General features: G+C 70.0%; 100 protein-coding genes and 1 other annotated feature (2 of these 101 running past the window's edge). Of the genes, 59 read left to right on the top strand and 41 right to left on the bottom strand.

Going from position 1 to position 115,343, the window contains the following annotated elements:
• Both ACXVUM_RS06685 and ACXVUM_RS06680 read left to right on the top strand, forming a co-directional pair.
• Positions 1-2,470 carry the 3' portion of an ATP-binding protein gene (locus ACXVUM_RS06685; protein WP_458521050.1) on the top strand. 941 nt of this gene lie to the left of the window's left edge, so the window shows 2,470 of its 3,411 coding nt (coding positions 942-3,411); its start codon lies beyond the left edge, outside the window; it ends in the stop codon at positions 2,468-2,470.
• A 4-nt stretch (positions 2,471-2,474) separates the two neighbouring features.
• Positions 2,475-3,566, top strand: a complete 1,092-nt coding sequence (locus tag ACXVUM_RS06680) for a winged helix DNA-binding domain-containing protein (protein WP_458521049.1) — start codon at positions 2,475-2,477, stop codon at positions 3,564-3,566.
• Here the strand turns inward: ACXVUM_RS06680 and ACXVUM_RS06675 are convergent.
• The gene (locus ACXVUM_RS06675) at positions 3,542-5,065 is read right to left on the bottom strand and encodes a DUF222 domain-containing protein (RefSeq protein WP_458521048.1); all 1,524 of its coding nucleotides are present in this window, start codon (positions 5,063-5,065) and stop codon (positions 3,542-3,544) included. The genes ACXVUM_RS06680 and ACXVUM_RS06675 overlap by 25 nt on opposite strands.
• A 114-nt stretch (positions 5,066-5,179) precedes the next feature.
• Positions 5,180-5,596, bottom strand: a complete 417-nt coding sequence (locus ACXVUM_RS06670; RefSeq protein ID WP_458521047.1) for a MarR family winged helix-turn-helix transcriptional regulator — start codon at positions 5,594-5,596, stop codon at positions 5,180-5,182.
• Between the two features lie 93 nt (positions 5,597-5,689).
• Here ACXVUM_RS06670 and ACXVUM_RS06665 point away from each other — a divergent pair, with 93 nt between their 5' ends.
• Positions 5,690-6,463: an alpha/beta fold hydrolase gene (locus tag ACXVUM_RS06665; protein ID WP_458521046.1), complete on the top strand. Its 774-nt coding sequence runs from the start codon at positions 5,690-5,692 to the stop codon at positions 6,461-6,463.
• A gap of 15 nt (positions 6,464-6,478) precedes the next feature.
• Here ACXVUM_RS06665 and ACXVUM_RS06660 read toward each other — a convergent pair whose 3' ends face one another.
• Genes ACXVUM_RS06660 through ACXVUM_RS06650 form a run of 3 tightly spaced genes read right to left on the bottom strand, consistent with a single transcriptional unit; the run spans position 6,479 to position 9,005 of the window.
• Positions 6,479-7,228: a VOC family protein gene (locus ACXVUM_RS06660; protein WP_458522805.1), complete on the bottom strand. Its 750-nt coding sequence runs from the start codon at positions 7,226-7,228 to the stop codon at positions 6,479-6,481.
• A gap of 14 nt (positions 7,229-7,242) precedes the next feature.
• Entirely contained in the window at positions 7,243-8,058 is an 816-nt protein-coding gene (locus ACXVUM_RS06655; RefSeq protein ID WP_458521045.1) for a maleylpyruvate isomerase N-terminal domain-containing protein, read from the bottom strand.
• A gap of 5 nt (positions 8,059-8,063) precedes the next feature.
• Positions 8,064-9,005, bottom strand: coding sequence for an LLM class F420-dependent oxidoreductase (locus ACXVUM_RS06650; protein ID WP_458521044.1), 942 nt, complete (start codon positions 9,003-9,005; stop codon positions 8,064-8,066).
• A gap of 56 nt (positions 9,006-9,061) precedes the next feature.
• Between ACXVUM_RS06650 and ACXVUM_RS06645 the strand changes: the two genes are divergently transcribed.
• The 4 genes from ACXVUM_RS06645 (at position 9,062) to ACXVUM_RS06630 (ending at position 12,923) form a co-directional block, all read left to right on the top strand.
• On the top strand, positions 9,062-9,901 hold the full coding sequence (locus tag ACXVUM_RS06645) for a S49 family peptidase (RefSeq protein ID WP_458522804.1): 840 nt from the start codon (positions 9,062-9,064) through the stop codon (positions 9,899-9,901).
• Positions 9,902-10,380: 479 nt separating this feature from the next.
• Positions 10,381-11,151, top strand: coding sequence for a DUF4328 domain-containing protein (locus ACXVUM_RS06640; protein WP_458521043.1), 771 nt, complete (start codon positions 10,381-10,383; stop codon positions 11,149-11,151).
• Positions 11,151-11,957, top strand: coding sequence for a glycerophosphodiester phosphodiesterase family protein (locus tag ACXVUM_RS06635; protein ID WP_458521042.1), 807 nt, complete (start codon positions 11,151-11,153; stop codon positions 11,955-11,957). Before ACXVUM_RS06640 ends, ACXVUM_RS06635 begins: the two co-directional genes overlap by 1 nt.
• A gap of 42 nt (positions 11,958-11,999) precedes the next feature.
• Positions 12,000-12,923, top strand: coding sequence for a DUF5926 family protein (locus ACXVUM_RS06630; protein WP_458521041.1), 924 nt, complete (start codon positions 12,000-12,002; stop codon positions 12,921-12,923).
• Between the two features lie 233 nt (positions 12,924-13,156).
• On the opposite strand, the gene ACXVUM_RS06625 is transcribed toward ACXVUM_RS06630, so the two are convergent.
• From ACXVUM_RS06625 to ACXVUM_RS06610, 4 genes are all read right to left on the bottom strand, one after another.
• Positions 13,157-14,074 carry an LCP family protein gene (locus tag ACXVUM_RS06625; protein ID WP_458521040.1) on the bottom strand — a complete coding sequence of 306 codons (918 nt, stop codon included), beginning with the start codon at positions 14,072-14,074 and terminating at the stop codon, positions 13,157-13,159.
• A gap of 480 nt (positions 14,075-14,554) precedes the next feature.
• Positions 14,555-14,839: a hypothetical protein gene (locus tag ACXVUM_RS06620; protein ID WP_458521039.1), complete on the bottom strand. Its 285-nt coding sequence runs from the start codon at positions 14,837-14,839 to the stop codon at positions 14,555-14,557.
• Positions 14,840-14,873: 34 nt separating this feature from the next.
• Positions 14,874-15,689 carry a CPBP family intramembrane glutamic endopeptidase gene (locus ACXVUM_RS06615; protein WP_458521038.1) on the bottom strand — a complete coding sequence of 272 codons (816 nt, stop codon included), beginning with the start codon at positions 15,687-15,689 and terminating at the stop codon, positions 14,874-14,876.
• A gap of 10 nt (positions 15,690-15,699) precedes the next feature.
• The gene (locus ACXVUM_RS06610) at positions 15,700-16,446 is read right to left on the bottom strand and encodes a DUF2470 domain-containing protein (RefSeq protein ID WP_458521037.1); all 747 of its coding nucleotides are present in this window, start codon (positions 16,444-16,446) and stop codon (positions 15,700-15,702) included.
• Between the two features lie 91 nt (positions 16,447-16,537).
• Between ACXVUM_RS06610 and pheA the strand changes: the two genes are divergently transcribed.
• On the top strand, positions 16,538-17,464 hold the full coding sequence (pheA, locus tag ACXVUM_RS06605; protein ID WP_458521036.1) for a prephenate dehydratase: 927 nt from the start codon (positions 16,538-16,540) through the stop codon (positions 17,462-17,464).
• Entirely contained in the window at positions 17,464-18,120 is a 657-nt protein-coding gene (locus tag ACXVUM_RS06600) for a histidine phosphatase family protein (protein ID WP_458521035.1), read from the top strand. The genes pheA and ACXVUM_RS06600 overlap by 1 nt, the downstream gene beginning before the upstream one ends.
• Before the next feature lie 25 nt (positions 18,121-18,145).
• On the opposite strand, the gene ACXVUM_RS06595 is transcribed toward ACXVUM_RS06600, so the two are convergent.
• Both ACXVUM_RS06595 and ACXVUM_RS06590 read right to left on the bottom strand, forming a co-directional pair.
• Complete coding sequence (locus ACXVUM_RS06595; protein ID WP_458521034.1) at positions 18,146-18,496, bottom strand: metallopeptidase family protein; 351 nt, start codon at positions 18,494-18,496, stop codon at positions 18,146-18,148.
• Between the two features lie 19 nt (positions 18,497-18,515).
• Positions 18,516-19,916, bottom strand: a complete 1,401-nt coding sequence (locus ACXVUM_RS06590) for a septum formation family protein (RefSeq protein ID WP_458521033.1) — start codon at positions 19,914-19,916, stop codon at positions 18,516-18,518.
• A gap of 324 nt (positions 19,917-20,240) precedes the next feature.
• Between ACXVUM_RS06590 and ACXVUM_RS06585 the strand changes: the two genes are divergently transcribed.
• From ACXVUM_RS06585 to ACXVUM_RS06565, 5 genes are all read left to right on the top strand, one after another.
• The gene (locus ACXVUM_RS06585) at positions 20,241-20,444 is read left to right on the top strand and encodes a CsbD family protein (protein WP_458521032.1); all 204 of its coding nucleotides are present in this window, start codon (positions 20,241-20,243) and stop codon (positions 20,442-20,444) included.
• A 91-nt stretch (positions 20,445-20,535) separates the two neighbouring features.
• A complete protein-coding gene (locus ACXVUM_RS06580; protein WP_458521031.1) occupies positions 20,536-20,817 on the top strand; it encodes a DUF1049 domain-containing protein in 282 nt (93 codons plus the stop codon).
• Positions 20,818-20,834: 17 nt separating this feature from the next.
• Entirely contained in the window at positions 20,835-21,650 is an 816-nt protein-coding gene (locus ACXVUM_RS06575; protein ID WP_458521030.1) for a hypothetical protein, read from the top strand.
• A 75-nt stretch (positions 21,651-21,725) separates the two neighbouring features.
• Entirely contained in the window at positions 21,726-22,982 is a 1,257-nt protein-coding gene (gene serS, locus ACXVUM_RS06570; protein ID WP_458521029.1) for a serine--tRNA ligase, read from the top strand.
• Positions 22,983-23,028: 46 nt separating this feature from the next.
• Positions 23,029-23,940: a hypothetical protein gene (locus ACXVUM_RS06565; RefSeq protein WP_458521028.1), complete on the top strand. Its 912-nt coding sequence runs from the start codon at positions 23,029-23,031 to the stop codon at positions 23,938-23,940.
• Between the two features lie 6 nt (positions 23,941-23,946).
• Here the strand turns inward: ACXVUM_RS06565 and ACXVUM_RS06560 are convergent, their stop codons facing one another.
• On the bottom strand, positions 23,947-24,768 hold the full coding sequence (locus ACXVUM_RS06560; protein ID WP_458521027.1) for a helix-turn-helix domain-containing protein: 822 nt from the start codon (positions 24,766-24,768) through the stop codon (positions 23,947-23,949).
• Between the two features lie 62 nt (positions 24,769-24,830).
• On the opposite strand from ACXVUM_RS06560, the gene ACXVUM_RS06555 reads away from it, so the two are divergent.
• From ACXVUM_RS06555 to ACXVUM_RS06545, 3 genes are all read left to right on the top strand, one after another.
• On the top strand, positions 24,831-25,334 hold the full coding sequence (locus ACXVUM_RS06555) for a VOC family protein (RefSeq protein ID WP_458521026.1): 504 nt from the start codon (positions 24,831-24,833) through the stop codon (positions 25,332-25,334).
• Between the two features lie 146 nt (positions 25,335-25,480).
• Entirely contained in the window at positions 25,481-26,500 is a 1,020-nt protein-coding gene (locus ACXVUM_RS06550) for an esterase/lipase family protein (protein WP_458521025.1), read from the top strand.
• A gap of 105 nt (positions 26,501-26,605) precedes the next feature.
• A complete protein-coding gene (locus tag ACXVUM_RS06545) occupies positions 26,606-27,070 on the top strand; it encodes a PaaI family thioesterase (RefSeq protein WP_458521024.1) in 465 nt (154 codons plus the stop codon).
• Between the two features lie 6 nt (positions 27,071-27,076).
• Here ACXVUM_RS06545 and ACXVUM_RS06540 read toward each other — a convergent pair whose 3' ends face one another.
• Together ACXVUM_RS06540 and ACXVUM_RS06535 are read right to left on the bottom strand one after the other, a co-directional pair.
• Positions 27,077-27,748, bottom strand: a complete 672-nt coding sequence (locus tag ACXVUM_RS06540; RefSeq protein ID WP_458521023.1) for a hypothetical protein — start codon at positions 27,746-27,748, stop codon at positions 27,077-27,079.
• A gap of 279 nt (positions 27,749-28,027) precedes the next feature.
• On the bottom strand, positions 28,028-28,378 hold the full coding sequence (locus tag ACXVUM_RS06535) for a histone-like nucleoid-structuring protein Lsr2 (protein WP_458521022.1): 351 nt from the start codon (positions 28,376-28,378) through the stop codon (positions 28,028-28,030).
• A gap of 271 nt (positions 28,379-28,649) precedes the next feature.
• Here ACXVUM_RS06535 and ACXVUM_RS06530 point away from each other — a divergent pair, with 271 nt between their 5' ends.
• The 8 genes from ACXVUM_RS06530 (at position 28,650) to ACXVUM_RS06495 (ending at position 35,359) form a co-directional block, all read left to right on the top strand.
• On the top strand, positions 28,650-29,333 hold the full coding sequence (locus tag ACXVUM_RS06530; RefSeq protein ID WP_458522803.1) for an MspA family porin: 684 nt from the start codon (positions 28,650-28,652) through the stop codon (positions 29,331-29,333).
• Between the two features lie 397 nt (positions 29,334-29,730).
• Entirely contained in the window at positions 29,731-31,410 is a 1,680-nt protein-coding gene (locus ACXVUM_RS06525; RefSeq protein WP_458521021.1) for a hypothetical protein, read from the top strand.
• Positions 31,407-31,955: a hypothetical protein gene (locus ACXVUM_RS06520; RefSeq protein WP_458521020.1), complete on the top strand. Its 549-nt coding sequence runs from the start codon at positions 31,407-31,409 to the stop codon at positions 31,953-31,955. Before ACXVUM_RS06525 ends, ACXVUM_RS06520 begins: the two co-directional genes overlap by 4 nt.
• Positions 31,956-32,136: 181 nt before the next feature.
• Positions 32,137-33,371, top strand: a protein-coding gene (locus ACXVUM_RS06515) for an IS3 family transposase (protein WP_458521019.1) whose coding sequence is annotated in 2 segments (ribosomal slippage) — positions 32,137-32,419 and positions 32,419-33,371 — 1,236 coding nt in all. Because the reading frame shifts where the segments join, the coding sequence is not laid out codon by codon here.
• Positions 32,418-32,540, top strand: a sequence feature (AL1L pseudoknot). Its footprint overlaps the gene before it by 123 nt.
• Before the next feature lie 193 nt (positions 33,372-33,564).
• Positions 33,565-33,969 (top strand): hypothetical protein, encoded by a 405-nt coding sequence (locus tag ACXVUM_RS06510; RefSeq protein ID WP_458521018.1) that lies wholly within the window; start codon positions 33,565-33,567, stop codon positions 33,967-33,969.
• Complete coding sequence (locus ACXVUM_RS06505) at positions 33,966-34,181, top strand: hypothetical protein (protein ID WP_458521017.1); 216 nt, start codon at positions 33,966-33,968, stop codon at positions 34,179-34,181. The genes ACXVUM_RS06510 and ACXVUM_RS06505 overlap by 4 nt, the downstream gene beginning before the upstream one ends.
• 59 nt (positions 34,182-34,240) lie before the next feature.
• Complete coding sequence (locus ACXVUM_RS06500; protein ID WP_458521016.1) at positions 34,241-34,441, top strand: hypothetical protein; 201 nt, start codon at positions 34,241-34,243, stop codon at positions 34,439-34,441.
• A gap of 525 nt (positions 34,442-34,966) precedes the next feature.
• A complete protein-coding gene (locus tag ACXVUM_RS06495) occupies positions 34,967-35,359 on the top strand; it encodes a tautomerase family protein (protein ID WP_458521015.1) in 393 nt (130 codons plus the stop codon).
• 20 nt (positions 35,360-35,379) lie between these two features.
• Here ACXVUM_RS06495 and ACXVUM_RS06490 read toward each other — a convergent pair whose 3' ends face one another.
• Positions 35,380-35,982: a TetR/AcrR family transcriptional regulator gene (locus tag ACXVUM_RS06490; RefSeq protein WP_458521014.1), complete on the bottom strand. Its 603-nt coding sequence runs from the start codon at positions 35,980-35,982 to the stop codon at positions 35,380-35,382.
• Between the two features lie 36 nt (positions 35,983-36,018).
• A complete protein-coding gene (locus tag ACXVUM_RS06485) occupies positions 36,019-37,386 on the bottom strand; it encodes an FAD-binding oxidoreductase (protein ID WP_458521013.1) in 1,368 nt (455 codons plus the stop codon).
• A 100-nt stretch (positions 37,387-37,486) separates the two neighbouring features.
• Between ACXVUM_RS06485 and ACXVUM_RS06480 the strand changes: the two genes are divergently transcribed.
• Positions 37,487-38,611: an alpha/beta hydrolase gene (locus ACXVUM_RS06480; RefSeq protein WP_458521012.1), complete on the top strand. Its 1,125-nt coding sequence runs from the start codon at positions 37,487-37,489 to the stop codon at positions 38,609-38,611.
• Positions 38,612-38,695: 84 nt separating this feature from the next.
• The gene (locus tag ACXVUM_RS06475) at positions 38,696-39,397 is read left to right on the top strand and encodes a YoaK family protein (RefSeq protein ID WP_458521011.1); all 702 of its coding nucleotides are present in this window, start codon (positions 38,696-38,698) and stop codon (positions 39,395-39,397) included.
• On the opposite strand, the gene ACXVUM_RS06470 is transcribed toward ACXVUM_RS06475, so the two are convergent.
• Positions 39,354-39,935, bottom strand: coding sequence for a TetR/AcrR family transcriptional regulator (locus ACXVUM_RS06470; protein WP_458521010.1), 582 nt, complete (start codon positions 39,933-39,935; stop codon positions 39,354-39,356). The two genes, ACXVUM_RS06475 and ACXVUM_RS06470, sit on opposite strands and share 44 nt — an antisense overlap.
• Positions 39,936-40,031: 96 nt before the next feature.
• Between ACXVUM_RS06470 and ACXVUM_RS06465 the strand changes: the two genes are divergently transcribed.
• Positions 40,032-40,868: an alpha/beta fold hydrolase gene (locus tag ACXVUM_RS06465; protein ID WP_458521009.1), complete on the top strand. Its 837-nt coding sequence runs from the start codon at positions 40,032-40,034 to the stop codon at positions 40,866-40,868.
• A gap of 82 nt (positions 40,869-40,950) precedes the next feature.
• Positions 40,951-41,415 (top strand): hypothetical protein, encoded by a 465-nt coding sequence (locus ACXVUM_RS06460; protein ID WP_458521008.1) that lies wholly within the window; start codon positions 40,951-40,953, stop codon positions 41,413-41,415.
• Positions 41,416-41,421: 6 nt separating this feature from the next.
• On the opposite strand, the gene ACXVUM_RS06455 is transcribed toward ACXVUM_RS06460, so the two are convergent.
• From ACXVUM_RS06455 to ACXVUM_RS06445, 3 genes are all read right to left on the bottom strand, one after another.
• Positions 41,422-42,855 carry a lipase family protein gene (locus ACXVUM_RS06455; protein WP_458521007.1) on the bottom strand — a complete coding sequence of 478 codons (1,434 nt, stop codon included), beginning with the start codon at positions 42,853-42,855 and terminating at the stop codon, positions 41,422-41,424.
• A gap of 100 nt (positions 42,856-42,955) precedes the next feature.
• Positions 42,956-43,591: a TetR/AcrR family transcriptional regulator gene (locus ACXVUM_RS06450; protein WP_458521006.1), complete on the bottom strand. Its 636-nt coding sequence runs from the start codon at positions 43,589-43,591 to the stop codon at positions 42,956-42,958.
• A complete protein-coding gene (locus tag ACXVUM_RS06445; RefSeq protein ID WP_458521005.1) occupies positions 43,588-45,168 on the bottom strand; it encodes a Rieske 2Fe-2S domain-containing protein in 1,581 nt (526 codons plus the stop codon). Before ACXVUM_RS06445 ends, ACXVUM_RS06450 begins: the two co-directional genes overlap by 4 nt.
• Positions 45,169-45,272: 104 nt before the next feature.
• Between ACXVUM_RS06445 and ACXVUM_RS06440 the strand changes: the two genes are divergently transcribed.
• Positions 45,273-46,037 carry a lysophospholipid acyltransferase family protein gene (locus ACXVUM_RS06440; protein ID WP_458521004.1) on the top strand — a complete coding sequence of 255 codons (765 nt, stop codon included), beginning with the start codon at positions 45,273-45,275 and terminating at the stop codon, positions 46,035-46,037.
• A gap of 5 nt (positions 46,038-46,042) precedes the next feature.
• On the opposite strand, the gene ACXVUM_RS06435 is transcribed toward ACXVUM_RS06440, so the two are convergent.
• Complete coding sequence (locus ACXVUM_RS06435) at positions 46,043-47,203, bottom strand: diguanylate cyclase domain-containing protein (RefSeq protein WP_458521003.1); 1,161 nt, start codon at positions 47,201-47,203, stop codon at positions 46,043-46,045.
• A gap of 258 nt (positions 47,204-47,461) precedes the next feature.
• Between ACXVUM_RS06435 and ACXVUM_RS06430 the strand changes: the two genes are divergently transcribed.
• The 3 genes from ACXVUM_RS06430 to ACXVUM_RS06420 all read left to right on the top strand — a co-directional run bounded on the left by ACXVUM_RS06430 (position 47,462) and on the right by ACXVUM_RS06420 (position 49,505).
• On the top strand, positions 47,462-48,229 hold the full coding sequence (locus tag ACXVUM_RS06430; RefSeq protein WP_458521002.1) for a lysophospholipid acyltransferase family protein: 768 nt from the start codon (positions 47,462-47,464) through the stop codon (positions 48,227-48,229).
• 32 nt (positions 48,230-48,261) lie between these two features.
• Entirely contained in the window at positions 48,262-49,056 is a 795-nt protein-coding gene (locus ACXVUM_RS06425) for an HAD family hydrolase (RefSeq protein WP_458521001.1), read from the top strand.
• An 83-nt stretch (positions 49,057-49,139) separates the two neighbouring features.
• A complete protein-coding gene (locus ACXVUM_RS06420; protein WP_458521000.1) occupies positions 49,140-49,505 on the top strand; it encodes a hypothetical protein in 366 nt (121 codons plus the stop codon).
• A gap of 95 nt (positions 49,506-49,600) precedes the next feature.
• Here the strand turns inward: ACXVUM_RS06420 and ACXVUM_RS06415 are convergent, their stop codons facing one another.
• Both ACXVUM_RS06415 and ACXVUM_RS06410 read right to left on the bottom strand, forming a co-directional pair.
• Positions 49,601-50,467 (bottom strand): HpcH/HpaI aldolase/citrate lyase family protein, encoded by an 867-nt coding sequence (locus ACXVUM_RS06415; RefSeq protein WP_458520999.1) that lies wholly within the window; start codon positions 50,465-50,467, stop codon positions 49,601-49,603.
• A 128-nt stretch (positions 50,468-50,595) separates the two neighbouring features.
• Complete coding sequence (locus ACXVUM_RS06410) at positions 50,596-52,335, bottom strand: SpoIID/LytB domain-containing protein (RefSeq protein WP_458520998.1); 1,740 nt, start codon at positions 52,333-52,335, stop codon at positions 50,596-50,598.
• A 195-nt stretch (positions 52,336-52,530) separates the two neighbouring features.
• Between ACXVUM_RS06410 and ACXVUM_RS06405 the strand changes: the two genes are divergently transcribed.
• From ACXVUM_RS06405 to ACXVUM_RS06370, 8 genes are all read left to right on the top strand, one after another.
• Positions 52,531-54,750 carry an N-acetylmuramoyl-L-alanine amidase gene (locus ACXVUM_RS06405; protein WP_458520997.1) on the top strand — a complete coding sequence of 740 codons (2,220 nt, stop codon included), beginning with the start codon at positions 52,531-52,533 and terminating at the stop codon, positions 54,748-54,750.
• A 36-nt stretch (positions 54,751-54,786) separates the two neighbouring features.
• Entirely contained in the window at positions 54,787-55,986 is a 1,200-nt protein-coding gene (gene glf, locus ACXVUM_RS06400) for a UDP-galactopyranose mutase (protein WP_458520996.1), read from the top strand.
• The gene (locus ACXVUM_RS06395) at positions 55,983-57,956 is read left to right on the top strand and encodes a glycosyltransferase (protein WP_458520995.1); all 1,974 of its coding nucleotides are present in this window, start codon (positions 55,983-55,985) and stop codon (positions 57,954-57,956) included. The genes glf and ACXVUM_RS06395 overlap by 4 nt, the downstream gene beginning before the upstream one ends.
• Positions 57,937-58,563, top strand: a complete 627-nt coding sequence (locus tag ACXVUM_RS06390; protein WP_458520994.1) for a phosphatase PAP2 family protein — start codon at positions 57,937-57,939, stop codon at positions 58,561-58,563. The genes ACXVUM_RS06395 and ACXVUM_RS06390 overlap by 20 nt, the downstream gene beginning before the upstream one ends.
• A complete protein-coding gene (locus tag ACXVUM_RS06385; protein WP_458520993.1) occupies positions 58,560-59,480 on the top strand; it encodes a decaprenyl-phosphate phosphoribosyltransferase in 921 nt (306 codons plus the stop codon). Before ACXVUM_RS06390 ends, ACXVUM_RS06385 begins: the two co-directional genes overlap by 4 nt.
• The gene (zomB, locus tag ACXVUM_RS06380) at positions 59,455-61,425 is read left to right on the top strand and encodes a flagellar motor control protein ZomB (protein ID WP_458520992.1); all 1,971 of its coding nucleotides are present in this window, start codon (positions 59,455-59,457) and stop codon (positions 61,423-61,425) included. Before ACXVUM_RS06385 ends, zomB begins: the two co-directional genes overlap by 26 nt.
• 225 nt (positions 61,426-61,650) lie before the next feature.
• The gene (locus ACXVUM_RS06375; RefSeq protein WP_458520991.1) at positions 61,651-62,628 is read left to right on the top strand and encodes an alpha/beta hydrolase; all 978 of its coding nucleotides are present in this window, start codon (positions 61,651-61,653) and stop codon (positions 62,626-62,628) included.
• Between the two features lie 159 nt (positions 62,629-62,787).
• Positions 62,788-64,662 carry an alpha/beta hydrolase-fold protein gene (locus ACXVUM_RS06370; protein ID WP_458522802.1) on the top strand — a complete coding sequence of 625 codons (1,875 nt, stop codon included), beginning with the start codon at positions 62,788-62,790 and terminating at the stop codon, positions 64,660-64,662.
• A gap of 81 nt (positions 64,663-64,743) precedes the next feature.
• On the opposite strand, the gene ACXVUM_RS06365 is transcribed toward ACXVUM_RS06370, so the two are convergent.
• A complete protein-coding gene (locus ACXVUM_RS06365) occupies positions 64,744-64,962 on the bottom strand; it encodes a hypothetical protein (RefSeq protein WP_458520990.1) in 219 nt (72 codons plus the stop codon).
• Between the two features lie 16 nt (positions 64,963-64,978).
• Here ACXVUM_RS06365 and ACXVUM_RS06360 point away from each other — a divergent pair, with 16 nt between their 5' ends.
• The 6 genes from ACXVUM_RS06360 to ACXVUM_RS06335 all read left to right on the top strand — a co-directional run bounded on the left by ACXVUM_RS06360 (position 64,979) and on the right by ACXVUM_RS06335 (position 76,415).
• Positions 64,979-65,296 carry a DUF732 domain-containing protein gene (locus tag ACXVUM_RS06360; protein WP_458520989.1) on the top strand — a complete coding sequence of 106 codons (318 nt, stop codon included), beginning with the start codon at positions 64,979-64,981 and terminating at the stop codon, positions 65,294-65,296.
• A gap of 3 nt (positions 65,297-65,299) precedes the next feature.
• Positions 65,300-66,283 carry a cutinase family protein gene (locus ACXVUM_RS06355; RefSeq protein ID WP_458520988.1) on the top strand — a complete coding sequence of 328 codons (984 nt, stop codon included), beginning with the start codon at positions 65,300-65,302 and terminating at the stop codon, positions 66,281-66,283.
• A 114-nt stretch (positions 66,284-66,397) separates the two neighbouring features.
• Positions 66,398-67,396 carry an LLM class F420-dependent oxidoreductase gene (locus ACXVUM_RS06350; RefSeq protein WP_458520987.1) on the top strand — a complete coding sequence of 333 codons (999 nt, stop codon included), beginning with the start codon at positions 66,398-66,400 and terminating at the stop codon, positions 67,394-67,396.
• Between the two features lie 270 nt (positions 67,397-67,666).
• Positions 67,667-69,562 carry a long-chain-fatty-acid--AMP ligase FadD32 gene (gene fadD32 / locus ACXVUM_RS06345; protein WP_458520986.1) on the top strand — a complete coding sequence of 632 codons (1,896 nt, stop codon included), beginning with the start codon at positions 67,667-67,669 and terminating at the stop codon, positions 69,560-69,562.
• Positions 69,563-69,587: 25 nt separating this feature from the next.
• Entirely contained in the window at positions 69,588-74,813 is a 5,226-nt protein-coding gene (gene pks13, locus ACXVUM_RS06340) for a polyketide synthase Pks13 (protein ID WP_458520985.1), read from the top strand.
• A gap of 51 nt (positions 74,814-74,864) precedes the next feature.
• Positions 74,865-76,415: an acyl-CoA carboxylase subunit beta gene (locus ACXVUM_RS06335; protein ID WP_458522801.1), complete on the top strand. Its 1,551-nt coding sequence runs from the start codon at positions 74,865-74,867 to the stop codon at positions 76,413-76,415.
• Positions 76,416-76,452: 37 nt separating this feature from the next.
• On the opposite strand, the gene ACXVUM_RS06330 is transcribed toward ACXVUM_RS06335, so the two are convergent.
• The 3 genes from ACXVUM_RS06330 to ACXVUM_RS06320 all read right to left on the bottom strand — a co-directional run bounded on the left by ACXVUM_RS06330 (position 76,453) and on the right by ACXVUM_RS06320 (position 78,980).
• Complete coding sequence (locus tag ACXVUM_RS06330) at positions 76,453-77,163, bottom strand: hypothetical protein (protein WP_458520984.1); 711 nt, start codon at positions 77,161-77,163, stop codon at positions 76,453-76,455.
• Between the two features lie 271 nt (positions 77,164-77,434).
• On the bottom strand, positions 77,435-78,424 hold the full coding sequence (locus ACXVUM_RS06325) for a polysaccharide pyruvyl transferase family protein (protein WP_458520983.1): 990 nt from the start codon (positions 78,422-78,424) through the stop codon (positions 77,435-77,437).
• Positions 78,402-78,980 carry an LGFP repeat-containing protein gene (locus ACXVUM_RS06320; protein WP_458520982.1) on the bottom strand — a complete coding sequence of 193 codons (579 nt, stop codon included), beginning with the start codon at positions 78,978-78,980 and terminating at the stop codon, positions 78,402-78,404. The genes ACXVUM_RS06325 and ACXVUM_RS06320 overlap by 23 nt, the downstream gene beginning before the upstream one ends.
• 211 nt (positions 78,981-79,191) lie before the next feature.
• Between ACXVUM_RS06320 and ACXVUM_RS06315 the strand changes: the two genes are divergently transcribed.
• Positions 79,192-80,838, top strand: a complete 1,647-nt coding sequence (locus ACXVUM_RS06315; protein WP_458520981.1) for an MFS transporter — start codon at positions 79,192-79,194, stop codon at positions 80,836-80,838.
• Entirely contained in the window at positions 80,835-82,451 is a 1,617-nt protein-coding gene (locus ACXVUM_RS06310; protein ID WP_458520980.1) for an NAD-dependent epimerase/dehydratase family protein, read from the top strand. Before ACXVUM_RS06315 ends, ACXVUM_RS06310 begins: the two co-directional genes overlap by 4 nt.
• Here ACXVUM_RS06310 and ACXVUM_RS06305 read toward each other — a convergent pair.
• Both ACXVUM_RS06305 and ACXVUM_RS06300 read right to left on the bottom strand, forming a co-directional pair.
• The gene (locus ACXVUM_RS06305) at positions 82,414-82,947 is read right to left on the bottom strand and encodes a DUF2505 domain-containing protein (protein ID WP_458520979.1); all 534 of its coding nucleotides are present in this window, start codon (positions 82,945-82,947) and stop codon (positions 82,414-82,416) included. The two genes, ACXVUM_RS06310 and ACXVUM_RS06305, sit on opposite strands and share 38 nt — an antisense overlap.
• A gap of 4 nt (positions 82,948-82,951) precedes the next feature.
• Positions 82,952-84,292, bottom strand: a complete 1,341-nt coding sequence (locus tag ACXVUM_RS06300; protein ID WP_458520978.1) for an aminotransferase class I/II-fold pyridoxal phosphate-dependent enzyme — start codon at positions 84,290-84,292, stop codon at positions 82,952-82,954.
• Positions 84,293-84,532: 240 nt separating this feature from the next.
• Here ACXVUM_RS06300 and ACXVUM_RS06295 point away from each other — a divergent pair, with 240 nt between their 5' ends.
• On the top strand, positions 84,533-85,714 hold the full coding sequence (locus tag ACXVUM_RS06295) for an acyl-CoA dehydrogenase family protein (RefSeq protein ID WP_458520977.1): 1,182 nt from the start codon (positions 84,533-84,535) through the stop codon (positions 85,712-85,714).
• Between the two features lie 20 nt (positions 85,715-85,734).
• Here ACXVUM_RS06295 and ACXVUM_RS06290 read toward each other — a convergent pair whose 3' ends face one another.
• The 5 genes from ACXVUM_RS06290 to ACXVUM_RS06270 form a co-directional block, all read right to left on the bottom strand.
• Positions 85,735-87,546 (bottom strand): ABC transporter ATP-binding protein, encoded by a 1,812-nt coding sequence (locus ACXVUM_RS06290; RefSeq protein ID WP_458520976.1) that lies wholly within the window; start codon positions 87,544-87,546, stop codon positions 85,735-85,737.
• A 59-nt stretch (positions 87,547-87,605) separates the two neighbouring features.
• The gene (locus ACXVUM_RS06285) at positions 87,606-88,565 is read right to left on the bottom strand and encodes a cytochrome c oxidase assembly protein (RefSeq protein WP_458522800.1); all 960 of its coding nucleotides are present in this window, start codon (positions 88,563-88,565) and stop codon (positions 87,606-87,608) included.
• A gap of 100 nt (positions 88,566-88,665) precedes the next feature.
• The gene (locus ACXVUM_RS06280; protein WP_458520975.1) at positions 88,666-92,052 is read right to left on the bottom strand and encodes an arabinosyltransferase domain-containing protein; all 3,387 of its coding nucleotides are present in this window, start codon (positions 92,050-92,052) and stop codon (positions 88,666-88,668) included.
• Positions 92,049-95,447, bottom strand: coding sequence for an arabinosyltransferase domain-containing protein (locus ACXVUM_RS06275; protein WP_458522799.1), 3,399 nt, complete (start codon positions 95,445-95,447; stop codon positions 92,049-92,051). Before ACXVUM_RS06275 ends, ACXVUM_RS06280 begins: the two co-directional genes overlap by 4 nt.
• Before the next feature lie 33 nt (positions 95,448-95,480).
• Positions 95,481-98,879, bottom strand: a complete 3,399-nt coding sequence (locus ACXVUM_RS06270; RefSeq protein ID WP_458520974.1) for an arabinosyltransferase domain-containing protein — start codon at positions 98,877-98,879, stop codon at positions 95,481-95,483.
• Positions 98,880-98,964: 85 nt separating this feature from the next.
• Between ACXVUM_RS06270 and aroQ the strand changes: the two genes are divergently transcribed.
• The 3 genes from aroQ to ACXVUM_RS06255 all read left to right on the top strand — a co-directional run bounded on the left by aroQ (position 98,965) and on the right by ACXVUM_RS06255 (position 102,218).
• On the top strand, positions 98,965-99,411 hold the full coding sequence (aroQ, locus tag ACXVUM_RS06265; RefSeq protein ID WP_458520973.1) for a type II 3-dehydroquinate dehydratase: 447 nt from the start codon (positions 98,965-98,967) through the stop codon (positions 99,409-99,411).
• Positions 99,412-99,630: 219 nt separating this feature from the next.
• Positions 99,631-100,599 carry a phosphatase PAP2 family protein gene (locus ACXVUM_RS06260; RefSeq protein ID WP_458520972.1) on the top strand — a complete coding sequence of 323 codons (969 nt, stop codon included), beginning with the start codon at positions 99,631-99,633 and terminating at the stop codon, positions 100,597-100,599.
• A complete protein-coding gene (locus tag ACXVUM_RS06255) occupies positions 100,509-102,218 on the top strand; it encodes a hypothetical protein (RefSeq protein ID WP_458520971.1) in 1,710 nt (569 codons plus the stop codon). Before ACXVUM_RS06260 ends, ACXVUM_RS06255 begins: the two co-directional genes overlap by 91 nt.
• Before the next feature lie 7 nt (positions 102,219-102,225).
• Here ACXVUM_RS06255 and ACXVUM_RS06250 read toward each other — a convergent pair whose 3' ends face one another.
• The 5 genes from ACXVUM_RS06250 to ACXVUM_RS06230 are packed head-to-tail and all read right to left on the bottom strand — an operon-like array spanning position 102,226 to position 107,522.
• Positions 102,226-102,519: a YciI family protein gene (locus tag ACXVUM_RS06250; RefSeq protein ID WP_458520970.1), complete on the bottom strand. Its 294-nt coding sequence runs from the start codon at positions 102,517-102,519 to the stop codon at positions 102,226-102,228.
• Between the two features lie 51 nt (positions 102,520-102,570).
• Positions 102,571-103,323 carry an MBL fold metallo-hydrolase gene (locus ACXVUM_RS06245; protein ID WP_458520969.1) on the bottom strand — a complete coding sequence of 251 codons (753 nt, stop codon included), beginning with the start codon at positions 103,321-103,323 and terminating at the stop codon, positions 102,571-102,573.
• The gene (locus tag ACXVUM_RS06240; protein ID WP_458520968.1) at positions 103,320-105,260 is read right to left on the bottom strand and encodes a galactan 5-O-arabinofuranosyltransferase; all 1,941 of its coding nucleotides are present in this window, start codon (positions 105,258-105,260) and stop codon (positions 103,320-103,322) included. The genes ACXVUM_RS06245 and ACXVUM_RS06240 overlap by 4 nt, the downstream gene beginning before the upstream one ends.
• Before the next feature lie 8 nt (positions 105,261-105,268).
• The gene (locus ACXVUM_RS06235) at positions 105,269-106,030 is read right to left on the bottom strand and encodes a decaprenylphospho-beta-D-erythro-pentofuranosid-2-ulose 2-reductase (protein WP_458520967.1); all 762 of its coding nucleotides are present in this window, start codon (positions 106,028-106,030) and stop codon (positions 105,269-105,271) included.
• Between the two features lie 46 nt (positions 106,031-106,076).
• On the bottom strand, positions 106,077-107,522 hold the full coding sequence (locus ACXVUM_RS06230) for an FAD-binding protein (RefSeq protein WP_458520966.1): 1,446 nt from the start codon (positions 107,520-107,522) through the stop codon (positions 106,077-106,079).
• 129 nt (positions 107,523-107,651) lie between these two features.
• On the opposite strand from ACXVUM_RS06230, the gene ACXVUM_RS06225 reads away from it, so the two are divergent.
• Positions 107,652-108,452, top strand: a complete 801-nt coding sequence (locus tag ACXVUM_RS06225; protein ID WP_458520965.1) for an SDR family oxidoreductase — start codon at positions 107,652-107,654, stop codon at positions 108,450-108,452.
• Positions 108,442-108,867: an NUDIX hydrolase gene (locus ACXVUM_RS06220; RefSeq protein ID WP_458520964.1), complete on the top strand. Its 426-nt coding sequence runs from the start codon at positions 108,442-108,444 to the stop codon at positions 108,865-108,867. Before ACXVUM_RS06225 ends, ACXVUM_RS06220 begins: the two co-directional genes overlap by 11 nt.
• Positions 108,868-109,302: 435 nt before the next feature.
• Here the strand turns inward: ACXVUM_RS06220 and ACXVUM_RS06215 are convergent, their stop codons facing one another.
• A complete protein-coding gene (locus ACXVUM_RS06215; RefSeq protein ID WP_458520963.1) occupies positions 109,303-110,829 on the bottom strand; it encodes a phytoene desaturase family protein in 1,527 nt (508 codons plus the stop codon).
• Between the two features lie 23 nt (positions 110,830-110,852).
• On the opposite strand from ACXVUM_RS06215, the gene ACXVUM_RS06210 reads away from it, so the two are divergent.
• Entirely contained in the window at positions 110,853-111,854 is a 1,002-nt protein-coding gene (locus ACXVUM_RS06210; protein ID WP_458520962.1) for an acrylyl-CoA reductase family protein, read from the top strand.
• A 3-nt stretch (positions 111,855-111,857) separates the two neighbouring features.
• Here ACXVUM_RS06210 and ACXVUM_RS06205 read toward each other — a convergent pair whose 3' ends face one another.
• Positions 111,858-112,913 carry a 2,3-butanediol dehydrogenase gene (locus tag ACXVUM_RS06205; protein WP_458520961.1) on the bottom strand — a complete coding sequence of 352 codons (1,056 nt, stop codon included), beginning with the start codon at positions 112,911-112,913 and terminating at the stop codon, positions 111,858-111,860.
• 137 nt (positions 112,914-113,050) lie between these two features.
• Between ACXVUM_RS06205 and ACXVUM_RS06200 the strand changes: the two genes are divergently transcribed.
• The 3 genes from ACXVUM_RS06200 to ACXVUM_RS06190 all read left to right on the top strand — a co-directional run.
• The gene (locus tag ACXVUM_RS06200) at positions 113,051-114,583 is read left to right on the top strand and encodes a protein adenylyltransferase SelO (protein ID WP_458520960.1); all 1,533 of its coding nucleotides are present in this window, start codon (positions 113,051-113,053) and stop codon (positions 114,581-114,583) included.
• A gap of 91 nt (positions 114,584-114,674) precedes the next feature.
• The gene (locus tag ACXVUM_RS06195; RefSeq protein WP_458520959.1) at positions 114,675-115,334 is read left to right on the top strand and encodes a TetR/AcrR family transcriptional regulator; all 660 of its coding nucleotides are present in this window, start codon (positions 114,675-114,677) and stop codon (positions 115,332-115,334) included.
• 6 nt (positions 115,335-115,340) lie between these two features.
• Positions 115,341-115,343, top strand: the 5' end (the start) of a protein-coding gene (locus ACXVUM_RS06190; protein ID WP_458520958.1) for an acyl-CoA dehydrogenase family protein. 1,212 nt of this gene lie beyond the right edge of the window; only the first 3 of its 1,215 coding nucleotides appear in the window; the start codon lies at positions 115,341-115,343; the stop codon falls past the right edge of the window.

The raw sequence follows: 115,343 nt of genomic DNA, 5'->3' as shown, positions 1-115,343 counted from the left end.
GTTCATGCGCGAGCACCGCGCGGTGCTGCTGCGCGCCAAGCTCGACGCCATCGAGGATCAGCGGACCGCGCTGGACAACGAGGTCGCGTCGTGGGAGAACATCGCCGACGACCGCGAGGCGCGCCACACGTCGCTGCGCGACCAGCTCACCGTCGACAAGGGCGAGCTGACGACCCTCGAGTCGGAACTCAAGGCGTTCGAGCAGCAGATCACCGCCCGCAACCGTGCCTACGAGCGGTACGCGACGGTCGTCGGTCGTCTCGGCGAGCAGACACCCACCACCGCAGACGAGTTCGCGGCACTGAGAGACCGGGCGCCCGCGCTGGGTCGTGCCGCGACCGAGGCCGCGGAGTCGCTGGCCGCCCGCGCGCACGCGGTGTTCACCGCCGAGTCCGACGCCCGACGTGAGCACGACGCCGTCGTCGACGAGCTCACCACCCTGACCGCCCGACGGTCGTTGCTGCCCGCCGGTGCGTTGGCTCAGCGTGACGCCATCGCCACCGGAACCGGCCTGTCGCCCCAGGATCTGCCGTATGCGGCCGAACTGATGGAGGTCGTCGACGAGCATCGGGCGCGGTGGGCGGGTGCCGCCGAGCGGGTGCTGCGTGGACTGGGGCTGACGTTGTTGGTGCCGCACGAGCACCGCGCACAGGTCACGGCGTTCGTCGACCGGACCGACCTCGGCGGGGTGCTCGAATACCGCACCTACCGCGCGGATGTCGATCCGGTCGCGCCGACGGCGGGCACCCTCGCGGCGCTGATCGTCGTCGACCGGTCGCATCCCGCCGCGGGGTGGCTCACCGGTGTGGTCACGCGGGCCGCGGAACACGTCTGCGTCGACTCCCCGGTGGATCTCGACGACCATGACGTCGCCGTCACACCGGCCGGTCTGGTGAAGGCGGGTCGCGATCGGTTCCGCAAGGACGACCGTCGTCGCGTCGACGACCGCACCCAGTGGATCCTCGGGACCAACACCGACGGGAAGCGGGCCGCGCTGCAGCAGGCGCTCGTGGGTCTCGCCGCCCGCCTGGAGGAGGCCCGCCGGGCGTCGACCGATGTGCGGGAGTTGTTGGACGAGAACCGCGATCGCGCCAAGGCGGCGGAGACCCTGGCCGGGTACTCGTCGTGGGCGGAGTTGAACTGGTGGTCGGTGCAGCGCGATGCCGACGAGCTCAGCCGTCGCATCGACGCGGTCCGCGAGAACCGGGTCGACCTGGCCGAACTCGAGGAACAGGTCGAGGTCGCGCGTGCCGACTGGCGGGAGGCGGTCGCGCGGGTGGGCGCCATCAACGATCAGCTGCGCCACATCGGGACCGACTGGGACCGGTGGCTCGCCGAGTTGGAGAACAGTGACGACGCGGACACGCTGACCGACGACGACCGTGAGTACCTCACGTCGGTGCTCGATCGGACGCTCGGGGAGACGGGCAAGACGTTGACGATCGAGACGTACGGGGAGGTGCGGTCGGATCTGCGCAACGCGCTGGAGTCGGTGCAGGCCGAGGCCGACGCCGACAGGGACAACGCGGAGCATCGGATCGTCCGCGCCACCGAGGCGTTCCTGCGGGAGTGGCCCTCGGCGGCAACCGATGTCACCGCCGACATCGCCGGCGCCCCGGATCTCGTCGCCATGCACGCGGGTCTCGTCGAACACGGTCTCGCCTCCACGCGGGAGCGGTTCCGTCGGCTGATCACCACGGACATCTCGCATTCGGTGTCGAACCTGTACAAGGAGATCAACGACACCGTCAAGCACATCCGGCGAGGTATCGCGGAGGTCAACGCCGGTCTGCAGCGCGTCGACTTCAACACCGGGACGTATCTGCAGATCGCCGTGCACCACACGCCGACCGACGAGGCGGCGGAGTTCGGGCGCATCGTCGACGCGATGGTCGCCGACGCCCCGGCCGCACGCGGCGGCGACTCGGCTGTGCTGGCACGGCAGTTCTATCGCATCAAGAACCTGGTGACCCGGTTGACCGCGACCGACGCCGAGGGACGTCGGTGGTGCGACAACGTGCTCGACGTGCGGGCGAGCTTCTTCTTCTACGGGAAGGAGATGGCCCGCGACGCCCCGCCCGACGCGCCGCCGGTGCACACCTACCGGAACACCGCCACCAACTCCGGTGGCGAGCAGGAGAAGCTCGTGGCGTTCTGTCTGGCCGCGGCCCTGAGCTTCTCGCTCGGTACCCCGGAGGATCACCGTCCGGGGTTCGCGCCGCTCATGTTGGACGAGGCGTTCTCGAAGTCGGACGAGACGTTCAGCTCGCAATCCCTGCGGGCGTTCGAGCAGTTCGGGTTCCAGCTCGTCATCGCCGCCCCGATCCGCATGGCGGGCATCGTCGAACCGTTCATCGGCCAGGTGATCCTGGTGGACAAGCGAACCGGGTCCGACGGTGCTGCGCGGTCGGACGCGCGGTCGGCGACCTTCGGGGAGATCGCCGAGGCGCGCGGCGGCGCAGGCGGCTGACGGGATGCCGGCGACCCTGTCCGACCGCGCGTGGACGACGACGCTCCTGGCGCGCCAGCACCTGCTCACCCGGGTCGACGAGGACGTCATCGAGGTGCTCGACCGGTGTGTCGGTCTGCAGTCGCAGGATCCGCAGGCGCCGTTCGTCGGGATGCACTCGCGCGTGGCGGGATTCGAGCCCGCTGAGTTGGACACGCTCCTGCAGGAGCGGACGGTCGTGCGGATGGCGTTGCTGCGCGGCACGGTGTTCCTGATGGACGGTGAGGACGCCCGGTGGGTGCGTGCTCTCGCCGAGCCCGCGCTGGCGGCGGAGGTGCGCATCCACACCCGCCGGTTGGTGGCGGCCGCGCCGGAGGCGGTGACCGACGCGGCGCGCGAGCTGCTCGAGGGGTCTCAGCTGAGCACGAAAGACCTCGGTGCCGCCCTGGTGCAACGGTTTCCGGGTGAATCCGCGTCGACCGTGACGTCCGTCGCCCGTGCGACGCTCCCGCTGGTGCAGGTACCGCCGCGCGGGCTGTGGCGCCGGCGCGGCGCGACGACCTACGCACTTCTCGACGACTGGATCGGGCCCGGCGAGCCCGCCGTCACCGGCGACGAGGCGCGCAAGGACCTGATCCGTCTGTACCTGCGCGGGTTCGGTCCCGCGAGCCTGGCCGCGATCCAGACCTGGTCGGGACTGACGCGGCTGCGACCCCTCCTGGACGCGATGGACGCCGACTGGGAGGTGGAGCGTGTCACCGGTCCCGACGGGATCGAGTTGTTCGATCTCGACGGCTTGGATCGTGGCGAGGACGAGGATCTGCCGGTCCGACTGCTGGCGCCGTTCGATCATGTCGTCACCGCGAACGCCGACCGCCGACGCGTCATGGACGACGACGTGTTCGCCGCACTGCAGACGCCGAACGGCCAGGTGCCCGGGATGGTCCTGGTCGACGGACGGGTGGTGGGCAGCTGGTCTGTCGGGGGCGACGGCCGAGTGACGACCGAACTGCTGCGATCGGTGCCACGCGCGCGGATGGGTGACCTGACCGACGAATGCGACGCCATGGCGGAGTTCGTGACACGCAAGGCTCAGGGCGACGACGCGGTCCGGTAGTCGATGACTCGGATGATCACCGGCTCCGGTGGTGTCGAGTGGTGTTCGGCCAGGATCAGTTCGAGGCGGTGTTCGATGTCGGACCAGTCCGGATCGGGTGGTGCGTGGTCCTCCAGGATCTGGTCGGGTCGGTGGAGGTGATTGGTGCGGGGTGGGTCGGTGGTGCCGTTGGCGACCCACCCGAACCGGCCGCGATCGGGGCCGGTGGTGATCTTTTCTGTCTGCCAGCCGCCGGGCCGGTCGTGTACGGCCCGGTTGTGCGGTCCGCACGCCGGCGCGAGATCGGTGGAATCGGTGTTCCCGCCTGTGGCCCAGTCCTGTTTCGCGTGGTGCATCTCGGTGTGGGAGAACGGTGCCGGGCATGCCGGCATGGAGCAGCCGCCGTATTGGGCGAACAACAGAAACCGCTGTACCTCTGAAGCCAGGCGGCGGGTGCGCCCGTAGAACAGTGGTTCCCCGGTGTGATCGTCGAACACCGCCAGATGCATCTGCGCCCGCGCAGCCAACGTGAGGATGTCCGACATGGGGAGGTCGGTGCCGGTGGCGGTGTGCCCGACACCAGCCCGCTCCCGCAACTGGGACTCGGTCATGGAGATGATGATGTGCGGCGGCAACCCCCGATGCGACGCCCCGTACACCCCACCATCAGCCGCCGCCCGCAACAACGCCTGCAGGGCGTCGTGATTGCGCTGGGCCTGCGTCCGCGAGTCCCGTTCGGCCGCCGCCGCGAGCGCATCGGTGTCAACACCCTTGTCGTCACAGCCGCCGCGGGGTGAGTGCTCGTCGTCGGGATTGTTCATCCCCGGTTTCGCCCACTTCGACAACATCACCTCGAACAAGGCGCGGGTCGTGGGGTCGAGGGTGCCGGCGAGTTTCGACATCAGCTGCGCATCCTGATTGCCCACCGTCAGGGATCGTTGGCGGGCCCGGTCGCGGTCGGAGGGTTCGGCACCATCGGGATCCAGATGCGACAACAGGCGGGCCCCGGCGCGGTGGATCTCTTTCGGGCTGAAATGTCGGGCGATGTCGGCGAGCTGCTCCTCGGCCTTCTCCCGCACCTCCGGCGACGTCGCGGCCGGGACCTTGTCCATCACCGACAACACCGCATCCACATGCTCATGCGACAGGTCACCCTCAGCCATCGCCGCCGCGGTCTCCGGACACTTCGGTGGGAGTGGCTCGCCGGTCATGGCGTGCATGTGCGACAACGCGAGCACCTGCTTGAGCCTGCGTTTCGGGTTCGGCACCCGCAACCGGTCACCCACGAACTGCGTCAGCGTCGCGCACTGCACCGACCGGAACGCATCCCGATCCGACACATCCATGATCCGACGCAACCCGATCGACCCGAGTTTGCGGACGATCCGCTCATGATCGATCGCGAGCTGCGCCACCTCCGACTCGGAGCAGGCATCCGACGACGTGGCCGCGATCCGATCCAAAAGCTGTTCCAGGGCAGCGTAATCGGCGACCAGTGATGTCTCGACGGTGTCGTCCACGATGCACCTCCCCCGGTTGCAGCGACCACCCCAAGATAGAACACCCGTACGACATTCGCAAGTGTGTTCGAAGTGCGGGCCGTCGGGATCACTGGCCGGCGGGGTGGTGATTCATCACATGCCGCCGTCGACCATGCGCGCGAGGAGGTCGCCGAGTTGGTCGCGCTGGCGCGCCGTCAGGGGTGCGAAGGTCTCGCGCAGGACCGCGTCGACGGCGGCGTGACCCTCGGTCAGCAGCGTCCGGCCCCGGTCGGTCATCACCAGTCGCACGGCGCGGCCGGGTCCGGGCGTGCGCTCGACGAGGCCGCGATCGACCATCCTGCCGGCAAGGGTGTTGAAGGCCTGGTCGCTCTGGAAGGTCAGGACGGCGAGGTCGTGCAGGGACGCGTCGGGGTGGCGATCCAGGTGCCGCAACGCATCCCACTGCACCAGGCTGAGACCGTGGTGGGACAGCGCGCTGTCGAGCATCTTGTGGTGTCGGTTCTGTGCGCGCTTGATCAGCATCGCGACGTCCTGCTTCGACCGGGGCACGGTGTCCAGACTAGCGAACTGGATCAACATGTTGACTCGGACGAGACATATCAATATGTTGAGTCGTGACAGACGACCCGAACAGGAGCGCCCATGACGACACTCGACGTGACGACCCCCGACGGAACGGTCCCGGTCATGGTCGACGACCGCGGCTCCGGCAGAACGCTCCTCCTGCTGCACGGGGGTGCCGGTCCGGCGTCGGTCGCGGTGTTCGCCGAGATGCTCGTCTCCCGCGGCGAACGGGTTGTCACGCCGACACATCCGGGCTTCGGCGGTACCCCACGGCCCGAGGCGGTGGCCGGTGCGGCGGCGCTCGCCGAGGTGTACGACGGGCTCCTGGACGCGCTGGACCTGACCGACGTCGTGGTTGTGGGCAACTCGCTCGGGGGATGGGTGGCAGCGGAACTCGTGCTCCGGGAGAACCCGCGCATCGCCGCCCTCGTCCTCGTCGACGCGGTCGGGCTCGCCCATCCCACCGAGCCGATCGTGGACTTCTTCGCGCTCACCATGGATGAGGTGGTGGAACTCAGCTACCACGAGTCGAACCGCGACCGGGCACGTGCCGATCTCGCTGCGCTGCCCGACGAGGCGCGGGCGGCGATGCCCGGCAACCGCGCCGCGTTGTTCGCCTACGGTGGCTCGTCGATGGCCGACGAGACCCTGTCCGCACGTCTCACGGCGATCGCCGTGCCGACGCTGATCGTCTGGGGCGCCGCCGATCACATCGCCCCGGTGTCGCACGCGCACCTTTACACCGAGGCGATCCCCGGAGCCGAACTGGATCTCATCGACGAAGCCGGCCACCTGCCGCAGATCGAGACCCCGGACCGGCTCGCCGACGACATCCTGCGGTTCGCCGGTTGATTCGGGGCCGTGTGGTCAGTCGTTGTCGGGGAGGCGACCTGTCCGCGGATTGCGAGCGGTGATGCAGTAGGGGCGGCCGGTCGGGTCGGCCATGACCGTCCAGTTGTCGTACTGGGCCACCACCTCGGCACCCCAGTCCTGGTGGCGGGACACCTCATCGGCGGGATGGGTGCTCGCGAGGTCGACGTGGGCGTCGGTGAGTCCGGACGCCTTGCGCTGGAGCAGGATCCGGACGGGCATCGAATCGGGGTGGCACAGCGCCCGGAACTCGGGACGCGAGGCGGTCTCGAGCTCCCATCCGGTCAGCCGGGTGAAGAAGGCGCACTCGTCGTCGAACAACCGGCCGGGCACGTCGATGCAGATCTGGTCGATGATCGAGATGGTGTCGCCGGGCCACCGGATCGGGCGCGACCGCTCGTGCTCGCCGTTCCACGGCACCATGCAGAAGGTGAATCCCGCCGGCGACAGGAGTCGGAGCCCGTCCGGTGACTCCTCGGAGCGGGTCGCACCGATCTCCTCGGCGGCGCTCGCCGCTGCCTCGACGTCGTCGACGTGGATGTCGAGATGGACACCGCCGACGCCGGTCTCGATCCACTGCACACGCAGGTGCGGGTCGCCGGTGAACGGTTCCAGAGACGCGAACTGACGGCGGCTACCCCGTGGTGGCGACACCGTGCTGCCGGCGATGGCCCGCCAGAACGTGACCTCGTCGCCGAAGTCGTCGGCGGGGAAGTCGAAGACCGCACTGAGCCAGCGGATCTCGATCGGTGCGGTGACCATCAGCGCACCCGGTGCCGCGACCGCCACCGGTACAGGGTCTCGGGGTCGCCGTCGACGACGACCTCCTCGCCGCGGTTCCACAGGCCGAGGTGGAGCTGTGCGGCGGTCCCGGTCCAGCGCGCGGCCACGTCGTCGCCGGCGTGGTCACCCGGCGTGACGGTGAGCCCGTCCTCCGCCACGGACAGCGTCCACGCGGCATCGACGTCGTCGGCGGCCACGACGAGGGTGAGTGGGGTCCCGTCCCACAGCTTCGATCGGCCGCGCGGTGCGAAACCCGTGAGCAGCTCGTCGAGGCCGTCGACGGCGAACTCCGGTGTGAGCACGTCTCCGAGGGCTGCGGTGACCTCGCCGGCGGTCGGCACCGAGCCACGCGCGACGGCCATCGCATCGACGGCATGGACCACCGTCTCGTGCGCCTGCCTGCGGTGCCAGAACTCGAGCGGTGTCCGCCCGGTCTCCATGAACACCCAGGCGTCGACGTCGTCGGGCGCGTCCCGCAGCGCGGACACCAGCGCGTCTGCGCCGTCGAGCAGCCACGCCGGGAGGTCCGGCACACGCACCCGCGAGAGCACCGCGGCCTCGTCGGCGAAGGGCGGCTCCTCACCGAGCAGGTGCGCTCGCGCCCACCGGTGGATCTGGCCGAGGTGCGCCTCGAGATGCCGCACCGACCAATCAGGACAGGTCGGAACCGGGGCGCCGGACTCGGCGACCAGGACGGCGGTGAACATCACCCGGGTCGCGACCTCGACGGCCGTCCGGAACTCGGCGGGCGAGATGGCCGGGGCGGCCGAGGGCGCGGGGGACACGTCGGACACGGCGATCAGTCTGGCACGGGGCCGTCGAGTCGGGGGAGCACCTCGGCGGCGACGAGTTCGACGTGGTCGAGATCGGTCAGGTCGAGGGTCTGGAAGTAGACGCGGGAGACGCCGAGTTCGGCGAAACGGCCGACGGTGTCGGCGATCTGTTCGGGTGTCCCCGCGAACCCGGTCGCCCGTACCTCGTCGACGTCCCGGCCGATCGCCTCCGCCCGACGCGCCACCTCGGCGTCGTCGCGACCACAGACGAGGACATGAGCCGCGGACAGGCGTAGGGGTGACGAGCGGTCGGCGGCGTCGGCCACCTCGGACACGCGGCGCAAGACGGGTGCGGCGTCCTCCGGGGTGAGGAACGGGGTGTTGAACTCCGCGGCGTACCGCGCCGCGAGAGCAGGCGTCCGCTTCTTGCCGCTGCCTCCGATGATGATCGGCGGGCCGGGCGTCTGAACCGGCTTGGGGAGGGCGGGTGAGTCGGAGACCTGGAAGTGCGCGCCGTCGAACGAGAACCGCTCTCCCGCGGGCGTCGACCACAGACCCGTCACGACGGCGAGGTACTCCTCGAGCTTGTCGAAGCGCTCGCCCACGGGCGGGAACGGGATGCCGTAGGCGGCGTGCTCCGCGTCGAACCAGCCCGCGCCGACACCGAACTCGACGCGACCCCCGGACATCGCGTCGACCCCGGCGACCGAGATCGCCGTCGGCCCGGGCAGCCGGAACGTCGCCGACGTCACGAGCGTGCCCAGGCGGACACGACGTGTCTCGCGGGCGAGACCCGCCAGGGTGATCCACGCGTCCGACGGCCCGACACCTCCGTCGCCGCTCATGGCGAGGTAGTGATCGGAGCGGAAGAAGCCGGTGAACCCGCCGTCCTCGGCGGCCTGCGCGACGCGCAGCAGGTCGTCGTAGGTGGCACCCTGCTGCGGCTCGGTGAAAATGCACGTCTCCATGCGCCCAGCATCCCCCTACAGTTGACGCGGTGACCACACCACGCCCGCGCGGTCTCCTGCAGCGCGCCCTCGCGAGACTCACCGGCAGCGGACCCGAACGGGTCGCGGTGGTCCGTCTCGACGGACACATCGGGACGGTCGGGCTCGGTCGCGGAGGTCTGACCGCCGACGGCGTCGAGAAGACGCTGGAGCGGGCGTTCACCGGCGAACGGGTCAAGGCGGTCGTCCTGGTGATCAACTCCCCCGGCGGGTCACCCGCCCAGTCGGAGTACATCGCCGAACGGATCCGGCAGCTCGCATCGGAGAACGGTGTCCGTGTGCTCGCCTTCTGCGAGGACGTCGCCGCGTCGGGCGGGTACTGGATCGCGTGCGCCGCGGACGAGATCTTCGCCGCGCGCACCTCTGTCGTCGGATCGATCGGAGTCGTCACCAGCGGATTCGGGGCCGTCGACCTCCTCGAACGTGCCGGCCTCGAACGACGGATCCACACCGCGGGCAGCAACAAAGCCCGACTCGACACCTTCCGTCCCGAGGACGCCGAGGACGTCGCCTGGCTGGAGAGCCTGCAATCCGATCTGCACGACGCGTTCATCGGCTGGGTCCGCCAGCGCCGCGGCGCGAAGCTCCGCGGCGACGACGCCGAGCTGTTCTCCGGTGACGTGTGGGTGGGTCGACGTGCCGTCGACATGGGTCTGGCGGATGCGGTCGGGGTCATGCGGTCGGTGATCGCCGAGCGCTATCCCGACGCCGACATCGACCCCATCTCGCCACCCAAGCCGTTGCTGGCCCGACTCACCGGGGGCGGGGTGGAGATGTCCGGCGCTGTCGACGCCGCGGTCACCGGAACGCTCGACGCGGTCAGCCGACGGGCCCGGTGGATGTCCTTCGGGAGCTGACCCGGCGAGCGTCCCGGGCTGTGAACAACCCCTCGGGGCTGTCCCGTCGGTCCACAGGCACTGTCGGAATTGCTGGCACGAGGCTCGCCAACGCACCCTCAACCTGTGGATGAGGCTGTGGAAACTGTGGACAACACGTCCCTCATGCACCCCTTTCGTGACCCACGACACAGCGCAGGTCACGAAAAGGTCACGGAGCCGTGGTCTCGCGGCCCCGGCCCCACCCCCGCCGGACATGACACGATGGAGGACGTGGGCACGACGGGGATCGGCGCGAGCTGGTGATCGACTTCTGCCCGCGCTGCCGCATCCAGGCGCCGCACGACGACCGACGCACAGGCTGCCCGCGCTGCGGAGGGCCACTCTCCGTGCTGCCGAGCATCGCCCACATCCCGCCGCGCGTCGGCGGACCTGCGCGCCCCGCACCCCCGCCTCGCCCGGCGACGCGACGTCCCCCCGGCCCGCGTCGGTTCCGGTGGGTGGCTCGCCGTCCACCGGAAGCCCTGCCCGGGCCCCCGCCGCGACCACGTCGGCGCCTCGGCCCCACGCCGCGCTACACACGCGCGCCGGGCTGGGGTCTCGTCGACGTCGTCGAACCGCCATCGACCCCGACGCCCACCCGCGCCGAGCGCGCGGCGGACTCGATGCAGCCGGCGCTGCTGACTCTCGGCACCACGTTGATCGTCGCAGCCGCGGCGCAGGCGTGGATCTACGCACTGCTCGTCCTCAACCGCGACCACCCGATCGGGGAGGCGACGGCCACGTGGGCGTACGCGATCTCGCAGGCGGTCGGATGGGTCTCGGTCGCCGGGTTCGTGGTGTGCCTGGTGACGTTCTGGGCCTGGACGGTCGCTGGCCGGAAGCGGGCCTACCGGTCGATCGACCGCGTCGACCCGCGACCGCAGTGGCAGATCGCGGTCGGATGCCTGGTTCCGATCGTGAACGTCGTCGGCATGGGGGTGCTGATGCACGAGCTGGTCCGCTGCGGGCACCACCTGCCCGCCGACAGGGTGCGAACGGTGCTGCGGGCCTGGTGGGCCGCGTGGGCCGGACTGAACCTCCTGGCCGTGGTCACCCTCGTCATCCGCTACAGCGCCGACTCGATCCAGTGGGGTGCGAACGCCGTCCTGCTCACCCTGCTGACCGACCTCCTCGGCGGTGCGTTCGCCGTCGGCACCGCCTGGCTGCTGTACCGCACGTTCGACCCGTCGGCCGAACGTGCACCGACCACCCGCTGGCTGGCCGCCTGATGACCGGACCGCTGCCGATCCGCCGCCCGCACCGACCTGCCGTCGTCGCCCATCGGGGTGCGTCCGCGGAGCGACCGGAACACACGATCGCCGCCTACGAACTCGCCATCGCGCAGGGCGCCGAGGGGCTGGAGTGCGATGTCCGCCTCACCAGTGACCACCAGCTGGTCTGCGTCCACGACCGCACCGTCGACCGGACGTCGTCGGGGACCGGTGTGGTCAGCGAGATGTCGCTGGCGGAGCTGCAGGAGCTCGACTTCGGGAGCTGGCACGCCTGGGGCCGCCCGCAGTCGGTGCTGACCCTCGCGGAACTGTTGACGCTCGCCCTCGACCACGAGCAGCCCGTGCGGCTGTTCATCGAGACCAAACACCCCGTGCGCTACGGCGGACTCGTCGAACAACTGCTGCTGGCCGAACTGCATCGCTTCGGGATCGCGTCGCCCCCGTCGGCCGATCACAGCCGGGCGGCGGTCATCTCGTTCTCCGCCGGTGCGGTGTGGCGCATCCGCCGCAACGCACCGATGCTCCCGACGATCCTGCTCGGCGACACCGCCCGCATCCTCGGCGGCAGCGCCGCGACGGCTGTCGGTGCGACCGGGATCGGGCCGTCGATCATGACGTTGCGCGACCACCCCGAGGCCGTCGACCGGGCCGCGGCGTCCGGTCGCGCGACCTATTGCTGGACCGTCGACGAGTACGCCGACGTCACCCACTGCGCCCGCATCGGCGTCGACTTCCTGGCCACCAACCATCCCGCGCGCATCCGACAGTGGCTGGAGCCGACGCGCCGGGGCCGCGGCGCGTAGGCGGGCGTCGACGGCACGAGCGGGCGTACTAGCGTTCGACGGATGGCGAAGAAGAGCAAGCGGGGGAGCGGACCGCGGCCGGGGAGCAACCGGGCGGAGCGGGTGGCGGCACGCAAGGCGCGTCAGGCAGCCGCGGCCGGTGGACCGGCGCGGCCGTTCGTCGGCCTCGCCGCCGAGTGTGACCTGGTGGCGTTGCGGGCGTTCGTCGCGTCGGCCACTGTCGCGGTGACGCCGCAGGGACCAGGTGTCGGCGCGAACGCCGTGTCGTTGGCGACGATCCTCCCCGGGGCCGTGCAGGCGCTCGCCCGGGAGGCGACGGGCGACGGAGTCGAGGGGCTCGTCGGGCTGCAGACCGAGTTCGAGCCGGCCGACGTGACCGCCGAGATCGCGGGTGCACTGCTCTGGGCGTCGTCGGCCGAGGCCGGTGCGCCGTACGAGCCCCTCGCCGACGAGGACGCGCCGGATCTCGTCGAGATCCTCGGTGCCGACACGACCCTGGACGTGACGCTGCACGAGGACTTCGGCTGGTGGTTCTCCGACGAGCAGGACGTCTCGCCCGACATCGCCGCGATGGTCGAGCAGGCGTCGGAGTCGATCCTGCCGACGGCACGGATCAGTGGGGACCTCGTCGGTGCCCCGTGGTGGGTCGACGCCGGCGAGCGCGCCCACGTGCGCTGGGTGCGACCGGAGTCCGAGGACGACCTGATGACGGCACTGGCCCGGCTGCATGCGGCCGAGAAGCTCACCCTCGGTGAGGGCTCGCGTTTCGCGGGGTCGTTCCGGACGCACGGGCTGTTGGTGCCGGTGTTCGACCTCGACAACGAGATGCATCCCGACGAGTGGATCGAGCCCTGCGCCCGCTTCGAGGCCGACCTGTCGGAGGCGCTGTCACAGACCGGCGATCTGACCGCCGCGCAACGCCGTTCGCGTGACGGCATCCGCGGTCGCCAGGTGACTCTGCGCTGAGCGCGAGCGTGGGCTGACGACCTCGTCGCCCTGTCGGGCTGAACGCTCCGGTTTCAGGAGCCGCTCCGGCTTTCCCGGATGCCGCTCCGGTTCTGGTGTTTGCGCTCCACTTACAGGGTGTTCTGGGGCAGACGCTCCACTTGTTGAAGGATGCTCCGCCTGCAGGCGGAGCATCCTTCAACAACCGGAGCGAGAACCCTGGAGGTGGAGCGACCACCCTGGAGGTGGAGCGCTCAGCCGATGACGCTGCCGGAGTCCTCGAGCAGGTCGGCCGGGATCGGTTTGTCCCCGGCGAGGAGCCCGAAGAACTGAGTGGTGTTGTCGCCCACGGCGAGAGCGTCGCCGTCGCCCGTGTTCTCTGGTCCGCCGGTCGGGACCGTCGTCGTGATGGGGCCCCCGTGCAACGCCCATCCGAGGCGGGCGATGTCCCAGATGTGGGTGCCCCGGTCGACGGTGAGTGTGCTGACGGCGCCGTTCGCGAACGGGAAGAGCCGGAACGGGTTCAGCAGCGTCGACGGTGACGCCGCCTTCGACATGAGCGCGCTGAGGAACTTGCGCTGGTTGACCACCCGCTGCAGATCGGCGTTCGGGAACGCGCGGGTACGTACCAGACCGAGGGCCTGCTGGCCGTTGAGATCCTGACAGCCCGCGCGCAGGTTCAGACCGGCCTTCGGGTCACGCAGTGGCTCGTCGAGGCAGATGTTCACGCCGCCGACGGAGTCGACGAGGGAATCGAAACCGCCGAAACCGATCTCGGCGTAGTGGTCGATGCGGACCCCGCTCAGCGTCTCGACGGTCTGGATCAGCAGCGGCGCCTGGCCGAAGCTGAACGCCGCGTTGATCTTGTGGTCGCCGTAACCGGGCACCGGCACGTACAGGTCGCGGGGGATGCTGATGAGCATCGCCTTCCCGTTCTCCGGGATGTGCACCAGCATGATCGTGTCGGTTCGTGCGCCGTCGCTGTCGCCGGTGGCGAGCTGTTCCTTCTGCTCGGCCGACAGGCCCTCGCGCGAGTCCGACCCGACGAGGATCCAGTTGGTCCCCGGGGTGTCCGCGGGGCGGCCCGCGTAACTCGGCATCGCGTCGACGCGGTTCAGCTTCGAGTCGTAGTAGAACGTCGCGGCCACCGCGCCGACGACCAGCACGAGCACGAGGATCAGCAGACTCCGGAAGATCGGCGGGCGACGCCGACGACGACGTCGCGGCGCCGGGGGAGGCTCACCGCGCGGGTCACGGGTCGGGCGTGCGGGTGGCGGAGGGGGAGGGGCCCCGCCGGGCCGCGATCTGCGCAGCTCGTCGAGGCGGGGATCGCGACGGAATCCGCCGGGTGCGGCTCCCGGGGCGCGACCGGGCTGTCGCGGCGGCGGTGGCCCGGACGATCGCGGCGGGGGGGACCCCGACCGGTAGGGCTGAGGGGTCTGCGGCGGCGCGTAGCCGGGCACGCCGGGCCGATCGGACGCCCGGCGGTCGGGCCCGGCGCGATCAGGACCGGCGCGATCAGGACCGGGGCGATCAGGACCGGGGCGAGCGGGGCCCTCGGGCCTGCGGGGGCGCCGGATGAAGGGCCCGTCCTGCTCGCTCACGGATCAGACTGTACGGAGCGACCCTGATGATCGGGGGGAGGTACCGGGTCACGATCGGCCTCTGTGGGCGGACCACCGTCGCGCGGCCTCGTCCGCGCCTGCGGCGATCAACTCGTCGAGGCGCGGGTCGTCCGGGACCGGGAACGCGGTGTAACCGCCCCGCCCGCCTGCGGCCGGCCGGCCGTACGCCTTCGACGCCAGGCCGCCGTCCGGCAGCAGACGCACGGTGATCGTGGTCAGGGTGAACTGTTCGCCACGCCTCTCGGCGGTCCATCGAAGCGCCTCCGGGACGGCGACGTTCACGGCAAGGGCATTGACTTCGGCTTCCTGCACATCCGTCACGCTAACGTCGTTCGTCGACGTGCGATCAGCCCAGCCAGCCGAGGTGGTCGCGGAGGAGCGCGTAGCCGACGAATGCGACCGTGTCGATCAGGGCGTGCCCGATCACCAACGGCCAGATCCGCGACGTCAGCTGGTGGAAACGGCCGTAGACGAGCCCCATCACCACGTTGCCGACGCCACCGCCGAACCCCTGATAGAGGTGGTAGGAGCCGCGGAGCAGCGCGGACGCCACCACCGATCGGTTCTCGCCCCACCCGAGCTGCCGCAGGCGGGTGACCAGATAGGCGACGACGAGGAACTCCTCGGCCGCGGCGTTGCCGACCGCCGAGATGACGAGGACGGGCAGTCGCCACCAGGTGTCGGTCAGGTCGCTCGGCAGCACGTCGGCGTTGAGGCCCAGTTCCCGAGCGGCGACGTACAGGCCGAGTCCCGGGATGCCGATCACCGCGGCGAGGCACGCACCCCAGGCGGCGTCGCGACCCGACGGCCATCGCGTGATGCCGACCCGCGACAGCGCCACCCCGCTGCGGTAGACGAGGTAGATCGCGAGAGCGGCGATCGCGAACAGCCGAGTCGCCGAGAGCAGCTGACGGAGCAGATCGATCCAGTCGACCGACGAGGCGGAGGCGTTGAGCGCGACGGTCGTGCGGGCGATGCCACCGGAACGGACTTCCGCCTCGATCAACGAGAGGATCGACGACGCCGCCGACAGCCCGAAGGTGAGGACGATGACGATCGTCAGCTCGATCCCGATCGCCCGCCGTCGCGCGGGGTCGGTGACCACGACGATGTCGGCCGGTCGCGCCGGCGCCAGGACAGCGCGGAGACCGGGTGTGTTCACCCGGCCGAGGTTAGCCGTGCGGGAACGGGCACCCGGCGAGCGCGCGCAACGCCCGCGACAACTCCATGACGTCGTCGACGGGTCGGGGGAACGACAGGCGGGTGTCGACGTCGCCCTCGCTCCGCTCGACGCGGAAGCGGATCCCGTAGCGGTCGATACCGAGCGGTCGGACCCGCCCGGTGCGCAGGTCGGCGGGCAGTCGTCGGGTGAGCGCGAGGATGACGTCGGAGTGGTCGGAGTCGAGGTGGGCGATCCAGTCCGGCTCGTGCTGCCAGAACGGGTCGGGGGTCGCCCGGGAGAGCTCGGTGGCGTCGACGGCGGCGGCTCCGGCCGATGTGGCGATCACCGCGCCGGTGATCGCCAGACGCGCGAGGGAGAACCCGTGGCCGAGGTCGAGCAGGTCGTCGGCGGGGTGCTCGGCGGCGATCTCCATCGCCAGTTCGCGCTCGAGATCACCGGGCACGGGGTGCAGGACCCCGTTCAGCCAGACGAGCGCGCGCACCGGTTCGCGGACCTCGATGGGCGCGCAGTCGGTCACCTCGATCATCGCGGTGACGCCGTCGGGGTCGTCGTGCAGCGCGTCGGCCGCGGCGCTGCGCGAGGGGATGAGGACGAACGCCTGCTCGTCGAACAGATGGACCATCGACACGGGTGTCGGTTCGCCGCCCTCGACCGCCACGACGGCGGTCTGCACCCGCATGCAGGCGGTCCGGATCGACTCCGCGTCGGTCGGTTTGACTGTCAGGGCCTGGGTCATCGCTGTCCTCGTCTCCCGGCGTGGTGCTTCAGGTAAGGCTAACCTAAGCGATACACAGGCGTCGTACAACCGGTGAACTACGCTGGCCCACGTGCCCGCAGTCGCGTTCTTCGGTCCCGCCGGGACGTTCACCGAGATGGCGCTCGACCGACTCCTCGCCGACGTGGTCCCCGGCATCGACGGGCTCGACGTCCCCGCCGACGCCGACCGCCTCGCGGAGCAGAGTCCGCGGGCGGTGATCGAGGCGGTGCGCGCCGGCGCCGCGGAGTGGGGCTGCGTGCCGATGGAGAGTTCCGTCGAGGGCGCGGTGCCGGCGACGATGGATGCTCTCGCGCAGGGCGCGCCGGTGCAGATCGTGGCCGAGGTCGTCGTCGACATCGCGTTCACGGTCGCGGCGCGCGAGGTGCTCGACGCCGATGCCGTCACGACGATCGCCGCCTATCCGGTGGCCGCCGGGCAGACGCGCGAGAGCCTCGAGCGGCTCTTCCCGTCCGCCTCGGTGGTCCCCGCGTCGTCGAATGCCGCGGCCGCGGAGGACGTCGCCGCCGGTGGACCCGATGTCGCCCTCACGACGCCGATCGCCGCGCGGGCACACGGTCTCGTCCCCCTCGCAGAGGATGTCGCCGACGCTCCCGACGCCACCACGCGCTTCGTGTTGCTCTCGCGACCGGTGGCCGTGCCGGCACGCACCGGCGACGATCGCACCTCCGTCATCATCGATCTCCCGAACGTGCCGGGCTCGTTGATGCGGGCGATGCGGGAGTTCGCCGACCGCGAGATAGACCTCACCCGGATCGAGTCGCGTCCGCGGCGGACCGCGCGTGGCTACTACTTCTTCCTCGACGCCGTGGGACACGTCGACGACGCGCCGATGGCCCAGGCGCTCGCCGGCCTGCACGCCCACGCCGGGGTCTCCTTCCTCGGTTCCTGGCCGGCCGATCGGGGCAACGGCGAACCGCCCCCGGACACCCGGGCGTCGCTGGCATGGGTCGACGGCCTCCGACGGGGTGAACGCTGATGGGCAGCCTGCACCTCATCCGGCACGGCCAGACGACGTCGAACGTGATGGCACGCCTGGACACCCGGCCACCGGGCGCGGGCCTCACCGATTTCGGTGCGCGCCAGGCGGTCCGCTTCGGCCTGGACAATCCCGACGTCACCGTCGCCGGCCTCTACAGTTCGGTCGCGCGGCGCGCGCGGGAGACCGCGGGTCTGATCGGCAGCGTGTGGGGTGTGGACGCGCAGACCCTCGACGACATCCATGAGGTGCAGGTGGGGTCGATGGAGGACCGCAACGACGACCGCTCGGTGCGGGCGTTCCGTGATCTCATCGCCGACTGGTTCGACGGTGCCACCGACCGCCGCGTCGGTGACAGTGAGTCACTCGACGAGGTGCTCGCGCGGTATCTCCCCGCGATCGAGCTGCTGGCGCGGCGTCACCTCGACGGTCCCGACGACCAGGGCGACGTCTACGTGGTCAGCCACGGCGCGGCCATCCGCCTCGTCGCCGCCCATCTCGGCGACGTCGACCGCGGCTTCGCCCACGACAACGGTCTGCCGAACACCGCGTCGGTGGAACTGGCACGCGTCGACGGCGGCTGGCGCTGTGTGCACTGGGGTGGCGTCGACCCGATCCGGCACACCGCCGCCCCCTCCGTCGACCCGATGGGCTGACCGACGGGTCTCGGGTCGCTGCCGGTCAGCCCCAGCCGTGCTCGTGCAGCCAGGCGTCGCTGATGCCGAAGTGGTGGGCGATCTCGTGCACGACGGTGATCGCGACCTCGTCGACGACCTCGTCGCGGTCGGAGCACATGGTCAGCAAGGGATCCCGGTAGATGGTGATGGTGTCGGGCACGGCGAATCCGTAGGAACTGTCCCGGCGGGTGAGGGCGATGCCCTCGTACAACCCCAGCAGCCCCGGCTCGTCGGGGTGGTGCGGTTCGACCAGGACGACGACGTTGCTCATCGCGTCGGTCAGTTCCGACGGGATCGCGTCGAGCGCGTCGCCGACGAGACCCTCGAACTCCTCGTCCGACATCGACACAGGCATGACCGCAGACCTCGACCCGTCACCCGATGGGTGCGGGGACCTCGGTCGGGTTCGGGGCGATGCCCTGCGGCAGCGGCACCGGCGTCGGGTTCAGACGGCCCGGCGGCTCCGCCGGGGGTGGGGTCGGCACCTTGCCGTTGATCAGGAGGTTGCTCTTGGCGCTGCCGACGAGGGTGGCGAAGCCGCCGTCGTCCGGCAGGGCGACGTAGCAGACCACCGCCCGGCTGCCCGCGTCCCAACTGGCCTTCGACAGCGTCGACCACTGCACGTTCAGGGTGCTGTCGGTGAACTTCTGCCTGCCGCCGAGGTAGGTGTCGGTGAGGCCGGGGCAGGTGCTCTGCAGGAACTGGTTCTGGGTCGCGACGTCCGGCCACGGCCGACCGCTGCCGGCCGCACCGAACCGGGCACCCAGGTCGACCACAGCGGTCACCTCGAAGGAGTGCTGTTCCGCGCAGGGCACCGGGTCGGTGGGCTGCCGGGTCTGCAGATCGATCCCGACGCAGGTCCCCGCCGGCCACTGCAGCGACTGGTCCTGATCGGCGACACGGCCGAGGAACCCGACCAACGCCCCGGTCGAGTCGGTGAGCTGCAGTCCGCAGCGCAGCGTCCGCTCGCCCGCATCCCATTGACGTTTCGACGGGAACAGCATCCCGATCGAGAACCGGCCGTCGGGGTCGTATCGACCCTGCAGGTAGGAGTTCACCTGGGCCGGGCACAACGCGGCACGCAAGGCCCCGAACTGCGCGGTGGTCGGCCACGGCGCGTCGTCGCCGAACGCAGACGCGGTCGGCGCGACGGACGACGACGGCCCAGCGGAGGAGGGGGCACTGGACGAGGTGCTCGACGGCGGGACCGTCGACGACGGTGACGGGGTGCGCGCCGGGGAGGATGGCGCCGCGCTCGACGGTGCCACCGACGACGGGGCAGTGGCCTGCGCGGCCGCGAACTGCGCGACCGTGATGGTGGAGGCGTCCACGACACCCGCCACCTCGAAGTAGTGCTCGCCGCCGCAGCCGATCGCAGTCGGACGCCCCGGGTCGTTCTTCGGCCAGGTCAGACAGGTGCCGGGTGTCGATCGGTTGAAGGCGTTCTGCGACGGTCCGCGCTCCTGGTCGCCGATCTGAGACGAGGCGATGGTGCCGCCGTCGGAGAAACCCCCGACCGCGGCGACGATGGCCGCGGCGGCCAGCGCCCCGAGCACGACGGCACCCAGAACCGTTCGCAACGGGTGCGATCGGAGCCAGCCCAGTCCGCGCGGTGGCGTTCTCTCCGCGGCCATGGTGTCGCCGGGCTGCGGGTCGGTCGCGACCGGCTCGGTCGGCTCGGCGTCGGTCGACGTGTCGGGGCTCTCGGTCGTCGCGTCCGCCGCGTCGTCGTGGGGGATCGGACGAGTCTCGTCGTCATCGTTCTCGGTGGACATCGCGCACCATCATGCCCGCTGCCGACGGCGACCCGGGCAGCATCGCCCGCGTCAGGGGCGGGCCGGCATCGACACGAGCTCGTCGGCCAACCTGCCGTCCGGGCGGGTCTCCGTCGCGAGCAGCCGAGTGTCGAGTTCGATCCTGCCCGTGGACGGCGGGATGACGGTGCCTGACGGTTCGTCCGCCGGGCGGGCAGGGCCACAACACCGGTGACGCAGATCACGGGTGTCGCGCGTGCAATCAGCGCATGCATGCCCGACTACACCTGCGCAACGGATCCGGCCCATGAGGGGCCGGACGAACGACACAGAAGGAGTCACACGATGAGCTTCGTGGACAAGGCCAAGGACGCTGCCGGCGACGCGATCGACAAGGCGAAGAACGCCGCGGAGGACGCCGCGGGCAAGGCCAAGGAGGCCATCGGCGACGCCACCGACAACAAGGACCTCAAGGCCGAGGGCCAGAAGGACCAGGGCACCGCCGGCGTGAAGAAGGCCGGACAGAACATCAAGGACGCCCTGAGCTGACGCTCACGGCAGTGCGGCCGGGCGCGACCCGCGCGGTACCGCCGCCCGGCCGCACCGCCACCCCCAGAACATCTTTCGAGGAGACACAGTCATGACCGACATCATCACCCCCACCACCTCGCACTCCACCGACCGACCGGCCGCCCGTCGCAAGGGCAGCGTGCCCGCCACGCTGGCGGCCGTCGTCCTCGTGGTGATCGTCGCCGCCGTCGTGACCTTCGTCCTGCAGAACACCGAGCGGCTGCGCCTGTCGTTCATCGCATGGGACTTCGACATCAACGTCGGCTACGCGATGCTCGGCGCCGTGGCAGTCGGCATCGTCGTCACCCTCGTGCTGACCGCAGCCCTCAAGCTGCGCTCCGCGGTCAAGTGATCGGCTGAGACGACACCGTGACGACGCTCTCCGACACCCGACTCCTCGGCATCCTGTACCGGGCGACGGGCATCATCTCGCCCGTCCTCGACGCCCTCGCCGACAGTGACCCCTTCGCCGGCGCGACCGAGGAGCAGGACCGGGGGGCGTCGTCGTCGGCCGCCGTCGCCATCCAGGACGTCGACGACCACGTCGACCGAGGGGTCGTGGACACGGCGATCGATGCCGCCGCGTCGTCGCTGTCGTGGGCGACCGACGCCGCTGGGGCGCCGGGTTCCGAGAAGTGGCAGGCGATGAGCGTCGCCGAACGCGACGACTGGTGGGTGACCCGCGTCGGGTCGGTCACGAACGTTCTCGTCGCCTACCCCGGGGTCTTCGGTGCCCTGGCCGACCGGTTGCCTCTCCAGGACGTCCTGGGCTTCACCCAACAGACGTTCGTGCTCTGCGCGATCGCCCGCGTCCACGGGGTGGACGATCGCCGTGAGCAGGCCCGCATGATCGCCGAGGTGCTGTGCGGGCGCACCATCGACGACTCCGTCGCCCAGATCGACGTGACGACCCTGGAGAAGAACGTCCCCGACGGGCCCCCGGACACCACCGAGCAGCAGGGCCGACCGTGGTCCGCGCGCGAGGTGGTCCGGCGTGTGTGGACCACCGCGAAGCTGCTGCGCGCCGTGGTCGGGGAGATCAAGCACCGCCCGTCGCCCTCGAAGTTGTGGCGGACCTTGTCGATGGTGCCCGTCGTCGGCGCTGCCGCCGACTACGTCGGTGAGCGGTCCGCGTTGAAGCACGCCGCCGAGGCGGCCGCGCAGTGGTTGGACTCCGGCGCCTGACCTGTCCGCCGGGTGGCACCGCGAACGGCGCGACGTGTCCCAGCTCTCGCGCGTCCCATCAGTAAGGTGTGCGGCGTGATCGACCTGAAACTCCTGCGTGACGACCCCGACCTGGTCCGTGACTCGCAGCGCAAGCGCGGTGAGGATCCCTCCCTGGTCGACACCCTGCTCTCCGCGGACGAGAAGCGGCGCGCTGCCATCGTCGAGGCGGATTCGCTGCGGTCGGAGCAGAAGGCGCTCGGCAGGCGGGTCGGCAAGGCCGCGCCGGAGGAGAAGCAGGCCCTGCTCGACGAGGGCAAGCTGCTCGCCGACCGCGTGAAGACCGCCGTCGCGGCGCAGTCGGAGTCCGAGGCCGCGGTCACCGCCGCGCACCGTGCGATCGGCAACGTCGTCGCACCGGAGGCGCCCGCCGGCGGTGAGGACGACTACGTGGTGCTCGAACACGTCGGAACCCCGACCGAGATCGACAGCCCCCGTGACCACCTCGAGATCGGTGAGGCCCTCGGCCTGATCGACATGGAGCGCGGCGCCAAGGTCTCCGGTTCGCGGTTCTACTTCCTCACCGGCAACGGCGCGCTGCTGCAGCTCGCCCTGCTGCAACTCGCGACACGACTCGCCGTCGCCAACGGTTTCACGATGATGATCCCGCCGGTGCTGGTTCGCCCGGATGTCATGGAGGGCACCGGATTCCTCGGTGCCCACGCCGACGAGATCTACCACCTCGACGACGACGACCTCTACCTCGTCGGCACCTCCGAGGTCCCGATGGCCGGCTATCACATGAACGAGATCATCGACCTCGGCGACGGGCCCAAGCGGTACGCGGGGTGGTCGAGCTGCTTCCGTCGGGAGGCGGGCAGCTACGGCAAGGACACCCGCGGCATCATCCGGGTCCACCAGTTCGACAAGGTCGAGGGCTTCGTCTACTGCCGACCGGAGGACGCCGAGGCCGAGCACCAGCGTCTGCTCGGGTGGCAGAAGGAGATGCTCGCCGCGATCGACGTGCCCTATCGCGTCATCGACACCGCCGCGGGGGACCTCGGATCGTCGGCGGCCCGCAAGTTCGACTGCGAGGCATGGGTTCCCACTCAGGGCACCTACCGCGAGCTGACGTCGACGTCGAACTGCACCACGTTCCAGGCCCGTCGGCTCTCGGTGCGCTACCGCGACGAGAACGGCAAGCCGCAGACCGCCGCCACCCTCAACGGGACGCTCGCGACGACGCGGTGGATCGTCGCGATCCTGGAGAACCACCAACAGCCCGACGGTTCCGTGCGTCTGCCGCAGGCGCTCGCCGACCTCGTCGGGACACAGGTCCTCACGCCGCGCTGAGCGCGTTCTCCGTCGTCGCGGTCGGCGGTGCTGACATGATCGCCCGATGATGATCGCCGGGATCCTCGCGGCCCTCTTCGCGAGCGTCGCCTACGGGGTGTCGTCGGTACTGCAGGCGTTCGGCGCCCGCCGATCCCACGACGACGCCGTCGCGCGCGGCGAGACGGGCCTGGCCACCGCCACCGGCGGGCCCACCCTGCGCTCGACGGTCGCGGCCATGCTGACGGTCTTCTTCATCGTCGGCACCGTGCTCGACGTCCTCGGGTTCGTCGGCGGCGCAGTGTCCGCCCGCCTCACCCCGCTGTTCCTGTCGCAGACCATCATCAGCGCCAACCTCGTCATCACCGCGATCCTCGGGATCGTGGTGCTGAAGATCCGGCTGCACATGCGGGACTGGATCGCGATCGCCACGGTGATCGCGGCCCTGTGTGCCCTGGGGGTGTCGGCGAAGGAGAACCCCCGCCAGACGGAGAGCCTGCTGTTCCACTGGGTGGTACTCGGTGCGACCGTCGGACTGGTCCTGGTGTCGGTGGCCGTCGTCCGGTGGCTCGGTTCGCGGGCGGCGATCGCCGCCGGTCTGGCCGCGGGCGCGCTCTTCGGTGCCGTCGCGATCGCGGTGCGCATCCTGGACGGCCTCGACCCGTTCTCGCTGTCGGCGCTCTTCTCCGATCCCGCGCTGTATGCGCTCGCGATCGCCGGCGGAGGTGGGTTCTATCTGCACACCGTCGCACTGCAGTTGGGGTCGGTGAACGGTGCGACCGCCGCCCTGGTCGTCGGTGAGACGGTGGTGCCTGGGGTGATCGGCGTGATGTTCCTGGGCGACCAGACCGTTCGGGGGCTCGCCTGGCTCGCGGTGCTCGGATTCATCGCCGCGGTGGTCGGTGCGGTGACCGTCGCGTGGTCGGGCGCCGTGGAGGCGTCGGCCGAGGCCGAGAGGTCCGAATCCACGACCGCATGACCGCGGTCAGGGGCCCGGTCGTCGCCGCCCCGCGTCTCGCGTCGCGCTCGGCGTCTCCCCGATCACTTCGCGGTAGCGACGCGTGAAGTGTGCCTGATCGGCGAAGCCGAGATCGGCCGCGAGCGCAGTCAGATCGGTCGAGGGTTCGAGGAAGAGGCGCGTCGCCGCGGTCTGCATCCGACGGCACTCGATGAGCTGCTTGGGCGTGAACCCGGTGTGCCGTCGCACGGTCCGTTCGACGGTGCGCGCGGACGCGTGCACCGCGTCGGCGAGGGCGGCCGCGGCGGTGATGTCCTTCCGGGTCTCGGCGACGAGAGCCGCGGCGTTCGCGAGCAGACCCGCGTCGTCGACGCGATCGGCCAGTGGCGTCACCCACTCCAGCAGGATGCGTGCGATCGTGTCCCGATCGGATCCGGCGGCCATCGCCGCGACGAGCTCCTCCGACGGAGCGCCGACGAACGGGACGTCGGCGGCCACGAGGGCGTCGCTGTGCAGTGGGGTGAGCAGCGGTGTGGCCGCGGGCCGGAACAGTACGCCCACAGCCCATCCGACGCCCTGCAGCGTGCGTTCGGAGACGCGGGGGACGGGTCCGTACAGGCCGGTGTGGTGATCGCCCTCGACCTGCGGGCCGGCCTCGACGACGACGTTGAGCGCGGGGTAGTTGAGGATGCGCTGTGTGAGGCGGTCCGCCACGTCCCACCGGACGACCCACACGTTGCGGATCAGCTCCGGCAGCCCGAGATCGAACCGATCGAAGACGACCTGGGGTGACCCCGGGTTCAGATGCCCCCGGGACTGCACGGCGTGGCGGATCTCCGGCGGGCCCATCGTCGGATCAGTCTGTCGCAGAAGTTCAAGACCCACCAGCGTCCGGCGACGACGATCACCCCATGACCACTTCGCAGAGCACCGCACCCGCCACCGGCGACCACACCACCGCAGGTCGGCCGCACGTCTACTCGTCGCTGACGCCGTTCATCGTCGTCTCCCCGGCACGTGATGCCATCGCGTTCTACCGCTCGGTGTTCGACGCCGAGGTCGCCGGCGTCACCGAGTTCGGCGACACCATCGCGCACGCCGAACTGCAGTTCCCGGTCGGGCGGTTGCAACTCGGTGAGCCCAGCGAGGACTACGACCTCGCCCGGCTGACCCCCGGCGCGCCTGCGGTCTACTCGCTCGCGATCTACGTGACCGATGTCGACGCGGTCGTCGACCGCGCGACGGCACACGGCGCCACCGTGCGCGAGAAGGCGATGACCTTCGTCTCCGGTGACCGGTTCGCCTCGATCCTCGACCCGTTCGGCGTCCGCTGGTCGGTGATGACGCGCGTCGAGGACCTCTCTCCGGAGGAGAGCGACCGCCGCGTCGCCGACTGGGCCGCAGCTCAGGGATGAGAGAGGACGGGCAGAGCAGGGGGTGGGGACCGATCGCACGAGTGTGATTGCGGTCACAGTGAGGGTTCGTTGTGGCGTCCCCCGACTTACATTGCGGGTGCGCATCTGTGCGGGGATGGGGATCCACCGACACGGCGAGGCTTGACATGAGAACGACCCGCACCACCCCGGCCGACGTGGACGCGGTCGTCATTCCCGCCGAAGTGCAGAGTTCGCCTCTCTCGCGACGTGTCTCACGCGTCGTGGTCGCGGTGACCGCGGCTGTCGCGTGCCTCGTGATCGGTGCCCCTCAGGCACACGCGGCTCCACTGCCGGTGTCCTACAGCTTCTTCGCCGGCATCGGACCCGCCTTGGCTCACCCGTATGGCTCACTCCCGGGGTCCAACGACTATCGCTGCCGCCCGACGGCGCAGCATCCGCGCCCGGTCGTGCTCGTCCACGGCACCGGTGGGTCTGCGCAGACCAACTGGGGCACATACGTTCCACTGCTGAAGAACAACGGTTACTGCGTGTTCGCTCTCACCTATGGCGCGATTCCGGGCGCCCCTGCCCCGCTGAACCAGGTCGGCGGGATGGGGCGGATCGAGGCGAGCGCCCACGAACTCGGAGTGTTCGTCGACGGGGTTCTGCGTGCCACCGGTGCGACGAAGGTCGACATCGTCGGTCACTCCCAGGGCACCCTCATGCCGGACTGGTACGCCAAATTCCTCGGCGGTGCCCGGTTCATCGACAAGTACGTGTCGCTGGCGCCGTTGTGGCGGGGGACCGGTGGGGATGTCGCGGCGGCGATCAACCCCGTCGTCCGGCGCCTCGGCATCGACGAGACCGCCGTCCCGATCTGCGCAGCCTGCGGTCAGATGACCACGGGATCCCGACTCCTCGCGCACCTCGATGCCGGTGGGAGCCCGTATGTCGCGGGCATCAGCTACACCAACATCTCCACCACCGGAGACGAACTCGTCCTCCCGTACACCTCGGGTCAGGTACGCGGGCGCGCCGGTGACAGGGTCACCAACATCGTCGTGCAACGCGGCTGCGCACAGGACCACTCCGATCACCTTGCGGTCGCTGCATCCCGGCGCGCAGCCACTCTCGTCCTCAACGCGCTCGACCCGGAGTCTCCACGACCCGTGCCCTGTGACCCGGTCCTGCCCATCGTCGGCTGACATGGTTCCCGCGCGCTCGGTCCGACGCCTGGGATCGGTTCAGCGATGAACGGTGCCACCAAGACGCCGTTGCACCGGTGGCTCTTTCGGCCGAGGAGGTTCCGGTTGCTGATCGGTCTCTACCCGCCGCTGTTGGGCGCGGGAGTGCGGGTGTCGAGGATCGCCGACGACTGGACGTCGGGATCGGTCGCCGTGACGGTGTACCCCTGGACGGCGAACCTGCACGGTGCCGCGTTCGGCGGTGCCCTGTTCAGTGCCACCGACATCCTTTACGGGATGATGTTGGCGGCTCAGTTGGGGCGGGAATTCGAGGTGTGGACCAAGTCTGCGACCATCGACTTCCGCGCACCAGGGCGCGGATCCCTCGCTCTGGACGTGGTGGTGACATCGGCTGAGGCGCAGGCCATCAGAGACCGCGCCGAGCGCCACGGTGTCTGCGACATCGACCACCACGTCACCATCCGCGACAGTCACGGGACCGTGGTCGCGGAGGCGACCCACACACTTCGGGTGCGACTGAGGAAGACCGAACCCTCCGTCGGCCCACCGACGACCGCTGGTCGACCATGAGACCTCCTACAACGGCGGCCGCCCCGACGGTTCGGCGGGGCGACCGAGAACCAGCTGGAGAACGTTCTCGACGTGCTCGGCCCCGTGTACTCGTAGCTCGATGGGGGACCGCGGTACGCAGACAGTGCGCGTGGTGATCCCGAGGCTGTCAGCGGCGGCCGCGAGGACACGCGCCGCCGCCAGGGTTGGACACCGCGTCGTCAGGATCGGCTCGGGGGCGACGTGGAGGGTCCCTGCGACGAGCATCGCGCCACGCCAGATCGCCACGAGTTCGGGGTGTGTCAACGGCTGCAGATCTCGTCGCGGAGTCGTGCGTGCCCAACCGAGGTAGGCCACGTCGGCGGCGGCACGACGCAAGTCGCCGGTGTTGTCGATGAATCGCACGACCGAGGCTTCCCGACACGACCCCGTTCCGGCGTCGCGCACCACCTCGGGGTGGTGGCCGCACACGGCGACCGAGTCCCGGACGATGCGTCGGAGAACGGGATCCCGGTACACGGTCACTGCGATGACGCGCATCCCGGCCACGCACTCGTCCGTCCCGGCGATCTGCACCGAGGTCGCGAGCTGGACGGCACGCGCCGACGTCGTCGCTGCTTCGACCGCAGCCAGTTGGTCGGCCACCACCTCATCGGGTGACATCTCGTTGCGGCCCGCCGTCCGCTCGAGTGTGAGCATCAGCGAGTCGGTGCGATCGGCGCCGTGGCCGAGGCTTCCTGACGGCGCGGGTGAGCAGCGGGTGGATGCACTCGCTCTACCGGACATCGTGAGGCGATGAACCGTGTCGGCGTGCGGTGCGGGTGCACGCCAGACAGATGTAGCGGCCCTCATCGACGCGGCCGACGATGTCGCCGACGGTGATGACGGATTCGCAGTAGTCGCACAAGGAGGTGAACTGCGCAGTCCGGTGCTTCCGCAGCACCGCGATCGGCGCCGCCGAGTCGGTCCGCTCGTGGTTCATGAGCTGTGGGGTTGGTCGGCGAGGTAGGAGTCGATCACCGGTTGCGGCACGCGGCCACGGTCGGGGACCGCGATCCCGCGTTCGCGGGCCCAGGCACGCACGGAAGCCGCACTGCCACGGGGAGGATCGGTGACCGGGCGGGCGACGCCACGCCGACCGCTCACCCTGCGGGACGCCGCCAACAACTCGCAGACCGTCACGGGGTGGTGGTCGTCCTCGATCGCGGCGAGATGGGCGGTACGAGTGTCGAACTCGTAGTCCACTCCACGCCACGACCAGGCCACGGTAGTGGCCTCGGCGGCGGGAATCTCGCTGCCGGTGAGGTCATCGACGACAACGGTGTTCACTACTTGTGCCATACAGGGGCCCCCAGCACAGTGCTCGCGGTCGGGTCCCATCCCCGCTCGACACTGTACCGAACGCGTGCACGACACGGAGGTCTGCCGAACACATCTCAGGGCTGTCGTGGGGGCATGGTGAGCTTCGCGACGGTCGGTGCGAGCGCACGGGGTGATTCGCGGCCGGAGTCGTGAACACCCGCCCTGGTGTGGTTGTGGTCACTTTTCGTGCGAGGCGGTGGAGGACCGTCTACCGTGCCGTTTGCACGCCTGTGCGGGGATGGGGATCCACCGACACACGAGGCATGACATGAATTCCATCCGAGTGGCCGTTGCGACCGTCGCCGTCGTGGGCGTTTCTGCGCTCACCGCGTTGAGCGCGGCATCGGCCGCGGCCGGCCCGAACATGAAGCCGGGCAATTCGTTTGCTGATCGGTCGGTGACGCGCACGACTGGTGACGGGTGGCGGGTGACCGCGACGAAAGCGCGGGAGTCTGTGCGGTCGGTGCCGCCGCTCAACCAGTCCCTTTGGACGCGTGAGGGTTTCGTGTCACTACGCGCGGCCGGGTCGATCGCGGGTGCGGGTAGGTCGCCGGTGACCGAGGGGACGGTGACCGGTGGGTTCCAGGTCGGGTGCAACACCGATGTGACCTCTGGTGCGACGGTCGGGATCGCGGGTGGGCCGAATGCGACGTTGAATGTGTCGTATCCGCCGGCGTTGGGGATCGGGGCGTCGGTGCAGCCGTCGATCTCGAGTGTGTTGCGGCCGGGCACGATCGCTGACGTGTCATTGGGGACGAAGAAGCTGGCCGCGGCCAGTGGGGCGATCACCGCGACCGATGTCCACATCAAGGTCGACGGCTGCTTGGGGCCGGTGGTGCTGCGTTCGTATGTCACGGTTGCGATCTCGACTTCGAACAACGACGACACCGTCAACGTCTACGGCCAACCCCACCACCTCTGAGCCCCTCGAGGACCCACCCGATGATGAGCACTCCGACGGCGTCTCGCACTGCTGCCAACCCAGCGTCCCCAGCCGACTCCGCCGCTACCTCAGGCACTTCGCTGCAGTCATGGTTGAGGTGGTGGCGGTGGATCTCCTTCGCACTGGGCTGCGCACTGCTGGTGGGGTGCGCGTGGGCGTTGAGTAGCCGGCTGCAGCAGTGGTCCCATGATTACGGGTCGATGTTGGTGTTCCTGGTCTTCTTTCTGATCATGTCGATTGCGGGGCGGTGGTTCTGGGCCGGGATCGACGCTGCCCTCGGTGTGGTGATCCGAGGCAGCAGCCGGTGAGCGGTCCCTACCGTCACGCGCCGACCTACCCGGGAGCGGGTGATGCGGGGCGCGGTGCGCGGTCACCGGTGACACCGCTGCTGCGAGCAGCGGCGATCGTGCTGGTGGTGTTCACCGGGGCACTCGCTGTGGCGTGGCTTGCAACAGCACCGGCACGATCAGATGCCCTGTGTGATGCGATGAAGGCCCGCTTCGGGCCCGGTTACCCGTGCCTGAACGTTCCCACGAACACCTTCACCCCCACCGCCCCGACGGCGCCGACCACGTCTGGAGGTACCGGTTCCTCCGGTGGCGGGCCGCAGGCCGGATCCAACATCGGTCCCGGTCCCGGTGAGGGCAACGGCACCCCCATCGTCCCCGTCCCCGGACAGGGGCAGCAGACCCCCACCACCGCACCGCTCCCCGACACGAACGACACTGCGACCCAGGCCGCGCCGGGCCCCACCGCATCGCCGACGGTCCCTCCACGGCCGTCCGCGACACCGGCGCCGTCCAGCACACCGTCGACGGCGCCACCGGCACCGACCACTGCGACCCAGGGCGAGACCGACACTCCCGCGCCTGCCCCGCAGCAAGCCGCGACAACCGGTAATGGTGGCACCACCGGTGCGGGTACTCAGACCGCACTGTGGCTCCTCGCCGGCGCTGCCGCGCTGGTCGCGGGCGCCTCGAGCACCCGCACCCGTACCGGCGGGTACCGGTCACTCGCGGCAGCGAACGGGTACCCGAGTGTGGGTGCGGCGCTGCGGTCCTGGCTTGCGCGTGGCGGTTCGGAGCGGGTCACGATCGGCTCATCGCAGTTCACCCTCCTCAACGCCACCCCCGCGGGCGCGGTTGTCCACCCGCGACCGCCGCAATACGTCGTTCCCCCCGGTGCCACCGCACCAGTCGTCCAATACCACGGGCCCGACACCAGCAACTCCGCTGCCACCACCGAGGGCGGCGGTAGCGGACCCGACACCTCCGGCGGTGGCCAATCCGGCGGCGCAGGCACCACCTACAACGACACCCCCACCGACAGCGGCACCTACGGCGGCGGAACCGGAACAGGCACCACCGGAGGCGGATCCACCGGCACCGGAACCAGTGGGCCATCCAACAGCAGCACTAGCCCAACCTCCCAGACCCCACCACCCCAAACCGCACCCACCACACCCCCGTCCAGCGGCGACGACCCCGTTCGCGCACAGACAGTGGGCTTCCTCACCGACATCCTCAAACCCATCATCGGCTCCGCGGAAGCCGCCGCCGCACTCGCATTCGCCCTCTACCAGTTGGGCCTGCTCGCCGAGAAGTACGGCACCGAATGGCTACGCCAACACCCCCTGGACACCCACGGCCTCCTCGCCTCCCAACTCCCCGCCTGGGTCATCGCCCGCATCGGCGACCTCGACAAAGCCATCACCCGCTTCTTCTCAGACAACAAAGAAGAACCACGCGTCTACAAACGACACGACAAACACAACAAATCCATGCCCACCCAAGGTCCCCACGGATCAGAAATGGACCTACCTGACGACGAAGCCCAACGTGTGCTCGACCGCGCCGTCGGCAGCGATAAAAAGGGAAAGAAGCTGTGGGGCGCCAAGGACGGTAAGGTATACGAGTTCGTGCCCGACAATACCGGCGGATGGCACGGCTACATTCAGGAAGATCCAAAGACAAATGTGCCAGCGAATGTCAAGGAGAAACTTCTCAACTCCGGGCAGATCACGAAAAAGCAAAGAAAGGAGTGGAGGGGGCAATGACCGACGCGCACCACGTTGGCGTCCTGCGCGTTGAGCTACGCGGCGCTCGCCACGACAACGATCCTCTTCCCGATTGGTACGACGGCCTCACGCTCGTCTTCTACTCCGCTGACGGCACCGAGCACATCCTGCTCCAGGAAGCGCTCGAACTGGACCCGTTACTCGAATGGCTGGACGAGAACGAGCACTACATCCGCAACGAGCAACCATATGTTCCGCAAAGGCCGGGTGAAACAATCTCACAAACGCGCCACCGCGTCGGCGCGAACAAACTCCTCGGCGAAGACCATGACTTCGACGACCTATTCCGCCTTGTGGAGGAAGCCAACTGGAGCTACCACAGCCACCACTACATCAACCTGGGGTTCAACGTGGGAACCGACGACCTCCCCAAAATCTACATCGGCCCAGGCTTGGACGGCGTAGAAGTATGCAACTACATCGAGAACGACAACGACACCGCGTGGCGCTACCTGTTCGACGTCGACGACTTCTTCGCCACACTCCCACGCGAAAAATCGACACCTGATCAGAGCAAGGCCTGACCCCCTCGCACAGGCGCAGGGCATAGGGGACCCCGCCCAAGGAGTGCAAACAGAGACAGGCGCATAGTGCGGCAGTTGAAACCGCGGCTCCGGGAGCGCCCACCTCTTCGCGTAGCCGTTGCTCTCGTGAACCGCCCCGGAGTGTCTGGAGAGTTCATTTCTTGAAGGGATGATGATTCTCATGGCACGTCCGTCGAGGTATCCGCCGGAGTTGCGGGAGCGCGCTGTGCGCATGGTGCTCGAGTCGCGTGGCGACTACGGCAGTGAGTATGAGGCCATTCGGTCGATCCCGGCGAAGTTGGCGATCACCACACCGGAGACGTTGCGTAAGTGGGTGCGTCAGGCCGAGGTCGACGGTGGTGCCCGCCCGGGTCGTACGAGCGAGGAGATCGCCGAGATCCGGGCGTTGAAGAAGGAAGTGGCCGAGTTGCGTCGGTCCAACGAGATCCTCAAGAGCGCGTCGGCTTTCTTCGCGGCGGAGCTCGACCGCCCACATCGGTACTGACCGAGTTCGTGCAGACCCAATGGTTCGGGGTCGAGCCGATCTGCCGGCTGCTCACCGAGCACGGCCTGCCGATCGCCCCGAGCACCTTCTACGACCAACTCTCACGCCGGGAGTCACGCCGCACCGTGCGGGACCGCGAGCTGGTGACGATCATCGAGGCCGAACGGGCCCGCCAGAAACTGCTCTCCCGCTACGGTGCGCGCAAGATGTGGCTGCATCTTCGGCGCCGCGGCCATGACGTCGCCCGCTGCACCGTGGAAAGGATCTACGCCGAGCAAGGATGGTGTGGAGCGCTGCGCCAGTCCCGAAGGCGTACCACCGTGCCGGAAAAGAGTCATTGCCGTGCAACCGATCTGGTTGACCGGCAGTTCCACGCGCCCGCACCGAATCGATTGTGGGTCGCTGACTTCACCTACGTCGCGACGTGGTCGGGAACGGTCTACGTGGCGTTCGTGTTCGAAGTGTTCTCGCGGCGGATCGTGGGCTGGCGGGCCGCAACGACGATGAACACCGCGCTGGTCCTGGACTGCCTCGAGCACGCGGTGTGGACCCGCCGGCGCGACGGGGTCACTGACCTGGCTGGGCTGGTCCATCACACCGACGCCGGATCGCAGTACACCTCGTTCGCCTTCACCCAACGCCTGCTCGACGCCGGGGTCGACGCCTCGGTCGGATCGGTCGGCGACGCCTACGAGGACGCGTTGGCCGAGTCACAGATCGGGATCTACAAGAGCGAGCTGATCCGCCCCGAGGGGCCCTGGCGCAGCGTCGAGCACGTCGAGATCGAAACCCTGAACTGGGTCGACTGGTTCAACACTGAACGACCCCACAGCGCGATCGACGATCTATCACCGGTAACCGTCGAGAACATTCACTACGCTGCCCACCACAGGCTCACGCCGATCGGCTGAGCCAAACCACCGAGCCTCCGGACACTCCGGGGCGGTTCACAGTGTTTCGTCACACGATCGGGTGGACCTGGTTCACAACTGCCCGGACCCCAGCTGTCTCGGGGTGGCGCCGAACACGCACGGCCGTTTACTATCTGGAATGCACAGATGTGCGGGGATGGGGATCCACCGACACATGCAGCAGGAGCACCACATGCGCACGATCCGCATCATGGCCGCGACGGCGGCCACCGCCCTCACAGTGGGCGGAATTGTCGCCGGGGCGGGCACGGCCGGCGCCGTCGACATCACCCCCTACAACCAGGGCCGCAGCACCGCGGTCATCCTGACCCACGCCGAGACTGTCACCGCCGCCCAGGTCGGCGCCGGCAACGTCATCAACGCAGTGCTCGGCAACGACCGCTGGGGCGTCACCCTCGAATCCGGTTCCCGCTACGAGAAGGGCGACTACTACCGCCCCGACAAGCGACAACAGTGGAACAACGTCACCGGCCAGCAGGTGATCGCCGAAGCTGCCGCACACCCCGGTGGCCGCGTCGCGCTGGGCATCACACCCAGCAGCCCGAGTTACCCCCTGTGGGTGCAACAGGTTTGGTGACCCCCGGAGGCATCCGCTCGCAGGGCGGCACGTCACCGGTCCCGGCGCTGATCCACGGCGCCACCGCCAACGTCGCCCTGCTCGCGGTCCTCGTCGCGATCCTCAGCGGCGCCACGCATGCGACCGTCGTCGTGCTCATCGGCGTGCTGTGCGTCGCAGGGGGTCTGGCCTACCGGGCCACTCGGCGACACCTCCGCCGGGACTCCGCATGACCGCACTCTCCGACACCCACGACAGCGGCGCCCCGCGCCGATCCCAAGGAGCTCGAACGATGGACTGGACACCGCACGTTGGAGAGGACGTCGTCGTGCTCGTCGACGACGATGAATCGCCCGGCCGGATAGTGGAGGACTTCGGCGAGCTTCCCGACGTGCCGGCCGACACCGATGTCGCAGCCCCGCGACGGTGGGCGATCACCACCGCCGACGGGGGACTGGTGTTCGCCGACACCGCGGACCTGCGTCAGCCATGAGGAGTATCCCCGCGGCCCCGCGAACACCCGACTGAGGTGCGCTGGAAAGTCCGCGTGTGCCCACCCCACGGCGACCCGGTCCAGACCGGAGGGATGGCAGGCGGAATCTGCACCGCACGCGCCCACGCCGCAGCCGCGGCTGCAGCGATGTCCGCGCACGCCGCAGGTCAGGGCGCGCCGGTCATGATCACTGTCTGGATCGGTGAGCGAGCCACGACATTCGCCGCGCCACCCGCCGAGAACTGCGACGTTCACTGCGTGCTCGGCCACCTCACAGGGCATGTGGACTGTAGCCCGTGACACCGTCGTATCCGGACGATCTGGACAGACTGATCGCGCAGCGCCGCAACCGATTTCGCGCTTCGCAACGCGACACAGAGATCCGGCCCGCCGTCTCGGCGACCGGGCCGCAAGACATGGCTGAGGGGCGGCGGTCGGAATAGCGACCGGCAGCGCGGGGTTGTCCCGGTGACTGACCGCCGAGCGTAGGACGCGTGACGCTCTCGACCGGATCGAGGCCACCCAGTGCCACTTGTCCACATACACGTCATCGAGAATCGCCGAGATGCCGACGCGGTGCGACGGCTCGCGGATGTCGTGCAGTCGGCGATGCTCGACGTGTTCGCCGCGCCGCCACGCGACCGCTATCAGCTGATCACCGAGCACAAGCCGGGGCACATCATCGTCGAGGACACCGGCCTCGGGTACACGCGGACAGACGATCTCGTTCTCATCCAGGTCGTTCAGCAGGGACGGGACGAGGACCAGAAGAAGGACTTGTACGCGACGTTGGCGCGGCGACTGCACGACGAGTGCGGGCTCTCCGGCGACGACCTCATCGTGTCGCTGGTCGGGAACACGCCTGCCGACTGGTCCTTCGGACGTGGTGTGGCCCAGTTCCTCACCGGCGACCTGTAGCGAGTCGCACGCCGTCGGCATCACCCGGACGGATGCCCGGGCCGAGTTCTGATCGCCCGGATGAACAGCTGCACGTGCCGTCGTGCGGTGGTCGGCCAGTCCGGACCGTACGGCAACGGAGTGGCGATGAGTGTGCCGCAGACGATGACGTCGAAAGCGCTGATGTCGGCGTGGACGGTCCCATCCGCCCGGCCCTCCGCCAGGAAGTCGCCGATCGCCTCGCCGATGCGTACTTTCGCCTCGACGGCATCGTCGTCGGCGAGTGGTCGGCCACCGCGAAGGGGCATCGCCACCAGCTGGTTCGCCATGACGAGACATTCTTCGAGATAGGCCTCGATGGCGTCGGCGCCGGTCAGCCCGTCGGCCTTGATCCGGGTCAAGGCCGCGAGCAACAGTCCGTACCCGCGGCGCTGCAGCTCGGCGAGCAGTCCCGCGCGGTCCGGGAAGGCGCGATAGAACGTCCCCACGCCGACACCGGCGGCGTCCGCGATCTCGCTCAGCGGCACGGTGTGACCGCGTACCGCGATGAGGTCGGCCGCCGTGCGCAGGATCTTCTCTCGGTTCTCGACGGCGTCCCGTCGTTCCGCACGCGGCTGCCGACGGGCTGACTGACCAGCGGGCATCGATCGAGTCTCACACAGGAGCGGCGGTCGTCGAAGTCAGGGCACTGGGTGTCGGGCGAACGCCAGCACGCGATCGGGATCAAGGTGGTCCCTGATGACGCGAAGCCTGTCGAGGTCGACCGGCGGTAGTGCGTCAGCGGTGTCGGGTTGTCCCTCGCGGAAGGCGGGCGCAGACCGACCGATGTCGGCGGCACGGCCCGCATCCTCCACGGCGTCCAGGACCTCGTCGGTCAGCAGACGGCTGTTCTCGTCGACGCCGAGCCCCACCGCGTGCAGAAGGAACGGTCCCGGCACGGTGGTCATCGCCCCCTCGACCTTCGTGAGCTCCCGAGATTGCGTGTGCCGCAACTCGATCATGGCCAATCCGCCGGGTTGCCCGATCCGTGCCGCGCTGAACATCGAGGTCACCAGATCGGCGGCCCCGGCACCCAGCCAGCGCCCGGTACCCCGGGCCGGCACGGCGGCGGGCGGGTCGAGATGGATCTGTGCAAGCGTCCCGGTGTCGCCTGCCGCGGTGGTGTCGACCACGGGTGCCGCCGCGCCGCGTACGGCGGCGCGCATCCGCTCGAGGTGGGTTCCGCCGTCGGGTGACGCGTAGGAGAGGTGGACGACGGTGGTGCCCAGCAGATCGTCGGGGAAGGGCCCCTCGGGCGGCAGGTGCAGCAACGACAGGGAGCTGGTGACCGACGGATCGGCCGTGGCCGTGGCGGCGGCCCACGCCGCAGCAACGGCCGGCAGGGCTTCGGCCGGCCACAAGAGGTAGCCGGTCCACAGTTCTGGGACCGCGACGAGGCCGACCTCGACGGAGGTGGCGATCCCGACCGGGGCGCCACCGCGGAACGCCCACAGTGCCTCCCGGTCGATCCATTCGGGAGCATCGTCGGCTGCGCGGCGAATGCGGCCCGCGCCGTCCACGTACTCGACCGACCGCAAGGTCGCCGAGGCCAGGCCGTGCTTGCGGACGAACCAGCTGACCCCGCCGGTGAACGTGTACCCGGCGACGCCGACCGTCGGCGACGTGCCGCTCAACCCGAGCATTCCGTGCTGCGCCGCCACGGCCTGCACCGCGGGCCACACGGTGCCTGCGCCCACGCGAGCGAGACGCGCGGATGGGTCGACAACGACGGAGTCGAGGGCGGAGGTGTCGAGGAGCACGATGCCCGGACCGATCGGTGCACCGGCACCGTGTCCCGTGGCCTGCACCGCGACACGGTTGCCCGCCGTCGAGGCGACGGTGATCGCACGCGCGACGTCGTCGGCCGAACCCGCCCGCACCACCGCAGCCGGGCGCTGCGGGAAGCTGGAGTTGTCCGGGGCCGTCGCGGCCGCGTAGGCGTCGGTACCGGACTGGTGGGTGACGTGGGGCAGCTCGGTGAGCAGGTCGGCGACGACGGGCTCGGTCATCGTCCCGCCCCCGTCATCGGATCTCGGACGTCGGTCATGGCCCACCTCTCTCACAGCTCGTCGAAGGTCGGGCTCGACCACCACGAACTCGACCACCACCGTGGCGCCGCCCGCCCGTAGCGGATGGATCATTCCGTTTGGCGAAAGCATCCGCGTGTGGACCGCGTTCGTCAAGCGCTCGACACTCCTCGTTCCCGTTAAAACGAGCAGAAGAGCCGTCGGAGACGGACGCGCGGCCAGCGACTGGGCCGCTACGATCAAGCGGAGGAAAAAATCCGGATCATCGAGAGGCGGCAGAGATGTCTCGGTCGGCGCGAATGCAGGGGGCTCGGTGAGCCGCGAACAGCGTGATGCGGTGGACGGTCTGCTCCGAGACGGCCCGTTGGACATCGGTGGGGACGCACACGTCCAACGCCCGATCTTCGAGGCGATGGCAGGTGCTCAGCCGTTGCCCGACGATGTCGCCACCGCCGCCGGCAGCCTGGGCGGGATCCCCGTCGTCGAGATCGAGATCGCCGGCATCCCCACCGCCGACACGATCCTGTTCTTCCACGGCGGTGGGTACGCATTGGGATCCGCGTCGACGTCGCTGGGCCTGGCCTCAGACCTCAGCCGCCACGCAGAAACTCGAGCGATATCGGTGGATTACCGCCTCGCGCCCGAAGATCCTCACCCGGCAGCGGTCGATGATGCGCTCGCGGCCTATCGCGCACTGCTCGCGTCGGGCCGTCCGAACTCGCACATCGCGGTCGCCGGTGAATCTGCCGGGGGTGGACTCGCGTTGGCCACGCTCGTCGCGGCCAGGGACGCCGGCCTGCCCTTGCCCGGTGTGACGGTGCTGATGTCGCCCTGGGTCGACCTGACGCTCGCCGCAGCCACCATGACGAGCAAGGCCGACGTGGACCCCGTGCTGAGCGCAGCGGGTCTGCAGCGTCGCGCCGACGAGTACGCGGGAGATGGCGACCGCACCACGCCGCTGATCAGTCCACTCTTCGCCGACCTCCGAGGTCTTCCCCCACTGCTGATACAAGCCGGTTCACACGAGGTTCTTCTCGACGACGCCACTCGCCTCGCCACCTTCGCGGCAGCTGCCGATGTCAGCGTCGCCCTCGAGGTCACGGCCGGCGTACCCCACGTGTTCCAGGGATTCGCCGGCATCCTCGACGAGGCGGGCGCGGCGTTGGCGAGTGCCGGTGCATTCATCCGCACGCACCTCGGTAACTGATCGGGCGCGGAGACCGGCTGCGCGCGTCGTCGATGACGGCGTTACCGTGGCCGGGGCCGATCCGACGGCCGATGAGGGAGCTCGATGCGTCTGCTGCGCCGTGACGAACTCCTTCTGGCGACGGCTCTGTCGGCGCTCGGGGGCTTCGTCGATGCCGTCGGCTACATCCTTCTGGGTGGCTACTTCCTCTCCTTCATGAGTGGGAACACGACTCGTCTCGCTGTCGGGGTGACGCAACCCAGCGGGGCGGTCGTCGTGCAGACGGGAACGCTTCTGGCGGCGTTCTTCGCGGGAGTTCTCGTCGGTGCCGCCACAGTTCGTCTCGTACCCGCGCGTCCGGCGGTGCTCGTGGTGGTCACGGCGGCGTTGGGGTGTGGCGCGCTGGTGGTGCAGTGGGGTTTCCGACCTGCGGGTGTGGCGATCGTGGCCGCGGCGATGGGTGCCATGAACTCGGTCTTCCAGCGCGACGGGGAGGTCGCGGTCGGCCTGACCTACATGACCGGCACGCTGGTCAAAGCAGGGCAGCGGCTCGTCGACGCGCTCAGCGGCGGACCGCGGTGGTTGTGGCTGCGGTACCTGTCCATGTGGGCGGCTCTCGCCGGGGGTGCCGTGACGGGCGCATTCGCGTACCGCGGGATGGGAACCGGCGCGCTGTGGCTCGCCGCCGCGTCGGCGGGGGTTCTGACTGCTGTCACACCACTGTTCGAACGTCGGCAGAGGCTGCGGGTGATGCTCCCCCGGGTCAGTGCACCCGGCCCGGCTCCCGGGTCGGAGTCGCATCGATGAGGATCTGCGCGGCATCGCGGGCGAGTCGGGCCGACGACGGGTCGCCGGTGATCGCCGATGTCGTCTGAGCGCCTTCGGCCAGCAAGACCAGTTGGCGTGCAAGAGATTCGGGGGCACCGATCCTCGCGACGAGGTCGTCGACGTAGACCTGGAAGGACTCCTTGTGTTCCCGCGCTGCCCGGGCCACACGCTCGGAGGTGCCGCCGAGTTCGCCGAAGGCGTTGATGAAGGCGCAGCCGCGGAAGTCGTCGGTGGCGAACCAGGTCGCGAGGAAGTCGAAGATCCCGAGGAGCTTGCCGCGTCCGTCGTCGTGCCGTCCCACGGCCTCGGCGATCCCGTCGACCCACATGGCGTGCCGACGCTCGAGGACGGCGAGCACGATGGCGTCCTTGCCGTCGAACTCCGCGTAGAGACGCTTGAGCGACACCCCGGCCTCGGCGCGGAGCTCGTCCATGCCGACCTGCTGGATGCCGCGCTCGTAGAAGAGGCGATCCGCGGCGCTGACGATGGCGTCCCTGGTTTCTCCGGTGACGATCATCGGCTCATCCTACTTGACTGGAGAACGATGGTTCTCTACGCTGCGTCCAGCGGAGAACGGACGTTCTCCCGCGTGATCGGTCGAAGGAGAGACGGCATGGCATACGTGACGACCGTGGGCACGGAGAACTCGGCGCCCATCGAGCTCTACTACGAGGACCACGGCAGCGGGCAGCCGGTCGTGCTCATCCACGGCTATCCCCTCGACGGGTCGTCGTGGGAGAAGCAGACGCAGGCCTTGCTCGACGCGGGCTACCGCGTCATCACCTACGACCGTCGTGGCTTCGGCAAGTCCAGTCGCCCGACCATCGGCCACGACTACGACACCTACGCCGCCGACCTGAAGGCCGTCCTCGACACCCTGGACCTCAACGACGCTGTCCTCGTGGGCTTCTCGATGGGGACCGGCGAGGTCGCCCGGTACATCGCCAACCACGGCTCGAGCCGGGTGTCCAAGGCCGTGTTCCTCGGTTCGCTCGAGCCGTTCCTGTTGCAGACCGACGACAACCCGACCGGTGTCCCGCAGGACGTGTTCGACGGTCTCGCCGACGCCGTGAAGTCCGATCGCTACGCGTTCTTCACCAGCTTCTTCCAGAACTTCTTCAACACCGACGACTACCTCGGCAATCGGCTGTCGCAGGAGGCGCTCGACGCCAACACCCAGCTGGCCTACAACGCCTCGCCGTATGCGTCGATCCACGCCCAGCCGACCTGGCTGACCGACTTCCGCGAGGACATCCCCAAGATCGACGTCCCCACGCTGATCGTCCACGGCACCGCGGACAACATCCTCCCGATCGACTCGACCGGTCGTGAATTCCACAAGGCTCATCCCGACGCCGAGTACGTGGAGATCGAGGGCGCCCCGCACGGGCTGCTCTGGACACACCACGCCGAGGTCAACGAGGTCCTGCTCGACTTCCTCGCGAAGTAACCACCTGCGCCACCGGCCGCACCCGAACCCGGGGGCGGCCGGTTCGCGTCTCCGGCCCGGCCGTCGTGGGACCGTGGTGGCGATGGCCCCGCACCGCGCAGTCTCCGAGGCGACGCTCGGCGCATGGGTGTTCACGGCGAGCGGCGCACGTCGGGACGTCCTGCGCGACCTCGCCGCGGGTCGGACGCAGATCGAGAGCCGCTGCGTCGCCGACAACTACCGCACCGCGATGATGCGGTCCGGGCACCGTGCGATCCTCTGGCTCAGCGGTCCCGCGACCGGCCGCACGCCGCGCGGCGTATGGGGACTCGGGTGGATCGCCGGACACGCCGGGCGGGACGGGTCGGGGCAGTGGGTGGTGCCCACCGACATCACGCTGCTCGACCCCGATCACGCGGTGCGCGCGACGCACATCCGCGAGATCCCCACGCTGGCCGGGATGGAGGTCCTCCGCGTACCGGCCGCGAGCAACCCGTCATGGGTCGACGTCGACCAGCTCGCGGTGTTGCGCGAACTGCTGCCCGCGTGGCCTGCGCGCCCCCGCTGACACGCCTCAGCGCCGCGGGGGATTCCCCAGCTGCCGTTGGAACAGCCCGCCGAGCACGTCGCCGACCTGGTCCACGAACGCCTGCCGTACGGCGGGGTCGCCGAGAACCGTCCCGACATCGGTCGTCGAACACCCTGTGCGGGCGGGCTTCCCGTCGAGGCGGTCGTTCATCCACAGCATGGCGGGGAGGAAGCCGGCGACGGCGAGCGAGATGTGCTCGCTGAAGTGGTCACGTACGTACTCGACGCGCGCACCGGGCGACGCGCAGTAGGTGCGCACCAGTGCGTCGACGGGACCGACCGGTGCGATCCAGTCCGGGTGTGACTGATAGACGAAGAGAGGAATCGTCGGCGTGGTCGACCCCATCTTCAGCTGTGCCAGAACTCGTCTCGGCACGGGCTGATCGAGAGGATCGCCGGGGCCGCTGAACAGGCCCTTGATGTCGACGAACGGTGCGAGGGCCGCCTGATAGGCCAGACACAGCGGGTTCTTGGCCGTCAACAGGGCGCGCCCCAGCGGGTTCACGTGCGTGGCCAGGAATCGCGCGAGCTCCGGGTACTCGCGGCTGACACCGATGACCCCGGCCATGATGAGTCCCGATCCCAGGTTCCGGTTCGCCAGGTCGACCAGCGCGCGGATGTCGGCAGGCACCCCGCCCTCGGCCGCAGCGGTGATGTGCAGTTCCGGCGCGTAGCTCCGTTGCAACTCGGCCGCCCAGCCTGTCGCGATGGCACCGCCGGAATAGCCCATCAACCCGATTCGCGCGTCCGGCGCGAGAGCCAGCGGCCTGAACGACCGTGCGGCTCGGATCCCGTCGAGCACGATCCGTCCCGCGAGCGGGCCGGCGGCGAACGCCGACCGGGGCCCCTCATGGTCGGGGACCACCACCGACGACCCGGTCGCGAGGAGCGACGCGATCTGCAGCACCTCCAGGGACGAGTCGATCGAGCCGCTGAGGTTCCCGGGGACCGACCCCTGCTGCAGCACGTACGACGGGGCGCAGTACTGCGCCGTCGAATCCTCCGCCGACTGCCACGACACCAGGCGGCGGGTCTTGCCGGGGTCCGTGCCCCGGGGCGTGATGAGGGTCGCGACCGCGGGGATCGGCTCGCCCCGGGTGTTCGTCGAGCGGTACGACACCTGCCAGGCGTCGACCGCGAGCGGTACCACCGAGAACGCGGCGAGACTGATCCGGCGGGCGGCGAGGATCTGTCCGGGATGCGCGGCGGTGACCTCGGCGGCGGGCGGCGCATAGAAGCGCGGGTCGAACTCCGGCGGCAGGGGGACCGTCCCGAACGGGGGTGCCGGGGCGATCGACGGTGCCGCCGGTTGCGGGGCCGCCCCTGCTCCCGGGGCGACCGTCGCCGCCGCGAGTCCCCCGCAGATCGCCACCACCGCCACGCACCGCGCGATCCATCCCTGCTGTCGTCGACCCCGCACGCGACTCCCTCTCGGAAATGTGAGACACCGATGACTCACTCGTGGGCGAAAGCTACCGCAGGGTGAGCCACGCCACAAGGGCCGGGGGAGCCCGACCGTGTCAGGGGGTGAGGAAGGCCAGCAGGATCCGGGCCAGCACGTCCGCGATCGTGTCCAGGTCGGGTCGATCGGGCCCGGCTGTGCTCCACCGGTGGACGACAGCCGTGAGGGCGCCGACGAAACCGATCGCGCGGTAGGAGTCCTCGACCGCATCACCTGCGGGACGGCCGGCGTAGTCGCGTACGGCCGAGCCCAGGAAGTCGACCCACACCTCGCGGCCGGCCAGTCGGTGCTCCTCGACGCGGGGACTCACGCCGACGATCTCGACGAAGACGATCGCCGCGCGCCGACGGTCGGTGCCGATCGACCGCATGAACGCCTTCATCGCCGCCCGCGCGAGCGTCGGCAGATCGTCCGTGGCGGCCGCGGCGAGATCGGCTCCGACCTCGGACCGAGCCTGCGTCTGCACCTCGTCGTAAGCGGCGAGCAGCAGAGACTCGCGATCGGGGAACTCCTCGTAGAACTGCCGCCGCGACAGGCCGGCCTCCCGGCAGATCACGGTCACCGAACTCCCGGCGTAACCGGACGTCCCGAACACCTCGATCGCGGCGTCGACGAACCGCCGCCGCCGCTCCGCGCGCCGATCGGCCACCGACCGACCTGCGTACGTGCGGGCGGCGCCGGCGTCGGTGGTCACGACTCGAGGCGGCGTGCGCGCAGCTCGTGCCCCTTCGAGGTCAGGCAGCGGCCGGTCGGCAGATCCCAGGACCACCCGTGCAGGTTGCACGTCAGCTTCTCGCCCTCGACGACCCCGAACGCCGACAGGTCGGCCTTGAGGTGCGGGCAGCGTCGCTGGATCTCCCACCCGTCCTTCTCGATGGACGCGGTGTCGTCGTGGGCCTCGGAGAACCAGCCGTCGGCGTACGCGATGCGTTCCGGCGTCAGGCATTTGAAGAACGTGTACAGGAACTCGTTGTACCCGCCGACGCGCCACGTGGTGAACCGTGTCGACAGGAAGATCGTGTTCACCCAGTCGGGCTCGTCGTCGCGGAGGACGGTGCGGACGAGCTCCGGGGCGATACGGAACCCGTAGCGGTACTTCCCCTCACCCTCCTTGGGTTCGCGCACGATCCGGTTCGGGAAGTCCAGGACCACGGTCTCCTCGCCGATGACGAGGCCCACGGGGTACCCGATCCCGTCGGAGATGAGATCGCTGGCGCCCATGATGGGTTCGAACGTCGAGCGCAGCGCCGGCAACAGCGGACCGGTGTCGTCGGAGGCCCAGGTCGCCTTCTCCGCGGCGATCACCGGCGCGAACTTCTCCGCCATCCGCTCGAGGTAGGCGGCCTTGTTCTCGCCGAACACCTCGTCCGGGGCGTAGGGGTGTTCCAGTGAGATCAGTTCGGACCCATGCAGATCCACCGTCGACCCCGACACCATCATCAGACCGCGGTGCTTCGTCCCGTCGTCGGTCCCATGTTCACGCATCTGCTCGAGGAACGTCGCCTGGTCGGGGAAGATGCTCGTCGCGCGGCCCTTGTCGTCGACGTCCCCGGTGTCGTTGAGATACCGCAGCTCGTCGTCGAGGAACATCGGCGGACCCGCCGACGGGACGACCCAGGTGGCGCCGACCTGCTCGATGTAGGACCGTGCGCGGTCCATCCCGCGCTGGCGCTTCTGCGCGGCGAAGTTCGCCTTGGTCCGCTTCGGGATGTCGTAGACCATCGGGTACCAGATGGCCCCCGAGTACTGCAGGAGGTGGATGTCGACCCCGCCGAACGCGTCGTGCACCACCGACAGGTCCACCGGTCGCGCGTCGTTCATGTTGAAGCACGTGGTCTCGCCGTCGGAGACGACGAGACCCGAGTCGCCGATCGGCCCGTCGGCCGGCGCACGCAGCGCGACGATCATCACCTCGAGGCTGCCGCGATCGGTGGAGACGGTGGTCTTCACCGAGTCCTCGGTCTCGACGAAACGATGGAAGCCGAGCGCCTCGAGTTCACGCCGCAGATCCGGCACGGGGTAGTCGGGCAGGAGGACCTGCGCGTCCTTGTTCACGTTCTCGGCGAGGTTCCGCGCGTCGAAGTGGTCGCGGTGCAGGTGCGAGACGTAGAGGAAGTCGCAGTCGCCCAGGGACGCCCAGTCGAGTTCGCTGTTGTCCGGGAAGGGGAACCACGACGCGAAGTACGCCGGGTTGACCCACGGGTCGCACAGGATCGTCCCGGCTGCCGTCCGGATGTGGAATCCCGCGTGCCCGACGCTGGTGACCTGCACGTGTGTCCGTCCTCTCGCGTGGTCGTCTGCTCGGGACGAGGATAGTCGCGGCCCCGTCCGTGACCCGAGACGTGCAGGTGAGACCGCCCATTAGGGTGGTCGTCGTGGAACCCGCCTACGACACCGTCATCGCCGTCGCCCGCTCGATGTGGGCGGTGCAGGGCCTGAAGTTCACCGTCACCGGTCAGGAGAACATCCCGACCGACGGCGGCGCGGTCGTCGCGATCAACCACACCGGCTACATGGACTTCACCTACGCCGGACTGCCCGCCTTCCTGCACGGCCGCCGCAAGGTGCGGTTCATGGCGAAGAAGGAGGTCTTCGACTCGAAGCTCAGTGGACCGATCATGCGGGCCCTGCGTCACATCCCCGTCGACCGCGAGGCCGGGGCGGACAGTTACCAGGCCGCCGTCGAGTACCTGCGGCGCGGCGAACTCGTCGGTGTGTACCCCGAGGCCACGATCAGCCGCAGCTTCGAGATCAAGGACTTCAAGACGGGGGCCGCGCGCATGGCGTTGGAATCCGGTGTCCCGATCGTCCCGCACGTCATCTGGGGTGCCCAGCGGGTCTGGACCAAGGGCCACCCCAAGAACATGGGCCGGTCGAACGTGCCCATCCACATCACCGTCGCACCCCCGATCGCCCCCGAGGGCGACCCGGAGAGCCTCACCGCCCGTCTACACGAGGTGATGGTGGAGACGCTGCACCGGACGCAGGAGAGCTACGGCCCGCACCCGGCGGGAGAGTTCTGGGTCCCCGCACGACTCGGCGGTGGCGCGCCGACGCTCGACGAGGCGAACGCGATGGACGCCGAGGAGATCGCCGAGCGCGCTCGGCGCCGCGCGGACCGTGAGGGTCCGACCGGCTGACCCGATCAGATGTCGGTGGAGCGGGCGCGATCGCCACCCGCCCGTTTCGCCTCGTACATCAGCCCGTCGGCCCGTCGCACGGCGTCGCGGAAGTCGTCGGCGGCTCGCCGCGGTGACGACGGCCCGGTCACGACGGCCGCGCCGACGCTGGCCGTCACGTTCAGCGGTGACGCACCGCCTCCCACCGTCAAGCGCAGCGCAGGCGCCAGCGCGTCGACACGTGCCAGGACGTCGTCGCGGGTGCCGACCAGAACCGCCATGAACTCCTCGCCACCGGTCCGGCCGACCACCGCGCCGTCGCCCGCTGCGGCGAGCATCGCGCCCGCCAGACGCTGCAGGACGTCGTCGCCCTCGTCGTGACCGAAGGTGTCGTTGACGACCTTGAAGTCGTCGACGTCCACGACGACCACCCCGACGACACCGCCGACAGCACGGGCCCTGCTCCACGCCACCTCGAGCGACGCCTCCAGGCCGCGTCGATTGCGCAGCCCGGTGAGGGGATCGCGCACCGACTGGCGCGCGTCGGCCGACAGCAGCGTCCACGCGACGTGCGACGCGATCGGCGCACCACACACGGCCGTCACCATGGCGACGGCACCGGAGCCCACGCCGAACAGGTCGACGACGTCGGTGCGTGCGACCCGCCAGGCGCTGAGGACGATGAACCAGAACGCGAACGTCAGGTGCGCGACGACCCATCGCGCGCTGACGAAGTACACGCAGATGGTGCTGGTGAGCGCCAGCAGCACGCAGCCGAAGGCCCCGTCGAGCGGCGGCAGTGTGAGCATGACGGCGGCGACACCGAGGTCCCCGAAGATCAGCAGGCCGACGAAGTAGGCCCGGGCCCGTCGCGCAGTCCGCGGCATCGGCAGTCGCATGATCGCCACCACGACAACCGCCTGCAGCACGAGGATCGCCAGGGTGAGGGCCGTCCCCCACACACCCCGAGGGCCGCGGGAACTCAGCAGGGCCAGCACGGATCCGAGCGCCATCATGGCCGTGGCGGCGGCGAGCGCGAACCGCAGCTGGCGGTTCAGCGGTCGCATCGAGTGGTGATGGATGATCCACAGGTAGTCGTACGGGCTGACCAGCCACATCCAGAACGCGCGCGGCCAGTCACCCGCGCCCACCCGCAGCATCCGGGGCTGTGATCGCAGGGACGTCATCCGACGCTCACCGCGACCGCGCGGCTGCGCGTCGGGTCCGCGACCGCGTCACGCGGTCGGCCGACCGCCGCCACGGTCGCGTCCGTCGAACCGAATATCCCCAGAGTGAACTCCTCCCCACCTGCCGGGGTCGCCACCGCCCCGGCAGTCCCGCGGTGTCCGACACCGTCGCCCATCCCACAGCACGACATCGCGCCCCCCGTTCCGTCCATCACCGACCATCATCGCCGGGACGGCGGACCTCGATACCCTTGTCGCATGGAACCGGTGTACCGGTCGCTGGAGATCGCGGCGCACACGCTCGCGGCCGCCCAGGGCATGCGGCTGACGGTTGTGGACGAAGGCAACGTGCCGTCGGAGGGCGGAGCGGTGATCGCGCTCAATCACACGGGGTACGTGGACTTCCTGCCCGCCGCGCTCGGCGTGTACCGCGCAGGTCGTCGCATCCGCTACATGATCAAGTCCGAGATGATGGACATCCGCGTCGTGCGGTTCCTCATCGAGCACACCCACACGGTCCCGGTCGACCGCTCGGCGGGGTCGGAGGCCTACGCGGTCGCGGTGCAGGAGCTCCGAGAGGGGTATCTGCTCGGCGTGTACCCGGAGGCCACGATCAGCCGCAGCTTCGAGCTCAAGGACTTCAAGACCGGCGCGGTCCGCATGGCCGCGGACGCGGGTGTGCCGATCGTCCCCTGCGTGATGTGGGGTGCGCAGCGTCAGTGGTCCAAGGGCACCCGACGACGGATGGGGCGGCACCGCATCCCGATCACGGTCCGCTTCGGTGCGCCGATGACCGTCACGGCCGACGCCGATCCCGCCGCGGAGACCGCCCGGCTGAAGTCGGTGATGTCGGGCCTGCTCGACGAGATCCGTGCGGGCTACCCGGGTCATCCCGCCGGCGCGGACTGGGTGCCGGCCGCGATGGGCGGGTCGGCGCCCACGCTCGCGGAGGCCCGCGAGATCGAGGTCGTCGAAGAACGCGAGAAGGCGGCGGCCCGTGCCGCGAAACGTGCGGGGCGTGCGTGAGGCGACACCGATTCGGGCCACCGTCGCTGATCGTGAGCGACGTCGACGGCACCCTCATCGACGACGACGGCACCGTTCGATCGCTGACCCGGCGCACCCTGGCCACGGCCGCCGAGCGGGGCGTCCCGTTCGTCCTGGCGACAGGGCGCCCACCGCGATGGATCGACGAGATCGCACGGCAGCTGCCGCACGCCACCTACGCGGTGTGCGCCAACGGCGCGATCGTGTACGACATCGTGCACGACTCGATCCTGCACGCGTCGACGCTGTCCACCGCCGCGCTCACCGAGCTCGCCGAGGCCGCGCGACGCGAGCTCCCCGGCTGCGGTCTGGCCGCCGAGCGGGTGGGTGATCCGGGGGAGGACGCGGCCACCCCCACGTTCGTCGCCGACCCCGGATACGAACACGCCTGGCTCAACCCCGACCACATCGAGGTCGGTGACGACGAGGTGATCGCGGCCCCGGCGGTGAAGCTGCTGATCCGCGCGTCCTCGATGCGCAGCGGTGACATGGCCGCGCGGATGCGGGCGGCGGTCGACGGACGCGCCGCCATCACCTTCTCCACCGACAACGGGCTCATCGAGATCGCCCAGCCCGGCATCGACAAGGCCAGCGGCCTGCGCATCCTCGCCGACATCGCCTCACTGTCCACCGACGCCGTCGTGGCCTTCGGGGACATGCCCAACGACATCGAGATGCTGCGGTGGGCCGGTCACGGCGTGGCCATGGCCAACGCCCACCCGGACGCCCGTCGCGCCGCCGACGAGGTCACCACCGGCAACGAGAACGAGGGCGTCGGACGGGTCCTGGCTCGCTGGTTCGCGTGAGCCCCACGGACGATGTCGATCCGGACAAAGCCGACGTCGACCCTCCCGTGGACAGTGGTCTGGCCATAGGACACACTGGTGTGATGGACATCGCACAGAACCGTCGAAGCATCGTTCGTGCCGTTGCCGGGGGGATCGCCGCGACTGCTGCAGTTGCGGGTCTCGTCACCGTCGGCGCCGGCACGTCCTCCGCCGCACCGCAGACCGAGCAGCTCTACACCAAGACCTTCACGTCGCGGTACTACCCGACGCCGCAGAGCGCGGTCATCGGTGCCGAGGTCGCTCTCTACTTCTTCAACTCGCAGCGCCTGAACGGCAACCAGGCGTGCGTCGAGCAGCCGAACCCGGCGGTGAAGCTGGACAGGCCGGTCGGGTGGACCGCCACCATCACCGCGCTCTGCCTCCCCGACGTCGGCACCGCCCGCTCGGCCGCGCCGGTCACCGGCTGACGCATCGCGATCGCGTCACCGGGGGGTGATGCGGCGACCTGACACGAGGGCGCCCCGCCGGTCCGGCGGGGCGCCCTCGTCGTCCGCAGTACGGATCAGTCGCGATCCAGCAGGCCCAGGCGATCGGCCCGGGACAGGACCGCCTCGGCGCGACCGAGGGTCGGGAGCGCGCTGCCGTCGTAGACGTCGCCACCCCCGCCGAACTGTGCGACGGTCTCGCGTGCGCCGGCGATGTCGTCGGCCGACGGTCCGAGCAGGTCGTTGACGCGGGCGGCGTGGTCGGCGTCGAGGCACAGGCGTGCGGTCATCCCCATGCTCGCCGTCACGCCGGTCTCCTCGTCGAGCCGGTCGCCGGCGTTCTTCAGGGTCGGCCCGTCGATGGGGGCGGGGAGGCCGGCGGCGCGTGAGGCGACGACGAGCCGGCCGCGTGCGTAGGCCAGTGCCATCGGGTCGGCGGAGACACCGGTGTCGCGTCGGAAGTCACCGAGACCGAACGCCAGGCGCACGCACCCCGCGCGGCGGGCGATCTCCGACGCACACTCGACGCCGAGCGCCGACTCGACTAGTGCCACCACGGGGACCCGTGCGCCGAGACGGCCGAGAGTCGCGGCGATCTGCATCGGCGACTCGGTCTTGGCCAGCACGATGCCGGCGAGTCCGTGGGCGTCGGCCACGGCGGTGAGGTCGTCGGACCAGTCGGGTGTGCCGGCGGTGCTGATGCGCACCCATGCGCGGTGGGTGGACAGCCAGGACCGTACGGCGCGACGACCCTCCGCGCGGAGGGCGGCGGGGAGGCCGTCCTCGAGATCGAGGACGACGGCGTCGGCGGCGGAGTCGTCGGCTGCTCGCAGTGCCTCGTCGTCGTCGGGACGACCGGGGACGAGCAGCCAACTACGGGCCACGTCCAGCGGCGGGCGGCGGTCGTGGGTGGCGGTCCGGGGGAACTCGGGGGCGACGGTCACAGATCACACCTTCTCGGTCGACGTGTCCCCGATCATCCCGGGGGCCGTCGGCCGGGGGAAGGTTGTGCTCATTGTGTTCATCCCGCGCCTTCTGCGCGGGTGCTCACCCGAGGGCGTCGCGCGCGGCGTCAGCCGCCCAGCGCGTCGGCGGTCGGGAAGCCGAGCGCGCCCTCGGCACCTCTCGAGACGAAGTCGCTCAGTGCCGACCCGGTGAGTGCGTGGGCCCCGGTGGTGGGGCTGAAGTAGACGGTGCCGTTCGCGAACTTCTGCATCGCGCCGCCGACGAGCTGGATGACCGGTGAGAGCACCTGGCCCAGAACGCCTGTCGGTCCGCCCAGTTCGGCGATCTTCGCGTCGATGGCAGCGATCGCGGCGGTGAGGAACTGCGTCGTCGCGTTCGAGGCGATGCCGCCGATGCCCTGCGTGATGGTGTCGACGACACCCGAGGCCCCACCGGTGGTCGGCGCCGAGGTCGACGGCGCGGTCGGGGTCGTGGAGGTGGGCGGGGTCGTGGGGGTCGTCGGCGACAGTCCGCCACCGATCGCCTTCGTGATCGCGTCGAGCACCGACGGCAGGAGCCCGCCGGAGACGTCGGAGGCGACACCGCCGAGGGGTGATGCGGCCCCCGGTGACGCGGGGCCGACGCCGTCGGGCGGTGCCACGATCCGCGGGGCGGGTTGGCCCGCGACGGTGAACCACGCCGACTTCAGCTGCAGTTTCGAGCGGACGTCGTCGCCGGTGGTCTCCACGGTCCGGTTGCTCCCGACGATGCGGACCTTGGTGGCGCGCCCGTGCCCGGGGCCGAGGCCGTTCGCCTCGGTGACGGCGATGTCCCGTAGGGTGCCCACGCCGAACGCCGAGGCGATGCTGCCGGAGCCCACGGTGGCGGTCCAGTCGTGGTTGGGCGATCCGGCGTCGCCGTCGTCGACGACGGCGGGGAAGTTGATGCCCGCGGAGTAGCCACCGGTCGACGACGAGAACTCGGTGAACGCGGGTTGGCCGTTGATCACTCGGATCTGGCCGGCGGTCGCGTCGGCGGCGGCGTTGGTCCGGGGATCCTCGCCCGATGCGCCGCCGTAGACCTGCGACATCATCGTGTCGTCGATCTTCTTGCCCTTGGCGATGGCGGCGAGTGCGTAGGTCCGCGCCGCGACCGCCTGCGCCTTGAGCGCCTCGCCACCGCCCTGGTCGGCCCACCCGGCCGGACTCTCGCGCGGGGTCACGCCCTTGACGTAGTCGTCGATGCCGACGATGTTCACGACCCGGCCGCCGTCGAGTCCGACGGACCCGCGGTAGGCGGTGTTGTTGCCGCAGAACCGCAGCCACTCGTTCGCCGGCCGGTTCGGTCCGGCGGTGACGGGGTCGACGACGGGTTTCGGCAGCGCGACGGTCCGCACCACGGGGCCGCCGCAGCCGGCGGTGACGGTGGCGGTGGAGCCGGACAGGCGCACTGCCTGTCCCGGCTCCACCGTCTGGCCACCGATCCTCATCCCGGCGTCCGCGTGGACACTCGCCGTCGGCTGCTTCGTCAGCGTCACCGACACCGGCGTGTTGTCCACCTTCCCCGCGGAGGTGCCGCCGTAGTAATGGGCGAGGATCTGGTCGTATTTCCATCCGCGCTTGGCGTAGCCGAACGCGCCCCACTGTCCCATGCCCCTGCCGTGGCCGAGCCCGTGACCGATGAGGGTGACGGTGCTCCCGACCGACAAGGTCACGTCGTCGGTCCGATCGCCCAGGTGGGTCCCGGTCGCGATCGCGGTGACCACGAGAGCCGGCGCGAGCCCGAGCCCGACCCACCCGAGCCGTGAGTGTCGGGTCCTCATCCCGATCCGACGCAGCCGTGAGCGGTCGGTGGCGCGTCGTGCCATCGGCGGGAGTCCTCACGGTCGGGAACGGAACCCCTGGGACGTTAGTGTCCGATTACGAGTCACAACAGTCCCACTGGATCACAACAGCATCACGAGTTACGCGCCACGCCGTGTCGGATGCCGGACACGCCGAGGCCGTGAGGTCAGGATGTGGCGGTCTGTCCGATTCCGACCTCCGCCGAGGGAGACACCACCGTGCGCTTGAGATCGACCGTGCGTCCCCGCGCTCGTCGTCATTCCGTCGTCCTCGCGACGGTCGCCGCCCTCGTGGTGGCCAGTCCCGCGGTGGCACTCCTGGGCGGCAGCGCACCGAACGCCGCGGTCGACTCCGGGGTCCCGGAGTCGGCGCAGACCACGGTGCGACAGGTCGCGCTCGACTCGGTGCCCAGCATCGTCGTCGACCTCGTCCGCTCCGGCCTGGCGCGCGCGGGCGTCACCCTCCCGCCCATCGACCTGTCCTCACTGCCCGCGATCGGCCCCGGTGGGATCCCCAAGGAACTCCTCGACGCCCTCCTGCCTCCGACGACCACCTCGACGACGCTCCCGCCGACCGCCACCACCGACCCGCGCACGCCGGTCTCGGCGGACATCCCCACCGGGGCCGTCGTCAAGGAGATCACCCGCCCCGACCCGTTCTCGATGATCGCCCTCACCTGGGACGACCTCGTCGGACCGACCGCGGCCGGCGCCGCCGCCGACGCGCTCGCGCAGACCACGGCGTTCGTCCGTGCGCAGAAACCGGACAAGACCTGGGGTCCCTGGCTGTCGGCCGACGCGATCGACGGCGGGCCCGCACGCACCACGACAGCCATGGGCACCGAACCGATCTGGGTCGGCGCCACCCGGGCCGTGCAGGTCGCCGTGACCCGCGCCGGGGTGGCCACACCGGCGCGTGAGGGCACGGAGGTGCCCCCGCAGGTCGGTTCGTCGACCCCTGTCCCGAACCCGCAGATGACCGTGACCCCGGGGGAGATCGCGCCGCGCGCATTCACCGTCCCCCGGGCGCCGGTCGTCGGCGACCCGATGGCGCCGTCCGGGGCGCCCGCCCCGCCCGGACCCACGACGACCGCCACGGAGTCCGCCCCGGCCACGACGTCGGCCGCCCCCAACCCGCTCGAGAACGTCGTCTCGACACTGAAGGCCGCTCTCATCGACCCGGGCACCGGGACGCTCAGGGGACTCGGCGGAGGCGCCGGCGGCGCCGCGACCGTCCCCCCGGGGCAGCAGCCGCCGATCATCACGCGGGCGCAGTGGGGCGCCGACGAGTCCAAGCGGTGCGATCAGCCCACCTACGACCCGGCGGTCAAGGGTGCGGTGGTGCACCACACCGCCGGCAGCAACGACTACACGCCGGAGCAGTCCGCGGAGATCGTGCGCGGGATCTACGCGTATCACGCGCAGACCCTCGGTTGGTGCGACATCGGGTACAACGCGCTGGTCGACAAGTACGGACAGATCTTCGAGGGTGCGTTCGGCGGGCTCGACCGCAACGTCCAGGGCACCCACACCGGCGGCTTCAACCGGGACACCGTCGGTGTCGCGATGATCGGCGACTACAACGACGTCGCCCCGACGCCGGATCTGATCCGGTCGGTGGGCAGCTACCTCGGCTGGCGCCTGAAGCTGGCCGGGGTCGACCCGAACGGGACCGCGCAGCTCGTCTCGCAGGGTTTCAGCTCGTCGAAGTACGCGGCGGGGGAGACGTCGAACCTGCCGGCGATCTCCGGACACCGTGACTACGACAGCACCGAGTGCCCCGGCACCCTCGGGTACGCCGCGCTGCCGGCGATCCGCGCGGTCGCGGCGGGGGATCTCGCCGCCGCCGGGCCGTCCACGCCGACGGCTGCACCGGACGCGGGCGCCGCGGCGTCGGACACGCCCGCAACGCCGGCACCGACGGCGACGACACCCGGCGCGGCCGAGCAGGTGCTCTCGCCCACCGACACAGGGGCCATCGCCCAGAAGTGGCTGTCGACGGGCGGCGCGACGGGGCCGCTGGGCAACGCCCTCGACACCGAGAAGACCACACCCGACGGCGCCGCGAAGTACGTCGACTTCGACAAGGGCAAGATCTACTGGTCGCCGCAGACCGGTGCCCAGGTGGTGCAGGGCCTCATCGGCAGCGCGTGGGGTGGCGCGGGCTACGAGAAGTCGTCGCTGGGGCTGCCGACGTCGGGCGAGTCGTCTCCGTTCGACGGGATCATCACGCAGGCGTTCCAGTTCGGGTCGCTGATCTTCACCAAGTCGACCGGTGTGGTGGTCCAGGTGGCGAAGGCGTTCGTCGACGAGTTCATCCGCAGCCTCAAGGCGCAGCTCCTCCCGGGTGCGGCGTCGGCGCCGGTGACGGTCCCGAACACCCCGCTGCCGGTGCCGACGACACCTGCGGCGGTCCCGACGTCGCCGCCCGCGGCATGACGGAATCGCCGCGACGGTCCGTTACCCTGAACCCCCGTGGCAGCTGACCAGCAGTACGACCTCATCGTCGTCGGTTCCGGGTTCTTCGGGCTCACCGTGGCAGAGCGCACCGCCTCCGAGCTGGGCAAGCGCGTGCTGGTGGTCGAACGACGACACCACCTCGGTGGCAACGCCTACTCCGAGCCCGAGCCGACGACCGGCATCGAGATCCACAAGTACGGGGCGCACCTGTTCCACACGTCGAACGAGACGGTGTGGGAGTACGTCAACCGGTTCACCGACTTCACGAACTACCAGCACCGGGTGTACGGGCTCTACGACGGCCAGGCCTACCCGCTGCCCATGGGCCTCGGGATGATCAACCAGTTCTTCGGCCGGTCGCACACCCCCGACGAGGCTCGCGCGCTCATCGCCGAGCAGTCCGCAGAGTTCGACAGCGCGACCGCGTCGAACTTCGAGGAGAAGGCGATCAGCCTCATCGGGCGGCCGCTGTACGAGGCGTTCATCAAGCACTACACGGCCAAGCAGTGGCAGACCGACCCGAAGAACCTGCCCGCGTCGAACATCACCCGCCTGCCCGTGCGGTACACGTTCGACAACCGCTACTTCAACGACACCCACGAGGGGTTGCCCGTCGACGGGTACACCGCGTGGCTGGAGAACATGGCATCCCACGAGAACATCGAGGTCCGCCTCGACACGGACTGGTTCGACATCCGCGACACGGTGCGTGCCGCGAGCCCCGACGCCCCCGTCGTCTACACCGGCCCGCTGGACCGGTACTTCGACTACGCCGACGGCGAACTGGGCTGGCGCACGCTCGATTTCGAGACCGAGGTGCTCGACACCGGCGACCACCAGGGCACACCGGTGATGAACTACAACGACGCCGACGTCCCGTTCACCCGGATCCACGAGTTCCGGCACTTCCACCCCGAACGGGACTACCCGAGGGACAAGACGGTGATCATGCGCGAGTACAGCCGGTTCGCCGAGTCCGGTGACGAGCCGTACTACCCGATCAACACGCCGGACGACCGGGAGAAAGTCGCCCGCTACCGCGACCGCGCGAAGGCCGAGACCGCCACGGCCAAGGTGCTGTTCGGCGGACGTCTGGGCACCTACCAGTACCTGGACATGCACATGGCCATCGCCAGCGCGTTGACGCTGTGGACCAACACGATCGCGCCGCATCTGCGGGACGGTGCCGCCCTGGTGGAGGGGGACGCATCATGAGCGTGCGCACATCCCCGGTCGCCGACGTCGAGCGCGGCGCATCCGAGACCGCCCGATCGCTCCTGCAGCGGGTCATCTTCCCCCGACGCGGTGAACCGCTCGACGTCCGTGCGCTCTACCTGGTCGAGTCGGAGACGAACGCCCGTCGCGCACACTCCACTTCGCGGACGTCGGTGTCGCTCGGGGCGGAGTCCGAGGTCAGCTTCGAGAGCTACTTCAACGCGTTCCCGGCGTCCTACTGGCGCCGCTGGAGCGTGCTGACCGAGGTGGTGCTGCGTGTCGAGGTCGTCTCCGGCGACGGTGTCGACGCCGGAGACGGGGGCTCGTCCGCGGCCTGCCGCGTCGACGTGTACCGCTCGAAGATCGACGGATCGCGTATCGCCGTCGACGGCAAGCTCGTCGAGATGGGTGCGGACGGGACCGGTGCCGTCGAGTTCGTCGTCGATCTCGGGCCGTTCGAGGACGGCGGCTGGATCTGGTTCGACGTCACCACCGACACCGCCGTCGAGCTGACCGCGGCCGGCTGGTTCGCCTCGACCACCCCCGACTCGGGTCCGGAGACCAAGCGCGTCACCGTCGGCATCCCCACCTTCAACCGCCCGGCCGACGCCGTCGCCGCACTGGCGGCGCTGACGTCCGATCCTCTCGTCGACGAGGTCATCGACGCGGTGATGATGCCCGACCAGGGCACCAAGAAGGTCCGTGACCAGGACGGGTTCGACGCCGCGGCAACGGCTCTCGGTGATCGTCTGCACATGTTCGACCAGGGCAACCTCGGTGGCTCCGGCGGGTACAGCCGCATCATGTACGAGGCGCTCGACCGCACCGACAGCCCGTACATCCTGTTCATGGACGACGACATCGCGATCGAGCCGGACGCGGTCCTGCGGGCACTCGCCCTGTCGCGCTTCGCGAAGACCCCGACCCTCGTCGGCGGACAGATGCTGAACCTGCAGGAGCGCAGCCACCTGCACTCGATGGGGGAGGCGATCGACCGCGGCAGGTTCATGTGGACCTCGGCGCCGTTCGTCCGCTACGACCACGACTTCGCGAAGTACCCGCTGCGCGACGCCAAGCACTCCAAGGACCTGCACCGTCGGATCGACGTGGACGGCAACGGCTGGTGGATGTGCATGATCCCGCGGGTGTGCGCCGAGGACATCGGGCTGCCCATGCCACTGTTCATCAAATGGGACGACTGGGAGTTCGCCCTGCGCGCCCGTGAGGCGGGATACCCCACGGTCACGGTCCCGGGGATCGCGATCTGGCACATGGCGTGGAGCGACAAGGACGATGCCATCGACTGGCAGGCGTACTTCCACCTGCGCAACCGGCTCGTCGTCGCGGCCCTGCACCACAACGGCCCGCACCGCGGCATCATGCAGTCGTCGATCAAGGCGTTGATGAAACACCTTATCTGCCTGGAGTACTCGACCGTCGCGATCCAGATCGAGGCGATGCGGGACTTCCTCGCCGGGCCGGAGAACCTGCCCGCGCTGCTGCCCTCGGCGTTGCCGAAGGTGACCGCGATGCGCAAGGAGTACCCGGACGCCGTCGTGCTGCCGTCGGCGACCGACCTGCCCCGGACGTCCGGGGAGGCCACACACCTGGGTCGGAACATCCCGACCACGCCGGTCGCGAAGGTCACCACGCTGGCGAAGGTCCTGCGGCGCAATGCTCGTCGCGCCGACCCACGGCATCACGAGGTACCGCAGGCCAACTTCCCGCCGATCGAGGCGCGGTGGTTCTCCCTCGGCCGCGTCGACGGGGTCACCGTCACCACCGCCGACGGCCGGGGCGTCGTGTACCGCAAGCGTGACCGCGACACGATGCTCGCCCTCCTCCGCGAGTCGCTCGCGGTGCACAAGGAGGTCGACGAGCGGTTCGACGAGATGCGCCGTCGCTACCGCGACGCCGCCCCCGAGCTGACGAGCAAGGAGAGCTGGGCACGTGTGTTCGGCATCGGCTGACCCGACACCGGCCCGGGGTGAGGTCGCAGCCCTGCTGACGGTGCAACGCGCCGTCGCCGATCGGCCGGGTGTCCTGCCCGCCGCCCGGGGCCTGTCCCATCTCGGTGAGCACGCGCTGGGCTGGACCCTCACCGCGGGTGTGGGCTACGCCGTGGCCACGGTCCGCGGTGACGACGCCGCGCGGGTGCGCTGGGCCCAGGCCGGCATCGGTGCGTTCGGAGCGCATGCCGCGTCGGTGATCGTCAAGCGTGTCGTCCGGCGTCGGCGGCCCGCCGACCCGCGGATCCGGATCGGTGTCGGTACCCCCAGCCGTCTGAGCTTCCCGTCGAGCCACGCGACGTCGACCACCGCGGCCGCGGTGCTCATCGGCCGCGCGGCAGGCCTCCCGCCCGCGGTCCTGCCCGCCGTGCTCGTCCCGCCGATGCTGGCCTCGCGGCTGGTGCTCGGCGTCCACTACCCGTCCGACGTCGCCGCCGGCGCCCTGCTGGGAGCCGCGTGCGCAGCGGCGGTCACCCGGGATGACAGACTGACCGCGCGCGCGATCGCGTGGTCCGACGCCGCCGGCCGTGCCGTGCGCGGGCGCGTGCCGAGCAGGGGAGAACGATGAGCGAGGAGCCGATCGAGACGACCGAGGTCAAGGGACCTCCGAAGACTCTCGCGGCGGGCCTGGTCAAGGCCGTCCGACCACGCCAGTGGGTCAAGAACATCCTGGTCCTCGCCGCCCCGGTGGCCGCGGGTGCCGTCGGCGACGCCGACGTCATCGCACGTACGGCCATCGCGTTCGTGGTGTTCAGCATGGCCGCGTCGTGCATCTACCTGGTCAACGACGCACTCGACGTCGAGGCCGATCGCGCGCACCCGACCAAGCGGTACCGACCCATCGCCGCCGGTGTCGTACCGCAGTCGATGGCCTTCGTGCTCGCCGCCGTACTCGGTGTGGGCGCGCTGGCCCTGTCGTTCCTGGCCAACTGGAACCTCGCGGTCGTCATCGCCGTCTACATCGCCATCCAGCTCGGCTACTGCTTCGGCCTCAAGCACCAGGCCGTCATCGACATCTGCATCGTGTCGTCGGGCTTCCTGCTGCGCGCCATCGCCGGTGGTGTCGCGGCCGAGCTGCCCAAGGGCCTGTCGCAGTGGTTCCTTCTCGTCATGGCGTTCGGGTCGCTGTTCATGGCGGCGGGCAAGCGCTACGCCGAGTTGCAACTCGCCGAGCGGACCGGCGCGAAGATCCGCAAGTCGCTCGAGTACTACACGACCACCTACCTACGGTTCGTGTGGACGCTCTCGGCGACGGCCGTCGTGCTCTGCTACGGGTTGTGGGCCTTCTCACGCGACCACGACGAGAACGTCTTCTATGCCGTGTCGATGGTGCCGTTCACCGTCGCGATCCTGCGATATGCGGTCGACGTGGACGGCGGGCAGGCGGGTGAACCGGAGGAGATCGCTCTGGCCGACCGCGTTCTGCAGTGTCTGGCCGTGGCCTGGTTAGTATGCGTCGGTGTCGCGGTCTATCTCGTCAACTGAGCCCGAGAGCTCCCGCCGACCCGACGACGACGGGACGGCCACGGACGGCCGCACCGGAGGCGATGACCGTTCCGTCCTGATCCGCCGACTTCCCGCACTCACCGCCTCGGCGAGTGCCCTCGTCGTCGCGATCCTGTTCGCGATCGGCGCCTGGGACCGCCGGTGGATCGCCGACGACGGGCTGATCGTCCTGCGCACCGTCCGCAACCTGCTCGCCGGGAACGGCCCGGTCTTCAACAAGGGTGAGCGGGTGGAGGCCAACACCTCCACGGTGTGGACGTACCTGATCTGGTTCTGGAGTTGGGTGACCGACGCCCAGACCGAGTACGTCGTGCTGTGGATCGCGCTCACCCTGTCGATCGCCGCGTTGCCGTTGGCGATCTACGGCACCTACCGCCTGCTGGACTTCAAGGCCCGGGCCGGCGCCGCATTCGTGCTGCCGTTCGGCGCGCTGGTCTACATCGCGCTCCCGCCGGCGCGGGACTTCGCGACCAGCGGCCTCGAGGTCAGCCTCTGCATCTTCTGGGCCGCGGCGCTGTGGACACAGATGGTCCTCTTCGCCCGACGACCGGTCGGCGGTGACACCGGGCGGATCCTGCTGCTGGCGTTCACCGCAGGCATCTCGCCGCTGGTGCGCCCCGAGCTCGCGCTCGTCGGTGGACTCGCGCTCCTCGTGGTCGTCGCCTCCCCGATGTCGTGGCGTCTGCGGGCGGCGTTCGTCGTCGTCGCCGGGGTCCTGCCCGTCGGGTACCAGATCTTCCGGATGGGCTACTACGGCCTGCTCGTCCCCAACACCGCGGTCGCCAAGGACGCGAGCGGCTCGAAGTGGCAGCAGGGTTTCCGGTACCTCGGCAACTTCTTCAGCCCGTACGTCCTGCTGCTGCCCGTCATCGTGGCCGTCGTCGCCGCGCTCGTCGTGTGGTGGACACGAGCCCAGACCACCACCCGCCGACAGGCTCGACCGGCCGGCGAGGGACGCCTCGGACGGTTCTCCGCCCGCCTGCGCTCTCCCGGGGCCGTCGTCGTGGTGTTCGTCCTCGGCGGTCTGCTCGAGGGGGTGTACTGGCTGCGGCAGGGCGGCGACTTCATGCACGCCCGCGTGCTGCTGCTGCCGCTGTTCCTCCTCCTGCTGCCGGTCATCGTCATCCCGATCTCGCTGCCGTCACGTGGTCTCGGCCGTCAGATGGCGATCCGCGGCGTCGCCGGGGCGGTGGCGTCGACGGCGCTGTTCGTGACGGTGGCGGTGTGGGCGGTCATCACCTCGCACTCGCCGGGCATGCACAACGGCACCGACATCGGGCGCAGCGGCATCGTCGACGAACGCCGCTTCTACATCCAGAACATGTCGATCAAGCACCCGATCACCGCCGAGGACTACCTGGACTACCCGCGTATGCGGGCCATGGTCGAGGCCGTGCAGGAGCACTCCGAGGTCGGCGGTGTGCTGCTGCCCTCCGCGGACTACGACACCTGGTACTACGACCCGCTGCCCACACCCCCGCCCCGCGGCACCCCCAAGCAGCTGACCGTCTTCTTCCTCAACCTCGGCATGACGAGCATGAACACCTCGCTGGACGTCCGCGTGGTGGACCAGATGGGCCTCGCGTACCCGATCGCGTCGCACACCGAACGGCTCGACCACGCCCGCATCGGGCACGACAAGGATCTCGACACCGAGTGGGTGATCGCCGAGTCCGGGGCGATCGAGACCCATCCGTTCCTGCCGTTCTATCTGGACCGGAACTGGGTGCGACAGGCTCGTGAGGCTCTCACCTGTCGGCCGACGCAGGATCTGATCGCCTCCTACAAGGCGCCGATGTCGCTGTCGCGGTTCCGTCGCAACCTCGTGCAGTCCTTCACGTTCACCGACTACCGGATCGAGCGCGTTCCCCTCTATGAGCTGGAACGATGCAACCTGCCGATCCCACCGGACGTGGCCCCGTGACGCCTGCCGGTCTCGTTTGAGTAACGGCAGGGTGTCCCGGTGCGATATGTTGCCGGATGGCGAACTGCCCAGGTCACGTGATCATGTCGGTTGCTCGACGGATCACTGACAGCAGTTTGCCGCTGGCAAAGCGATGAAATACGCTCCGCGAACGGTGCCTCCACTCGTCGGAGTCTCCCGTGAGCTGCGTGAACTGCGCTCAGGACAGAGAGTGAGCAAGAGTCGATGGGTGTGACCACACCGAAGAAGCCCGCCCTGCGCGGCATGGGACGCCGCCTCGCCGCGGTGCTCGTCGCCGCCGCGACACTCGCCGGTCTCGGCGTCGCGGTCGGGTCCGGTACGGCCGCGGCCGCACCGCGAGTCCAACAGATCTTCATCGACGGCTGTGGCATGCCGCCGGTCAAGGTCCGTATGTGGACCCGCCCGGGCAACTACAAGACGGTCATCGCGCTGGACGGTCTGCGCGCGACGAACGACATCAGCGGCTGGGAGCACAACACCCGCATCCAGGACCTCGCGGACCGCGGCGTGAACGTCGTCGAGCCCGTCGGTGGCCTCGCGAGCTTCTACAGCGACTGGGACGCGCCCAGCAACTTCAACAACCAGCCCTACCGCTACATGTGGAGCTGCGCGATCAACAAGCGCCTCATCCCGGAGCTGGATCGCCGCGGCCTCGCCGTCGGGCGGACCGGCAAGTACGCGATCATGGGCATCTCGATGGGTGGCAACTCGTCGATGATCATCGGCGCGAACAACCCGCGCATCGACCACCTGTTCTCGATGTCGGGGTACCTGAACCTGTCGGCGCCCGGCATGCGCGAGGCCATCCGCATCGCCCTGCTCGACGCGGGCATCGAGGCCGGTGTCGGCCCGTTCAACTCCGACTCCATGTGGGGCCCCCCGTTCAGCCCGCGGTGGCTGGAGAACGACCCGTTCGTGCAGATCGGCAAGATGCGCGGCAAGAAGGTGCGCGTCGCGGCCGGCAGCGGTATCCCGGGTGCCTACCCGACCGACCCGGTCGGCTTCATCCAGGGCGCGCCGCTCGAGGCGCTCTCGCTGGCGCAGAGCCGTGCCTTCCAGGTGCAGGCCCTGATCAACGGGGTGCAGATCACCTCGGACTTCCCGAGCACCGGTCTGCACGCGTGGGGTTACTGGTCGGACATGGTGTTCCGCGCCTTCAACCAGGGCTGGTTCCGCGACTGACCCGCTCCGCCCCGTGAGTCACAGAAGCCTCACGATTCACATAAATTCACAGCAGTAACAGTGTGGCTACCACACTTCGGGACGCCCTCCGTGTAGTTCTTCTACGCGAAGGGCGTCTCGTGTGCTGCGGGACCTTCTCGTCGAAGGGTGTGGATGGTGATGGGTGTGTGGCGGCGCGGTGTCCTCGCGGCGACCTCGGTGGTGGCCGTGATGGCGATGACCGGGGCGGGTACGGCGCTCGCAGCGCCCGACACGGGGACGGATGCCCCGGCGAGTTCGTCCGCGGCGCCGGCCGCGCCGGCGCCCAACCCGGCGCCGGCCGCGGTCCCGGGCGTCAAGGTCACCAACACGTTCTGGTACAGCGACCGCCGCGTCGCGATCTGGGTGTACTCGCCGTCGATGGGCCGCAACATCCAGGTGCAGCTGCTGCTCGCACGCGACTGGAACGCCTCGCCCGCCGAGAAGTTCGCGCAGATGTACATGCTGGACGGTCTGCGTGCGCAGGAGGACCAGAGCGGCTGGATCATCAACACCGACGTCGAGAACTTCTACAAGGACAAGAACGTCACCGTCGTCCTGCCCATCGGTGGTGAGTCCAGCTTCTACACCGACTGGAAGCAGCCCGACAAGGGCAAGACCTACAAGTGGGAGACGTTCCTGACCAAGGAACTCCCCCCGGTGCTCGCGGGTCAGTGGCGCGCCAGCGACGTGCGTGGCGTCGAGGGCCTGTCGATGGGCGGCACCGCCGCGATGATGCTCACCGAACGCAACCCCGGGTTCTTCCGCTTCGCGGCGTCGTTCTCCGGGATCCTGCAGCTGTCGTCGTTCGGCATGCCGCAGGCCGTGCAGTTCGCCGTGCGCGACGCCGGTGGATACGACTCGGCCAAGATGTTCGGCCCGCCGTCGGACCCGGCGTGGAAGGAACACGACCCGTACCTGCACGCCGACGCGCTCAAGGGCGTCAGCCTCTACATCTCCTCGGGCAACGGGCTCATCGGCCAGTACGACACCCCGTCGACGTTGCCGTACCTCGCGACGAACTACGCGGGCGTGGGCCTCGAGGTGCTCTCCCGCGTCACCTCGACGCAGTTCGCCACGAAGCTGAACCAGCTCGGCATCGCTGCGCAGGCCGTCTACCGGCCGTCGGGCACCCACACCTGGCCCTACTGGCAGTTCGAGATGCACCAGGCGTGGCCGCAGGCCGCGACGGCGCTCGGCGTCGCCGCCGACACACCGAAATGCGGTGTCGGCGGGGCCATCAAGCCCGTCGCGGACAAGCACCGCGAACTCGGTGAGTGCCTCACACCGGAGTACGGCGTGCCCGGTGGGCGCGCCCAGGACTTCCGGGGCGGGCGCATCCTGTGGTCCTCGGCGACCGGCGCGCACGTCGTCGGCGGCGCCATCGGCGGCGCGTACGTCGCCTCCGGCGGCACCGACGGGTTCCTCGGTTTCCCGATCAGCGACGAGCTGGGGACGCCGGACCGCAAGGGGCGTCTCACCAAGTTCCAGAACGGCTACATCTACTGGACGCAGGCGACCGGTGCGCACCCCGTCTCGGGTGCGATCCTGGCCGACTGGGCCAAGGCCGGCTACGAACGCGGACCCATGGGCTACCCCACGGGCGACGAGGTCGACACCCCCGACAGCAAGGGCCGGGTGCAGGGCTTCCAGATCGGCGCCTACTACTGGACGCCGACCACCGGTGCCCACTCGGTGCAGGGGAAGATCTTCGAGAAGTACGGCAAGACCGGGTACGAGGGCGGATACCTCGGCTTCCCGACGTCCAACGAGCTCGGCGCGACACGCGGCGGGAAGTTCAACCGGTTCGTCGGCGGCAACATCTACTGGACGCCGACCCTGGGTGCGTTCGCCATCCCGACCGGCAAGATCTTCGACGCCTGGGGACAGGCCGGCTTCGAGGGCGGACGCCTGGGCTACCCGATCAGCGACCAGTTCGCGATCACCGGCGGCAACCGCGTGAACTTCGAGCACGGGTACATCGAGGAGATCAACGGCACAGCCGTCGTCCACTGACCTGGGTCGTCGGCCATCCGACGACCCGGCCATCGGTGCGACGCCGGTAGCCTGGCGGGCCGGAACGCAACGAGAAGGGGATCAGATGGGGATGACGCGGGCACGGAGCTGGATCGCACCGTTCTGCGCCGCGGTGGCCGGTGTCGCGGCGGTCGCGCTGCTCGGCGCGTGCGGCAGCGGCGACTCGACGGTCTCCGCACCGGTCAGCAGCTCCGACGTGACGACAGCGGTCACGCCGTCGACGACGCCGTCGGCCTCCTCGACGGCCCCGACGGATTCCTCGACCGCACCCTCGGCCACCGCGGGTGGTTCGGGGTTGCCGGCGACCGCACCGAACGGCAGCTCGGCGCCTCCCGGGTTCCCGGGCGGTGCGCCGGCCCCCCAGGGGAGCAAGGGTGAGGCCTACCTCGCCGAGCTGAAGCGGGAGAACGTCACCATCCCCAACGACCCCGACAACTCCATCGCGCTGGGTGCCGCCGACTTCGTGTGCGCCGAGAAGGCACGCAACACCCCTGCGGCACAGGTCAAGACCTTCGTCACCGCCATCGTCGGCTCGGGCACCACCGACGCGGCCGCCGCGTCGGCGACGGCCGACAAGGTCATCGCGGCCGCGAACGCGAAGTACTGCGGGTAACCGGTGGCCGCTCGTCGGACGCGGTCCCGGCGGCGCACCTGGCTCTGGGTGCTGCTGGGGATCGCCGCACTCGCGATCATCGCGGTCATCCTGGTGATCGTCCTGATCATCAATCTGCTGCAACCCTCGCCGGGTGGCCCGAACGTGCCGGGAACGTCGCCGCCCTCGAGCGCCCCCCGCGCTACCGCGCAGCCCGCCGACTGCCCCGACGTGCAGGTCGTGGTGGTCCCGGGTACGTGGGAGTCGTCGGCCACCGACGACCCGTACTCGCCGTCGGCCAACCCGAACTCGTTGATGTTGAAGATCTCGCGGCCGCTGCAGGAGGCGTTCCCGGATTCGCGTGCCGACGTCTACACCGTCCCGTACGTGGCGCAGTTCCGGAACCCGACCAACCCCGCCGACCGCACCACCGACTACAACACCTCGCGCGCACAGGGGACCCAGCGCGCCCGCGCGGAGATCGAGAAGGTCGCCGGACGGTGCCCGTTGACAGGCTTCCTGCTCATGGGCTTCTCGCAGGGCGCGGTGATCACCGGTGACATCGCCTCCGACATCGGCACGGGCCGCGGACCGATCGCGGCCGACCAGGTGCTCGGTGTGGGGCTCATCGCCGACGGCCGCCGTCAGCCGGGGGAGGCACAGTCGGTGGGCCCGAACCCGGACGGCGTCGGCGCCGAGGTCGCGCTCGGTGGTCTCGGTCGGATCGTGCCGGGCATCGCCATGACCGGTGCACGCCCCGGCGGCTTCGGTGCCCTCAAGGACCGCACGTGGTCGCTGTGCGCGCCGGGTGACCTGATCTGCGATTCCCCGACGATCGTCAACCCGCTGGAGGGGGTGTCGAAGATCGCCGGCGCCGTGAACAACCCGGTCCACGCCCTGTACGCCACCACGCGGTACTGGTCCGACGACGGCGCGTCGGCCACCCGCTGGATGTTCGGCTGGGCGCGCTCGATCATCACCGACGCTCCCCGGCCACCTCACAACTGACCAGGCCGCTCGTCGACGGCAGGTGGTTTGGGCTCGGCGCGGACCTCCCACTATCGTGACCACGTTCTGCGCCCGTACGGTCTCGCAGATGCCCACGACGAGAACGGGAGATCGATGACGACGAGCGACCGGGGTTCCTCGCCACGCCCCTTCCGGTTCGCGGCCGGCGGTGAGGGCAATCGCGACGAGGGCGGCGCCCGCAAGTTCGTCGCCCTCGCGCAACGCGCCGAGGAGTACGGCTTCGACACCTTCGCCATCCCCGACCACCTCGAGAACCAGGTCGGCCCCCTCGCGGCGCTCGGTGCGCTGAGCCAGGCGACCAGCACGATCCGTCTGGCGACGACGACGTTGGCCGCGGGGCTGCGGCATCCCGTGGTGCTCGCCAAGGAGGCGACCACCATCGACGTCCTGAGCAAGGGGCGTCTGGAACTGGGCATCGGTGCGTCGTGGCTGCGGGAGGACTTCGATTCCGCGGGCATCTGGTTCGGCACCCCGGGGGAGCGGCTCGCCCAGGTGGACGAGGCGCTCACGATCCTCGACGTGCTGATGCGCGGCCAGGAGTGCACCTTCCACGGCACGTACTACGACGTGGAGAAGGTCGTCGGGGCACCCCGACCGCGGCAGGGGCCGCGGCCGCCGATCATGGTCGGCGCGGGCGGTCCGCGCATGCTGGCCATGGCCGCCAAGCACGCCGACATCATCTCCGTGGCGACCGGCTCGACGGCAGACGGTCGACTCAAGCTGTCCGACATGACGATGGAGAAGACCATCGAGCGCGTCGACATCATCCGCCAGGCCGCCGGCGACCGCTTCGAGGACATCGAGCTGAACTGGACGATCGCCACCATCCTCGTCACCGACGATCGCGTGTCGACGGCGGAGATGGTGCTCTCGGCCATCGACTCGGGGTTCCCGCCGAACATGGCCAAGGATGCCGAGCTGACCGTCGACGACATCCTGACCTCGCCGTACATCATGGTCGGGTCGTTCGAGGAGATCGCCGAGCAGATCCGGACCGTCCGGGAACGCACCACCATGTCCTATGTGGGGGTGTTCCCCACCCAGATGGACGCGTTCGCGCCGGTCATCCCGATCCTCCGCGAGAGCGAGTGATGACCGGTCTGTCGGGTCAGCCCACGAGTTCGGCTGTCATGCCGGTACTATGCGTAAGGTTTGTCGCGCAGTCGGACGACGCGGGGTCGGGGCCCCACGTACCCGATGCGCGCAGTGATGCACAGACGTACACGGGAGCGCTGGGGGGCGGGTCCGCGGTCAGGTCGATGCGCCTGCCCGAGGATTCCCGACGACGAGGGCCGGTGCGACATGCAGTCGGCCCCGGGCGCACGACACGGGACGGGGCGGAACATGTCAACAGGAGTGCTGATGAAGCGTGAGTTCTCGGATTTCCTCGACGAGAACGGCTACCTCCACATCTCCGAGGAGGACACGCTCGTCGACTACGTCGAACGCAACGTGGTCGAGAAGGCCGACACGTTGGCGTACCGGTTCATGGACTACAGCCGTGAGCGGGACGGCGAGGCCGTCGAGCTGACGTGGGCGCAGTTCGGCAAACGGCTCCGCGCCGTGGCCGCCCGTCTGCAACAGGTCAGTTCGCCCGGTGATCGCGTGGCGATCCTCGCGCCGCAGTCGCTGGAGTACGTGATCGGGTTCTTCGGTGCGCTCTATGCCGGGAACATCGCGGTGCCGTTGTTCTCGCCCGACGAACCCGGCCACACCGACCGTCTGCACGCGGTCCTCGGCGACTGCTCCCCGTCCGTCATCCTCACCGCGACGAAGTCCGCGGAGGCCGTCCGCGACTTCTTCAAGCCGCTGCCCGCCAAGCAGCGTCCCCGGGTCATCGCCGTCGACGCCGTGCCGGACTCGGTCGGCGAGACGTGGAAGCGCCCGACCCCACGGCAGCACGACGTCGCGTACCTGCAGTACACGTCGGGCTCCACACGGACCCCGGCAGGCGTCGAGATCACCTACGAGTCGGTGGGCTCCAACGCCCTGCAGATGATCAACGCGCTGAACCTTCACGAGAACTGCCGCGGCGTCACCTGGCTGCCGATGTTCCACGACATGGGTCTGCTGACCGTGATCGTGCCCGCGCTGGGCGGCAAATACATCACGATCATGAGCCCCGCGGCGTTCGTCCGGCGTCCCGGCCGCTGGATCAAGGAGCTCGCGGCCGAGTCCGACGGGGCCGAGACGTTCGCAGCGGCCCCGAACTTCGCCTACGAGCACGCGGCCGCCCGCGGCCTGCCGCGTGAGGGCGAGCACCTCGATCTCAGCAACGTCATCGGCCTCATCAACGGCAGCGAGCCGGTCACGGTGAGCTCCATGACCAAGTTCCGCGAGGCGTTCGAGCCCTACGGGCTGCCGAAGTACGCGATGAAGCCCTCGTACGGCATGGCCGAGGCGACCCTGTTCGTCTCCGCGCCGCCGCGCGACCGCGAGCCGAAGGTCGTCTACGTCGACCGCGACGACCTCAACGCCGGCAAGTTCACGGTCGTCGACAAGTCCGCGCCGAACGCCGTGGCCCAGGTCGCGTGCGGGCAGGTCGCGGCGAGCCAGTGGGCCGCTGTCGTCGATGCCGAGTCGGCCACCGAGCAGCCCGACGGTGTCGTCGGCGAGATCTGGCTGAACGGCATCAACCTCGGGCACGGCTACTGGGGCCGACCCGAGGAGAGCGAGTCGACGTTCCGCAACACGCTGGAGCACCCGCTGCCCAGTGGCAGCCACGCCGAGGGCGCGCAGTTCCCGGGCCGCTGGCTGCGCACCGGGGACTACGGCGTCTGGTTCGAGGGCGACCTGTTCATCACCGGTCGCGTCAAGGACCTCGTCATCGTCGACGGGCGCAACCACTACCCGCAGGACCTCGAGTACAGCGCGCAGGAGGCCTCCGCGGCGCTGCGCCCGGGGTTCGTCGCCGCGTTCTCGGTACCTGCCAACCAGCTGCCGTCGGAGGTGTTCGCGTCGTCGACGTCAGGGATGAAGCACGACCCCGACGACGCCTCCGAGCAACTCGTCATCGTGGGAGAGCGCAACACCGGCAAACGCCAGGACCCGCAGGAGGTGGCCGACGCCGTCCGCGCGGCCGTCGCCCAGCGGCACGGCGTGATGGCCCGAGACGTGCTGATGGTCCCCGCGGGTTCCATCCCGCGGACGTCCAGCGGCAAGATCGCCCACACCGCCTGCAAGAACGCCTACATCGACGGCACGCTGCGCGGGGGGCACACGCAGACCGCGTTCCCCGACGCTCCCACCGACGACTGACGCGCGAGACGATCGACAGGACGAGATGTCTGAACTGAACACCGGCGCAGCACATTCCGAGGACGCGGGCGAGCACGGCACCGCCGGCGAGACGGCTGGTGACCTGACCGTCGCGGAACTGCGGGACTGGTTGCGGCAGTGGGTGTCCACGGCGACCGGGCTGCCCGTCGAGCAGATCTCCGACGACCGCCCGATGGAGGAGTTCGGTCTCGCCTCCCGTGACGCGGTCGCGATGGCCGCCGACATCGAGGACAAGACCGGCGTGCTGCTGACCGCGACGGTCGCCTACCAGCACCCCACCATCGCGTCGCTGGCCAAGCGGATCATCGAGGGCGATCCCGACGCCGGACGCGACACCGACACCGACGCACTGTTCTACCGTCGCGACCGGTCGGCCGACGACGACATCGCGATCGTCGGTGTGGCGACCCGGTTCCCGAAGGCCGGGTACACCCCGGAGTCGACGTGGGATCTGCTCATCAACGGACGCGAGGGCGTCTCGGATCTGCCCGACGACCGGTGGACCGAGTTCAAGGCCGAGCCGCGCCTGGCGCAGGTCCTCGCCGAGTCGAACCTGCACGGCGGGTACCTCGACGACGTGAAGGGCTTCGACGCGGACTTCTTCCAGATGTCGCCGCGCGAGGTCGAGATGGTCGACCCGCAGCAACGCCTCGCGTTGGAACTCACCTGGGAGGCGTTGGAGCACGCGCACATCCCGCCGAGCGACCTGCGCGGTGAGCAGGTCGGTGTGTTCATCGGCAGCTCCACGAACGACTACCAGATGATGGCCGTGTCCGACCCCGAGTCGAACGGTGACACCGCCGCCTACGCGCTGACCGGTACGTCGACCGCCATCGTCGCCAACCGCGTCTCCTACTATTACGACTTCCGCGGCCCGTCGGTGGCGCTGGACACCGCATGCTCGTCGTCGCTGGTGGCGGTGCACCAGGCGGTCCGCAGTCTGCGGTCGGGCGAGACCGACGTCTGCGTCGCCGGCGGTGTCAACATGCTGCTGTCACCCGCGGCGACCCTCGGCTTCGACAGCGTCGGTGTGCAGGCGAAGGACGGGCGCATCAAGGCGTTCTCGGCCGACGCCGACGGGATGGTCCGCGCCGAGGGCGGCGGACTGGTCATCCTCAAGCGTGTCGCCGACGCACGTCGTGACGGCGACACGATGCTCGCGATCGTCGCCGGGTCCGCGGTCAACTCCGACGGCCGGTCGAACGGGCTGCCGGCGCCGAACCCGGAGGCTCAGGTCGAGGTGCTGCGGACCGCGTACCGCGACGCCGCGATCGATCCGCGCACCGTCGACTACATCGAGGCGCACGGCACCGGCACCATCCTCGGCGACCCCATCGAGGCCGACGCACTCGGTCGTGTGGTCGGCCGGGGGCGCGACGCGGACAAGCCGGCGCTGCTCGGGTCGGCCAAGACGAACTTCGGCCACCTCGAGTCCGCGGCCGGTTCGGCCGGGCTCATCAAGCTCGTGCTGGCGTTGCAGAACGACAAACTGCCGCCGTCGCTGAACTACACCGCGCCGAACCCCTACATCCAGTTCGAGGCCACCCGGCTGCGCGTCATCCCCGAGGCCGCCGACTGGCCGCGCTACAGCGGCCACGCGGTGGCAGGTGTCTCCGGCAACGGTTTCGGTGGCACCAACGCGCACGTCGTGGTCCGCGAGGTGACGCCCGAGGACCTGTCCGAGCCGGTAGCCGCACCGCCGGCCACCCCCGCCGCGGCCACCCCCGCCGCCCTCGATGTCGACGCGGACGTCGACGATGACGACGACGAGTTCCTCACCGACGCCGAGAAGGCGGCGATGGGGATGTTCTCCGCCGCACCGGAACCCGCCGAGGAGCCCGAGGTCGCCGAGGCGGACCCGCTCGCCGACTACGCGCCGGTGACCCGCGAGGGCATGGTCGTGCCTCTCGTGGTGTCCGCGTTCCTGCCGTCGCGGCGCCGCAAGACCGCCGCCGATCTCGCGGACTGGCTCGAGAGCGAGGAGGGGCGCGCGGCGTCCCTGGTCGACATCGGTCGTGCGCTCGCGCACCGCAACCACGGGCGCAGTCGTGCCGTCGTCATGGCCCACGATCACGACGAGGCGATCAAGGGTGTCCGAGCCGTCGCCGAGGGCAAGGCGTCGCCGCTCGTGTTCTCCTGCGACTCACCGGATCCCGCGTCGGCGGTGTGGTTGTTGTCGGGCTTCGGCAGTCAGCACCGCAAGATGGCCAAGCAGCTCTACGGTGAGAACCCGGTGTTCGCCGCCGCGCTCGACCGCGTCGACGAGTTCGTGCAGAACGAACTCGGGTACTCGATCGTCGAGATGTTCTCCGACGACGCGCAGACCTACGGCATCGAGACCGCGCAGGTCGGCATCTTCACCATCCAGGTCGGTCTCGCCGAGCTGCTGCGCCATCACGGCGCCGAACCCGGTGTGCTGGTCCCGCATTCGATGGGTGAGGCGTCGGCCGCTTACATCAGCGGCGGCCTCTCGCTCGAGGATGCGACGCGCGTCATCTGCCAGCGGTCGCGGCTCATGGGCGAGGGCGAGGCCAGTCTCTCCGGCGACGACATCCGCCTGATGGCGTTGGTGGAGTACAGCGCCGAGGACATCACCGGTGTCCTGGCCGACTACCCCGACCTCGAGATCTGCGTCTACGCCGCGCCGACCCACACCGTGATCGGTGGTCCGGAGGCGCAGGTCGACGCGATCGTCGAACGCGCGGAATCCGAGGGCAAGCTCGGCCGCAAGCTGCAGACCAAGGGTGCGAGTCACACCGCGCAGATGGATCCGCTGCTCGGTGAACTGGCCTACGAGCTGACCGGCATCGCACCGCAGAGCCCGACCGTCGGTTTCTACAGCTCGGTGGACCGGGAGACGTTCTACCGCCCGGGATCCGAGCCGGTGCACACCATCGACTACTTCACGAAGGGGCTGCGTCACAGCGTCTGGTTCTCCCAGGCCATCGCGAAGTCGGTGGAGAACGGACACCGCACCTTCCTGGAGCTGTCGCCGAACCCGGCGGTGCTGATCTCCGTCGCCGCCGTGACCTTCGACGCCGGACTGCACGACGCCGAGCTCATCGAGACGTTGCGGCGCAAGGAGGACGAGAGCCTCGGCGTGGTGACCGCGCTGATGAAGCTCTACGTCCACGGCCACGCCGTCGACGTCGCGAGCCTGTTCGGCGCCGGCGAGTACGCCGAGATCCCGCGCACACGCTTCGAGCGCAAGGACTACTGGCTGCGCGCCCGCATCGGCGGTGGCAGCGGTGCAGACCGCGTCCCCGGTGCACACGTCGCCCTGCCGGACGGTCGCCACGCGTGGGAGGTGTCCGCGGCCGCGGTCACCGATCCCCGTGCGCTCGTCGGTGCGGCGGCCGGCCAGGTCCTCACCGACGTCGCCGTGGGTGCGGCGGAGCAGTCGGCACCGATCCCGGCCACCGGCACGCTGACCACCACGTTCACCCCGCATCCCGGCGGAGGGTCGCTGCAGGTCCACGCGAAGGACGGGTCGTCGTTCACGCTGCTGCTCCACGCCGTCGTCACCGGCACCGCACTCGGGGCCACCGCCGTCGCGGCCGAACCGGCCGCGGTGCCGGGCGCCACCACCGAGACCCCGGGTGAGGCCGCCCGCGCGTCGGGCTTCGTCGACGAACGTGTCGTGACCGAGCCGGAGATCGTCGACGACATCGGCCGCCGGTGGAGCCCGGAGGGAGGCGAGTCGGTCGACGACCGGGTCGCGCTGATCGTCGCCGAGTCCATGGGATACGAGGCCGAGGACCTGCCGCGCGAGATCCCGCTCATCGAGCTCGGTCTGGACTCGCTCATGGCCATGCGGATCAAGAACCGCGTCGAGTACGAGTTCGACATCCCACAGCTGCAGCTGCAGGCGATGCGACAGGCCGACCTGCGGGACGTCGTGAAGTTCGTGACCTACGCGGTCGAGCACCGCGATGAGGTGGCCGCACTGGCCGCCGGTGGCGAGGGCGAGGTGCTGGACACCGCGGCCATCGCCGAGATGATCGAGTCGGGTCCCGCCGACACCCCGGCGCAGGACCCGACGCCCGCACCCGAGGCGGCGCCGGACTCGGACCAGCCCACGGATGCCCCCGCCGCACCGGCCGCTCTCGTCGACCAGGCCGCGGTCGCCGCGGCTGCGGGAGCGGACGTCCCGCCACGTGACGCCGCCGAACGCCTCACCTTCGGCGTGTGGACCAAGGTGACCGGGTCCTCGCCGGGCGGCATCTTCACCAAGCTGCCCGTCCTCGACGAGGACACCGCGGAGAAGCTCACCGAGCGGCTGTCGGAGCGCGCGGGCGGCGAGATCGACATCGAGGACGTGCTCGACGCGGAGACCATCGAGGACCTCGCGACCTACGTCCGCGAACACCTCGAGGGCGGTGCTGTGGACGGTTTCGTCCGGTACCTGCGCACGCCCGAAGGGTCTGACACGGCGGGGTCGCCGAAGCCGCCGCTGTTGCTGTTCCATCCCGCGGGTGGGTCGTCGATGGCGTACGAGCCGCTGCTCAAGCGGTTGCCCGAGGACCAGCCCGTCATCGGGTTCGACCGCGTCGAGGGCACCATCGCCGAGCGCGTCGAGCAGTACCTGCCGAAGCTCCTGGAGGTCGTGCCGTCCGGGCCGTACATCCTGGCCGGCTGGTCGCTGGGCGGCGCCCTCGCGTACGGCTGCGCGCAGAAGCTGCAGGAGGCCGGCCATCAGGTCGCGTTCGTCGCCCTCATCGACGCCGTACGACCCAACGGGTCGTCGGAGGAGACCACGGAGGAGAAGCGCGACCGTCTCGAGCGGTACATGGCGTTCGCCAAGCGCACCTACGGCGTCGACGACGTGCCGGTGCCGATGGACCGACTCGTCGACGCCGACGACGAGGGCCAGTTCCGCATCGTCATGGAACTGCTCCAGATGAGCAACGCGAAGATCCCCGGTGGGATCATCGAGCACCAGCGGACGTCGTTCCTCGACAACCGCGCGCTGTCGACCATCGAACCCGGACCGTTCGACGGGAAGGTGGTGCTCTACCGCGCCGACAAGATGCAGGACGGCGCCGTGGAACTCGAACCCCGATGGGCCGACATCCCCGAGGACGGCCGCTGGGGTGAGGTGGTCGACGATCTGGAGATCGTCCACATCGGCGGCGACCACATCGCGATGATCGACGAGCCCTACGTGTCGCGGATCGGGGCGGACCTCTCGGCCCGTCTCGCGCGGCTCACCGCAGACGCGGGCGCATGATGAGGCGGTGGGCCCGGACGGGATCCACCGACCCGGACAGGAGACACCCGACTGATGGACACCACCGCGGCGAAGCTGGCCGACCTGCGCGAGAAGTTGCGGGTCGCAGAGAACCCCGGGGGCGAGAAGGCCGACGCGAAACGTGCCGCGAAAGGCATCCCGTCGCCGCGTGAGCGGCTCCGGATGTTGTTCGACCCCGGGACGTTCGTGGAGATCGGTCAGCTCGCGAAGTTGTCGGGCAGCGATTCCAGCGGGTATGGCGACGGCGTGGTCACCGGCCACGGACTGGTGAACGGCCGGCCGGTGGCGGCGTTCAGCCACGACCAGACCGTCTTCGGCGGGACCGTCGGCGAGGTCTTCGGCCGCAAGGTGTCGGCGCTCATGGAGTGGGCCGGCAAGATCGGCTGCCCGATGGTCGGCATCAACGACTCCGCGGGCGCGCGCATCCAGGACGCGGTCACCTCGCTGGCGTGGTACGCCGAGATGGGTCGTCGCAACGACCTGTTGTCGGGTCTGGCGCCGCAGGTGTCGGTCATCCTCGGCAAGTGCGCGGGTGGGGCCGTCTACACCCCGGCCAACACCGACGTCCTCGTCGGCGTCAAGGACGCGAGCTACATGTTCGTCACCGGGCCCGACGTCATCAAGCAGACGACGGGTGAGGAGATCGACGCCGAGGATCTCGGTGGCGTCCACAACCAGGCGCGGTGGGGCAACATCCACCATGTCGCCGACACCGAGGCGGAGGCCTTCGCGTGGGTGCGGGAGTACCTGCAGTACATGCCGTCGACGGCGCACGAGATGCCGCCGATCATCAACCCGGGGCTCGAGCCGGAGATCACCGACAGCGACCGGCTGCTCGACGACTTCCTCCCGGACAACGACAACGCCGGATACGACATGCGCGACATCCTCGTCCGCATCTTCGACGACGGCGCGTTCCATGAGGTGTCGGAGATCTTCGCCCCCAACATCCTGACCGGCTACGCGCGTGTCGACGGGCGGTCGGTGGGTGTGGTCGCGAACCAGCCGAGCGTGATGGCCGGTGTCCTCGACACCGACAGCTCGGAGAAGGCGACACGATTCGTCCGGACCTGCAACGTCTTCAACATCCCGCTGGTGTTCGTCGTGGACACGCCGGGCATCCTCCCGGGTGTCGCCGAGGAGGCGAAGGGAACCATCCGCCGGTCGGGCAAGTTCCTCTTCGCCTACGTCGAGGCCGACGTGCCGAAGGTGACCGTGGTGGTGCGCAAGGCTTACGGCGGTGCGTACGCGGTGATGGGGTGCAAGCAGCTCGGTGCCGACATCAACTTCGCGTGGCCGACGGCCAAGATCGCGGTGATGGGCGCGGAGTCGGCGGCGGCGATCCTGACCCGTCGGCAGACCGAGAACGCCACGCCGCACGAGGCGGACAAGATCCGGACCGACTTCATCAACTTCTACAACACGATGATGGCGACGCCGTACCTCGCCGCCGAACGCGGCTACATCGACGCGGTGATCGAACCGTCGCAGACGCGACTGCAGCTGCGGAAGGCGTTGGCGCAGTTGCGCGACAAGGACACCTTCCGCACACCGCGCAAGCATCTGTTGATGCCGATCTAGGTCGGCCCGCCGGTCCCGGCGATCCGACCGCGCGGCGTCACGTCATCAGTTCGTCGACGGTGACGTCGCCGGCCAGCACGGACTCGGCGAGTCCGGCGAGCGGGTGGTCGTTGCGGAAGCCGAACCCGCGCAGGCGCGCGAGGGCGTCGCATCGCTCGATCCGTGCGGCGGTGGCCAGCAGGTCGACGGCCTCCACCACACGCAGACGGCGGGCCAGGGTGTCGGCGACGACAGGGGACCCCTCTCGTCCCGCGACGAAGCGGTCGATCCAGTGGTCGCCGGAGCTGCCGTGCACGAGCCGGTGATCGATGTCGCGGGCGATGGCGACCGCCACGCTCTTGGCGTGTGACTCGACGGCGCCGTCGTCGATCGGGGCGCCGGGTGTGCGCCGCACCAACTGCAGGGCGGCGGGGGTGTCCGTCGGGAGTCGGAGTGCGATCGCGAAGACCGCGCCGACGCCGAGGCGTGCTGCTCCGCGGGCGAGGAACGCCGCGTGGTGGTCGATGACACGGATGGAGTGCAGGTTCGGGGCGGAGTGCAGCCCGCCGCCGTCGCGGAGGGCGTCGGCCACAGGTCCGATCCCGAGGTGGAACTGTTCGTCGTCGATGGCGGTGACCAGAGGGCCTGTCGCGCCGACCAGTCCCCACACGGACTCCAGTGATGTGCCGACCGCGATGGCGACCTCGTCGACGCCGAGTGCTGACGCGGCCTCGTCGCAGGCGACCGACGCGAAGCCGGGGGCGGTCACAGGCGTCGCGCAGACGTCCGCACACGGAGAGTTGCTGGGTACACGGCTGAGCCTCACCCGGTCACGGTGGTCGGCAACCGCATCATGTCCGACAGCGAGCGGGGGAACCGCCGGGGAACTGGGGGACCAGGCCAACGCTACGCCCGTTCTGCGCTGTGACACAGCCGAGCGGGATCGTCTCAGCCCACGAGGGGTGGGCGGGTCGTCCGACAGCAGTGGCAGATGCCGCTCGCCGACGACGTCCCGGTCGTGCCCCTCCCACGGGCGGACGTCAGGCGGCGCGGAGGAGGTCGCCGACGATGGTGGTGGCCTGGGTGAAGCCCTCGGCGAGCCGCACGTCGGGGAACGAACCGAGATAACTCTCGTGCGCTGCGGAGAGCTTCTTCGTCGCATTGTCGATCATCACGACCGGTTTGCCGAGGAGCGCACCGAAGACGGCGGCGTGGAGGCGATCGGTCACCACGACCCGTCCCTGCGAGATCGTGGCGACGGCATCGGCGACTGTCGCCCGGGACTGCCGTTCGAAGGCCCATCGTTGCGCGGGGTAGGTGCTGGCCCGCAGAACACCGATCCTGTGAACGGCCGACTGCAGATGCGTCTGCGCCTGCCATCCCGCGACCCGGCGTAGTCGTGAGGTCCAGTCGGTCATCACCGAGTGCGTGCGCAGCTCGTCGGGAACTGCAGAGGCATGGTGGACGGATTCGCCATCAGTTCGTTTGAGTACGACGACCTCGTGGGCGGTGCCGGCCGAGGGGCTCAGTTCTCCCACTCCGAACGCCATGTCGGGGCAGAAGTGGACGTGGTTGCGCGGGAACGCACCGCGCGCCCGCCGGTAGGTCCTGTCGTCGCGAGCCAGGAGATGCAGGTCGGGGTGCTTCGCGTACACACTCTGGGTGCGCTGCAGCGCCGTGTCGGTGGAGTAGTCCATCGATTGAGGCAGGGCGACGATGGTTCGGTCCGGATGGCGCTGCACCATGCGTTCGCGGAAGAGCTGATGGCGGTCGTATCGATCGCCCCAGTTGCCGCCACCGTGCAACAGCAGCGGCCCGCGCGGGCACCGCCGGGCGAGGAGTTCGTCGTCGTGGGTGTGCAGTGCCCTGACGTAGCCGATCCGTACCCCGAGGATGCGTGCGTATTCGAGCTCGCCGCGATAGATCAGGGCGTCGCCGGCGTTCAGGTGGGCCGGGAAGTCCAGCAGTGTGTCCGGCGGATCTGGTGCCGACCGGCTCAGCGTGCGGTCATGGCCACGTGAGGCGACCACCCTGGAAGTTCTGGGCGAACTGCTTCCCGATCCGGTACTCGTCGGACGTGGGCAGGCCGAGCTTCCCGCCGGGCCCCTTCGCGGCGGCGTACTTGTTCAGGATCTCGCCCCACACCGGATGCGTGCCGGTGTCGGCTCCGTAGTAGATGTTGCCGCCCTGGAAGAACTGCTTGCGGCCCTTGCCCGATGCGTCGATCTCGTCGGTGGTGGGCCAGCCCAGGGGTCCGCGCTCGAAGCGCAGCACACCCCACTTGACCCGGATGGCTCCACCGATCTGATGGGCGACGCCCCCGGTCACGTCGGCCTTCCAGTAGAACGCCGTGTCCGCGGCGAATCTCTGGAACCGGCCTCGATCGGCGGCGGGCAGTTCGTTCGTCGTGGGGGCGCCCCACTTCTCCTGACCGCCGGTCGCCGTGTACGCGTCGAGGATCCGACCGCCGACCGTGAAGTCTCCGATGGTGACGTCGGCGGAGGCGACCGCCGGCTGTCCGACGCAGACCGCGGCTGCCGCCGTCACGGCGACGGCCACTGTGGAGAAACGCTGTCTGATCCGCATCGCAGTCCTGTCGCTCGTGTCCGGTGGCGTCATCGCTCGTGTGCACGGTACCGAGGCCGCTCGGACATCTGTCATGGACGTCGTCTTGGGTCCCGTCACATGCAGGGCCGCCGCGGCCGGACACCGTTCCCGGTCCTCAACGAATGTTGCCCCCGACGTCCCGTCGCCGGGCTACCGTGCTGCCAGGCCGCACGGCGACCGGGAAGGATCCATGTCGCGCACCCGCCAGCTCAGCGCATTCGTCGTCATCTGCCTGTGTGAACTGCTGATCGTCCTCGACATGACGATCATCAACGTCGCGCTCCCGCAGATCGGCCTCGAGCTGCGCACCAGCATCACCGGGCTGCAATGGATCGTCGACGCCTACACGCTGACGTTCTCCGGGTTCCTGCTCGCCTTCGGCAACCTCGGCGACCGCTACGGCCGCAAGCGGATGCTCGTCGGCGGCATCGCCGGCCTCGGGCTCTCGTCGGTGATCGGTGCCGTCGCGACCGACCAGGCGTGGGTGCTCGTGTCCCGGGCGCTGATGGGTGTCTTCGCCGCCGCGGTCCTCCCCGCGACCCTGGCGATCATCACGGCGATCTTCCCCGATCGCAAGGAGAAGTCGCTGGCCATCGGCATCTGGTCGTCGATCGCCGGCGTCGCCGTGGCCATCGGCCCGATCTCCGGTGGATGGCTGCTCACGCACTTCTCCTGGCACTCGGTGTTCTGGCTGAACGTCCCGGTCGCCGTCCTCGCCGTCGTCGCCGCGACGCTGATCGTGCCCGACTCGAAGGCCTCGCGCGTCGGACCGCTCGACTGGCCGGGCGTCGTGCTGTCGGTGGCGGGCATCTCGATCGGCGTCTTCGCGATCATCGAGGGCCCGCACTACGGGTGGCTGTCGCCGATCACGCTCCTGGGGTTCGCCGCCTCGATCGTGCTTCTGGTCCTGTTCGTGCGCCGTGAGCTGACGACGACCTCGCCCGTCCTCGACATGCGCCTGTTCCGGATCCGCCCGTTCGCACTGCCCGCGTTGGCCATCGCCGTCGGATACTTCAGCCTGTTCGGGTTCCTGTTCCTCATCACGCAGTACTTCCAGGGGGTCCGGGAGTACTCGCCGTTGGCGTTCGGCATCGCGACGCTGCCGTTCGCGGCCGCCCTCGCCGTCTCGGCCCCGACGGCAACGATCATCGCCCAGCGCGTGGGCACCATGCCGCCGCTCGTGCTCGGGCTGGTCCTCATCGGGGCGGGGCTGCTCGTCGGCGGTCAGGTGACGCTCGACAGTTCGTATCTCGCGCTGATCCTGCCGGCGATGCTGCTCCTCGCCGTCGGCATCGCGATCATCCAGGGTCCGGCGACGGAGTCGATCATGTCGTCGGTGCCCGCCGACGAGGCCGGCGCCGGGTCGGCGGTCAACGACACGACCCGGGAGATCGGCGGAACACTGGGCGTCGCGATCATCGGGTCGATCACCAGCTCGTACTACCTGAGCCACGTCCGGGGACTGGTCGACGGGATCCCCGCCGGGCTGATGAGCGCCCGGGACAAGGAGTACGCCCGGTCGAGCGTGTTGAGTGTCATCGGCATCCGCGACCGCCCGGTCCCCCCGATGTTCGAGTCCAGCCGCGAGGCGCTCATCGAACAGATCAAACAGGCTGCGCTGACCGGCTCGGCCTACGCCTCCTACGTCGCGGCCGGCGCCGTCTTCGTCTGCGCGGTCGTCGTCGCCGTCATGCTCCCGCGTCGCTACCGGACGTCGGGGATCATCGGCGACCAGGTCGCCGCCCTCGAGGCCGAGAGCCCCACACCGCCGGATGAGCCGCCCGCCGAGGCGCCGACGGTCGACGTCACCACCACCGGCGAGGGGGCAGACCGATGAGCATCGTCGCGGTCACCGGTGCGACGAGTGACTTCGCCGCGGCGATCCTCCCGATGTTGCTGGCCGACGACGAGGTCGACCGCGTCGTCGGGCTGGGACGGCGGGCCGCGCGGGTGACTCACCCCAAGCTGTCGATGGTCCCGCTCGACATGCGCGATCCCGCAGTGGAATCGGTGTTCGCGGGATGTGACACCGTCATCCACCTCGCGTTCGTCGTCGAGGAGCAGCGCGACAAGGAGGCCTCCCGCGACGTCAACGTGCGCGGTTCGATGAACGTCGTCGACTGTGCGTACCGGGCCGGCGTGCGGCGCATGGTGATCGCCTCCAGTGCCAGCGCCCATGGGAGTCACGACATCCCGGTCCCCGTCACCGAGGACGTCTTCCCGACCGCTGATCCGCGGCGCTACTACTTCGCCGACAAGGCCGAGGTCGAGCATTTCGTGGAGTGGTGGTTGCGTCGTCACCCCGGTGAGATGGCGATCTCGTTGCTGCGCCCCACCTTCGTGGTGGGCGCCGACATCGCCAACGACGCGATCGACATGCTCACCGGACCGGCGATCGCCTTCCCCGATCCGACGGAGTCGCGCTACCAGTTCCTGAGCCAGGACGATCTCGCCTCCGCGTTCTGCCTCGCGGCCGGTCGGGACCTGATCGGGCCCTTCAACATCGCGCCCCGCGATCACACGACGACCGTCGAACTCGCTGCGCTCCAGGGACAGTTCCTCCGCGCGGTCCCGCGTCGCCTGCTCCGGCTCGGGGCGGACGCGGGATATCTGCTGCGCCTGCTGCCGTTCTCGTCGCACTGGATCTCCGACGGCGAGGCGGCCCTGGACCCGGACCTGTTCTGCCGCACCACGGGATGGGAGCCGACGGCCCGGTCGACCGAGATGGCCGCGGCGATGATCCTGCTGCGGGGTCGCCCGTTGTTCGGTGACGCCACGGTCGTCCCGACCGGTCACGCCGCCGAGGTGGCCCTGGGACCCGCCACGAGGCGCCTCCGGGCGTGGGCCACCGCGGACCCCGAGATCGCCGCACTCGTCGGAGACGTCTCGTCGACGGTCGCAGGCGTCGAGCACGTCGCGGTCGACTCGCCGGTCGGTGGTCTGCACGTCGAGGTGCACCGGCCGGCGACGACCTCCGCCCTCGCCGTCGTCGCGGTCCCACGCGGGATGCACGCGCGACACCTCACACCGATGGCCGCGCGGCTCGCGCGGTCGGGTGTCGCTGTCGCACTGGTGGATCCGCCCGGTCACGGGTTGTCGACAGGTCGTCGCGGCACCCGCCGAGGACACGCCGCTGCGCTGGCGGCGGTCGTGTCCGCACGAGTCGTCGATGCTCCCGAGACGATCGTGGTCGCCTCCGGGAACGGGCGTGCCGGCGGCACGCTCCGATCGGTGCCGGGCACCGATCGCCTCGTCGGCTCACGGTCCGGGTGGCGGTTGCCGTGGATGGGACGGCGGATGCGGGGCCGCGGTCGGTCGATCACCCCGACGACCACCCTCGACGGCGGGTCGCTGCGCACCGGGACCGGCCAGTCCCGGGCCGCGGATGCCGTCCTGGCCCGGGTCACCTCGGTCACGCCCTCGCAGAGCGTCCCAGCCACCGGAGGGTGAAGTCGCGTTCGGTGTCGAACCCGGTGGCGGTCTCCGCGACGAGCATCTTCTCCACCATCGGGCCGACGACGGCGAGCGAGCTGCTCACCGTGCCGGCGAAGTGCATCTCGCAGGACGCCTCGCCCGTCGCGACGAGCCGCACGTCGGCGGTCACCTCGGCCGGCAGCCCCTCGGCACGGGAGTGGAAGGTCCCGACTGCCTCGTCTCCTCGACGCGGTAGCCATGTCTCCGTGCAGATCACCGACACCGAGGACGGTGCGAACCGCTTCAGCGCCCGCGGCACCGAGCTGCTCTCGATCCGTTGCCGCACGACGGCGACGAACCTGTCGGTCTCGTCGTCCGTGCCGTCGCCGGCGGGGGAGAACCGGATCGCCTCGCCCCCACCGGCATCCATCCCGGTGGCGCGGTCGGTCCAGTACGCGGTGTCGGTGAGTGTGGCGTACAGCAGATCCAGCGGGACCGGGTACGGCTGCGTGTGGCGGACCTCGGTCGGCATCGCGTCAGACCGTGACGCGCTCGGACGGTCCGTTCACCTCGTCGAGGTCGTCGCTGTCGACACCGGCGGCTTCCGCCGATCCGACCGCGCCGGCGCTGTAGTCGGTGCCGTCACCGGACTCGTCCATCGGGGGGAGGTGCCGCGACAGGGCGTCGACGGCCCGGTCGAGTTGCGCGTGGGTGTGTTCGGTCTGGACACACAACCGCAGCATGGCCCGGTTCTGCGGGACCGCGGGGAACATCGCCGTGGCGGCGAAGATGCCCTCGTCGAAGAGGCGGCGCCACGTGTTGGACACGCGGAGTTCGGTGTAGCAGAAGGCCGGGACGATCGGCGAGACCACCTCGGTGCCGTCCGGGAGGACCGACGGCTCGACCGTGGGCACGCCCGCCGCGACGAGGCCGTCGCGGAGATAGCGGGCGTTCGCCAGCGTCCGCGCCCCACGTTCGCGTCCCTCGTCGGTCTGCATGAGGCGTACCGAGGCCAGGGCCGCACCGAGTGAGGCGGGCACCGCGGCGGTGGTGAACAGGAACGTGCGGGCATGTGCGCGGAGGGCGTCGACGATGTCCCGGTTGCCGCAGACGAACCCGCCGGTGGAGCCGAGACCCTTCGACATCGAGCCCATGCGGACGTCGATGCGCTTCTCGACGCCGTAGAGCTCCGCGGCGCCGGTGCGGCGCTCGCCCAGCGAGGCGACGCTGTGCGCCTCGTCGACCATCAGTGCGGCGTCGTGCTTCTCGCAGACGTCGGCGATCTGGTGGAGCGGTGCGAGGTCACCCTCCATCGAGTAGAGGCCGTCGACGACGACGAGTTTCGCGCCCACCGACCGGCTCAGCCGCTCGTCGAGCTGTGCGGCGTTGTTGTGCCGGAAGGCCCGGATCTTGGCCCGCGACAGTCGTGCGGCGTCGTAGATCGACGCGTGGGCGGCCGAGTCGACGATCACGGTGTCCCCGACGCCCACGAGTGCGGAGATCGCGCCGAGATTCGCCTGATACCCGGTGGTGAAGGTCAGGGCGCTCTTCGTGCCGTGCCACGCGGCGAGCTCCGCCTCGAGCTGCACGTGCAGATCGATGGTGCCGTTGAGCAGGCGCGACCCGGTGACCGTGGTGCCGTAGTGCCGCAGCGCGCGTTCGGCACCCTCGCGCACGACCGGGTGATCGGCCATGCCGAGATAGTTGTTCGACCCGAGCATCACGCATTCCCGACCCTCGACCTGCACCGTCGGCGCGTTGACCCCGTTCATCACCCGGTAGAACGGCAGCTGGTCGCTGTCGCGCATCACGCGGTAGGCCCAGATGCGCTTGTCGTGGCGGATGCGGTCGAGGATCAGCTGTGACGGCACGGACATCACTCCTGGCGAGAGGACGATCGGGTGTCGGCCGGGCATGGCTTGCCGTGACCGCGGACGCTTCACGTGACCACGGTGACGTGGATCTCGGCCACTGTCGTCGTCGCCTTGAGCACCCGTCACAACACATCCTCAACGGATGTGTAAAACGTCTCGGGAAACGCTCTCCCCGTCGTTCGCTGTGTTACCCATCACAGTGCGCGCCGACGTTCCCGGCGCGTCTCGACGATGGGGGATGCGATGACGACGACGGCCGACCGTTCGACGGACGCGGCCCCCGAACTCGACAGCCCGCTGCTCCGGCCGGCGCGCGAGGCACTCCGTCGGCGGCTCCCGCGCCTGTCCGAGTGGTTCGCGACGACCTCCCTCGCCGAGCGCGAGGCCCGCGACAACGACGGGCTCGCCGTGTTCCGTCTGGCCGGTGGTGCGCGGCTCATCGTGCCGGAGGAGATCAGCGGGTCGGGGGTCGGCGCCGTCGAGGCGCTGCAGGTCCAGCGGGCGGTCGGGGCGGCGTCGCCGTCGCTGGCCGTCGCGACGGTCATGCACCACCTGTCGATCGCGACGATCGTGCAGATCGCGCAGGAGGGCCCCGAGGAGGACCTCGCGCTGCTGCAGAGCGTCGTCGAACAGGACTCGTTGATCGCGTCGGCGTTCGCCGAGGGACGCGTCGGAGGCAGCACGCTGGTGCCGACGGTCTCCGCGGTCTACGACGACGAGACCGGCGACTACGTCGTGACCGGGAGCAAGAAGCCGTGCAGCATGGCGAGGTCGATGACCTTTCTCGCGGCCAGTCTCGACGCGAAGGAGTCCGAGGACGGCCGGGGTCGCAAGGCGGTGGGCCTCATCCCCGCGCAGATGCCGGGTGTCTCGGTGCGACCGTTCTGGACCTCGCCGATCCTGGCCGGGGCGGAGAGCGAGGAGGTGGTGCTCGACGGGGTCCGCGTGCCTGCCGCGCTGATGATGATCGGCACCCTTCAGGACCCCGACGGCATCCACGAGATGACCGGGTTCCTGTGGTTCGGACTGCTGGCCGCGGCGGGCTACATCGGCGCGGCCAGCACGTTGGTGGAACGGGTGCTCGTCCATCCCCGGGCGGACGCGTCGGTCTATGTGCCGCTCGCGGCGGAACTCGAGTCGGCGATGGCGGCGGTGCTCGGTATCGCGGCGTCGTACGACGCGGGGGAGCGGGGCCCCGAGATCTCCGCGCGGCTCCTCTTCGTCCGCACCGCCCTGCGGACGGCGTTGCAGCGGGTGGCATCGGGGGCGATGACAGCCCTCGGGGGCATCGCCTTCATCACCGATCCCGACGTCGCCTACCTCGGCTCCGTGCTGCAGGCGTTCTCGTACCACCCGCCGTCGATCACCGAGACGCAGCGCTCGCTGTTCGACCACCATCGCGGGGAACCGTTCAGGCTGGCCTGATCCACCCGCTCACCGACCCGTCACGGTCGGGGAATGCCACCGTCGGTGGTGGAGTCGGCGGGGATCCGCAACGCCGACAGCAGATCCCGATAGAGCGGACTCGAGTCGAGCAGCTCCGCGTGAGTCCCCTCGGCCACGAGGCGGCCGTCCTGCAGCACGACGATCCGGTCGGCGTCGACGACCGTCGAGAGGCGGTGGGCGATGGTGATGACCAGTCCGGTGCGCGCATGGTCGACGATCGCGTCGTGGATCGCGCTCTCCGTCAACGCATCCACCTGTGCCGTGGCCTCGTCGAGGAGCAGCACGGGCCGTCTGGCCAACAGCGCCCGGGCCACGGCGACGCGCTGTCGCTGACCACCCGACAACGAGGTCGGGGAGACCGCTGCGTCGAGGCCACCGGGCAGCTCGCGCACCAGGCGACCCAGCGACAGCCGTTCGAGCACCTCCATCATCTCCGCGTCCGTGGCATCGGTGTTGATCAGTCGCAGGTTCTCGCGGAGCGTCCCCGGGATGAGGGGCGACTCCTGCTCCACATAGGCGAAGTGGGTGCGGGTGTTCGATGCGGGCACCTCGGAGTAGGCGGTCGTGCCCAGTCGCAGCTCCCCGCTGTCCGGTTCGAGGAAGCGCAGCAGCAACGACAGCAGGGTGGTCTTGCCCGCCCCGGACGGGCCGATGAGTGCGACGTGCCCGCGGCTCGGCATGCGGAGGTCGATACCGGTGAGGACGGGGTCACCACCGGGGTAGGCGGCGTGGACACCGCGCAGCAGCATCCCCGACCCGTCGCCGACGGGATGGACGTCGGTCGACGGCGTCGAGGGGTCGAGCGAGGTGGGGCGTTCGGACTCCGAGGGCATCGCGTCGATCTGCCGGATCCGACGGGCGGCCGCGAGACCCGCCTGCAGCCCGGTGAGGCTGGTGCTGAGCTGGCCGATGGGATCGCCGATCTGGAAGGCGTACAGCAGGAACGCGACCAGCGTCGAGACGGTCATCGCGCCGTCGGCGACGCGGACGGCGCCGACCGCGAGGATGACGAGGATCGACACCTGCACACCGGTCCACGACGTGGTGATCGCTGTCGCCTGGCGGCGCACCGCCCGCATGTTCAGGTCACGGGAGCGTTCGGCGATCGAGTCGAGCCGGGTCCGGACGCGTTCCTCGGCGCTCGCAGCCTTGATCGACTTGATCGCACGCAGGTTTCCGTCGAGTTCGGCGCCGAGCTCACCGACCGCGGCCTGTGCCCGTTCCTGCGAGTGCGCGATCGCCGGAAGCAGTTTCCCGAAGAGCACTGAGACGACGATGACGGCGACGACGGTGATCAGGACGAGCGTGGTGTCGAGCGTGGCCATGAGCACCAGGGCGCCGACCAGCATGACGACGCCGTTGACGCCGCCGACGATGCTCGACGACGCGGCGTCCCGGAGCAGGAGCGAGTCGGAGGTGACGCGGGTGACGAGCTCCCCGACCGGGCTCCTCTGCAGCGGCGTGAGACGGGCGTAGAGGAACCGCAGGTTCATCCTGCGTCGGGCGTCGTAGACGACACCCTCCGACAGCCTGCCCAGCGCGACCATCTGCCACCACTGCGCGAGCGCCCCGACGAGGACGAGGACCACCAGGATCGCGATCGGCGCGACCATCCCGTCCCGGCCGTCGACCGAGTCGAGGATGTGCTTCGTCGCCAGCGGCGTCCCGAGGCGGGCCGCCGATCCCACCAGACCCGCCAGCGTGGCCAGTCCGAAGAGCGGCAATCGCGGCCGGATGAGCTCCCACAGCAGGCGCGTACGGGGTTCGTCGGACTCCGGGGCGGTCCCCGCCCCCGTGGATGGTTCGCCCATGCGACGAGAGTTTTCCAGACGCCCGAACGGTGGCCGCGGAGCGTCGGCGGCGTCGGTCGCTACCCGCGACGGTCGAGGCCGTGCAGCTCGCGCAGGCGCGCGTTGTAGGCGGCCAGGGCGGCCTCGTCGTCGTCCATGTCGGCGTCGACGGAGGGGTCGTCGCCCCCCAACGTCGCGTCGCGGCGGGCGTTGTCCAGCCATGAACTGCGCCGAGGGGTCGACGGGTCGCGGGTGCGGTCGCTGCGGATCCACTGCCCGGCCACCACCAGCAGGAGCAGCATCATCAGGCCGTCGCCGCCGAACCACATGATCGCGCCGGCCAGCGACTGGTCGGCCAGGGGATCGGGACCCCACCCGATCCGCGACTGCGCGTAGGCGGGCGCGATCTGCGTGCCGGTCAGCATCAGCACCACCCCGACGAGCGTGTCCGGCCCCATGGCGATGAGCAGCGTGACGAACCGGACGGGATACGACAGGTCGTGTCCGCTGATCTCGCTGCCGATGCAGGGCAGGAGGAACAGGTAGCCGGTGACGAGGTACACGACCGTCTCGGTCTCGTGTATCCACATGTGCTCGCTCATGGCCTGCTGGAAGCCGGTCAGATGGGTACCGACGAGGACCGCCACGTACAGCGGCACCGTGAACGCCGGTGAGGTGAGGAAGCGGGTCACCGGGAACGCGAGCACCGCACGGATGCGACGGGCGCCGGCGTCCGACGACGCCTCGACCGCGAGCCGGATCGGCTGCGCGAGCACCAGCAGCAACGGGATCACCATGATGAGGAGCAGGTGCACGATCATGTGCACCGAGAACAGGTGGTGCGAGAACGCCGCCATCGGCGAGTTGAGCACCTGCACCAGCAGCGCCACCGCCGCCAGGAGTGCTGCGATCCGGCCGAGCGGCCAGCGGCGCACACGGACCACGCCCACCGCATAGGCCACGACGGCGACGGCGATCACGGCCCACCACACCCAGGTGACGGTCCAGTCCGTGAGGAGGTCCGGTCGCTGCATCGGCATCACGCGTCCAGTATGCGCCCGTCCCGAAATCCGCCGAACACGTCCGATTCGTCCGAATCGGTTGCGCCCGAACCCCGTACGACCCTCCGTACGGACGCTGTCAGTAGCCGATGGCCCGCATCGGTGCCGGATCCCACAGTCCGGATCGCGTCGCCGTGCCGATCTGGAGCTTCGCGGGCTCCGCGGGTTCGATGGGTGTGAACCGCTGCAGCGAACCCCAGTCGTTGCCCCAGTTGTTGCGCAGGTAGGTCGCGAGCAACTGCGGACGGAGCATCGCCTCGGTGAGTCCCAGCGGTCCGCCCGCGGTGCCCGACATCCACGTCTGGCTGTTCTGGCGGGTGGCTCCCGCGTCGGGCAGGATGCGCCACTTCGGGACCTCCTCGACGCCGTCGCGCACGCCCATCGGTCGCTGGCACGGGAAGACGAACGCGGGCACCCAGTCGATGAGGACGGGGTCGGTCCGGCCGACGACCTTCTCCAGCGTCGTCATCGTGCTGATCCGGGGCGGCGTGATCGCCACCCACTGGTCGCTGCCGGCGCCGGTGTCGGCGACGACCAGTCGCGCGACGGACGCACCCGCCGGGGCATCCGAGAGCGGGAACCGCAGGTTCCGCCACGTCGGTGCCTCGCCCACGTCGATCGGGGTGCGCAGGCCGACCGGCACCACCTGTCCGTCGGGGCCGACGCGGCCGTACTGGACCTGCACCTTCTGGCCCGGCGACATGATGCCGAGGCCGTTCACGGCCTGGACCGCGCCGGCCACCGACACGGTGAGCAGCGGCGCATCCCCACTGCGCGGAGGCATCTGATACCAGTCGGTCGTCAGCGATCCGCCCCCGCTGCCGTAACTGCCGAGGACAGGTGTGCGGCTCGGCGACAACCCGAACGGCAGCCGCACGGTCGACCCGTTGACACCCCGTTCGCCCTGTCCGCCGCCGGTGCCGCCCTCGACGGACTCGTCGCCGCCGGTCTCGTCGGATCCGGGTGCGCTCTGCGTGGTGTTGGTCGAACTGCTCGTGGTGTTGGTGGAGCTGCTCGTGGTGGAGCTGCTGTCGCTGTTCTGCGTCGTGTCGACCGACAGGTCGTCCGGGACGCCGTTGGGTGTGAACCCGGGAGCCCCGGCGCCGGCGAGCGCGTCGCCGGGCGAGGTCGTCGGGGACTGGCCAGCGACCCGTGCCGGTGAGAGGAGACCCGCGTTCGGGTCGGTCTCGACGAGGACGTCGTTGGCCATGCCGCAGATGTTCCCGGTGAGCGCCCGGGCGTTCGACGAGGCCCACGAGAAGCTGTTCCGTTGCACGACAGCACCCTTGACCGTCGTCAGCACCTCGAACACGACGACGAGCCCGATCAGGGTGGGCACCGCTGCGCCGGCCAGTCGGGTGCGCAGCGCCGACCCCGATCGGCCGGTGCGCACGTCGTCGGCGACGTGGTCGTCGCGCAGGTGTCGCCACAGGCCGACCAGCGCCGCGATCACCGACAGCGCCAAAAACACCCAGTAGAACCGGATCCCGGCCAGCGCCGGCGGCCGGTCACGCCACGGCACGCCGTAGGTCCCGACGAACCACCACCCGTTGATGCCGGCGAACGCGATGCCCGTCACGAAGAAGAGTCCTGCGATGAGGAACGCGCGGTTGCGACCGCGCCTCAACACCGCGGGCGCGGCCATCGCCCCCGCAGCCGCGGCGAGACCTGCGGCGATCCCGGCGTAGATGCCGAGGTGGTGCGTCCACTTGGTGGGGGTGAACGAGATGATGAAGACGGTGCCGAGGATGACCGCGACGAGGCGCCACACGGGCCCCCGGGCGATGCCCTTCGGCGCCCGCCGCCGCAGCATCATGAGGATGACGAAGACGAGCAGCAGGAACATCGTCAGGATGCCGAACCGGCGGGCCAGTGAGGCGTCGACCTGGTTGGGCAGCAGCAGGTAGTAGTAGCGGACGGGTTCCTGCCACCACTCGAGCGTCGGGCCGACCTCGCTGGCGACCTTCGAACTGGTGATGACCCCGGCCAGGGTGTTGTCGGCGAATATCTCGAACAGCACGGCGGTCCCCGCCGCGAGGATCGGCGCCAGGATGGGCAGGATCCCGTCGCGATGCCGTCGCTTCGCGAGCCGTTTCACCAACGGGCGGATGCCCGCGACGAGCGCAGCGACCGCCATCAGGCCGCCCGGCGCGATCGCCAGGGTGAACGCGGCGATCACCGTCGCCGTGGCCAGTGGGAGGAACCGGCCCGTCGCGATGGCGCGGTCCACGGCGCACCAGGTCAGCAGCGCACCGACCGCCAGAGCGGGTTCGGGCCGCAGACCGTTGTTGAACGGCAGCCAGATGGCGAGGAACACCGCGGCGCACGTCCACAGGGCGGGCGTCGAATGTCGCACCGTGCGACCCAGGCGCGGGATCACCTCACGGCTGAGCAGCCACCACCCCAGCAGGCCGAGCAGGAACGCGGGCAGTCGCATCCAGGGTGCGGCCAGGCTGACGTGCGTCATCGCACGGATCACCTGGTAGTGCCACCCGAAGGGGTCCTGTGGCACACCGAAGTAGCGGTAGTAGTTGATCGGGTACCCGGCCTCGCCGGCCACCCGGCCGACGGTGAAGTTGTACCCGTCGTCGGAGGTGTTGCCCCCCAGGAACCACCACAGTGCGAGGGTCACGACGACGACGCCGTCGACCGGTCGCAGCCGCCACCATCCGGCGGGCAGGAAGCGCTTGTGGCGTCGTCCGTCGCCGGCGTCGAGGATGCCCAGCGATGCGAGCGACAGCAGGGTCATCGCGATGCCGAGGACGATCGCGGTGAACTTCAGCGTGGTCGGTGTGGTGACGAACCGGGTGTCGATGGTCGCCCGCACCGAGAGCCCCGTCGTCGGGGTGGACTGCGGCAGATCGGTGTAGATGCCGACGATCTGCGGTCGGAGGTTGGGGTCGCCGACGGAGAACGAGAGCTGACCCTGGGTGCCGTCGGGCAGGCCGACGATCTGGGCGCGGGTCCCGGTCCCGGTGAACTGCATGTCGATTCGGCAGTCGGGATCGGATTGGGCCGCGGCGCGCGGGGTGTTGACCAGCACCACGTTGCGATCGGTGACCTGGATCTGATCGCCCGTCACCGACACGAACAGCCCCCGCGCGTACGCGTCCGAGCCGCCCGGCGGGATGGTCGAGAGCAGGTTGCCCCCGTAGGACGGGAGGCGGGCCGCGGTCGAGCACGGGACCGACACGTCGGCGTCGATCGGCACGAACGACACGAGCGGCGCGGCGATGTTGCCGACGTTCTGCTGCGGCCAGGACAGCTGCGCGGTCGTCTGGTTCACCGGGAGCAGCGGTGTCGCGAGGGCCAGCAGCGCCCCGAGCAACCCGGTCACGACCGCCACGAGCCGCACGATGCGCAGGCGTCGCGTGGACGTCGGCGGGGCCGACGTCGGTGTGTCGATGGTGCTCACTGATCGTCCCTCGGGGGTGGTGGTGTCGCCGGCACGGTCGGGCTCGTTCATGAGTTCCCGGACCTCACGACGCGGATGGAACCCTCACGGGCCCAACCCCACCGGTTCGCCTCGCCCAGCGTGGTGACCGCATCGGGGGCGTCGGGCGTCAACGGTGTCAGCCGTTGCAGCGAGCCCCAGTCGCGATACCAGTCGTCGCGCAGATAGGTGGGGACCGTGGTGGGTGTGGTCGTGCCCTCGGAGATCGCGAGGATGCCGCCGTCGTCGGCGTCCATCCATGTCTTCGACTGCGACTGCGCGGTGATCCGGTCAGGCAGGATCCGCCAGCGCGGCACCTCGGTGACACCGTCGCGCGAGACGATCGGTCGTTGGCAGGGGAACTGCTGGGCGACGGTGAAGTCGATCAGCGACGGTGTGTCGCCGACGACGTCCTGCAGCGTGCGCAGCTGGGTGGCCCGCGGCGGGGTGATCGCCAACCACTGGTCGGGCGTGAGGTTGTCGTCGACGGCGACGAGGCGCATCACGTCGGCGCGCGGCGGGACGACCGACATCGGGACCCGCAGGTTGCGCCACGGGCGGTTCGGCGGCTGGGGCCCGGGATCGATCGGCATGTAGGGCGCACCGACCTGGGTGAATTGCCCGTCGGCTCCCGTCGTGCCGAACTGCACCTGCAGCGACCGACCGAATTCGCCGACCCCGTCCACGTCGACCGAGGCGATGGATCCCGCGGCGGTGACGACGATCAGCGGTGTGGACCCGCGGGCGGGCAGTCGGTACCAGTCGGTGGTGAGCGTGGCCTTGCCGGAGTCGTAGCCGTAGCTGCCGAGCACCGGTGTGCGTGCCGGGTCGAGACCGAACGGCAGCGCGGCGGTCGACCCGTTGACCCCGCGGGGGCCGTTCCCGCCGAGCGTCCCCGGCGACCCGCCGACGATGGTGAACGGGTTCTGGACGATGCCGGCCACGTTCATCTGCCCGGGCTTGGACTGGGTGGGCTGCGGCGACAGGTCGTTCGCGACACCGTTGGGGGTGAAGCCGACGGGGTCGGTGCCGGCGAGTGCGGCCGACTGCGATCGGCCGTCGGCCGGCACGAGGGTCCCGTCGTTCGGGTCGGTCTCGACGAGCACGTCGTCGGCCATCGCGCAGGTGTTGCCCTGCAGCGCGTCGACGTTGGCGCTGAAGACGGTGAACGACGGTCGCGCGACGGCGGCCTTGGCGAAGACGGCCAACTCGGCGACGACCATGACGATCGCGATCACCGCGAGCGGTGAGGACGCGAGGACCAGGCGGCGGCGGTCGGCGCGGGAGGCGGTGTCCGCGGGTGCGTCGACGGACGCCGACGAGTCGTGGACCATGCCGCGGTGGCTGGTGAAGTCGAGCCGGAGGTGCAGCCACACCGCGGCGGCGGAGGCGAGGACGGCCAGCACCAGCAGGATGCTGGAGACCTGGATGCCGGCGAGGACGGGTGCGCGGTCGAACCAGGAGATGCCGAAGTCGTACGCCCACGGCCAGGCGTTCTTGCCGGCCATCGACGCGGCGAGCGCGAACAGCAACCCGGCCACCAGCACCATCAGGTTCCGCGACGACCGTGCCGCCGACTGCGCGATGGCGACGGTCGCGACCGCGGCGAGGGCGGCGGCGACACCGGCGAAGATGCCGAACTGGATGGTCCACTTCGTCGGGGTGAACACCCACAGGATCAGCGTCACGCCGACGGCACCGATGCCGCGCCACACCGGGCCCGGGTCGACGCCGCGGATGCGGGTGCGCCGCAACATCACCGCGAGCACCACGAACAGCGATGCGAGCAGCAACAGGACCGGGACACGGCGGGTGAGGGCGCCGTCCTCGGTGCTGACGGTGAGGAAGAAGTACCGGAAGTACTCCTCGTGCCAGCTCAGCGAGGGGCCGACGGTGAAGCGGATGCGGATGGCGTCGTAGACGGTGGCCAGTGTCTGGTCGCGGAACACCACGACGAGTGTCAGCAGGCCCGCCGCGAGGATCGGCAGCACCAGCGCGGCCCACCCGACCTCACGACGTCGCCGCAACACCACCGCGAGCATCGGACGGGCGCCGACGACGAGGACCGCGACGGCGATGACGCCCTGCGGCGCGAGGGCGAGGGTCATCCCTGCCGCCAGGGCCGCGAGCGCGGCCGGGAGCAGGCGACGCGTGCCGATCGCCTGCTCGACGCCCCACCAGGTGAGCAGGGAGCCGGTGACGATGATCGACTCGCTTCGCAGGCCGCTGTCGAACGGGAGCCAGAACGCGACGAACAGTGCGGCCGCCGCCCAGATGGCCCAGCCGCTGCGACGTACCGCGGCCCCCATCCGGGGCAGCAGCACGCGGCTCAGGACGAACCACGAGACGAGTGCGGCGACGAGCTGTGGGAGATGCATCCACAGTCCGGCGGTGGAGACCGAGGACCAGTGGCCCAGGAAGCTGTAGTACCAGTCGAACGGCGCCTCGGGGATGTCGAACCACCGGAAGTAGTCGCCGAGGTAGCCGGAGGCGTCGGCGGCGCGACCCATCGTGAGGATGTAGCCGTCGTCGGGGGTGCCCGCACCGAGGAACAGCCAGACGATCATCACCGCGGTGACGGCGAGGTCGCTCACGCGGGGCGCGAGCACACGTCGCCACGACCGGACCCCGACGCGACGGTGGTGTCCGCCGATCCAGTCGAGGCGGGCCAGCGCCAGCAGCGCCAGCACCGTCGCCACGATCCCGACGATCATCACGAGCAGCTTCAGCACGGTCGGGGTGCTGGCGTACCGGTTGTCGACACCGACGTCGACCCGGAGACCCTGGGCGACGGCTGCCTGCACCCGCGGGGTGGTCAGCGACGAGTAGATGCCGGAGACCTGCGGACGCTTGTCGGGGGCGACGATCCCGGCCGGGCCGAGGCCGACGAACTGCGCGCCGGTGCGGGTGGGCGACACGAAGATCTGCAGTGACCGGCACTCCGGCGTCGACAGCGCGCTGCGCGGCGCCGACGCGGCGACCTCGCCACGGAACGACACGGTCGCCGTCTGCGACGACGCGGACACCACCAGCGACTTCTGCGAGGCGCCGTCGGCCCCCGAGGGCATCGTGGCGAGCAGGGTGCCGGAGCTGCCGAGCGAGGAGAACAGCGAGCACGGGATGGTGGCGGTCAGGGTCTGCGGCGTCTGCGCGGTCAGCGGCGCCACGATCGACGGGGTCTCGGGCGACAGCTGCTGGCCCTGCGGCCACGAGATCGACGCGGTGGTGGTCGAGACGGGCAGCAGTGGTGTCAGCAGGCAGGCGAGTACGCCGACGATCCCGGCGACGACCGCGACGAGGCGGGCCGTGCGGGCGGACCGCAGCCCGGTCGTTCCGGCTGCGGACGAGTGATCCCCCGAGTCGCCGGAAGTCCGGCTCTCTGTCGAGTGATCGCTTGCGGATCCGTCGTCGGACGGTCGGGCGGTCATCGGCACGAGGACCGATGGTAGGCGACGGTCTTCTCAGTATCGGATCGGTGCAGGGCTCCACAGTCCGCTGCGGGTCGCGGTGCCCAATTCGAGGCGGACCGGTTCGACCGAATCGTCGTATGGCGTGTAGCGGATCAGGGCACCCCAGTCGCGTCCGATGTCGTCCTGCAGGTAGGACGGCACGGTCGTCGATTCCAGCGCGACCTCGATCCAGCCGAGGGGACCGCCGCCGGAGGCGTCCATCCACGCCGAGACGGCGGCCGACAGGTCGGCGCCGGGCATGATCCGCCAGCGGGGGACCTCGGCGACGCCGTCACGGTGGTCGAACGGACGCTGGCACGGGAACGCCAGACCCGACGTCCAGTCGATCTGGACGGGGTCGCGGCTGCCGACGTAGGACTGCAGCGTCTGCACCCGCGGGGCACGCGGCGGGGTGAACACCATGAAGCTGTCGGTCGCGAGGTTGTCGTCGACGGCGACGATGCGGATCGCGGTCGCGTCGGACGGCAGGGAACTGCGATAGATCCGCAGGTTGCGCCACGACGGGCTGGGCCCGGGATCGATCATCCCGACCGAGCCGGCGGCGGTGAGATCGCCGTCGCGCGTGCTCGTCCCCGTCGTGTACTGCAGTTCCATCTTCGTGATGTCGAACGAACCGGCCGCCGCGAGCGAGATGAACGGGCGATCGGAGCTCTTCGCCGGCAGCCGGTACCAGGCCGAGGTCAGCGACGCGGGTGCCTGGTCGTTCTGGCTGTAGCTGCCGAGCACCGGCGTGCGGCTCGGGTCGAGACCGAACGGCAGTTTCGCGAACGAGCCGTTGACGCCGGCGTTCTCCATCTCTCCGCCACCGGTGCCGCCCGAACTGTTGGTGAGCACACCCGACGACGGGGTCACGTTCGTCGCGAGCACGCCGAGCGACTGTGCGCTCGCCTCGGAGTCCAACGTCATCGGCAGCCCGTTGGGTGTGAAGTTCGTCGTCACCGACGGTTTCGGCTTCCCGGAGCCGTCGTCCTCGTCGGTGCCCGGACCGCTGCCGCCGGTGACGGTCCCCGACCCGGCGAGCGGGTCGCGCAGGGTGGGGTCGACGGGGGTGAGCAGGTTCGCGCTCGGATCGGGTTCGACGAGGACCTTGTCGGCCATCGCGCACGGCTTGCCGAGCAGTGCGTCGACGTTGGACGACGGCACCGAGAACGACCCGCTCTGGTTGACGCCGGCCAGCACCGCGGTGACGACCTCGAATGCGACGATGGCAGTGGCGATGCCGAGGATCGGGGCAGAGGCGACGCGTCGTGCCGCAGTGCTGCCCGTCCCGACGACCGTGCGCCGGCGGGGGGCCGTCGGTGCCGCCGCGTCCGGTGCCCGGTCCGACGCCGAGGCGGTGCGGTATGGGGCGCGCAGGTGGAGCCACCCGGCGACGGCCAGGGCGACGAAACTCAGGTAGAGCAGGATGTTGCCGAGCGCGATCACGATGGTGACCGGCCGCGATCCGTACGGCATCCCCCAGTTGGAGATGTAGTAGTAGGCGTTGGGTCCGGTGAAGGACAGGCCGGTCACGAACAGCACGAGTGCCGTGACGAGCAGTCGGTTGCGTCGTGACGTCATGGCGCGACGGGTCACCGCGATCGCCGCGATCGCCGCGAGGGCGGCGGTGAGTCCGGCGAACACCCCGAAGTGGTGCGTCCACTTCGTCGGGGTGAACATGAGGAACACCAGCGACGCGAAGGTGATCCCGACGATCCGGCGGGTCGGCCCCATCGCTGTGCCCGGGATCCTGTTCTTGCGGAACAACATCGCGCCGGACACGACGAGCGCCACGAGCATCGTCAGGACGGCGAAACGGCGGCCGATCGAGCCGTCGGCGGAGAACGCGAACAGCGACGAGTAGCGGTTGATCTCGTTGTACCAGTGCAGCGACGGACCCAGTGCCGTCTTCATCTTCGACGACTGCACGAACGCGGTCAGGGTGAGGTTGGAGAAGACGACGTAGATCACGAACGTCCCCGCCGCCAGGACCGGTGCCACCATGGCCAGCAGCGCGACCGATCGACGTCCGTCGCCCTGGATCACGCGGGACCGCTTGAGGATCGACATGATCATGGGCCGCCCGCCGGCGATGAGGGCGGCGACCGCCATCAGGCCGGTCGGCCCGGCGGCGAGGCTGAACGCGCCGAGCGTGCACGCGACCGCGGCGGGCAGGGTGCGACCGGTCGCGATGGCTCGCTCGACCGAACACCAGGTGAGCAGCGCGCCCAGGCAGATGATCGGCTCGGGGCGCAGCCCGTTGTCGAACGGGAACCAGGACGCGAGGAAGACGACGGCGGCGGTCCACGGCACGATGCGCGTGGTGGTCGCGGCGCGCCCGAGCCGCGGCAGGATCTCGTGGGACACGATGAGCCACACAGCGATACCGCACAGCAACGCGGGCAGCCGTACCAGCGGACTGGCGGTGCTGATGTGCGCGAGCCAGCCGAAGACGCTGTAGTACCACCCGAAGGGAGCCTCCGGCGCACCGAACCAGCGGTAGTAGTTGGCGGTGTAGTGCGCGTGCTCGGCGACCCGCGACATGGTGAGCAGGTAACCGTCGTCGGACGTGTTGGCGCCGATGATGTGCCAGACGAGGAGCCCGAGGATGACGACGCCGTCACGCGGGTTGAGACGCCACCACCGTGCCGGGAAGACGCGACGGTGCCTGCGGCCGTCGGTCGCGTCGAGCACCGCGAGGGCGACGAGCGACACGATGGTCATCACCACGCCCACCCCGATGGCGGCCCACTTGATCGCCGTCGAGGCGGTGGAGTACCGGGAGTCGACGGTGGCGTGCACCGTGAGGCCGTCGAGTTGCGCGCGCGGGGCGGTGAGATCGGTGTACACGCCCGTCAGCTGCGGACGCTGATCCCCACCGGATGTGCTGCCCTGCAACGGTTGTCCGTCACTGTCGGTCATGCCGACGAACTGTGCCGTCACCTCGTCGGCATCCGCGCGGACCTCGATGGACCGACACCCCTGCTGCCGCATCTGCGCGACGGTCGCGCTCACCAGCGGGATGTTGCGCACCACGACCTCGACGGACCGGGTGTCGAGGGCATCGCTGCTGCGTCCGGAGAGGCGCACGAACAGGCCGCGCTCCACCGCCTTGTCGGCGTCCTTCGGTGTCGTCGACACCAGCACCGATCGGCCCGGCCCGCCCAGGAGTGCGGCAGCCGAACACGGCACCGACATCTCGATGTCGATCGGGACGTAACTCACCAGCGGTGCGATCACCGATCGCACCGGATCGGACCCGGACTGCGCCTCGCCGGACTGCGAGGAGGACGACGACTGGGGCCAGTCGATCTGTGCGGTGGTCTGGGTGACCGGCAACAGGGGGGTGGCGAGGGCGAGCACGACGCCGAGCAGCCCGGCGATCACGGCGACGACCTTGGCGATCCTCACCCGGTCGCCCGTCGCTCGTCGAGATGGACGGTCGTCAGGCACAAGACGTGATCGTAACCAGAGGGCCGCGTCCTAGAGTTGTCCCATGTCCGCACAGACCGTCCTGCTGCTGAACGGGCCGAACCTGAACATGCTCGGGACCCGCCAGCCCGAGGTGTACGGGACCGCGACCCTCGCCGACGCCGTCGAGGTCGCGGAACGGGCCGCCCGGGACGTCGGTCTGGCCCTCGTCGCCCGCCAGACCAACCACGAGGGCGAGATGATCGACTGGATCCACGAGGCCCGGGGGGCCGTCGCGGGGATCGTCGTGAACCCCGGCGGATGGACCCACACCTCGGTCGCCCTCGCGGACGCGCTCGTCGTGCCGGAGGTGCCGATCGTCGAGGTGCACCTGTCGAACGTCGCGGCGCGGGAGCCGTTCCGCCACCACTCGTACGTGTCGCCGATCGCGCTCGCGGTCATCGCCGGATGCGGCGTCCAGGGCTACGACTTCGCGATCCGGACACTCGCCGAGCGCATCACCGCCCGGTGACGTAGATCACACGAGAGCCGGTCGGCGCCGGTTCTGACCAGTGATCGCGTCCCCGCCGGCGTCCTGTTCACCCGATGTACCCCTCTGCGTGGGGGATGGGACGCCAGTGGTCCTCCGTTAGTATTCCTCGCAATGTTCAGCGGGTCGCGAGGGAGGGACGCCATGTCGGGTTCTCGTCCCTCGGCGGAAAACCCTGTCACGCGTGACGGGACGGCCCCGGTGGAGGATCCGCTGCACGACGTCGAGGCGTCTCTGACGCGCAGTCGCTTCCGGGTCCTCTCGGCCGTCCTGACCTACTTCTCGCGGCCCCGCTGGTGGGTGGAGATCGCCGTCATCGCCACGCTCTACGCCGTCTACTCACTCATCCGGAACAGCGTCGGCGAGGTCGCGGCGACGGCCTACCGCAACGCCGGGTCGATCCTGGCCTTCGAGGACCGCTGGCACTTCGCTCTCGAGCGTCCCCTGAACGAGTGGGTGCACAAGACGACTGTCGTGGCCGACGTCGTCGCCGTGCACTACGCGTCCCTGCACTTCATCGTCACGCCCGCGGTGTTGATCTGGCTGTTCTTCCGACGCGGCGCCTACTACCGCCGCGTGAGCGCGGTGCTGATCATCACCACGGTGCTCGCCCTGATCGGCTTCTACTGGTACCCGACGGCCCCGCCGCGGCTGCTGCATCACGAGGGCTTCATCGACGTGATGAGCCAGACCTCCTCCTGGGGGTGGTGGCCGGAGTCCGGAGCTCCCGGGTCGGACGCGATCTCGAACCAGTTCGCCGCGATGCCGTCACTGCACTGCGCGTGGGCCGCCTGGTGCGGGCTCACGCTGGTGTTCCTCGCCCGTCGCCGGTGGGTCAAGATCCTCGGCGCCCTCTACCCGTTCAGCACGTTCTTCGTCGTCATGGGGTCGGGCAACCACTTCATCCTCGACGTCCTCGCCGGGCTCGGCACCCTCGCCATCGCCGCCGGCATCGTCTTCGGGGTCCGGCGGCTGTGGGCGGCCCGGGTCAGCGGCCACGTCGCAGCCCTGCGCGAGGAGGCCGGCATCCCCGTCGCACCCGCACCCGTCGAGGCCACCGGCACCGATACCCTCGACCCGTGCGCCCCGCAGGACCCGTCGACTCGTCACGACGGAACGACCCGTCCGGGGACGACCCTCCCGACCGCACCGCCGACCACGCGTCCGTGATCGGCCGGGGCGGGCGCCCCGGCCGGACCGCCACGACGCCGTCGTGGGTCGTCGCGCTCCCGTTCCTCGTCGCCGTCGTGGCGACCGTGGCCCTGGTGATCGCGCGACCCACACTCGGTGACCTGCAGGCCGCCATCGCCCGCGAGGAGGCGGCGCGGTCGGGCGTCGGACTCGGGTACTGGTTCGGCTGGTACGGCGGCGTCAGCCCGGGGAGCTACTCGCTGATCGTCCCCGCGCTGTCGACGCTCGTCGGCTCGTTGGCCCTGCTCGCCATCGCCACACTCGCGATCGCGGCGCTCGCCCACCCGATCGCCCACCTGCGTCCGGGTGCCTCGTCGGCGCCCCTCGCCGCCCGCCCGACCCTGACGACGTGGGCCATCGCCATCGCGGCGATCCTGAACATGATGTCCGGCCGGGTGGCGTTCGCCGTCGGTGCCGCGGTGGCACTGGCCGCCGTCCTCGCAGCCGGACACCGGCGCAGCGCACTGGCGGCGGCGCTCCTGGTCGTCTCCGGGCTGGCGAGTCCGCTGGCGCCGGCGTTCGTCGGACTCGCGGCGGTCGGGTTCCTCCTCGGCCCCGACCGCCGATCCCGCGACCTGTGGACACTCCTCGTCGGAGCCGGTCTCGGTGTCCTGGTCCCGTTCGTCCTCTTCGGTGCCCCCGGGGCCCAGGGCTTCCCGTGGACGACGTTGTTCTGGGTCGTCCTCATCGGTGTCGGCAGCGGTGTGGCGTTGTGGGCGCGGCCCCACCGGTACGTCGCACCGATCGCCCTCGCCGTGGCGATCGTCATCTTCGCCATCCCGAACGGTGTGGGGTCCAACCTCAGTCGGTTCTTCTGCCTCGTGCTGCCGTGCATGGTGCTCTTCTTCTCGAGACGTTCGCTGATCGTCGTCCTCGTCGCCCTGATCCCCGCGGTGTCCTACGCGGGGTTCGTGGCCGTCGCCGACCAGGTGGCCGTCGCGGACTCCGGTGTCTCCGAGAGTGACTACACCCCACTGCGTCTCGCGTTGCTGAGCGGGCCCGGGCTGATCAACCACCGCGTGGAGTTGATCGACGCCGGAACACACGCGGGGTCGCACGAACTCGGTTCGCTCGTGAAACTCGCCCGCGGGTGGGAGAACCAGAGCGACTCGCGGTACAACCCGATCTTCTACACGGACGGTGCACTCACCCCGCGGTCCTACCGACAGTGGCTCACCGAGAACGCGGTGTCCTGGGTGGCCGTGTCCGACAAGCCACTCCGACAGGCCGAGAAGGAGGCCGCACTGGTCGACGGCGGCCTGCCGTACCTCACCGAGACGTGGCACGGCGGCGGCTGGCGGCTCTTCCGGGTCGCGAACGCGGCGTCGGTGGTGCCGGCGCCGCTGACGCTGATCACCGAGACGCCGTCGGAGATGGTGGTCGACATCCCCGACACCGACACGCACCCGATCCAGATCCGGCCCAACCGATACCTCGTCGCGCGCAGCGACACCGATCCCACGCGCACGGCGTGCCTCGACTCCACACCCGACGACTGGGTCACGGTCCGCGCCCCCGAGCCCGGCCGCTACACCCTGCAGGGCGCACTCTCGGTGCGCGGTGTCCTCGCCGAGGTCTCGCCGAGCTGCTCGTCCTGATGTCGGATCAGACGGCCGTCGGGGGCGGATGCAGCCCGGTGACGACGTAGTCGGCGACACTCTTGATGGCGAACGGGTCCGCGGCGATGAGCTCGTCGACCGCGGCGCGGGCGACCGGGTGGGTGACGATGATGCCGCCCGTCCGGGGGTCCTTCGGCCCCGACGCCGCGACCACCCCCCGTCCGGCGAAGTCGGCGAGCACGGCGAGATGGGCGTCGCGCCAACGGTCGACCTCGGTCAACGCCGCGGTGTAGGTCAGATCGACGACCCAGATGGTGCCGTCGCTCGCAGATGCGGGCATGCGACCAGCCAACCTCACGGATAGACGGTCCGCAACTCAGTGCCGCGTGCGTCAGCGCAGGGCCGTGTCCACCGCGTCGGAGATCGGGCCGTGGAAGGCCGGTCCGTGGCCGGGGAGGACGACGTCGACGTCGAGGGCCGCGAGGGCCTGCACCGAGGCCCGGTTGGTGGCGATGTCGTGGTGGAAGGCCTTGTGCAGACACTGCGGTCCGTGCACGGCGCTGATCCCGTGTCCGGTGATGAGCGCGTCGCCGGACACCAGGATGTGGCCGCCGCCGACGAGGTAGGCGCTGTGGCCGCTGGTGTGACCGGGGCAGGCGATCGGCTGCGGGCGGCCCGGGAGGTCCAGCGCGCCGGCCGTCGGGAACGGTTGCGCCGCATCGATCCCGGCCCGGTCGAGGACACCCATCTGCCCGACCTCGAGCAGCCAGCGAGCGACGCGGGGCCGATAGAGCAGGGGTGCGAGGTCCATCGGTCCCGCCTGCTCGAGGTACTCACGCCGGACGTGGCGCACCTCTGTGGGGTCGGCGTAGACGGGGAACCCGTGACGCTCCGCGAGTACGCGAAGGCCGCCGATGTGGTCGACGTGGGCGTGGGTGACGAGCGCAGCCCGGACGTCCGCGGCACTCCCGCCGACCCGTGCCAGCGAGTCCTCGACCGCGCCGGCCTGCTTCGGGTAGCCGCCGTCGATCATCGTGATCCCCGAGTCGTCCTGCAGGAGAACCCAGTTCACGTGGTCGGTGTGGACGAAGTGGACGTGTCCACCGCTCCCGTCGTCGAGCGTCTCGATCGTGGATCCGGTCATCGTCGCACCACCAGGACGAACGGGCCGATCTCGGTCACGGTGAACCGGGGGTCGGCGAATGCGGCGGCCGCGAACGTGACGGTGTAGCGCTTCACGTTCGGGTCGTTGGGATAGACGTCCGAGGCCAGCCGCAGGGCGTAACCGTCGGAGCTGTAGCGGAAGAGGAACACCGACGGCGGGCGCCACGGCGAGGCGTCCAGGGCGGCGATCATCTCCTGCGGGGTCGTGAGCTTCGACCACCGTTCGATGGCCGCGGCACGTTTGTCGAACTCGGCCAACGGGTTCGCGTAGTGCGACGTGAGCCCCTGGAAGCCCCAGTAGGGGTAGATCGAGAGGAAGCCGTAGTCGGCGGTCAGCACCACGGTCTGGTCGCGTGGGCGACCGGTCTGCGCGCGGACCAACTCGTCGATCTTCGGGAAGTACGACTCCGCGCCCGGCGGTCGCTTGTCCGCGCGCACCCCGTAGCCGTCGGTGTCGGTGTAGGCGGTGGTGATCTCGGCGGACAGATGCGACGGGATGCCCTGGGCGACCGCGATCGCCCCGATCAGTGCGAGCACCACGACACCGAAGCGGATGTCGCCGAAGCGGTCCACCGCGACGCGCGCGAGTTCGACCACCCCGAAGACCCCCGCGGCGCCGAGCACCACGGCGAGCAGCGGTTCGAGCCGGAACGCCAACAAGGTCGTGCCGATCGCGGTGATCGCCATCGACAGGAGGCAGAACAGGTAGACGGCGATGGTCGTGATCCCCAGGGCCAGCGCCACGGTGCGGGTGCGGATCCGCACCACGATCCAGACCAGGCCGATCGCGCACAGGACGCCGATGAGGTTCAGGTGGAGCATCGGCACCGGCAGCGTCGCCCCGCTCGTGGGCAGGTAGTGCTCGGCGGTGCCCCCGCTCGCGGGGCGGGACCGCAACCGGGCCCACAGATACGGCGCCCACACCGACAGCGCGACGAGGCCGGAGAGGACGCCCATCCCGACGAGCCGCAGCACGACCGTCCGGATGACCCGGAACCGTTGTCCACGCACCTGTTCCGGGGGGACGGCCGCGTTGGAGGCGGATCGGACCGCGTCGACGATCAGCCACACGGCCATGAGCACCGCGGTCAGCGCGAACAGGCCGGTGAACAGCGTGTAGAAGGTGGCGCTCACGCCGAGGAACAGTCCGCCGGCGACGAGGGCGGGGACGCTGCCCGAGCGCAGGGCGTGCAGGATGACGACCAGCATCGGTGCACCGACGAGGATCAGCACCGCGGCGTACGGTTCCGGACCCGCGTAGTAGATCGTGAGCGCGGCCGTCGCCAGCGTGACGGCGATGGCGCGATCGGTGCGGATCATCCTGGACCACAGGGCGAGTGCGATCGCGGCGGCGACCGCGAGCGAGAGGATGGACCAGGGCTTGAAGGCCTCCCATGCGGGCTGCCCGACCGCGTTCGCGTAGCGACCGCCCAGCCAGAACCAGCCCGCCGGGTAGTACGGCGCGAGGCCCCAGTAGGTCATGTCCGCGAGGCCATGGGTGTCGGTCAGGCGGGTCAGGTACTCCGTCCGGAACTGCTGATCCACCGAGATGCCGAACAGGTAGAGCTTGGTCGCGCCCAGCGGCATCGCGAGGGTGACCGTCATGAACCCGGCGATCCCGACCCATCCCAGCGGCGCCACCAGGCGGGAGGCACGTCCTGCCCGGGACAGGAGCGCCGCGACCAGCAGCACGACGACCGCGACGGTCTGCCCGAGCGTCGTCAGCGCCCCGGTCACGTTGGAGGAGTTGAACGCCGGCCACTCGACCTGACCGATCACCAGCAGGGCGACCGACGCCACGACGGCCGCGGTGACCGCAGCACCGACGATCGCCGCGGCGCCGCGGAGGTGGGTGGCGCGCGGGCGCACCGGCCCACCCGGCACGGCGGTGGCGCGACGTGTGTCCGCGACGGTCACGGTGCGCCTCAGATGGGGAGGCGGCGGAAGATCGGCCGCGGGATGTGCCGCAGCACCATCATGATGAAGCGGAACGGCGGCGGCGCCCAGACGATCTCCTTGCCCGCGTCGGCGGCTCGGACCGCGAGCTGGGCGACGTCCTCCTTGTTCACCGTCAACGGCGCCTCCTCGACGTGGGCCGAGAGCCGCGTACGGACCTGGCCGGGCCGGATCACGAGCACCCGGACGCCGTACTCCCGCAACGCCTCCCCGAGCCCGAGGAAGAAGCCGTCGAGGCCGGCCTTGGTGGAGCCGTAGACGAAGTTCGAGCGGCGGACACGCTCACCGGCGACCGAACTCATCGCGATGATCTGTCCGTGGCGCTGTGCGCGCATCTTCTCGCCGACGAGGACACCGACGGACACCGCCGCGGTGTAGTTGATCTGCGCGGTGAAGACGGCCTTGCGCTGGTCCTGCCACAGCTCCTCGTCCACACCCTGGACACCGAACGCGACGATGGCGACGTCGATGTCCCGCTCGGCGAAGGCCTCGTCGACGACGGCGGCGTGGGTGTCGGGTGTGAGGGCGTCGAAGTCGATGCGTCGCACCGACGCCGCGCCGGCCGCACGCATCTTCTCGATCGCGGCGTCACCGGCCGGGTCACCCGGGACGGTGGCCAGCACGACGTGCATGGGGCCCTTCCGCAGGTACTCCTCGCAGATCGCCAGGCCGATCTCGGAGGACCCCCCGAGCAGCAGCAGCGATTGCGGGACGCCGACGGCGTTGATCATGGGGTCCTCTCCCGATGGGCGATGTGGTGGTGGAACTGGATGCGGCTCAGGCGAGTTCGAGGCGGCGGGCCATGTCTGACATGAAGACGCCATCCGGGTCGATCCGGCGGCGCACCGCGATCCACTCGTCGATCCTCGGGTACATCGAGTGGAACGACGCGGCGCTGGTCCGCGAGTCCTTCGCCGTGTAGAGCCGCCCGCCCATCGCCATCACGCGGCGGTCGAGGTCGTCGAGGAACTCGGCGAGGCCGCGCTTGACGGGGAAGTCGAGGCAGACGTTCCAGCCCTTGAACGGGAACGACAGCGGCGCCTGATTGCCCTCGCCGAACAGCTTGATGACGTTGAGGAAGCTGACGTGCCCCGACGCCTGCACGAACTCGATGGTGCGGGTGAACTCCGCCTCGTTCCCGGTGGGCACGATGAACTGGTACTGGCAGAAACCGCCGCCGCGGCCGTAGGCGTTGTTCCAGTCACCGAACACGTCGAGCATGTGGTAGAAGCCCGCGAGGTTCTTCACCTTGCCCTCGCTCGGCGGGCCGATGCGGTAGTAGGCCTCGCCGACCAGCGCGAAGCTGGCCTTGTTGGCCAGGCCACGCGGGAAGATGTCGGGGAACCGGACCAGCGGCTTGTTGTCGAACGCCAGCGGATCCTTCTGCAGATCGGCGGGCAGTTCGTCCACCCGCGCGAGGTTGCCCCGCGAGAACGTGCCGCGACCGAGTTTCGGCGGGGCGCTGATCGAGTCGAACCAGCCGGAGGCGTATTCGTAGCCGTCCTCGAAGCCGTCGGCGAGGTGCAGGTCGATCGTCTCCTGCAGCGACGACGTCCGGGCGGTGTCGGCGATGAAGTAGGCGCTCTCGGTGCGCTTCATCTGGATCTTCGCGCGCAGGATGATGCCGGTCAGGCCGATGCCGGCGACGGTGGCCCAGAAGATGGAGCCGTCGGGGTCGTCGGGACTGCCGCCGGGGGTGAGGGTGAGGATCCGGCCGTCGGCGACCAGCAGGGTCATCTCGACGACGTGGTTGCCGAAGCTGCCCTGGCTGTGGTGGTTCTTGCCGTGGATGTCGTGGGCGATCGCACCGCCGATGGTCACCTGGCGGGTTCCCGGGAGCACCGGGACCCAGAGTCCGAACGGCAGCGCCACCTGCATCAGCGAGTCGAGGCTCACGCCGGCGTCGACGTCGACGATGCCGGTCGCCTCGTCGACGGAGTGGATCCGCCGGATGCGCGTCATGTCGACGGTGAGGCCGCCGGAGTTCTGCCCCGACTCGTTGTAGGACCGGCCCAGACCGCGGGCGATGATGCCCCTGCGCAGGTACGACGGCTTGTCGGCCTCGGCGTCGGCGACGCGGGCGACCGCCGCGGCGACCACCTCGACGTCGGGGGTCGACAGGACGTCACCCAGGATCGGGGTGGTGCGGCTCCAGCCGACGAGTCGACGTGACTCGACGGGCAGGTCGTCCCCGGCTGCGGAGGTGGTGTTCGTGGTGGACATCGCCGCACAGCGTAACGCGGACGGCGGTGCGGCCCCTCCGGCGTCGGTGCCGGGGAGCGCTCGTCGAGCGCGTCCCGGGCCGCTCGTCGCGATTGTCATCTGACACGCGGTCGTGTGAGAATTCGACGCATGGCCTCGAGGAAGAGCGTGTTCATCACCGGTGCGGCGGCGGGGATCGGCCGCAAGACCGCCCTCTCGTTCGCCCGCAAGGGCTACATCGTGGGTGGGTACGACATCGACGAGGTGGGCCTGAAGTCGCTGAAGGACGAGATCGAGGATCTCGGCACCACCGCGGTCGTCGGCCACCTCGACGTCACCGACGCCGACGAGTTCGCCGAGCGTCTGAAGGAGTTCACCGACACCACCGGTGGTCGCCTCGACGTGATGCTGAACAACGCCGGGATCCTCATCGCCGGGAAGTTCGAGGAGATCAAGGTGTCGACCCTCCACAAGGAGATCGACATCAACTGCAAGGGCGTCGTGAACGGCCTGCACGCCGCCTTCCCGTATCTCAAGGCGACCAAGAACTCGGTCGCGATCAACCTCGCCTCCGCGTCGGCGATCTACGGCCAGGCCGAACTCGCCAACTACAGCTCGACGAAGCACTTCGTGCGGTCGATCACCGAGGCCCTCGACATCGAGTGGGGCGGGTACGGGATCCGCGTCTGCGCCATCTGGCCGCTGTACGTGCAGACCGCGATGACCGCGAACATCAAGACCGGCACCACCGATCGCCTCGGCATCAAGCTCGGGCCGCAGGACGTCGCCGACCGCATCCTCGAGGCGGCCGAGCCGAACCTGTTCAGCAAGGTGATCCACCAGGTGCACTACACGGTGGGCACGCAGACGCGTGTGCTGCAGGCCGGGTCGCGGTTCTCGCCGATCTACCTCACCCGCCTGGTGAACAAGCGCCTCGCCGGTGGCCACTGAGCCGATCGTGGTCAGCGCCGCGATCATCCGCGACGCGACCGGACGCGTCCTGTTGGTCCGCAAACGTGGCACCAGCCGGTTCATGATGCCCGGCGGAAAGCCGGAATCCGGGGAGACGCCGCTGGACACGGTGGTCCGCGAGATCGCCGAGGAGGTCGGGATCGACCTCGACCCCGCGACGGTGCGGTCGTGGGGTCGTATCGAGGCCGTCGCGGCGAACGAGGCCGACACGGTGCTGCTGGCCGACGTCTTCGACTGCGGCACCGTCGACGGGGACGGGTCGCACATCGCGGTCGCCGCCGAGATCGACGAACTGCGCTGGCACGACGTCACCGACGACGGCCGCGACGACCTCGCCCCGCTCTTCGTCGACGAGGTCCTCCCGGTCCTGCGCGGTCACGCCCCGCGTCCCTGACCCGTCTGTTGGGCACCAGGAACCGTCTGTTGGGCACTAGGAACCGTCTGTTGGGCACTAGGAACCGTCTGTTGGGCGGCAGGGACCTGTCATCGGCTCGTCGAGGCAGCTTCCGGTCACGTCAGAGTAACGACCCCGCACGCATAGAGGTCGAGATCCATCGCCGCCATCGCGGCCAGGATCGGCGCTCCACCAGTGCGGTCGAACCGGTTTCCCCGCACGCCTCCACGAGGGTGGCGAGGACTCCGTCGTCGCGAGGATCGATGGGCTCGACGAACTCATGCGTTCCATGGTGCCCGCACGGATCTGTGATGCACGGCGAATCCCTCGCCGCAGCCGCGGACGGTCGAGCGGCCGAATCGCCCAACAAACGGTTCCTACCGCCCAACGGACGGCTCCTGCCGCCCAACAGACGGGTGGGGGTGGGGTTCCGGTCTACTGCAGCGCCCATCGGGCCGAGTTGTGGCCGGGGATGCCGCTGACGCCACCGCCGCGTCGCGCGCCTGCGCCGGCGATGCTCAGTCGCGGGTGTCGGGTCTCGACGCCCCACGTGCCGACCTCGTCGTCACGTTCCGCCCACGGCCACTGCAGCGAGCGGTGGAAGATGTTGCCGCCGGGCAGTCCGGGGGACCGTTCGAGGTCGACGGGGGTGCGCACCTCGATGCACGGATCCCCGTTCGCGTCCCGCGCGACGACGTCCATCACCGGTTCGGCGAGCACCGAGTCCAGCGACCGCAGTGTCGCTGCGAGCGCCTCGTCGCGCGCACCGGAACGGGCGAACACCTCCGGCGACATGTGCAACCCGAACAGGGTCAGTGTCTGCATCCCGTCGGTGCCGGGCCCGAGGATGCTGCGATCGGACAGTGTGTGGCAATAGATCTCGCACGGCGGGACCGTGGGGATCTGCCCGGTCGCAGCCTGTCGGTAGGCGGCCTGGACCTGATCGAAGCCTTCGTTGACGTGGAAGGTGCCCGAGAACGCGGCGACCGGGTCGACGGTGGGATCGCGCAGTTCCGGCAGTCGGGTCAGCAACAGGTTCACCTTGAGTTGCGAGCCGCGCGGATTCTGTTCCGTCGCAACGGGTTCGTCGAGCATCCCGTTCAGCACAGCCGGTGCGCACGCCGCGTGCACCGACGTCGCGCGCGCCTCGTCGCCACCGGCCGCGGTCCGCCATGTCACCGTCCCATCACCGGGGTCGACGCCGACTACCTCTGCGCCGGTGACGATCTCGGCTCCCGCGTCGAGAGCGGCGCGGGCGAGCGCTCCGGTCACCGCACCCATCCCACCGACGGGCACATCCCAGTCACCGGACCCGTTGCCGATGAGGTGGTACAGCAGGCAGATGTTCTGTCGCAGCGACGGGGCGTCGAGGTCGGCGAAGGTCCCGATGAGCGCGTCGGTCGCGACGATGCCCCGGACGGTGTCGTCGGCGAACTCCCGCCGCAGCCAGGCCGCGAGCGGCCGGTCGACCAGATCCGACCACACCTCGCCGACGAGCTCCCGCGCCTCCTCCGGAGAGGGGAGCGGTCGGGTCATCGTCGGGAACAATCGCTGCGCGACCGAACCCATGGAGGCGTAGAACCGTTGCCACGCAACGAAATCGTCGTCCGATCCGGTCGCGGCGCGGAAGGAGGCGCGCGTGACGTCGTCGTCGTGGGCGTCGACGAGGATCCCGCGTCCGGGGTCACCAGGGATCGGCGTGTACGACGAGTACCGACGCCGGACGAGGCGCAGATCGAGGTCGAGATCGGCGATCACATGGTGGGGCAGCAGGGAGACCAGATACGAATAGCGCGACAACCGTGCCGCGACACCGGGGAACACCTCCGCCGAGATCGCGGCACCGCCGACGTGATCAGACCGTTCGAGCACCAGCACCCGACGACCCGCCCGCGCGAGGAAGGCGGCGGCGGTCAGTCCGTTGTGGCCGGCTCCGATGACGATGTCGTCGTGGGTGCGCACGCCCACACGCTAGCGTCGATCCGGTGAGCACATTCTCCGCACGCGTGGCCCGCGAGTCCGACGGCGACATCGTCCTGCAGACCGAGACGGTGGACGACAGCTTCCTGCCCGACGGGAACGTCCGCATCGACGTCACGCACTCGTCGGTCAACTACAAGGACGCGTTGGCGATCACGCCGAAGGGCGGGGTGGTCCGCAACTACCCGATCGTCCCCGGCATCGACCTCGCCGGCACCGTCGCCTCCAGCGACGACCCGTCGTTCGCCCCGGGCGATCCCGTCCTGCTCCACGGCTACGCCACCGGGGTCTCGCGTCACGGCGGGTACGCCGAACGTGCCGTCGGTCCCGCCGAGGAGATCGTCGCGCTCGGCGACGGACTGAGCCCCGCCGAGGCCGCGACGATCGGCACCGCCGGCTTCACCGCCGCGATGAGCGTCGCCGCCCTCGTCGACCGCGGACTGCGACCCGACGACGGCAAGGTGCTCGTCACCGGCGCATCGGGTGGCGTCGGCATCGTCGCCGTCGATCTGCTGGCCGGCCTCGGGTACGAGGTGGTCGCGTCCAGCGGCAAGGACCATGCCCGGGACCTGCTGATGGAGCTCGGCGCCGCCGAGGTGATCGGCCGCGTCCCCGAGGACCCCGACGCGAAGATCAAACCGCTCGGCAGCGAGACGTGGGCCGCGGCAGTCGACTGCGTCGGCGGACCGACGCTCGCGTGGGTCCTCTCGACGATCCGCTACGGCGGTGCGGTCGCCGCGAGTGGACTGACCGGCGGCGCGGGCCTCCCGACGACGGTGATGCCGTTCATCCTGCGCGGCGTGGCACTCCTCGGGATCGACTCGGTGCAGGCCCCGATCGAGCGGCGTCGCGCGCTGTGGGCGCGTCTCGCCGACGACCTCCGGCCACCCCACCTCGACCGGATCACCACCGAGGTGGCCGTCTCCGACGTCGACTCGGCGCTGGCCGAGATCAAGCGCGGCGAACGGATCGGGCGGACCCTGGTGCGCGTGGCGGGCGGCTTCTGACCGCTACGCCGACGGGCTGACCAGGATCTTCACCGCGGTGTCGTTGTGGTCGATCAGGGTGCGCAGGCCGTCCTCGACCAGGTCGTCGAGACCGATGCGCCCGGTGATGAACGGTGCGAGGTCGACGGTCCCGTCCTGCACCAGCGCGATCGCGGCGGCGTGGTCGCGGACGTAGGCGATGGTGCCGCGCAGGTCGATCTCCTTGAGGACCAGCTTCTGCATGTCGACGGTCGCGGGCGCACCCCAGATCGACACGTTGACCACCACACCGGCGGGACGGACGGCGTCGAGCACGTCGTCGAGCACCTGGTTCACCCCGGCGCACTCGAAACCCAGATCGGCGCCGAGGCCGTCGGTGAGGTCGCGGACCCGGTCCCCGATCGCCCCGTCGCGGGGGTTCAGCACGTGGTCGGCGACGCCCCGCGCCCGCTCGATCCGCGCGGCGCTCACCTCGGAGACGATGACGGTGACCCCCAGTCCGCGGAGCACCGCCGCGACCAGCAGGCCGATCGGGCCGGAGCCGCCCACGAGCGCCGTCTGTCCGGCGCGGGCACCGCTGCGTTCGACGGCGTGGTGGGCCACCGAGAGAGGTTCGACGAGCGCGGCCTGGTCGAGGGGCATGTCGCCGACGGGGTGTACCCAGCGCCGGGGCACGACGACCTTCTCGCTCAGTCCACCGCCTCCGCCCGCGAGGCCGATGAAACCCATTCGCGTGCACAGGTGGTAGTTGCCCTCGCGGCACGGGCGGCACTCGTCGCACACCACGTACGGCTCGACGACGACACCGTCCCCGACCGCGAGGTCGTCGACGCCCTCGCCGACGGCGCTGACGGTGCCGGAGAACTCGTGGCCCATCGTGACAGGCGCGTCCTCGCCGGTCAGCGGGTGCGGGTGGCCGGGCGCCGGGGTGAAGATGGGGCCCTCGAGGTACTCGTGCAGATCGGTGCCGCAGATGCCGCACCAGGCGACGTCGATCGCGACGGTCCCCGGGCGGAGGTCGGGTTCGGCGACGTCCTCGATGCGGATGTCCTCACGGCCGTGGAATCGCGCTGCCCTCATGGTGTCCTCCTGTGGTCCGCCTCGTGGGAGCGGTGGCGGTGTGAGCGGACGGTAGGTGCGCCGGAGTGGCCACCGACAGCGTTGCAGGGCGTTGCAGAGCGGTTTCGTCGTGGCGTCGAGTGGCTACCCTGGACGAGATGAGCGCCCCCACCGCGATCCGCGGCCTCGTCGACCTCGACACGAGTTTCGTGCGCGACCTCGAGGGCATGTGCGTCCCGTGGTCCGGCGACGTCGTCCCCGATCCCCAGATCGTCGTCCTCAACGAGCCGTTGGCCCGGGAACTCGGCCTCGACCCCGATCGTCTCCGCGGTGCGGAGGGCGCGGCCGTCCTCTCCGGTTCCGTCCCGCCGGCCGACACCACGACCGTCGCGATGGCCTACTCGGGTCACCAGTTCGGCAACTTCTCGCCCCTGCTCGGTGACGGTCGGGCGCTGCTGCTCGGCGAACTCGTCGCCGCCGACGGCATTCGACACGACCTGCACCTCAAGGGATCCGGGCGCACGCCGTTCGCGCGCGGCGGCGACGGCAAGGCGGTGCTCGGTCCGATGCTGCGGGAGTACCTCGTGTCCGAGGCGATGCACGCGCTCGGTGTGCCGACGACGCGGTCGCTGGCGGTGACGTCGACGGGTGAGTCGGTGCAGCGGGAGGGTCCGGAGCCCGGCGCGGTGCTCGCCCGGATCGCGGCCAGTCATCTGCGGGTCGGCAGTTTCGAGTTCGCGGTCCGCCGTGGCCCGCTCGTCGTCGACCTCACGCACCACGCCATCGCCCGGCACCACCCGGATCTGCTCACGATCGACGATGTCCCCGATCGCGTCGTCGCGTTCTTCGAGCGCGTCCTCGATGCCCAGGCGTCGTTGATCGCGCGGTACACCGGCGTCGGGTTCATCCACGGGGTGCTCAACACCGACAACACGACGATCTCCGGGGAGAGCATCGACTACGGGCCGTGCGCGTTCCTCGACGCCCACGACCCCGGCACCGTCTACAGCTCCATCGACACCGTCGGGCGGTACGCGTTCGGCAACCAGCCGGCGGTGATCGGTTGGAACCTCGCACGATTCGCCGAGTCGCTCATCCCGCTGGTGGGTGCACGCGACGACGGCGAGGTCGACGCCGACGCGGCGATCGGCCGACTCACCGAGTCGCTGGCCACCTACGCGGCGCGGTACGAGCACCACCTCGCCGCGGTCATGGCTCGCAAGATCGGAGTGCGCGCCGCCGACGATCCGTCGCCGCTCGACGACACGCAGTCGGCCCTGCTGACCGATCTCGAGACGCTGATGCGCGAGCAGCGCGTCGACCACACGGGGTTCTTCCGTGCCCTCTCGGTCGACCTGTGGGCGCACGCGTCCGGCCACGAGTCGACGGAGGCCTCGACCCTCGCGCCCGCCGACGCCACCCGCGACTGGCTCGACCGCTGGTTCGGCGTTTTGGGCGACCGTGCGACGACGGCGACCGCCGACGCGATGGATGCGGTGAACCCGATCGTCGTCCCGCGGAACCATCTCGTCGACGAGGCGCTGCGTGCGGCCGAGGCCGGCGACCTCACGCCGTTCCACGCGTTCCTGGACGCGGTGACCCATCCGTTCGACGTGCCCGCCGACCCCCGGTTCGCGCTCCCCGCGCCGGACGGGTTCGACGACCGGTTCCGGACGTTCTGCGGGACGTGACACGCTGGTCAGCGATCCAAGCCTCCTCCCGTGCGAACGCTCGGTAGGGTCCGCGTCCACCCAGCGGGTCGTCGGGTCTAAGTTGAAGGCCATGACCGACGACGCGCGCGCGACCGTCACGGAGCCCTGGCGCGACTACGACCGGTCGGAACTCTCCGCACCCCTCGCCGCCGCGCTCGCCGCCTTCGAGGAACAGGGCTACCACGGCACGTCGGTGCGAGAGATCGCCGGCCGCGCGGGGCTCTCGGTGCCCGGCCTCTACCACCATTACCCGTCGAAGCAGTCGCTGCTGCAGGGCCTGCTCGAGATGACCATGAACGACCTGACGTGGCGGACCGAGAGCGCGCTCGACGCGGCGTCCGACGACCCGGTCGACCGCTACGACGCCGTCGTCGAGGTGCTGCTGCAGTTCCACATCCACCGTCGTGCACAGGCGTTCATCGGATCGTCGGAGATCCGCAGCCTGGAACCCGACTACCGCCCGGTCTACACGCAGAAGCGCCGCAAGTTGCAGGGCATCGTCGACGACCTCATCCGCGACGGGGTCCGCGCCGGCGTCTTCGTCACCGGCGACCCCGCGGACACGGGACGGGCGATCACCACGATGTGCGTCGGCGTCTCGACCTGGTACCGCCCCGACGGTCGGCTGTCCGCCGACGAGATCGTCGCACGGTTCGGGCGGATCGCGCGTGCGGCCGTCGGGTACACCGGCGACCGGGACACATCACCCATCGGCAACGAAGGAGCCTGAGCGACAATG

This window comes from Williamsia sp. SKLECPSW1 (assembly GCF_054332755.1).
This window is presented reverse-complemented; position numbering and strand designations above follow the sequence as displayed.

Bases quoted from the DNA above. Each gene is read 5' to 3' on its own strand.
- ACXVUM_RS06680 (WP_458521049.1), top strand. From the start codon at position 2,475: ATGCCGGCGACCCTGTCCGACCGCGCGTGGACGACGACGCTCCTGGCG.
- ACXVUM_RS06665 (WP_458521046.1), top strand. From the start codon at position 5,690: ATGACGACACTCGACGTGACGACCCCCGACGGAACGGTCCCGGTCATG.
- ACXVUM_RS06650 (WP_458521044.1), bottom strand. From the start codon at position 9,005: ATGGAGACGTGCATTTTCACCGAGCCGCAGCAGGGTGCCACCTACGAC.
- ACXVUM_RS06635 (WP_458521042.1), top strand. From the start codon at position 11,151: ATGACCGGACCGCTGCCGATCCGCCGCCCGCACCGACCTGCCGTCGTC.
- ACXVUM_RS06630 (WP_458521041.1), top strand. From the start codon at position 12,000: ATGGCGAAGAAGAGCAAGCGGGGGAGCGGACCGCGGCCGGGGAGCAAC.
- ACXVUM_RS06610 (WP_458521037.1), bottom strand. From the start codon at position 16,446: ATGACCCAGGCCCTGACAGTCAAACCGACCGACGCGGAGTCGATCCGG.
- ACXVUM_RS06600 (WP_458521035.1), top strand. From the start codon at position 17,464: ATGGGCAGCCTGCACCTCATCCGGCACGGCCAGACGACGTCGAACGTG.
- ACXVUM_RS06595 (WP_458521034.1), bottom strand. From the start codon at position 18,496: ATGCCTGTGTCGATGTCGGACGAGGAGTTCGAGGGTCTCGTCGGCGAC.
- ACXVUM_RS06590 (WP_458521033.1), bottom strand. From the start codon at position 19,916: ATGTCCACCGAGAACGATGACGACGAGACTCGTCCGATCCCCCACGAC.
- ACXVUM_RS06585 (WP_458521032.1), top strand. From the start codon at position 20,241: ATGAGCTTCGTGGACAAGGCCAAGGACGCTGCCGGCGACGCGATCGAC.
- ACXVUM_RS06580 (WP_458521031.1), top strand. From the start codon at position 20,536: ATGACCGACATCATCACCCCCACCACCTCGCACTCCACCGACCGACCG.
- ACXVUM_RS06565 (WP_458521028.1), top strand. From the start codon at position 23,029: ATGATGATCGCCGGGATCCTCGCGGCCCTCTTCGCGAGCGTCGCCTAC.
- ACXVUM_RS06560 (WP_458521027.1), bottom strand. From the start codon at position 24,768: ATGGGCCCGCCGGAGATCCGCCACGCCGTGCAGTCCCGGGGGCATCTG.
- ACXVUM_RS06555 (WP_458521026.1), top strand. From the start codon at position 24,831: ATGACCACTTCGCAGAGCACCGCACCCGCCACCGGCGACCACACCACC.
- ACXVUM_RS06550 (WP_458521025.1), top strand. From the start codon at position 25,481: ATGAGAACGACCCGCACCACCCCGGCCGACGTGGACGCGGTCGTCATT.
- ACXVUM_RS06540 (WP_458521023.1), bottom strand. From the start codon at position 27,748: ATGCTCACACTCGAGCGGACGGCGGGCCGCAACGAGATGTCACCCGAT.
- ACXVUM_RS06530 (WP_458522803.1), top strand. From the start codon at position 28,650: ATGGGGATCCACCGACACACGAGGCATGACATGAATTCCATCCGAGTG.
- ACXVUM_RS06520 (WP_458521020.1), top strand. From the start codon at position 31,407: ATGACCGACGCGCACCACGTTGGCGTCCTGCGCGTTGAGCTACGCGGC.
- ACXVUM_RS06510 (WP_458521018.1), top strand. From the start codon at position 33,565: ATGCGCACGATCCGCATCATGGCCGCGACGGCGGCCACCGCCCTCACA.
- ACXVUM_RS06500 (WP_458521016.1), top strand. From the start codon at position 34,241: ATGGACTGGACACCGCACGTTGGAGAGGACGTCGTCGTGCTCGTCGAC.
- ACXVUM_RS06490 (WP_458521014.1), bottom strand. From the start codon at position 35,982: ATGCCCGCTGGTCAGTCAGCCCGTCGGCAGCCGCGTGCGGAACGACGG.
- ACXVUM_RS06485 (WP_458521013.1), bottom strand. From the start codon at position 37,386: ATGACCGAGCCCGTCGTCGCCGACCTGCTCACCGAGCTGCCCCACGTC.
- ACXVUM_RS06475 (WP_458521011.1), top strand. From the start codon at position 38,696: ATGCGTCTGCTGCGCCGTGACGAACTCCTTCTGGCGACGGCTCTGTCG.
- ACXVUM_RS06470 (WP_458521010.1), bottom strand. From the start codon at position 39,935: ATGATCGTCACCGGAGAAACCAGGGACGCCATCGTCAGCGCCGCGGAT.
- ACXVUM_RS06465 (WP_458521009.1), top strand. From the start codon at position 40,032: ATGGCATACGTGACGACCGTGGGCACGGAGAACTCGGCGCCCATCGAG.
- ACXVUM_RS06460 (WP_458521008.1), top strand. From the start codon at position 40,951: ATGGCCCCGCACCGCGCAGTCTCCGAGGCGACGCTCGGCGCATGGGTG.
- ACXVUM_RS06435 (WP_458521003.1), bottom strand. From the start codon at position 47,203: ATGACGTCCCTGCGATCACAGCCCCGGATGCTGCGGGTGGGCGCGGGT.
- ACXVUM_RS06430 (WP_458521002.1), top strand. From the start codon at position 47,462: ATGGAACCGGTGTACCGGTCGCTGGAGATCGCGGCGCACACGCTCGCG.
- ACXVUM_RS06420 (WP_458521000.1), top strand. From the start codon at position 49,140: ATGGACATCGCACAGAACCGTCGAAGCATCGTTCGTGCCGTTGCCGGG.
- ACXVUM_RS06410 (WP_458520998.1), bottom strand. From the start codon at position 52,335: ATGGCACGACGCGCCACCGACCGCTCACGGCTGCGTCGGATCGGGATG.
- ACXVUM_RS06395 (WP_458520995.1), top strand. From the start codon at position 55,983: ATGAGCGTGCGCACATCCCCGGTCGCCGACGTCGAGCGCGGCGCATCC.
- ACXVUM_RS06385 (WP_458520993.1), top strand. From the start codon at position 58,560: ATGAGCGAGGAGCCGATCGAGACGACCGAGGTCAAGGGACCTCCGAAG.
- ACXVUM_RS06375 (WP_458520991.1), top strand. From the start codon at position 61,651: ATGGGTGTGACCACACCGAAGAAGCCCGCCCTGCGCGGCATGGGACGC.
- ACXVUM_RS06370 (WP_458522802.1), top strand. From the start codon at position 62,788: ATGGGTGTGTGGCGGCGCGGTGTCCTCGCGGCGACCTCGGTGGTGGCC.
- ACXVUM_RS06350 (WP_458520987.1), top strand. From the start codon at position 66,398: ATGACGACGAGCGACCGGGGTTCCTCGCCACGCCCCTTCCGGTTCGCG.
- fadD32 (WP_458520986.1), top strand. From the start codon at position 67,667: ATGAAGCGTGAGTTCTCGGATTTCCTCGACGAGAACGGCTACCTCCAC.
- pks13 (WP_458520985.1), top strand. From the start codon at position 69,588: ATGTCTGAACTGAACACCGGCGCAGCACATTCCGAGGACGCGGGCGAG.
- ACXVUM_RS06320 (WP_458520982.1), bottom strand. From the start codon at position 78,980: ATGCGGATCAGACAGCGTTTCTCCACAGTGGCCGTCGCCGTGACGGCG.
- ACXVUM_RS06315 (WP_458520981.1), top strand. From the start codon at position 79,192: ATGTCGCGCACCCGCCAGCTCAGCGCATTCGTCGTCATCTGCCTGTGT.
- ACXVUM_RS06310 (WP_458520980.1), top strand. From the start codon at position 80,835: ATGAGCATCGTCGCGGTCACCGGTGCGACGAGTGACTTCGCCGCGGCG.
- ACXVUM_RS06305 (WP_458520979.1), bottom strand. From the start codon at position 82,947: ATGCCGACCGAGGTCCGCCACACGCAGCCGTACCCGGTCCCGCTGGAT.
- ACXVUM_RS06300 (WP_458520978.1), bottom strand. From the start codon at position 84,292: ATGTCCGTGCCGTCACAGCTGATCCTCGACCGCATCCGCCACGACAAG.
- ACXVUM_RS06295 (WP_458520977.1), top strand. From the start codon at position 84,533: ATGACGACGACGGCCGACCGTTCGACGGACGCGGCCCCCGAACTCGAC.
- ACXVUM_RS06290 (WP_458520976.1), bottom strand. From the start codon at position 87,546: ATGGGCGAACCATCCACGGGGGCGGGGACCGCCCCGGAGTCCGACGAA.
- ACXVUM_RS06285 (WP_458522800.1), bottom strand. From the start codon at position 88,565: ATGCCGATGCAGCGACCGGACCTCCTCACGGACTGGACCGTCACCTGG.
- ACXVUM_RS06280 (WP_458520975.1), bottom strand. From the start codon at position 92,052: ATGAACGAGCCCGACCGTGCCGGCGACACCACCACCCCCGAGGGACGA.
- ACXVUM_RS06275 (WP_458522799.1), bottom strand. From the start codon at position 95,447: ATGACCGCCCGACCGTCCGACGACGGATCCGCAAGCGATCACTCGACA.
- aroQ (WP_458520973.1), top strand. From the start codon at position 98,965: ATGTCCGCACAGACCGTCCTGCTGCTGAACGGGCCGAACCTGAACATG.
- ACXVUM_RS06250 (WP_458520970.1), bottom strand. From the start codon at position 102,519: ATGCCCGCATCTGCGAGCGACGGCACCATCTGGGTCGTCGATCTGACC.
- ACXVUM_RS06245 (WP_458520969.1), bottom strand. From the start codon at position 103,323: ATGACCGGATCCACGATCGAGACGCTCGACGACGGGAGCGGTGGACAC.
- ACXVUM_RS06235 (WP_458520967.1), bottom strand. From the start codon at position 106,030: ATGATCAACGCCGTCGGCGTCCCGCAATCGCTGCTGCTGCTCGGGGGG.
- ACXVUM_RS06230 (WP_458520966.1), bottom strand. From the start codon at position 107,522: ATGTCCACCACGAACACCACCTCCGCAGCCGGGGACGACCTGCCCGTC.
- ACXVUM_RS06225 (WP_458520965.1), top strand. From the start codon at position 107,652: ATGGCCTCGAGGAAGAGCGTGTTCATCACCGGTGCGGCGGCGGGGATC.
- ACXVUM_RS06205 (WP_458520961.1), bottom strand. From the start codon at position 112,913: ATGAGGGCAGCGCGATTCCACGGCCGTGAGGACATCCGCATCGAGGAC.
- ACXVUM_RS06200 (WP_458520960.1), top strand. From the start codon at position 113,051: ATGAGCGCCCCCACCGCGATCCGCGGCCTCGTCGACCTCGACACGAGT.
- ACXVUM_RS06195 (WP_458520959.1), top strand. From the start codon at position 114,675: ATGACCGACGACGCGCGCGCGACCGTCACGGAGCCCTGGCGCGACTAC.